A 111925-nucleotide genomic window follows, 5' to 3' on the forward strand; every position below is an offset into this window, starting at 1 on the left:
GACGAGCCGGCCAACGGCCTCGACCCCCAGGGCATCCGGTGGTTGCGCGAGCTGCTGCGCGACCTGGGCGACGCCGGCTGCGCCGTGCTGCTCAGCTCCCACCTGCTGCACGAGGTGGAACAGGTCGCCGACCACATCGTGGTGATCGGCGGCGGCAGGGTGCTCGTCCAGGGCACCGTGGCCGAGCTCAACCAGGGCCGCAGCCTGGAGCAGACCTTCCTCGAACTGACCTCATGCGCCGACCGGAGCCAGAAGTGACGATCCCCTTTCACCGCTTGCTGGCCGTCGAGCTCCGCAAGCTCTTCGACACCCGCGGCGCCAAGATCCTGACCGCGTGCCTGCTCTGCCTCACCGTCGCGGCGATCGTCGGCCGGGGCCTCTACAGCGGCCCCGGCCTGCAGCGGCTGGTCTGGACGGCCGGCATCGGCTACGCCACTCTCCTGCCGGTGCTCGGCGTCCTCGCGGTGACGGGCGAGTGGAGCCATCGCACGGCGTTGACCACGTTCGTGCTGGAACCCCGGCGATGGCGGGTGATGGCCGCCAAAGCGATCCCGCCGGCGCTCACGGCTGTCGTGGCCAGCCTGTTCGCGCTGCTCGTCGCGGTTCCCGCGACCGCGCTGACGAGCGCCGCGCAGCACACTCCCGCCCACTGGGACCTCACCTTCGCCACGATGGCGGGCTGGACGGCGACGAACGTGCTCTTCGTCATGATGGGCACGGCCTTAGGCGCGCTCCTGCTCAACGCACCGGCCGCCATCGTCGTCTGCCTGGCCGGCACCGCCGTATGGAGCGCCGTCGCCCTCCTCGGCGCCACAGGCCGGACGCTCGCCGAATGGCTCGATCTCAACAGGACCACCGCTCCCCTCGCGGCCGGCGACTGGGCCGGCGTCGACTTCCTGCGGCTCGCCGCTTCGACCGCCCTGTGGATCGTGTTCCCGCTGGTGGCCGGAGTCGTCCGTGCCTGTCGCAAGGAGGTGAGGTAGCCCGGTCTCCGATCGTCCCCGCCGTTCGGTACTCACGGCGGACGCCCGGCAGGCGGCTGGCGTCCCGCCATCGCAGGGACCGCCCTCCATATCCACGTACACGAGGCCGTCGCTCATGGGAGCCGGCATCTCAGCCTCAGCCGGCGCCCCGGACAGCTGTAGGATCCCGGGATGAATGACGATGAGTGGAATCACATCATTCGTTCGGCGAAGCAGGGCGAGTCCGGCCCTTGGACGTGCCCTGAGTGCGACGAGTACACCGTCGAGTCGGGTCAGCGGTTCGAGCAGGGCCACGTGGTGGAGCACACACTGATGTGCTTCGCCTGCCAGGCAGAGGTCGTTGCACCTGCCTGAACCCGATCGCACAAGGGTACGGCGTCCCTGCCACGGGCATCGAAAGGCGAGGTGCCGCGGGTTCAGAGCTGCGGCGGCCCGGCGCAGCGCCGGGGCGACACAGGGACACCCGACGCCACACCTGGCACCGGCCGCCGGATTCCGCAGACCGGTCTACACGGCCCAGGGCCGTCGCCGTCGCCGTCGCCGTCGCCCCCCGCGCGGAACGGCGCCTCACCGGCCCGTTTCACTATTCCGGCGTACTTGGCCTGCTCTCCTCCGCCACCGCATCCTGCTTGGCTGATCACGTTCCGTAACCATCGGAAGTGGGCCAGAGCCGGAACGTACAGTCCCCGGGGGGTGTCGTTTTTGACCGGCATCGAGCACAGGCCGGATCGCTCGTCCGCCTACCGTGCCCGCGTGCGCTGGATCGGTCCCGCCGGCAAGAAACGCAAGTCGAGGTGGAGGCGTTCGATACAAGCGGACAAGCGGAGAACTGGCCGGGCGCCTCAGCCTGCCTCAAGCGCTACCGGCACCCCTCGTCCGCCGGCCGGCCTGGAGAGGGCTGTCAGGGCGGCGATCCGGATGGGGCAACAGAAGGGTGGCGCGCAGTTCCCGGTTCCTCAACCGCGATGTACCGCACTGGTAGCGCGCACCCCGACGCGCCGCGTCGCAAACGTTGCCGATCAGCACGAGGTGCTCTCGGCGGGCAGGGTGCGGTCGGTGAAGTAGCGGTCGATGTGGTCACGGGCGCACGCGTTGAACCCGTACAGCGTGTGCCCCGGCTCGTCGTCGTGAATGGTGGCGCTGCCGGGCACCTGCTTCAGGACGCGGGCCACCGTGTCGGACTCGCGCCAGGCGCCCGCGCCGAGCATCGGGGGAAGGCCCTTGGGCAGCGGGGCGGGCGGGTTGGTGACGGTCACCGGCCAGCCGATGCACGCCAGGGTGCCGGTCAACAGCGTGTTGGCCGCGCCCGCGTTCGGGGCGACCTTGCGGACGCGGGCGAGTGCCTTGTCGAGGTCGGCCCGGTTGGCAGCGCGCGGCCAGTCGGTGCACTCGGTGACGCCGGTCGTCTGGTCGGGGTAGCGGGCGCCGCGGTCCGGCACGAAGCCGGAGGCGTCGCCGCGTACGGCCTTGCCGATGGCCGCGGCCAGTTTGGGGTAGTTGTCCTTTCCGCGCATAGCGAGCCCGAGAGCCAGTGCCTGCAGGTCGCCGCTGGTGTAGGCGATGCCGACGGACTTGACGGGGATCGGGGAGCGCTCGGCCTTGGCGATCAGGCCACGCCACTGGGCGGGCATTCCCGGGCACTTGCCCTCTCCGACACACCAGTCGAAGAAGCGGGCGAAGACCTTCTCGTTGAGCTTGGCCGTTTCGATCATCTCGGCGGTCCAGTCGTCGCCGACGTGGCTGATCGTGCCGTCGATCACCATCGTGCGCACCTTGCCGGGAAACAGCCGAGCGTAGTCCTGGGCGTAGATGCCCGCGTATGAGGCGCCGTAGAAATTGAGCTGGGACTCGCCGAGCGCCTTTCTGATGGCCTCCATGTCCCTGGCGTGGTCGGCCGAGCTCATGTTCGCGAACAGCTCGGGGTCCTTGTTGCGGCAGGTTTCGGCGTGCCCGCGGTTGGTGTCGGACAGGCGGCCGAAGTCGGCATCGTCCGCGGGGAACTCGGGCAAGGGGACGCGGGTCCAGACGCAGGGCAGACCGGTGCTGAGGCCGCCGAACTGTTCGCCGTACCCGCGGGTGTCCCAGGTGACGATGTCCATCCGTTTGCGCAGGTTGGCCCACCAGTGTGCGTATTCCTGCGTCATGGCGATGCCGGGGGCGCCGGGACCCCCGTACGCGATCAGGACCGAGCCCTCGGAGACGCCGGTGGCCTTCAGCCGGCCCAGCTTGAGGGTGATCTTGCGGCCCTCGGGTTTCTGCCAGTCGACAGGGACCTGGAGATCGGCGCAGGCCATGCCGACCTTGTCGCCGGGGCAGGCGGCCCAGTTAATGGCGGGGGTCTGCTGGGTCTGGAAGCCGGAGCCGAGGAGCGTCAGGGCGAGAACGAGTGGCGTGAACATGGCCACGACGATCTCGCAGAGCAGGGCTGGGCCACATCGGAGCTGGGTCTGATCTTGCGAGGGGGGAAATCAGACCGTGGCATGTCGTACCGCAGTCTGACAGAGAGGGGCCGGCGCGCCGTCCCGACCCACGCACACCGTGTGGTCCCCGGGCGGTCCTCAGCGAGTCGATCGGCCTACCTGGGTGGTCGCGCCGCCTCACCCCTGCCAACCTCTGACCACATCAACAAACCAAGATCAACGTTAAGTTGACACTCCCGGATGGTCATTGCACATCGATCTGGTCCAGCTCCACCAGTCCGAAGCCGAGCTGACTGTAGAGCTCGAGCTGGTCGAAGTACTCACGATGGGAGTCGATCTTGTCGTTGGAGATGTGGGCGGCGCAGCTCGCTCTGATGGTGATGCGGCGGCCCGTGCCCGCTATCTCACGCCCGCCCGGCATCAGGAGCGGGCCGGTGTGGGTGCCGGTGTAGGTCCATTCGGTGCAGACCGGGTTGTCGCAGTCGCCCAGCTCGAACCACGCCGCCATGTGAAAGTCCGGGAACGCTCTGAAGTTCTGCTGGTAGACCCAGCCGATCTCGTCGTGTCCCTGCGCGACGCCCGCCGGTGAGACGAAGACGGCGTCCTCGCTGTAGCAGGCGAGCACGCTGGACACGTCGTGGGCGTTGATGGCCTTGTTCAGCCGGTGTCTGAGATCCCATTGGGTCGACATGGGCACCTCCAAGCGAGTCGGTTCGTTCCGGCGAGCATCGTGGGTGGGCGGGGAGTACGGCGAAGTCTGGGGTCGGGCGGCTGGTGGTTGGCGCGTTGGCTGCTTCGCCGTGCGATGGTCGTTTCGGTGGGGAGCCCGTTGCACCAGATGTTTCGCGACGGGCCTGGTGGTGGTGCGTACGCCACGTGGTCGTTGATGGGAAGGGGTGGGCAGCCGTACTGCTGGCCGGGATCGCGGTGACGGGACACGGCGCTCGTTCCTCCGCGGCTCGAGTGTGGGAGCCGGCTGATGCAGACGTGCCGAATGTGCTCATGGCCTCGTGCGGCGCGGACAGCGCCCGCGCCAACTCGTGTCCTTGCCGACGCTTTCATCCCTCCTTTCAGTGTCCGCGCCATGGCACGCACAACGGTGCCAAGCAGCCGTCAAAATCGGCCTCGACAGAGGGGTTTGATGGAAGCACGGGGTAAACGCCCGGTTCGATCGCCGCGCGTCGAGATCATGCCGGGGTGGCGGGTCGGATATCGAGTGGCCGGCCGGCTCGATCAAGCCCGATGCTGGAGGGCGTGTTCAACATTCCGCCGCGGACCGCCACCGACGCCTACCTCGCCAGAATGGGCGGGCGGAGGCGTCTCGACATCGTCTTCGACATCGATCTCGGGGAACTGGTGGAAGGTCACCACGTGGTCGCCCGCGGGCTGGAGCTGGCGGACGCCGGTGCCGCGTTGCACTACGAGTTCGTTCCCGGAATACGGCAACACGAGGAGGACACCAAAGGGCGGTTCTTCTGGTTCTGGATGATGTTCGCCGAAGATGACCTTGGCACCTCTTACGACGACCACAACAGTGGGGCCTTCGATCCGGACGGCGAGGCGGCCGCGCACGGGACTCGCAACCTGGGCGGACCGGTCCCCCGTTCGGCCCGTCGGCTTCGGCTGAGCTTCACGCCGCCCGAGATGTGGACGCCGCTGGGACCCTGGTGCAGAGGATTGGACATCGCGCTGCCGGACGGCCAGGTCACGGAGTCGTGGACCGGCCCGCGTCAGGACGCCGGATGACGCTGGATGACACCGGTCCCGGTGAGAGCGATCCGGGCGGCGTCACGCCGTGCGGCGCTGTCTGCGGGCGGTGAGCTGGTCCGTTCTGCTGGTGATCAGGTCGTGGCCGCCGGGCGTGAGTGAGTTGAGGAACAGGCGGTTGACGCCGGGCAGGGCGGCGACGCGCAGGAGCCAGTCGCGGGCGGCGATTCGGCGGCGGCTGGAAGGCGCCATCCACTCGATGAAGCGGCGGCCGAACGCCTGCACCTCGTCGATCGTCGGCCGCATGCGCTCCTCGTACCGGGTCAGCGCCGTGGGCAGGTCGCCGGCGGTCCGGGGCACGGCCGTGGGCAGGTCGCCGGCGGCCAGTTCGTCGGCAAGGACCCAGGCGGCGGCGACCGCCATCGACGCGCCGTGCCCGGCGAACAGCGAGACCGCCTGGCAGGAGTCCCCCAGCAGCACGACCCTGCCGCGGCTCCAGGAGCCGATCTGCACCTGGGTGACCTGGTCGTAGTACAGGTCGGCGGGCAGCCGGGGCAGCGTCTCCGGCAGGATCCAGCCCAGGTCGCCGTAGCGCCGGCGCAGCGCCGCCGCGGGGTCGGCCGGCAGGGCCGGGTCGGGCTCGCGGTGCAGGAACAGCAGCGCGAGCCGGTCCTCGGCCAGCGCGTACGCGCCCGCCATCAGCCCGGGCACGGTCAGCACCCGGTAGCGCAGCCCGACCTGTGCGCTCAGCTCCGCATCGGTGAGGACGCAGGCGGCGACGTGATGGCCGAGGTGGCGCAGGTAGCGTTCCTCGGGGCCGAAGACCAGCTCGCGGACGCGGGAGTGCACGCCGTCGGCCCCGACGAGCAGGTCCACGGTGCGGTGGGTGCCGTCGGTGAGCGCGATCTCGACCTGGTGGGCGTCCTGCCGGATCGTCTCGATCGTGACGCCGTAACGGACCGGTGCGACGACGTCCTCGGCGAGGGTCCTGGCGAGGTCGCCGCGCGGCAGGCTGACCACGCGGGAGAAGCCGGGCGGCAGGACGAACCGGCTGGTGCGCCGGCCGTCACGGTCGAGGTAGTCGAGCTCGCGCACCGGGTGGCGCAGCTCGCGCAGGCGGGTGGCCAGGCCCATGCGCTCGGTCACCTCGTAGCCCGCGCCGTAGAAGTCGATCATGTAGCCGCCGGTCCGTAAGGCCGGCGCTCGCTCGACGAGCTCGACGTCCCAGCCGTCGCGTTCCAGGTGCCAGGCGAGCGCCAGGCCCGCGATGCCGGCTCCGCAGATGAGGGCCTTCATGGGTCACTCCTTTCGCAGCAGCCGCCGTACCGGCCCTGCCAGCGCGGCGACGTCCAGTCCCGGGTCGAGGCGGTGGTGCAGGATCAGCCCGTCGATCGCGGCGGCGAGCAGGGCGGCGACCGCGTCGGGGTCCTCGACGCCGTGCCCGGCCAGCCAGCGGGCCAGGGTGCGGCGGAAGCCGAGGACGAGCTCGGCGAGCCGGTCGCGCAGCTCGGGGACGCGGGTCGAGGCCAGGTACGTCTCCGCCACCAGCAGCGAGGCCGGATCGTCGCCGGCGTAGACCGCCACGGCGCCCATCAGCCAGTCGAGGCCGGCCTCGGGGTCGGGCCGGCGGGACAGCTCCTCGCCGATCTGGCCGATCAGCTCATGGACGAAACCGAGCGCGGCCGCCGTCAGCAGCTCGGTGACGGAGCCGAAGTGGTAGTGGACGACGCCGGGCGCGACGCCGGCCCGTTCGGCGACCAGGCGGGTGGTGACGCCGTTCCAGCCGGCCTCGCCGATGAGCGCCACGGCCGCGCGCAGCAGGCGTTCCCTGGTGGCGCGGCCGCGTTCGAGCGACGTCTCCGGCATCACGGACCCTTCTTGTACGACCGCCTTGGGCGTTTGCCCAAATTCACGATAGTTGCATACTGCAAAGATCGCCAGAGGGGACGTACAAGAAGATCCGCTCAGTGGTCGCCGGAGCCCGGTTCCGCCATCCGGCGGTGCGCCGCGGCCTTGGCCTTCTCGGGCATGACCTTGGCCGCGCCGGCCATCGCCCTGTTCTTGAACGACCCGGCGACGACCGACGCCTCGCCCTTCATCAGCGCCTCGAACCCCTGCTCGGCGACCTGCGCGGGATCGTCCTTCTTGCCGGAGCCGACCCGGGTGTCCTCCATGCCCGCCCGTTCGAAGAACTCGGTGTCGGTCGGGCCCGGCATCAGCGCCGTCACCGTCACGCCGGTGTCCTTGAGCTCGTTGCGCAGCGCCTCGGAGAAGGACAGCAGGAACGCCTTCGAGGCGGCGTACGTGGCCTCGAACGGCCCCGGCTGGGTGGCGGCGACGGACGACGTGAACAGCACCCGCCCCTCCCCCCGGGGCACCATGTCACGCAGGCAGAGCTTGGCCAGGTGCACCGCGGAACGCACGTTGAGGTCCACGACCTCCAGGTCCCCGGCCAGGTCCGTCTCGGCGAACGGGCCGCCGGCGCCGATCCCCGCGTTGATCGCCACCGCGCCCAGAGGACGGCCGCCATCCGCGACCCGCTCGTAGAGGCGCTCGACGCCGTCGTGGGTGGCGAGGTCAGCCTGGACGGCCTCGACGGACGCGCCGAGCTCGCGCAGCTCGCGGGCCGCGTCGGCGATGCCCGGGTCCTCGGCGTTGACGATCAGGTCGAAGCCGTGCCCGGCGAACTGCTTGGCCAGCTCGTACCCGATGCCGCTGGACGCGCCCGTCACCAGGGCGAGCGGCCGGGCTTGTTCTTCCCTCATGATGGCGGTTCCTCTCGTCGGTCTCCGCCTGACCGGCTGCCCACGACGGCCCCACCCAACCGTCCCGTTCCAGGTCAGAGCGGGCGCCGCGATGCGGTTCACTACAGGCATGACGATCGTCCGCTCCCTCGCCCTGTTCGCCCTGGCCGCGCTCGCCGAGATCGGCGGCGCGTGGCTCGTCTGGCAGGGGGTGCGCGAGCAGCGCGGCCTGCTGTGGATCGGCGCCGGCTTCGTCGCGCTCGGCCTGTACGGACTGGTCGCCACATTGCAGCCGGACGCGAACTTCGGCCGCATCCTGGCCGCGTACGGCGGGGTGTTCGTCGCCGGATCGCTGGCCTGGGGCATGGTCGTGGACGGGTTCCGCCCCGACCGGTGGGACATCGCCGGAGCGGTGGTCTGCCTGGTCGGCGTCCTGGTCATCATGTACGCACCCCGTGGCTGAAGCCGGTCTGTGCCGCGGACAACCCGATGAGGGCGTCTTTGTCCGTGTTCCGCGATCGCTCGACGCGACGTCATGGTTCCGGTCCGACCACTACCGGAAAGGCACGAGTGACATCGTGAAGGCGCATCCATGCGCGGCGGGGACGTGAAGGTGTCCTGCGAGCTCTGACACCGATCGGGTGGCCGCCCTCGCCTTGGGGCGGCCACCCGACGACGATCCGGCGCCCGTACGCTGTCGCCCGTGATCACACCAGTCACCGCCCGGCTGGGCCCCCGCCGCTGGACGGCCATGATCGTGCTCGGTTTGTCGGCCAGCTCGCCTGGACCGTCGAGAACATGTATCTCAACGTCTTCCTCTACGACACGATCACCGACGACCCCACCGCCATCGCCACGATGGTCGCCGCCAGCGCGTTCACCGCCACGGTCGCGACGCTGCTGGTGGGCGCGCTGTCCGACCGGACGGGCCGGCGGCGGGCCTTCATCGCCGCCGGCTACGTCCTGTGGGGCCTCGCCACGGCGGCGTTCGGGCTGGTCACCGTGGACACCGTGGGAAGCCTCGCACCGGCCGCGAACGCCGTGCTGATCGCCATGATCGCGGTCATCGTGCTCGACTGCGTGATGTCGTTCCTGGGCTCCGGCGCGAACGACGCCGCCTTCCAGGCGTGGGTGACCGACGTGACGTGGCCGGCCGTCCGCGGCCGGGTGGAGTCGGTGCTCGCGATCATGCCGCTGGTGTCGATGCTGGCCGTCTTCGGCGCGCTCGACCCGCTCACCCGGGCCGGGCGGTGGCGGGAGTTCTTCCTGCTGATCGGGGCGGTCATCGCCGTGGTCGGGGTGGTGGCGTGGTTCCTCGTACGGGACCGCCCGGCCCTGCCCCGGGCGCGCGGCGGCGCGCTGGACGCGATCTTCCACGGCCTGCGCCCCAGCGCCATGCGCGCCAACCCGGGCCTCTACCTGCTGCTGGCGGCGTGGGCGATCTGGGGCGTCTCCACACAGATCTTCCTGCCCTACCTGATCATCTACGTGCAGCGTTACCTCCAGATCGAGGCGTACGCGGTCGTCCTCGGCGTGGTCCTGACCGGCGCGTCGGCGGTCACCGTCAGCTGCGGCCGGCTGATCGACCGCGTCGGCAAGCGGCGCTTCCTGCTGCCCGCCCTCGGGATCTACGCCATCGGGCTGCTGGCCATGTGGCCGGCGCGCGGCCTGGTCCCGGTCATCGCGGCCGGTCTGGTGATGATGTCCGGGTTCATGCTGGTCGCCGCGACGATCGGCGCGCTGGTCCGCGACCACACGCCGCCGGAGCACGCGGGGCACGTGCAGGGGCTGCGGATGGTGTTCGCGATCCTGATCCCGATGCTGATCGGGCCGTACATGGGGGCGCTGGTCATCCGGGGCGCGGACGCCTACTACGAGGACCTGGGCGTGCTCAGGCAGGTGCCCACCCCCGCGATCTTCCTGGCGGCCGCCGCGGTGCTGCTGCTGATCGCCGTTCCCGTCCTGGCACTGCGCAAGAGAGAGGCCGCATGAGCATGCTCACCCGCTGGGGCAGGGAGCTCGATCCCGACGCCGTCCTGACCGAGTATCCGCGGCCGCAGCTCGTCCGCGACAGCTATCTCAACCTCAACGGCCGGTGGGACTACGCGATCACCGAGGACGACGCGGAGCCCGCGGCCTACGACGGACAGATCGTGGTGCCGTTCTCGCCCGAGGCCGAGCTGTCCGGCGTCGGCCGGCAGCTCATGCCCGGCCAGACCCTCTGGTACCGCCGCGCCCTCACGCTCCCCGGCGGGTTCGGCACGGGCGGCCGGGTGCTGCTGCACTTCGGCGCGGTGGACCAGACCTGCCGGGTGCTGCTCAACGGCGTCGAGGTGGGCGCGCACACCGGCGGCTACCTCCCGTTCAGCTGCGACGTCACCGCCGCCCTGCGCGACGGCGCGAACGTGCTCACCGTCGCCGTACGCGACGACACCGACACCGTCCCGCACGCCCGTGGCAAGCAGAAGCTGGAGCGGGGCGGCATCTGGTACACCCCGCAGTCCGGCATCTGGCAGACCGTGTGGGCCGAGCGGGTGCCCGGCGTGCACGTGGAGCGGCTCACCCTCACCCCGCACCTGGCCGAGTCCTGCGTCGAGGTGACCGTGCACGCCGCCGAGGGCGAAGCAGACGTCGAGATCCTGGCCGCCGGGTCCGTCGTCGCCCGCGCCACCGTCCCCGCCGGGCGGCCGGTGCGCGTCCCGATCCCGGACGTCCGGCCGTGGAGCCCCGAGGACCCCTTCCTGTACGACGTCACCGTGGAGCTGGGCGCCGACCGGGTGCGCGGCTACGTGGGCATGCGCTCGTTCGGCGTGGGGACGGACGCCGACGGGGTGCCGCGCCTGATGCTCAACGGCCGCCCCTACTTCCACGCCGGGGTGCTCGACCAGGGCTACTGGTCCGACGGCATGTACACGCCGCCGTCCGACGAGGCCATGATCCACGACATCGTCACCATGAAGCGGCTCGGCTTCACCATGCTGCGCAAGCACATCAAGATCGAGCCGCTGCGCTGGTACTACCACTGCGACCGGCTCGGCATGCTCGTCTGGCAGGACATGGTCAACGCCGGCGGCCGCTACCACCCGCTGATCGTCACCGCTCCGGCGTTCGTCCCGTTCCACCTGCCCGACCGCTGGTTCGGCCGGCCGCACCGGGACCGGTTCATGGCCGAGCTGCGCGAGACGGTCGAGCACCTGCGCAACGTGGTGAGCATCGCCGTGTGGGTGCCGTTCAACGAGGGGTGGGGCCAGTTCGACGCGGCCCGCGTCGCCCGGGAGCTGGCCGCGCTCGACCCGACCAGGACCGTCGACCACGCCAGCGGCTGGCACGACCAGGGCGCCGGCGACCTGCGGAGCCTGCACGTCTACTTCCGCCGGTTCCGCGCGCCGCGCCGCCGCCGGGACCGGCGGGCGCTCGTGCTGTCGGAGTACGGCGGGTACGGCCTGCGGGTCGACGGCCACACCTTCAACGACCGCAACTTCGGCTACCGCCGCTACGACACCCCCGAACGGCTCGGCGCCGCGTTCGCCCGGCTGCACGCCGAGCAGATCGTCCCGGCAATCCGTCATGGCCTGAGCGCCACCGTCTACACCCAGCTCTCCGACGTCGAGGACGAGCTGAACGGCCTGCTCACCTACGACCGGGAGGTGCTCAAGCTGCCGGAGGACCTGGTCCGCGCGGTCAACAGACGGCTCACGCTCGGCCAGGCCCCGTGACGGTCAGGCCGCGCCACTCGGCGTCCGGCATGCGCAGCACCCTGAGCGCGATCCAGCCGTACGCGGCCAGGTGCAGCAGGGAGCCGGTGGACTGCACGACCGGGGCCTGCGTCATGGTCACGAACGGCACGATCGTGCCCGCCACCGCGGCCACCGGCACCCACCAGGGAGCCACCTTGACCGCGGCCAGGGTCACCAGCAGCGTGATCAGGCCGACGTGCAGCAGGAATCCGGGCAGCAGCATCCCGTACACGAAGCCCCACAGCTCGTTCGCCCGCCGCGTGACGGCCTCGGCCTGGTCGGCGGGCAGGGACTGGGCGAGGGCGAGGTCGTAGAAGTCGGTGGTGAACAGCGTCAGGCCGTGACCGGCGCCGACGAGACCGAGCGCCGCCCCGATAACGCTCGCGCGGGGGGCGCGCTCGCGCAGGAGGTGGGCCAGCCCCAGCACTGCCGGGATGAGGCTGAGCGCCGCCCAGACGTAGAGCAGGGCGCTGACCTGGACGGTCGTCGCGTGCGTACGGAAGACCTCGGGGTCGTGCTCGGCGCCGGGCGGCGAGGTGAGGAAGGCGAGGAACTGGAAGACCGGCCAGGCGAGCAGGGCGACGCCGGCGACCGTCCGGCGGAACGCGTCAGGATTTTTCAGCACCCGTCCAGAGAAGCGAGGCCCCGTCCCGCGCCGCGCGGGCGCTCGTCCCCGCTCCCCCGGGAAGAACGCCCGGACCTCCCGGGACACTGTCCCGGCCGGACCGGGACCAGGTGCGGATACGGTGTGGCCCGAGGAGGGGTGGATGGCGGTGAAAGCGCGGGGCGTACGGGCGGGCGCGCGGGCATGGCGCGCCCTGACCATGACCGCGCTGCCGCTGGCCGCCCTGACCATGACCGCGCTGCCCCTGACCGCGCTGACCCTGACCCTGGCGGCCGTGGCCTGCGTCCTCGCCTTCGCCGACGGCACCGCCCCGCTCTCCGTCGTCCACCTGCTGTTCGTGACGGGATGCGCGGTGGCGGGCGGGCTGATCGGCGCGCACCGGCCCGGCCACCGGGTGGGGCGGCTGCTCGCGCTGAGCGCGTTCTGCTTCGCGCTGATGGAGGCGTGCGGCCATTACGCGATCCTCGGCTCGCGCACGGGGTTGCCGTTCGCGGCGGCGCTGGCCTGGCCGCAGACCTGGCTGTGGATCCCGGCCAACCTGGCGGCCACCCTGATCCCGCTCTACTTCCCCACCGGCCGGCTCTCCTCCCCGCGCCTGCGCGCGCCGGTCGCCGTGGCGGCGTCCGTGGCCGCGCTGGCCGCCGTCGCGAACGCGTTCCGTCCGGGAAGCAACCAGCAGGTCGGCTTGGGGCCGGGGGTGCCCAACCCGCTCGGCGTCCCCGCGCTGGCGGGCGCGGCCCAGGTGACGGAGGCGGTGCTGACCCTGCTGCTGCCGGCGGTGTTCCTGCTGGGCGCCGCCGACCTCGCCGTACGGGCCCGGCGCAGCGCGGGCGCGGAACGCCGGCAGATCGCCTGGCTCGTGTACGTCGTCGGCCTGGAGACCGTGGTGATCGGCGCCAGGCTCGCGGCCGGGCTCACCGACGACCACCCCGGCTCGCCGTGGCCGTCGGACAGCGTGCTCTGGGAAGTGGTCGGCATCGGGGGCGCCACGCTCATCCCGGTCGCCATCTGCGTGGCCGTCCTGCGCCACCGGCTGCTCGACATCGACCTGGTGATCAACCGCACGCTGGTGTACGTGCTCCTGTCGGGCTGCGTGACCGGCGGCTACATCCTCGTGGTCGGCTACCTCGGCGCGCTCTTCCCTTCCGGCGACCTGCCGGTGTCGGTGCTTGCGGCCGGGCTGGTGGCGCTCGCCTTCGCGCCGCTGCGGCAGCGGCTGCAGTCCTGGGTCAACCTGCTGACGTACGGCGAGCGCGACGACCCGTACGCCGCACTCACCCGGCTCGGCCGCCGGCTGGAGAGCGCCGCGGACCCCGACGCCGTGCTGCCCGGCATCGCGCGGTCGGTCGCCGAGGCGCTCCGCCTCCCGTACGTGGCGGTCGAGACCGCCCACGGCGCCCGCCACGAGCACAGCCTCGGCGGCGGCCCGTCCGCCGAGCCGCTGCGGCTGCCGCTGACGCACAACGGCGAGCGGGTCGGCGGCCTGGTGCTCGCGCCGCGGCCGGGCGACAGCGGGTTCGGCCCCCGCGACCTGCGCGTCCTCGCCGACCTGGCCCGGCAGGTCGCGGTGGCCGTGCACGCCGTACGGCTCTCCGCCGACCTGCGCCGCTCCCGCGAACGCCTGGTCATGGCGAGGGAGGAGGAGCGCCGCCGGCTGCGCCGCGACCTGCACGACGGCCTCGGCCCCACCCTGGCCGCGCTGACCATGCGCGCCGAGGCGGCGCACGACCTGGTCGCGGACGAGCGCGCGCGGAAACTGCTCGCCGAGATCGTGGACGACGCCGAGACCGCGCTGGCCGACGTCCGGACGCTGGTCGACGGGCTACGCCCGCCCGCGCTCGACTCCCTCGGCCTGATCGGGGCGCTGCGCGCGCACGCGGCCAGGCAGCCGTCCGGGCTGCGGGTGGACGTGCGCGCGCCGGACGACCTGCCCGCGCTGCCCGCCGCCACCGAGGCGGCCGCGTACCGGATCGCGACCGAGGCCCTGGCCAACACCCGCCGGCACGCCGCCGCGGCGCGGGCGTGGCTGCGGGTCGAGCTCGCGGGCGGGACGCTGAGCCTGGAGATCTCCGACGACGGCCGCGGCCTCCCCCGGGACGCCCCCGGCGAGGGCGGGGTCGGGCTGGCGTCGATGCGCGAGCGGGCCACCGAGCTGGGCGGTTCGTGCACGATCGACGAACGCCCCGGCGGCGGGACCCGGGTCCGGGTCGAGCTGCCCGCGAACGGGGAAGGGGACGGAGGATGATCAGGATTCTGGTGGCCGACGACCACGCGGGCTTCCGTGCGGGGCTGCGCACTCTGCTGGCGACGGCCGAGGGGATCGACGTCGCCGACGAGGCGGCCAGCGGGGAGCAGGCGCTCGCGCTGGCCGGCCGAATCCAGCCGGACGTGGTCCTCATGGACCTGGACATGCCCGGCATGGGCGGCATCGCGGCGACCGAGCGGCTGACCCGCGACCATCCGCACATCAGGGTGCTCGTGCTCAGCATGTCGGACGACGACGACTCGGTGTTCGCCGCCGTCCGGGCCGGGGCCCGCGGCTACGTGGTCAAGGGGGCGCGCAAGGCCGAGCTCGTCCGGTCGGTGCAGACGGTGGCCGAGGGCGGCGCCGTCTTCGGGCCCGCGCTCGCCTCCCGCCTGGCCGCCTACTTCTCCCCACCGTCTGGGGGACGCGCCGAGACGGCCGCGCCCCTGCCCGCGCTGACCCCCAGGGAGCGGGAGATCCTCGCCCTGATCGCCGGCCACCTGACCAACCCGCAGATCGCCGCCCGGCTCGGGCTGAGCCAGAAGACCGTACGCAACCACGTCTCGGCCGTCCTCGCCAAGCTCCAGGTCGCCGACCGCGCCCAGGCGATCCTCCGCGCCCGCGAGGCGGGCCTCTGACCCGCACCCGGCAGGAAGCAGCCCGTCCGGGAGGGCCGGAGATCAGCGTCGCAGGAGGAGTTTCAGCAGGCGAAGGGCCCGCGAACGGCGGCCGGCATCGGCCGAGAACAGATAGGTCGACGCGAGCGCGATCAGCAGCAGAGTGCCGAGCGCGGCGAACGCGGTCAGGTGCAGCATCATCGCGATCTCGTTTCCGTGAGTGCGCGGGGGACCCCATGTGGGTGCCGGTGGTGTGTGACCAGGATGTGCCCCGCGTGAGTCCCGCTGACGATGTGTTCCGAACTCTGACGCGACTTGACGAAGCCGTACGGCGTCGTACACGTGGATGACCACGCGGGTGCGCTCGACGATTCCTGACGCTTCGCTCCTGGCGTCTTGGAATGATGCGAAGGGTGATCCGACACACCCCTGCTCCGGGCAGCGGGGACGCCTTGGCGATCCTGCGCTCCCGCCTGCGGGAGCTGCATCTGCATGCCGGGGAGCCCAGCTTCCGTGCTCTGGCTCACCGGACCCGGGCGATGAGCCACACCACTGCGCACGCGGTGATCCGCTGCCGGAGGCTGCCGCAGTGGGGCAACCTGGAACTCGTCGTCGAAGCCCTCGACGGCGATGTCGCGACCTTCCACGCCCTGTGGCTGGCCGCCCGCACAACGGTGACCGAGCCGCCGGCCGCGCCGTCGGTCCCGCGCGAGGAGGAGCCGCGGTATCAGCTGGTGGCCGAGCTGGGCCACCAGGCGCTTCCGGTGAGAGGCGTCGCGTTCCACCCGGACGGGCACACGCTGGCCAGCGCGGGCGACGACAGGATGGTGCGGCTGTGGGACGCGAAGACCGGCCTCCCACTGGGCGATCCGCTGACCGGCCACACTGCTGCTCTGCGGGCACTGGCGTTCCATCCGAACGGACACCTGCTGGCCAGCGCCGGAGACGACACCACGGTCAGGCTGTGGGATGCCGGGAACGGGCGGCCGGTCGGCGGCCCGCTGGCGGGCCACACCAACGCCGTCATGGCCGTGGCGTTCCACCCGGACGGGCATGCGCTGGCCAGCGCCGGCGACGACAGGATGGTGCGGCTGTGGGACGCGAAGACCGGCCGTCCCCTGGGCGAGCCGCTGACCGGCCATGCCGCAGGTCTGTGGGCGCTGGCCTTCCACCCGGACGGGCATCTGCTGGCCAGCGCCGGCTACGACAAGACCATCCGACTCTGGGATGCCATGACGTGGCGGCCGCTGCGCGAGCCGCTGACCGATCACCCGGCGGGCATCCGGGCCCTCGCGTTCCACCCGGACGGACACCTGCTGGCCAGCGCCGGCTACGACGGAGCCGTGCGGCTGTGGGACACGAGGACCTGGCGGACCGAGGGTCATCCGCTCGTCGCGAAGACCGCCAGGGTCGTGGCAGTGGCCTTCCACCCGGATGGGCACCTGGTGGCCGGCGTCGACCGTGACGAGGGGGTGCACATGTGGGACGTCTCCACGGGGCGGCTGGTGCGTGGTCCGGTCGTCGACCACGGCGTTCCTGTCAGGACCATCGCCTTCCACCCGGAGGGGATCCTGCTGGCCAGTGCCGACGACAGGTCCGTACGGCTCTGGAAGAGCACCGAACCGGAGACCGAGCAGGTGCTGCGTCAGCGCATCGCCGGCTTGCGCGCCCGGTTGGAGGCCGTGGAACGAGAACGCGACGAGCTGGCCGCACTCGTCCAACGGCTCAGAACCGCTGATCGTCCGATTCGTGCCGAGGCGCCGAGGCCCGGGAACGGCTGAGACAAGAGGTCACCGTCCTGCGCGCCGGCGGTAGTCGCGGGGCGAGAGGCCGAGGCGGCGCTTGAACGCGTTGCTCAGCGCGCTCACCGACCCGTAGCCGACCTGGCGGGCGATCGCCTCCAGCGTCTCGTCGCCGCGGCGCAGCCGGGCGGCGGCCAGTTCGAGGCGCCAGCCGGTCAGGTATTCCAGCGGCCCCTGCCCCACGACCTGCTTGAACCGGGCGGCCAGCGTCGAGCGGGACACCGCTGCGACCCCGGCGAGCTGGGACACGGTCCAGGCACGGGCGGGGTCGGCGTGCATGGCCCGCAGCGCGGGAGCCACGACCGGGTCGGTGAGCCCGGCCGGCCAGCCCGACGTGCCGCCCGGACCGGCGGTGGCCAGGTGGAGGCGCAGGAGGTGGATCAGCATGACCAGGGCGAGATGCTCGGTGACCAGGGTCGAGGCGGGCGGCCGGGCGCGCAGCTCGGCGGCGATCTGCTCCAGCGCCCAGCGGACGGTGGCGGCCTCGGCGGTGTGGCCGGGCACATGGATCACCGGTGGCAGGGCGTCGAGCAGCAGCTCCCTGGCCCGTTCGCCGAAGTCGAACCGGCCGGCGAGAAGGATCACGTCCGTGCCGTCGCCGACGCGGGCCACGCCGTCCGTGGCCGCCGCGAAGATCGGCCCGGCCGGGACCGGGCGCACGCCCGCGCCGGCGGCCAGGGTGAAGGCGCGCGGCTGGACGAGCAGGAAGCAGTCGCCCTCGGCCAGCTCGATCGGCTCCGGCACGCCCTCCACGGTGAGCAGGCACCGCCCCCGGCGGATCGCGTTGAACTTGACCCCCTCGGGCGGCTCGAACGCCAGCGCCCACTCCCCTCCGGCGGCCAGCCCGACGGAGAGGCGGCTGGTGGTGCCGACGAGGGTGAGAACCTCTTCGAGGGGATCAGCTTGCTGGACGCTCACGCAACTATTCTCGACGCTGTCTCATTCCACGTCCAGCCGGGCGTTCCTAGGCTGACCACATGACACGCATCAGCACCCCTTTCACCGCCAGGACCACGGCCACGGAGATCCTGGCCGGCGTCGACCTCACCGGGCGGCGCGTCATCGTGACCGGCGGCGCCTCCGGGATCGGCGCGGAGACCGTACGGGCCCTCAAGGGAGCCGGAGCCGAGGTCACGGTGGCCACCCGCCGTCCCGCCGACGGGCAGCGGGCGCTGGACCTGAGCGATCTCGGGTCGGTACGGCGCTTCGTGGCCGAGTGGAGCGGGCCGGTGCACGCGATCGTGGCGAACGCCGGGATCATGGCGCTGCCTGCCCGCCGGACGACCCCCTACGGCTGGGAGCTCCAGCTCGCGACGAACTTTCTCGGGCACTTCGCCCTGATCGCCGGCCTGCACGAGCACCTGCGGCAGGCGGGCGGCGCGCGGGTGGTCATGGTCAGCTCGGGAGCCCAGCTGGGCGCGCCGTTCGACTTCGACGACCCGCACTTCGAGCGCCGCCCGTACGATCCGTGGACCGCGTACGCGCAGTCGAAGACGGCCGACGTGCTGCTCGCGGTCGCCGTCGCCCGGCGCTGGGCCGCCGACGGCATCACCGCGAACGCCCACGAGCCCGGCTACGTCCACACCAACCTGCAGCGGCACGTCGACCAGGCCACCATGCGGGCGATGGGCGCGATGGACGACGACGGGAACCTGCTGACCCCCGGCTACTTCAAGACGCCCGAGCAGGGGGCCGCCACCTCGGTGCTGCTCGCCGCGTCCCCGCTGCTGGACGGCGTGACCGGCCGCTACTTCTCCAACGACAACCAGGAGGCCGAGGTGGTGCCGGGCGGCCCGGACTCGACCGGCGGCGTCGCGGCCTGGTCCGTGGACCCCGGCGCCGCCGACCGGCTCTGGGACCTCGCCGCCGCCGCCTGCCGCCCGTAGCCCTACAGGCCGAGGGGCACCGGCCGGGCCGGCGGGCCGCCGGCGAGGAGCGCCGCCAGCGGTGTCGCCAGGTCACGCGGCGAGAACAGCCCGGGCCCGCGGTAGCCGGCGATCTCCTGGAGCGTCCACCAGCGGAAGGCGTCGATGTGCTCGGCGGCCAGCTCCTCGTCCGACCGCGCGCCCCGGGGCGCGAACGACGGGACGCGGACGAGGAAGTAGTCGTTGACCACGCCGTCGTAGCCCGCCGCGTGCCCGGAGGCGACCACCCGCTGGTGCCACACGTGCGACGGGTCGGCCTCGACCGCCAGCCCCACCTCTTCATCCAGCTCGCGCCGCAACGCGGCGAGCGGCGCCTCCCCCGGTTCGACGCCACCGCCGGGGGCCGCCCACACGATCGTCTTCCGGAAGGCCAGGCGGCAGAGCAGGATGCGGTCGTCGTCGTCGAGGACGATCGCGCGGACGGCATGGCGCAGGTTCATCTCAGGCATCCGGCATCTTATGCCGCAGGGAGCCTGTCGGGGGCGCGGGCTTCGCATCTGACGAATTGCGAACTTTCGCAATTGCGAGCACAATGGTGGACGTGATGTCGGTGCCCTTGTACGAAGCCAAGGCCGAGCTGTTCAGGCTCCTGGGCCATCCGGTGCGCATTCGCGTCCTGGAGCTGCTGCAGGACGGGCCGAAGCCGGTCCGCGACCTGCTGGCCGCGATCGAGGTCGAGCCGACCGGGCTGTCCCAGCACCTGGCCGTGCTGCGCCGCTCCGAGCTGGTGACCGCCCGCCGCGACGGCTCGACCGTGGTCTACGCGCTGTCCGGCGGCGACGTCGCCGAGCTGCTGCGGGCGGCCCGCGCCCTGCTGAGCGCCAAGCTGTCGGGCCGGCATGCGCTGCTCAGCGAACTGCTCGAAGAAGAGACCGACCACCGGTGAATCCCGTGCTCGCGGCGGGCCTCGGCCGCCTGCGCTCCGTCCTGCCCGCCCGCGCCGACCTGGCCGCGATGGGCCGTCGTCCGCGGCGCGACCTGCTCGCCGGGCTGACGGTGGCGATCGTGGCGCTGCCCCTGGCGCTCGGGTTCGGCATCTCCTCCGGACTCGGCGCCGAGGCCGGGCTCGCCACGGCGGTGGTGGCCGGCGCCCTCGCCGCCGTCTTCGGCGGGTCCGCGTTGCAGGTGTCCGGGCCGACCGGGGCCATGACGGTGGTGCTGGTGCCGATCATGCACGCGCACGGCGCGTCCGGCGTGCTCACGGTGGGCGTGCTGGCCGGGCTGCTGCTGGTGGGGCTGGCCCTCGCCCGGGCGGGCCGTTACATGGCGCTCGTCCCCGCGCCGGTGGTGGAGGGCTTCACCCTGGGCATCGCGTGCGTGATCGGCCTGCAGCAGGTGCCGGCCGCGCTCGGCGTGCCCACCCCCGAAGGCGACAAGGTGCTGGCCGTGGCCTGGCAGGCGGTGCTCGCCTTCGCCGCCCGCCCCGACTGGATCGCGCTCACGATGGCCGTCACGGTCGCGGCGGTGATGCTGGCCGGGGGACGCCTGCGGCCGGGCGTGCCGTTCTCGCTGCTGGCCGTGGCCGCCGCCACCGTCGTCGCCGAGCTGGCCGGGCTGCCGGTGACACGCATCGACGCCCTGCCCTCCGGGCTGCCCGCCCCCTCGTTGTCCTTCCTCGACGTGAGCGCGCTGGGCTCGCTGATCGCCCCCGCCGTCGCGGTGGCCGCGCTCGCCGCGCTGGAGTCGCTGCTGTCAGCCGCCGTCGCCGACGGCATGAGCGTCAGCCACCGGCACGACCCCGACAGGGAGCTGTTCGGCCAGGGCCTGGCCAACCTGGTGGCGCCGCTGTTCGGCGGCGTGCCGGCCACGGGCGCGATCGCCCGCACCGCCGTCAACGTACGCTCGGGCGCCTCCTCCCGGCTGGCCGCGCTCGCCCACGCGGCGATCCTCGGGGTGATCGTGTTCACCGCCGCCGACCTCGTGGCCCGCATCCCGCTGGCGGCGCTGGCGGGGGTGCTGCTGGCCACCGCCGTACGGATGGTCGAGGTCGGCTCGGTGGCGGCCATGCTCCGCTCCACCAGGGCCGACGCGCTCGTGCTCGCGCTGACCGCGATCGCCACCCTCGCGCTCGACCTGGTCGCCGCCGTCATCATCGGCCTGGTCGTGGCCGGCGCGCTGGCGTTGCGCGCCATCGCCCGCGACGTGCGGCTGGACGCGATGCCGCTGCACCCGGACCTGCCCGGCGACCACGACGCCGAGGAACACGCGCTGCTGGCCGAGCACATCGTCGCCTACCGGCTGGACGGACCGCTGTTCTTCGCGGCCGCGCACCGTTTCCTGCTGGAGCTGTCCGAGGTCGCCGACGTCTCGGTGGTCGTCCTGCGGATGTCCAGGGTCACCACCGTGGACGCGAGCGGCGCGCTGGTGCTCGGCGACGCCATCTCCCGCCTCGAACGGCGCGGCATCACCGTGTACGTCTCCGGCATCCGCGACGGCCACCACCGGCCGCTGCGCGCCCTCGGCGTCATCTCGCGGCTCGACGAGGCCGGGCAGGTGTTCGCCACCACCCCCGCGGCGATCGCCGCCGCCCGCCACCGCCTCTGCCTGGACGGCGTCCTGCCCGCCGTCCGGGCCGACGGCTGACGGGTATTCGCAGGTCAGCCGGGTATTCACCTCCCTCAGGGGGACGAATGCTGGGGATGCCTGACGGAATCCGCGGGTGCCTGTTCGACATGGACGGCGTGCTGACGCGCACCGCCACCGTGCACGCCGCGGCGTGGAAGACGATGTTCGACGAGTTCCTGCGCGAGCGGGACGGGGCCGCGTTCGTGCCCTTCGACGCGAAGGCCGACTACGACCGCTACGTGGACGGCAAGAAACGCGTGGACGGGGCGAGGAGCTTCCTGCGGGCGCGGGGCATCAGCCTGCCGGAGGGGACACCGACCGACCCGCCCGGCGCGATGACCGTCAACGGGCTGAGCAACCGCAAGAACCAGCTCGTGCAGGCCATCATCGACCGGGACGGCGTGGAGGTGTTCCCCGGCTCCGTCCGCTTCCTGGACGCGGTCCAGGAGGCGGGGCTGCGTACGGCCGTGGTGTCGTCGAGCGCCAACACCGTTCACGTCCTGACGGCCGCCGGGCTCGCCTCGCGGTTCGGGGCCAGGATCGACGGCGTCGTGGCCCGCGAGCGGCGGCTGGCGGGCAAGCCGGCCCCTGACATGTATCTCGCGGCGGCCGAGGCGCTGGCGCTGAAACCGGCGGAGGCGGCCGTGTTCGAGGACGCCCTGGCGGGGGTCGCGGCCGGCCACGCGGGCGGGTTCGGCTTCGTCGTCGGCGTCGACCGGACGGGACAAGCCGAGGCGCTGCGCCGACACGGCGCCGACGTCGTGGTCACCGACCTGGCCGAGCTCCTGGAGCACGGGGCGCGCCCCCGGGACGCGGGATGATCCGGCACCCCGCGTTCGAGGTCGAGCCGTGGGCGCTCCGGGAGAACCGGCTGGACCTGGACGTGCTGGCGCAGACCGAGTCGGTGTTCGCGCTGTCCAACGGCCACATCGGCCTGCGCGGCAACCTGGACGAAGGCGAGCCGCACGGGGAGCCGGGCACCTACCTCAACGGGTTCTACGAGCTGAGGCCGCTGCCGTACGCGGAGGGCGGCTACGGCTATCCGGAGTCGGGGCAGACGGTGGTGAACGTCACCAACGGCAAGCTGATCCGGCTGATGGTCGGCGACGAGCCCTTCGACCTGCGGTACGGGACGCTGCACCAGCACGAACGGGTCCTCGACCTGCGCGCCGGCACCCTCACACGCACGGCGCACTGGAGCTCGCCGACCGGCACCTCGGTGCGGGTCAGGTCCACGCGGCTGGTGTCGTTCACCCATCGCGCGATCGCCGCGATCCGGTACGAGGTCGAGGCCGTCGACCGGCCGACCCACCTCGTCGTGCAGTCGGAGCTGGTCGCCAACGAGACGCAGACGTCGCCGGGCGGCGACCCGCGGGCCGCCGCGGTGCTGCGCTCCCCCCTGGTGGCGGAGGAGAGCGTCCTCGGGGACGGCCTGTCGATCATGGTGCACCGCACCCGGGCCAGCGGCCTGCGGGTCGCGGCGGGCATGTGGCACGAGATCGACGGGCCGGACGGCACCCTCACCGAGGCGCAGGGCAGCGACGACGTCAGCCGGGTGACCGTGGCCACGCGCCTGGCCCCCGGGGGGACGCTGCGGATCGTCAAGTTCTTCTCCTACGGATGGTCGCGCAGGCGTTCGCGGCCCGCCCTGCACGATCAGGTGGCCGCGGCGCTGGCGGCCGCCCGTCTGGTCGGCTGGGACGGCCTGTACGCCGACCAGCGGCGTTTCCTCGACGGCTTCTGGGACGGCGCCGACGTGGAGGTGGAGGGCGACGCCGAGGTGCAGCAGGCCGTACGTTTCGGGCTGTTCCACCTGCTGCAGTCCGCCGCGCGCCTGGAGGAGCGCCCCCTGCCGGCCAAGGGCCTGACCGGGTCCGGCTACGACGGGCACGCCTTCTGGGACACCGAGATCTTCGTGCTGCCCGTGCTCACCTACACCTATCCGCGAGCCGTCGCGGACGCGCTGTCGTGGCGGCGGTCCACGCTTCCCCTCGCCCGGGCCCGCGCCGGGCAGCTCGGGCTGCGCGGCGCCGCCTTCCCCTGGCGGACCATCCACGGCGAGGAGTGCTCCGGCTACTGGCCGGCCGGAACCGCGGCCTTCCACGTCAACGCCGACATCGCGCACGCGGTCGCCCAGTACGTCGACGCCACCCAGGACGAGCCGTTCGACGGCCGGACCGGCCTGCACGTGCTCGTGGAGACGGCCCGGCTGTGGCTCGCCCTCGGGCACCACGACGCGGCCGGGCGGTTCCGCATCGACGGGGTGACCGGGCCGGACGAGTACACCGCCCTCGCCGACAACAACGTGTACACGAACCTGATGGCCCAGCGGAACCTGCGCGAGGCGGCCGAGGCCGTGGCCCGCCATCCGGCGCTCGCGGCGGCGCTCGACGTCACCACGGAGGAGACCCGCGGCTGGCGCGAAGCGGCGGAGGCGATGACCGTCCCCTACGACGAGCGGCTGGGGGTGCACCCGGAGAGCGAGGGCTTCACCCAGCACGCGCTCTGGAACTTCGCCACCACCGGTCCCGAGCGCTACCCGCTGCTGCTGCACTTCCCCTACTTCGATCTCTACCGCCGGCAGGTGGTCAAGCAGGCGGACGTCGTACTCGCGATGCACCTGCGCGGCGACGCCTTCACCCCCGCACAGAAAGCTCGCAACTTCGCCTACTACGAGGCCCTGACCGTACGCGACTCGTCCCTGTCGGCCTGCACCCAGGCGGTCATCGCCGCCGAGGTGGGACACCTGGAGCTGGCCTACCGCTACCTGGGGGAGGCGGCGCTGATGGACCTCGCCGACCTGGAGAAGAACACCGTGGACGGCGTGCACATGGCGTCGCTGGCCGGGGCGTGGATCGCCCTCGTGGCGGGGTTCGGCGGGATGCGCGCGGGCGGGGGGCGGATGTGCTTCGCGCCCGCCCTGCCCGCCGGCATCACCCGGCTCGCCTTCCGGCTGCGGTACCGCGGCAGCCTGCTGAGCGTCAGCGCCACGCGGGAGGCGACGGCCTACCGGCTCCTCCAGGGGCCGCCGATCACCCTGACCCATCACGGCGAGCGCTTCGACCTGGGCGGCGAGGAGGTCACCCGGCCCAACCCGCCGCCTCCCGCACCGGAGCAGCAGGTCCACCAGCCACCCGGCCGCGAGCCCCGCCCGCGCGCCGGCGGATCATCACGTCGATCATCGGGTGGGTGACCGGCGTTCGATCTGGGCAGGTCAGTGCCAGACGAAGGGAGAAGACGTCATGGATCTTTCCGGTGTGGGCGTGTGGAGCCATCACCTGCGCTACGGCGACCCGGGTGAGGCCGCGGAGGCGGCCACCGAGCTGGAGGAGCTGGGCTACAGCGCGCTGTGGGTGCCGGACACGGGAGGACCGGTCTTCGAGGCCGTCGGCAACCTCCTGACGGCCACCCGCCGGATCGTCGTGGCCACCGGGATCCTGAACCTGTGGATGCACGATCCCGCCGACGTCGCCGCCTCCTTCGCCGAGCTCTCCTCGGGCCACCACCACCGCTTCCTCATGGGCATCGGCGTGAGCCACGCGGTGGCGGTCGACCGGCAGGAGCCGGGCCGCTACCGCAAGCCGCTGGCGGCGATGACGGCGTTCCTCGACGCGCTGGACCGGGCGGATCAGCCCGTGCCGGAGGACAGCCGGGTGCTGGCGGCGCTCGGCCCGAAGATGCTGGACCTCGCCGCGAAGCGGGCACGGGGCGCGCATCCGTACCTCGTCACGCCCGAGCACACCCGGCAGGCGCGGGAGGCGCTGGGTGACGGCCCGCTCCTGCTCCCCGAGCAGACGGTGATCCTCTGCTCGGGCAAGGACGAGGCGCGCGCGATCGGCGGGGAATGGCTGCGGCGCTACCTGTCGCTGCCGAACTACGCCAACAACCTGCTGCGCCTCGGCTACACGGAGGAGGACGTGGAGTCGGTGAGCGACCGGCTGTTCGACGGCCTGATCGCCTGGGGCGACGAGGAGGCGATCCGGCGCCGGCTGGACGAGCACCGCGCCGCCGGCGCCGACCACGTCTGCCTCCAGGTCCTCACGGCCGACGCGGACGCCCTGCCGCGCCGCGAGTGGCGCGCTCTCGCCGTCGCGCTCATGTGAGCGGGGTTCAGCGGATCAGGGCCAGCCAGCGGCCGTGCGCCGGCCAGCAGCGGGCCTCGGTGAACCCGGCGGCCAGCGCGACCCGGCGCAGGTCGCTCGCCGAGACGGTCGCCCAGGCGAACCATGCGTCGGTGACCGGTCCGCGGCGCAGCCGTACCCGGTCGACCCGGCTCGTCGTGCCGGGCGGCGCGACCTCGGCCAGGACCGTGCCGCCGGGCCTGATGAGCTGCCCGACCCGCCGCAGCAGGGCCTCGGGGTGGCCGCCGATGCCGATGTTGCCGTCGGCGAGCAGCGCCGTCGCCCAGCGGCCGCTGAAGGGGACGTCGTCGTAGACGTCCCTGAGCAGGGCGAATCCTCCGGCGCGGCGGGTCAGGGCGACGGCGCGCGGGGTGATGTCGATGCCGAGCGAACGCACGCCGCGCCGGGTCAGCGCCGCCGTCAGGCGTCCGGGGCCGGAGCCGATGTCGAGCGTGGGGCCGGCGCAGCGGCTCAGCAGCTCCTCGTCGCCGTCGATGGGCTCGAACCAGCGGGCGGCCTCCAGGGGGACGCGGGTGCCGTCCACGTACTCGAGTTCGGCGCTCTCCCCGGCGAGCGCGTCGGCGTAGAGCTCCCCGATCATCGGCCCAGCTCCCGCAGCGCCGCGGCGAAGCAGGATCCCGGCGCCTGGCCCGCGACCGTGGCGGCGTCGGCGGCGGTGTCGACGTCGGTCAGCTCGGGCAGCAGGAGCACGCTCAGCCCGGCGCGTTCGAGCCGGTCGAGCTGGAGCTTGCCGGTGTCCGGGCGCGACATGGGCACCCCGAGCAGCAGCGCGGGGTCGGGCCTGCGCAGGCCGAGCAGCCAGAAGCCGCCGTCGGCCGCCGGGCCGTACACCGCGTCGTGCTCCGTCAGCGCCGCGCCGGCCTCGTCCAGCAGGGCGGGGGTGACCTGCGGGGTGTCCATGCCGATGAGGACGACCGGGCCCGGCCGGAGCCGGCAGGCGTCGGAGAAGGCGGCGGCCAGGCGCTCGTCCAGCCCCGCGCCGCGCTGCGGGATCACCACCAGCCCCGGGGGCAGCCAGCTTCCCGGCAGCCCGTCCAGCGCCAGCACCCGCTGGGCGGCCGGCGTGGCGGCCACGGCCCGCAGGCTGTCGCGCAGCGCGGCCTCGGCCAGGACGGCGGCCTGCTCCGGGCTGAACGGCGGGGTCAGCCGGGTCTTCACCCGGCCCGGCACCGGCTCCTTGGCGATGACCAGGAGCTGCGGCAGGTGATCGGGATGACGGTGACTCAGACGGTGACTCAACGGAGACGTTCCTCACGGGCTGCGGACGACGGGTGTTCCGCCGGCGGGGCGATGACGGCGAGGGCCGGCGGAGCGGCGCGCGGCCCAGCCGGCCAGCGCGGCCAGCGCGGCCACGGCGTAGAAGGGGGTGCCGAGGTTGTCGGGGGCGGCCGGGCCGTCGGTGTAGGCGACGGCGCCCGCCACGGCCACGCCCAGCCACTCCCACCAGCCGGTCATGGCGGCCAGCGCCACGACCAGCAGGGCGTACCAGGAGTATCCGGGGGTGAGCAGCAGCAGGAACGAACCGCTGACCAGCAGCGCGCCCTGCCACGGCCGCTCGGCGTCCCCGTGGCGCAGGACGGCCAGGACGATCAGGGCGAGCAGCGCGATCGCGGCGTACGGGGCCCAGGAGTCCGGCATCAGCAGCCGCAGGACCGCGTACCGGTTGCCGCCGCCGTCGTAGCGCTCCTCCCGCAGGTAGCCCGGCAGGTAGCCGGCCACCGAGCTGCCCGAGACCAGCGCGTACGGCAGGTACGACACCGCCACCACGAGCAGCGCGGGCACCCCGACCACGAGCAGCCGCCGCCACGCGACCCTCCCACTGCCCGCCAACGCTCCGGACAGGGCGCCGGGCAGCGCCGTCACCGGGAGCAGCTTGGCCGCCACCGCCGCCCCCAGCAGCGCGCCCGCCCCCGCCCGCCCGCCGCGCCCCCGGACCGCGCCGAAGGCCAGCACCACCAGCAGCACCCCGAGCATGTCGACGTGCGCGTTGTTCACCGCCTCGACCGGCACCGCCGGGCACCACGCCCAGTACGCCGCCCCCCGCGCCCCCGCGAGCCGCCACAGCGTGAGCAGCGCGAGCACGGCCAGCGCGAAGCCGCCCAGTTGCAGGCCCTTGTGCCGCGACCCCTCCGGGGACAGCCACTCGACCAGCAGGAAGTACCCCTGCGCGAGCGGCGGGTAGATCGTGGACACGGTCGGGCGGTTGATCCGGGTGCAGCCGCCCTCCGGCAGCGGCCACAGGAGCGGGTCGGCGCAGCCGGCCGGGAAGAGCCAGTCGTCACGGAGGCCGGCGAGCGCCGGGTCGGCCGGCGGATGCGCGTAGGGCGAGACGCCCGCCGCCTGCACCCGGCCGTCCCAGGCGTAACGGAAGGAGTCGGTGCTGCTGCTCGGCGGCGCTGCCGGCCCGATCGCGGCCAGCGCGATCCCGCCGGCCACGACCAGCACGTCCAGCCACTTCCCCTGCACCCGCCGGGCCAGCCACAAGGCCGCCGCGAACAGCGCCCAGGCCAGCAGGTACCAGCCGAGGCCCGGCGGCCCGAGCACCATCCTGAGCACGACGGCCCCCAGCGCGGCGAGCACCGCCCCGGTGAAGATCAGGTTTCGGCTCACAGCCCGCAGCCTGACATCCCCGGCCCCGTACGGGGCCGCCGCGAGGCCCGCCGTCCGCGCTTCGTAAGAAGCCTTACGAACCGCGAACGTCTCCTCCGGGCGCGCCTCCAGCCGGGCTAGCGTCGGCGGCGTGAGAGTCATGGTCACCGGCTCGGCCGGTTTCATCGGCGGGCACGTGGCGGAGGCGCTGCGGGCCGCGGGTCACGACGTCGTCGGCCTGGACCTGCGGACCGGCGCGGACGTCCGCGACCCGGCCGTGCTGGACGCGCTGCTCCCCGGCGTCGAGGTGGTCGTGCACCAGGCCGCGATGGTGGGGCTCGGTGTGGACGTCGCCGACCTGCCCGGCTACGCCTCCGTCAACGTGTACGGCACCGCCGTCCTGCTGGCCGCGATGGCGCGGCACGAGATCGACCGGCTGGTGCTGGCGTCCTCGATGGTGGTCTACGGCGAAGGCCACTACGAGTGCGCCACGCACGGCCACGTCAGGCCGGGCCCGCGCACCGTGCGGGACCTGGAGCTGGGCTCGTTCGAGCCGCTCTGCCCGCGCTGCGGCGCGGCCCTGGCCTGCGCGCCCATCGGCGAGGACGCCCAGCCCGATCCGCGCAACGCCTACGCCACCAGCAAGCTCGCGCAGGAACATCTGGCCGCCAACTGGGCCAGGGAGACGGGCGGCCGCGCGGCGGCGCTCCGGTACCACAACGTCTACGGTCCCCGCATGCCGCGCGACACCCCGTACGCCGGGGTCGCCGCGATCTTCCGCTCGGAGCTGGAGGCGGGCCGGGCGCCGAAGGTGTTCGAGGACGGCCGCCAGCTGCGTGACTTCGTGCACGTGCGCGACGTCGCCCGGGCCAACCTCGCGGCCATGTCCGCCCCCGTACGTCCCGGCGAGCTGCGCGCCTGGAACATCGCCTCGGGGACCCCGCACACCGTGGGCGAGATGGCGGCCGCGCTGGCCGCCGCGCGCGGCGGTCCCGCCCCGAAGGTCACCGGGGACTACCGGCTGGGCGACGTCCGCCACATCGTGGCCTCGCCCGAGCGGGCGCGGGCCGAGCTCGGGTTCCGCGCGGGCGTCGAGTTCGACGCGGGGATGAAGGAGTTCGCCCGGTCATGACGGTCGACGTGATCCTGCCCTGCCTGAACGAGGAGGCCGCGCTCGCCTGGGTGCTCGGGCGCATGCCGGACGGCCACCGCCCGATCGTGGTCGACAACGGCTCCACCGACCGCTCGGCGGCGGTCGCGGAGAGCCTCGGCGCGCGGGTGGTCCACGAGCCCGTACGCGGCTTCGGCGCGGCCTGCCACGCCGGGCTGCGCGCCGCCACCGCCGAGGTGGTCTGCTTCATGGACGCCGACGCCTCGCTCGACCCACGCCAGCTCCCCCGGGTGAGCGCCGCCGTGCTCGGCGGGCACGGCGATCTGGTCCTGGGGCGGAGGCTGCCGCGGACGGCGGGCGCCTGGCCGTGGCACGCGCGGCTGGGCAACGCGGTGCTCGCCGGTGTGCTGCGCCGCCGTACGGGTGCGCCGCTCCGCGACCTCGGCCCGATGCGCGCGGCCAGGCGCGCGGCCCTCCTGGAGCTGGGGCTGACCGACCGCCGCTTCGGCTACCCGCTGGAGATGGTGCTGCGCGCCGACGCGGCCGGCTGGCGGATCGCCGAGGTGGAGGTGGACTACCTGCCGCGGACCGGGCGTTCCAAGGTCACCGGCACGCTGCGCGGCACGCTCCGCGCCGTCTCCGACATGCGCCGGGTGATGGCCGAGCTCCGGCCGGCGTCCTCAAGCGATTCGTCATACCCGGGTGGGCGGAGGGAATAGGTGCGGGGATCGAGGAGGGCCGCAGCACCTGGCCGCTCACCAGGATGCCGGCCTGCTCCAGCGTCGCGGCGTAACTGGCCATGGCCCGCATCCCGTCGGCCATCGCCTCGGCCCCGGCCGTCTCCTCGGTCGCCTCGGCGTGATGGAACAACAACATGTAACGCATGTCCCGATCCTCTCTCCTCACTTGGTCCGGTAGCGCGTGATCACGACACCGGTCGTGGTGGTGATCGCCTCCTGAAGCGTCAGGCCGGCACGCTCCCCCTCGCCGAACAGCCGCGTGCCCGAGCCGAGCACGATCGGGTGGATCAGCAGGACGTACTCCTCGACCAGGCCCGCCGCGTGCAGGGAGCGCACCAGCTCGCCGCTGCCGAGCACCCTGATCACGCCGTCCACCGTTCCTTCAGCCCCGCGACCGCGCCGGCCGCCTCCCCCGCCAGCAGCGTGGAGTTGGGGTGGGCGAGCGCGGTGTCCGCCCGGCGGGAGGCGACGTACTTGGGCGTGTTCACCAGGATCTCGGTGAACGGGTTGGCCTCGCCCACGGAGGTCCAGTAGCCCAGCACGTCGTCGTACGTCCGCCGCCCGAACAGCATGGCCGCCGCCCCGCCCTGCTCGGCGACGTACTTCCCGGTCACCTGGTCGGCGTACCCGGCGGCCCACCCGCCGTGCCGGAACCCGCCCCTCGTGTCCTCGTCCGCCCGGCCCGGCCCCTGCATGACGCCGTCCAGGCTGACGCTGACGAAAACGCTGATAGTGCCCACCGCGAACTCCTCATCTCACTGGTCACCGGGGCCACGTTCCGGCCCGGCACAGTGATGACGAGCTCAACCCGCCCGAACAGACACCCTGTCCTACCTGCTGACTGTCATGGCGTGGGCCGTCCGAGGTCGCCGAACGCCTCCTCCGCCCATCGCCGGACCAGCGGAGCCGTGGCCAGGTACGACTCCTGGAGGATCGTCTTCCTGAGACGGTCGAGGACAGCCGCGCGGAACCCGGAGGGGAGACGGTCGCGGTCGGCGGCGAGCATCCGCAGCACCCGGCTCAGGTAGGCGTATCGCGCCACCTGATGGTCGGGGGCGCGGCTGCCCGCGATGACCGTCAGGCACTCCTCGTACGCCTGCTGAAGGTTCTCGTCACCCCCAGGGGCGCTGGAGGCCAGCCAGACCCGCGTCAGGGCGTTCGTGACGGAGACCGCCCGGTCGGGACTCAGGATGCCGAACGCCGGGGTCGCCCCTTCCTCCTCGTCCCCCGACAGGTCGCCTTGGTCCAGGACGCGGTTGACCTCGGCGAGCGCGTGCCAGGCGATGTCACCGACGAGATCGCAGGTGAAATGACTCACCTGAGCCAGTTCGTGTCCGCGGTAGTAGCACCAGCCCGCATATTCTCTCTCCTCATGGCCGGGCGGCACGTTGAAGGTCCAGAAGATGTCCAGATGCGGCAGTTCGTAAGGCTCGTCGCTCCGCAGGTCCACATGAACCTCGCGTTCGCCGTCCTCCCAGTCGCGGCGCAGCGACAGCTCGTGGATGAGGTACTCCCAAGGCTCCTCGCCGAACTGCGACCTCCACAGCAGCGCGTGCTTGCGCCACTCGGCCACGGGAGAGGGCGCCTCCGGGAACAGCTCCCGTCCGGAGACCGGGCCGCCCACCCGGACCATCGCAAGGAGCAGGTTCGCCGCATAGGCGGCGTGGCGCGCGGGCGCTCCGAGATCGACCGGACGGTAGGTGGCGTAGTGACCGTTCTCGTCGGGTTCCATGGCGTGCTGGAAGGCCGTCAGGAGCAGCTCCCGGAACTTCCGCCGCCGCTCGTCGGGAAGCCGCTCGGCGAGGGCACTGAGAAAGTCGAGGATCTGGGTACGGGTGGTCAGCGGAGCGAAGGACAGCAACGCGCGGATGAAGCCGTCGTCAGGCACCCGCCGGAGGCTCGCCGCCGCGACTTCGGCCAGTTCGTGCAACTCCCGCAAGATCAGCCGGGCGACCAGGAACTCCCCGAACGTCGCGTGCAGGAACTCGCACGTGGTCAGGAGCTGGTCCTTGCGCAGCGCCTGCGCCTGGTGGATGAAGAAGAACCGGCCCACGATCTGCTGGGCGAGACTCGCCGCGGCGTGGAAATCGCGCGAGGACGGACCGGGCGTCCGGTCGCCGAGCAGTTCGGTGAGGTCACCCGACAACTCGTCGTCGGTGACCCATTGCCGGCCGCGGTTGAACATCGCGAACGCCGCCACCGACAGGCGCAGCAGCTCCTCATTGACCGCCGCCTCCAGCGGCTCCGCCGCCAGCCCCGGCTGCGACTTGACGATCTCGCGCTCGGCGAAGCGTCGCAGGATCCGCTCGTACAGGTCAGCGTGGTCGAGGGAGTGCTCGTCCCGCTGCAGAGCGTTGTCGGCCGCGTCGTACAGGACCAGCATCAGCAGCAGGAGCGGTTGCGATGCCAGCTCGGCCTGACGCAGCGCCGTCGCGACGGGCAAGGGCCGCAGCCCGCGCGAGACCAGGTGGTCGGCGTTCGCCGCGTCCCAGACGCTCAGCCACTGCTCGACCTGTCCCTCGGTGAACGGTTCGAGCCGTAGCGCGGTCGCGCCGTCGCGCGGGATGCGTCCTCTGTCGGCGACCGCGATGCGGCTCGTGACCAGGACTGCCACCGGACGTCCCTGGTCGGCCTCACGCTCCTGAAATCGCACGATCTGCTCTAGATAGTCGGTCTGACCGATGCCCGTCGCCTGGAGCAGCTCGTCGAAGCCGTCGAGCAGGATCACCGGCAGCGCGCCTCCCGCCGTCCTGGCCAAGACCGGCCACGACAGGCTCTCCCCAGTGGCGTCCCTGATCGCGTACTCGATCTGGGACTGCAGGTCCGTGTCCGCGGGGACGTCCCGCAGCACCACGCGCACGGTCAGGAAGTCGGTCACGGGAAGGCGAGCCGCCAGGACTTGGGTGAGCACCGACTTGCCCGATCCCGGCTGACCGAGCACGATCAGCGGGCTCCGCGTGGCCTCGGGCGAGGTCAGATGGCCGATGAGGAACTCCTGCAGGTCGTCGCGCACGTCCCATTGGCCCCACCACTGCTCGTGGTCCATCCGATCGCGGTAGGTGACCTTCGCGACCCGGAAACATGGGTTGACGTACACATGCGCCAGCAGCGGCATCGTCAGCCCCTCGGGGATGTCGTTCGAGGTCACGACGGGGCGGTCGAGCGCGCGCCGGTAGCGCCGGGCCAGGGCCGCGCGCCGCTCGTCGGCCATTGCGGTGTTCGAGGCGATGGCGTCAAGCACGCGGCCCAGACCTTCGAGCCCTGCCTGCAGGCGCAACAGCCGGTCGTGCGTCGTGAGATGGTCGAGACGATTCGCCCAGAACGCCACCTCGGGAAAGTCGGTGGTCAAGCGCCGCAGATGCTCCTCGTAACGGCGCAGCGCGGCTTGCGGCACCTCCTCCTCCAGCGCTCGCACGAGCTCGCCGGAGAGACCAGGCAAGGCTTCGGCCAGGTAGGCGACCAGGCGTCCGCTCAGCGAGGCGTAGCAGGCGAGCAAGGATTCCGGCATGGTCTCGGCGCCGGGAGGTATGGGATCCCCGGGCAGGGCACTGTCGTGGAGCACGGCGACGAGGTCGGCGAGCCGCCCCGAGGCGGGACGCTCGCCTGTGGCCAGGCTCACCTGCGTCAGCCTGCCACGCAGCAGCTCCTTCACCTCTGATCGCGGGGTGACCTCGTGCACGGCCTCGAAGAAGGCGGTGAGCACGATCACCTTGTGTGCGGCGATGAGCCGCTGCGTCCGGTCGAAGCGGCCGAGCCCGCGCAGCCGCTCCGCCAATAAGCTGACCGACTCGCCGCTGAGCCTGGCCAGCTCTCCCTTGGCGTCGAAAAGGCTGAGCACGAACTCCGCGCCGAAGCCCGTCGCACCGAGCAGCACGCCACCGGTGATCCGGTCCAGGGCGGCGACCAGTTGGTTGTCGGCCCCTCCCAGAAGCTTCACCGCGTCGGAATAGCACAGTCTGTTCTTCATCGTGGCCTCCTCGCATCCGCGGAAGTGTTGGCCAGCGTGGGGTCCTCGCCAGAAGCGGGTTTGACTACGATGAGCGATTTCAAAGGACTCCGCGTGATTCCTATCGTGCCATCCTCGACGTCCCCAGGGGAGATGATTTACTCCCTTTCCCGGCGAACATGCTGGCCACAGCGTCCATGTCTACGGTTGCGCTCAGAGCAACAGAGGCGGGGCCGTTACGCTGCGTCCCGTGAACGCCGACGACGTCCTCGCGATCTACCGCGGCCTCGCCGCCGAGAACGTGCCCGTCTGGATCGACGGCGGGTGGTGCGTCGACGCGCTGCTCGGCAGGCGGACCCGCGAGCACGCCGACCTCGACCTCGCCGTCGCCCGCGAGCACGCGCGGCGTCTCGGGGAGCTGCTGGCCCAGTGGGGGTACGCGCCGCGGCCACGGCAGGACTCGACGGACTGGAACTACGTCGTCGCGACCGGCGGCGGCGCCACGGTGGACGTCCACGTGTTCGAGTTCGACGACCAGGGTCACAACGTCTACGGCATCGAGTATCCCAAGGACTCCCTGACGGGCACGGGCGTCATCGCCGGGCAGGAGGTGCGGTGCGTGGCCGCCGAGTGGATGTTCCGGTTCAAGACGGCGTACCCGCCCAAGGACAAGGATCTCGCGGACGTCCGCGCCCTCGCCGAGAGGTATGGGTTCGAGATCCCGGCCACGCACCGCGGCCCGTGCGGATGAGCGGCGGTGCGGCCTGACCTTCGGTCTTACCGGACATAACGGATCTTTGTGTCGATGATCACATTGCGCCCGACTCGCGGGCGGCGGGGCTGACGCCGGTGATATCCATGATCGGACTTGTCGGAAGCCGAAAGGATATTCGTGCGTACACGCAAGCTGGCGACTTTCCTCACCGGTGCGGCCCTGGCCGCCTCCACCACCATGGTGGCGAGTGCCGCCCCCGCCGCCGCGGCCGGACCCTGCGGCAGCAGCTACACCCGCGTCGGCGTCTACCCCATCAAGCGAGGAGACGGGACCCGTACGGGCACCCTGGAGGTCCACTACAGCTCCAGCGCCGGCAAGAACTGCGCCCTGACCTACGGCTACGGCGCCTACGCCAACACCCCGAGCTGGAAGAGCGTCGTGATCTCCCGGGGCGACGGCAGCGGCAAGGACTCCAACTCCGGGACGTTCACGTACTACGCCGGCCCCGTCTACGTCTCCGCGCCCGGCCAGTGCATCGACGTCCAGGGAACGGTCCCGGACTGGGTGACCGTCAAGCTCAACAACGTGCACTGCGGCTGAACCGCGCGCTCCCCGGCTCAGATTCTCCTGGGCCGGGGGCCAGGTGACTGGGCTGCAGGGCCTGCCGCTGCGCCCATGAGGCCAGCCGGCGGAGGGCGAAGTGGCCGGGGCTGCCGGGCGGCGCGGTGACGAGGATGATGATCTGCTCCTGGTCGTCCACCGTGTTCAGGGCCTGCCAGTCGAGGTCGAAGGACCCGGCGACGGGGTGGTGCACGCGGTTGTGCCCGAACGGGTGCATGGTGACCAGATGCTGGTTCCACCAGACGCGGAAGTCGTCGTCGCGGCGCAGCAGCTCGCCCACGAGCTCCTGCAGCCGCGGCTGGCCGGGGTAGGTGCCGGCCGCCATGCGCAGGCTGGAGACCGCTTCGCGGGCCCGTTCCGGCCAGTCGTCCTGCATGGCCCGGACCTGCGGGTCCAGGAAGATCATGCGGACGTAGTTGCGGTGCGCGGGCGGCATGGCGGCCAGGTCGCCGAGCAGGGCGGCGGCGAGCCTGTTCCAGGCAAGGATGTCCTGATAACGGCCCAGCACCAGAGCGGGCGTGTCGACCAGGTTGGTGAGCAACCGCACGGTCTGCGAAGTGACCCGCTGCTCGCCCTCGTCCGACTGCTCCCCCGTGTACGGGTCGGCGAGCTGGCACAGATGCCGCTGCTGGTCGTCGTCGAGTCGCAGCGCCCGGCCGATGGCGGTCAGCACCGAACGGGAGGCGGTGCGGACCCGGCCCTGTTCCAGCCGGGTGTAGTAGTCGGTGCTGATGCCGGCCAGCTGGGCCACCTCCTCCCGGCGCAGCCCCGGGACCCGGCGCGGGTAGGCCGGTTCCGGCAGGCCGTGTTCGGCCGCGGTGACCGCGGCACGCCGGGCGATCAGGAAATCGGCCAGCGGTCCTTTCGGCGAGGCGAGGTCGAAGGACGGGCTGTGCGCATCCATATCATCCGATGATGGCATCCGAGCGGCCGAACTTCCGGGGAAAAGAATTCCTAGGAACAATTGATCCTTCCGCTTTCCCGAGTCCATCGGCCACGGTAGAGGGGGAAAGGGTGGCAAGCGGGACCTGCGGAACACTGGAGGGGGGCCGTGGGATCGGTTTGCCCCTTTCCTGCGGTCGGAGGGATCAAAACCTCCAATGCCGCACGATTCCACCGTCCTCTCACATTGCGGGAGGACGGTGGAATCACGGCACAATTGTTCCGGTCAGCCCCGCCGTCCCCACAGCAGGTACGCGACGGGCCCCACCGGCTGGACGAAGATCGCCGGCCACCACAGTCCCTTGCGGCCCCGCACGTCCGCCGCGGGCCGCCGGCAGAGGTCGACCGCGGCGGCGGCGGTGAGCGCGATCTCCACGGACGCCAGCGCGATCACGACGCCCCGCCGCTTGCCCGACATGTCGTCCCAGCGCATCATGGGCTCCCTTCACTCGTTCGTACCGGCCCCATTGTGACGGTTCGCCGGAGAGGCCGAGCTGGAGCTCTGGTGGACCTCAGCCTCCCACCACCGCCACGGGGCAGGGCGCGTGCTGGAGGAGCGAGGCGGCGACGCCGGCGGGCGCGGCCCGCCGGCGGCCGACGACCACGAGGGTCGCGGTCCCGAAGTCGGCGGCCTGCTGGAGCGGCACGCCGGGATGGCGGGCCGCCCGCCCGCTCACGTCCGCGCTCAGGTCCGCGGGGACCGCGAGGGGCAGCCGGCGCAGGGCGGCCTCCTCGAACGCGAAGTCCAGGACGACGCCGTCCGGGTCGCGGTCGGCCACGACGACCGGCCCCGGCTGCGACGCCGCGGGCAGCGGCCCCGGCCCCCGCACCACGATGACGGGGCAGTGGGCGTGCGTGGCGACGTACCCGGCCACCGAGCCCACGACCGCTCGCGGCAGCGCGCTGAGCCCGCGCGAGCCGACCACGACGAGCGCGGCCTCGTGGGAGAGCTCGACCAGGCGCTCGGCCGCGGGGCCCTCGTGCAGGTCCGTCTCCACGGTCAGGCCGGAGCTGGTGTGGCGGGCGCAGTCGGCGCCGTGCCACAGCACGTGCTCGGCCGCCTTGCGCAGGTGGGACCTGGCCTCCTCGGGGGCCTCGCCGTACGGCCACTGCCAGGCGTGGGCGACGGTCAGGGACAGTCCGCGGAGCTCGGCCTCGTCCAGCGCCCAGTCCAGCGCCTGCATCGAGAAGGCCGATCCGTCGTAGCCGAGAACGATGTGCTTCATGCCACTGCCTCCTGTCCGTACGCCTGCCCACGTCAGGGTGGCCCTACCACCACCGTCGTACGGGTCCCCTGTCTGGGCCGGCGGCGCCTGGGTAGCGTCACCGCCATGGCCACTCTCGCTCCGGCCAACCCCTGGACGCTCGTCTACGAGGGCTACGACCCCGCCGCCGAGGGGCTGCGGGAGGCGTTGTGCACGCTCGGCAACGGCCGCTTCGCCACCCGGGGCGCCACGCCCGACGGCCTGCACCGCACGCCCGGCACCTACCGGGCGGGCTGTTACGACCGGCTCGCCTCGCGGGTCGCGGGCCGTACGGTCGTCAACGAGGACCTGGTCAACCTGCCCGACTGGCTGCCGCTGACCTTCGCCACGCCGGGGTCGGACTGGTTCCACCCGGACGCGGCCGAGCTGCTGGACTACCGCCAGGAGCTCGACCTGCGGCGCGGGGTGCTGCTGCGGGAGCTGGCCTGGCGCGACGACGCCGGCCGGGTCACCCGCGTACGGCAGCGCCGCCTGGTGTCCATGGCCGACCCGGCCCTGGCCGCCCTGGAGACCACCTTCACCGCCGAGAACTGGTCGGGTCCGCTCCGCGTCCGCGCCACGCTGGACGGGACGGTCACCAACCACGGCGTCGCCCGCTACCGCGACCTGCGCGGCGACCACCTGACCGACCACGCGGCCGGGGACGAGGCCGGGCTGACCTGGCTGACGGCGACGACCCGCTCCTCCCGGATCACCGCCGCGCTCGCCGCGCGGATCGACGCCCCGGTTCCCGGCCGGCCCGAGCGCGAGGGCAGCCGGATCGGCACCGAGCACGTGCCGCGCCTGGAGGAGGGCGTGCCGGTGACGGTCACGAAGATCGTGGCGCTGGTGACGTCCCGCGACCCCGCCGTCCACGACCCGCGCTCGGCCGCGCTGCGCCGGGCCGGGCAGGCTCCCGGCTTCGGGGAGCTGCTGGCCGCGCACGAGACCGCATGGGAGCGGCTGTGGGAGCGGGCCCGGCTGGAGGTGGGCGGCCCCGAGCTGGCGCAGCTCGTGCACCTGCACGTCTTCCACCTCCTGCAGACGCTCAGCCCGCACACCTTCGACCTGGACACCGGCGTGCCCGCCCGCGGCCTGCACGGCGAGGCGTACCGCGGTCACGTGTTCTGGGACGAGCTGTTCGTGCTGCCGTGGCTGAACCTGCGCTTCCCCGACATCTCGCTCGGCCTGCTGCGCTACCGCTGGCGGCGGCTGCCGGAGGCGCGGGCCGCCGCGCGGGCGGCCGGGCTCGACGGCGCGATGTTCCCCTGGCAGAGCGGCAGTGACGGCCGCGAGGAGACCCAGACCTTCCACCTCAACCCCGTTTCGGGCCGCTGGCTGCCGGACGTCTCCCACCTGCAACGCCACGTCGGCCTGGCCATCGCCTACAACGTGTGGCAGCACCACCTGGCGACCGGCTCCATGGCGTCGTGGTGCGCGGAGCTGCTGACGGACATCGCCCGCTTCTTCGCCTCGCTCGCCGTGCTCGACCCGGTCTCAGGCAGGTACGAGATCCGCGGCGTCATGGGACCGGACGAATACCACACCGCCATTCCCGGCGCCGCCGCCCCCGGCCTGGACAACAACGCCTACACCAACGTCATGACCGTGTGGCTGCTGGCCCGCGCCCTGGAGCTCGGCCTCGCCCGGCCCGGGGAGAGCGCCCGCTGGGCGGACATCACCCGGCGCATGCGGGTCGACTTCCACGACGGCGTCATCAGCCAGTTCACCGGCTACGCCGGCCTGGCCGAGCTCGACTGGGGCCGCTACCGGGGCGTACGGCGGCTGGACCGGGCGCTGGAGGCGGACGGCGACGACGTCAACCGCTACAAGGCGTCCAAGCAGGCCGACACGCTGATGCTGTGCTACCTGCTCACCGCCGACGAGCTGCTGGACCTGCTGCGCCGGCTCGGCTACCCCGCCGATCCCGAGCTGATCCCCCGCACGATCTCCTACTACCTGGACCGGACCAGCCACGGCTCCACGCTCAGCGCCGTCGTCCACGCCTGGGTCCTGGCCCGCGCCGACCGGGCCCGCTCCTGGCAGTTCTTCGCCGAGGCGGCGCTCAGCGACATCAAGGACGTGCAAGGCGGCACCACGGCCGAGGGCATCCACCTGGGCGCCATGGGCGGCACCCTCGACATGCTGCAACGCTGCTACCTGGGCCTGGAGCCGCGCCCCGACGGCCTGCGGCTCGACCCGTGCCTGCCGGAACGGCTCGGGTCGCTGTCGATGCCGATCGAGTTCCGGGGCCGCCGGCTCCTCGTCGAGGCCGACCACGAGCGCACGCGCGTGGACGGCCTCACCCTGCCGCGCGGCGCGGCCGCCACGATCCCCTTCCCGCCCTGATCATCCGGGTTCCACGCGCACCGTCCCCGCCGTGCCGTCCACCGTGATCACCTGGCCCGTCCTGATCGCGGAGGTGGCGTCGCGGACGCAGATGACGGCGGGGATGCCGTACTCGCGGGCGACGGTGGGGCCGTGCGCCACCGGCGAGCCGGTCTCGGTCACCAGCCCGGCCGCGGTCATGAACAGCGGCGTCCAGCCCGGATCCGTGGTCGGCGCCACCAGGATCTCGCCCGGTTCGAGATGCGCGCCCATCGGGTCGCGGATCACCCGCGCCGGGCCGGTCGCCTGGCCGGCGGCCCCCGACATGCCGGTCAGCACGCCGTCCCTGGCCGGTGGCGCGGGGGCGAGCGTCTCCACGTCGGTCCCGTCGGACAGCAGCGCTCCGGGAACGGTACGGCGCCTCGCCTCCCGCTCGTGTTCGGCGCGCCGGGTCGCGACCGTCGCCCGGACGTCGAGCCCGTCCACGGCCGCCTGGGCCTCCTGGAGCGTCAGGAACATGATGTCGCCGGCCTGCTCCAGCCGGCCCTCCCCGACCAGGTCCGCGCCGACGAGGAGAAGCTGGCGCCGGGCCGCCTGGAGGGTCGGCAGCCAGGCGAACTTGCCGATCTCCCGCAGCCCGGTCAGCTCACGCGAGCGGCGCATGAGGAACACCGCGAGCCGTCCGCGCACCGGCCGCCTGGCCCGCGCGCGCCGCGCCAGCGTCCCGATCATCCGCTCGGCCCTGGCCGCCGCCGCCTCGAACCGCACGTCGGGCGCCTGCCCGGGATCGTCCACGCGCAGGTAGTTGGCGATCGTGGCGAACAGCGGCGCCGGGTCCTCCTCCCAGCGGGGGACGCCGACGTCGATCTCGGCCGCCGCGCGCATGCCGTATCTCGCCAGGAAGCCCGCCAGGCCGATGTCCGGGAGCTCACCCGCGGCGTACGCGGCGGCCAGCGCCTCCGGCGGCGTGTCCAGGAACAGCTCGCGGTGCTCGCGCGCCCGTACGGCCAGGCCCCAGAGCGCGAGGTCCATCTCCGTGGTCACGTTGTGCGGCATGCCGCCGAGCACGGTGTCGAGCTCCTCGCGGGTGGCAACGCCGCCGAGCAGCCCGGCCGGGAGCGTACCGGCGAGCATCCCGGCCACCAGCGGCCCGAGGATGCCGTGCAGGTCGGGGCTCATGATCGGCCGGTGCGAGTCCTCGATCACCCAGCGCAGCCGCTCGGCGGCGGTCGCCGACGGGCCGGGCGGCGTGATCAGCCGCCTGATCTCGGCGAGCCCCCGGCGGGCGCGGGCGCGGGCCCGTACCGGGTCGGCCAGGCTCGACACCACTCCGGCGAGCGTACGCGGCAGCAGCCGCGCCGTGCCCTTGAGCACGCTGCCGGCGCGGAACGGCAGGCCGGGCCGCGGCGCGAACCGCGGATCGTCCATCATCCGCAGCACGGCCGTCTGCACCCGCGGCCCGTAGACCTCCAGAGCGGGTCCGAGCCGCCGGCGCTTGGCCTTGCTGCGCAGGAAGTCCGTCATGTCATAGAAGATCCGGCCGCCGATGGGCACCAGCCGAGGCAGCGGGTCACGCCGGTCGATCGTGGCCCCGACGCCCGCGAACCACAGGCTCGCGCCCGTCTTGAGCAGTGAGACGCCCATCGGCGTACACGGGCGCAGCATGCCCTGCATGTGACCGAACTCCAGGTAGAGCCGGGTGTCGCCGGTGTCGGGCGGCAGCGGGAAGAGCGTGGTGACCGGGCGCGACTGCAGCAGCCACACCGTGTCGTCGGCGTCGATCGCCCACTCGACGTCCTGCGGCGAGCCGAAGTGCTCCTGCAGCCGCAGGCCGGCCGCGCGCAGCCGTTCGAGGTGGTCCGCGCGCAGGCAGCCGCCGGGGTTCGCGGCGGCCGGCGTCCCCTCGCGCAGCACGTAGTGGTCCGGCACGACGCTGCCCTCGACGATGGCGGTGCCCAGTCCGGGGGCGGCGTCGAGGACCATCTCCGTACGGCAGCCCGTGATCGGGTTGGCGGTGAACAGCACGCCCGCCGCGACCGGCTCGACCATGCGCTGCACCACCACGGCCATGGCGGCGTCGTCCACTCCGGCGGCGGCGCGGTAGGCGACCGCCCGCTCGGTGAACAGGGAGTCCCAGCAGCGGCGTACCGCGTCGACCAGCTCGCCGGCGCCCTCGACGCCGAGGTAGGTGTCCTGCTGGCCGGCGAAGCTGGCCTCCGGCAGGTCCTCGGCGGTGGCGCTGGAGCGGACCGCCACCCGCCCGCCGCCCAGCCGCTCGTAGGCGTCGACGAGCTCCCGCTCCGGGACCTCCCCCGACCGGTAGGACTCGACGGTCAGGCAGAAGCCGTCGGGGACGCGCTCACCTGCCCTGATCATCTCTCCGAGACCGGCGCCCTTGCCTCCGACGACGTCGATCATCGAAGCGTCGACGTCGGACAGCCAGACCAGTTGCATCGCGCATCTCCTCGAAGCCGACCTCACCACGACCGTGCCGACCGGGCCTCACCGCACCCGCTTCAGACGGTAACTCCGCCGGGCGCCGCGCGAGAGAGCCTGACGGTCACGGCCAGGCCGCCGTCCTCGCGCGGCGCGGCGGCGACCGTGCCGCCGTGCGCCCGGACGATCGCCCGGACGATCGACAGCCCCAGTCCGGCGCCCGAGGCCGAACCGACGCGGTCGCGTTCGAGCCGGCTGAAGGGCTCGAACAGCAGGGCGACCTGCGCGGCCGGCACCACGGGCCCCGTGTTCTCGACGGTGATGGCGACCTGGTCGGCGGAGGCGGCGGTGCGGACCTCGATGAGGCCGCGCTCGTCGTTGTACTTGGCCGCGTTGTCCAGCAGGTTGGCGACCATCCGCTCCAGCAGGACGGGGTCGCCGGCCGTGGGGGCCGGCGGCAGATCGGGCCGGTCGGCGAGGTCGCGCAGGTCCACCGGCTCCCGGACGGTCACCTCCCGCTCGCTCTGGGCCAGCAGGAGCAGCCCCTCGATCAGGCGCTCCTGCCGGCCGTTCGCGGCGAGCAGTTCGTCCCTGACGGGGCGCAGCGGCCGCGGGAGCGCGTCGTCGGCGAGGGAGACCTGCAGCAGCGCCCGGTTGATCGCGAGAGGCGTCCTGAGCTCGTGGGAGACGTTGGCGACGAACCGGCGCTGGCCGTCGAAGGCGCGGTCCAGCCGTTCCAGCATCGAGTCGAAGGTGTCGGCGAGCTCCCTGACCTCGTCCTGCGGGCCACCCAGCGAGATGCGCCGGTGCAGCGTCTCCTCCGACAGTTTCCTGGCCGTCTCGGTGACGGTCTGCAGCGGCCTCAGCGCCCTGCGGGCGACGAGCCATCCGGTCGCCAGCCCGGCCAGCCCCACGATGGCGGTCGCCAGCAGGGACCAGCGCAGCAGCCAGCTCATCACCAGCTCCCGGTAGCGGCCGATCTGGTCGTTCACGGACGAGGCCAGGAGCGCGCGGCTCCCGCCCGGCGGCGGGACCGGCCGCGGGACGGCCTCCCCGGCCTGCTGGATCATCGCCCCCTCGGCGAGGACCTGCTGGTTGACGATCTGGTCGACCACGACGTAGTTGATCGCCACCAGGATGGCGGCGGCGAGGAAGAACACGCTTCCGTAGGTGAGGGTCAGCCGCCGGCGAATCGGCATCCGCCCCACGGTCAGAGCCGGTAGCCCGCGCCGGGCACGGTCTCGATCACGGGCGGCTGGCCGAGCTTCTTCCGCAGGGTCATCACGGTCATCCGCACGGAGTTCGTGAAGTAGTTGACGTTCTCGTCCCATGCCTTCTCCAGCAGGACCTCGGCGCTCACGACGGTGCCCTCGGCCCGCATGAGGACCTCCAGCACGGCGAACTCCTTCGGGCTGAGCGCGACGTACCGGGAGTCGCGGAACACCTGGCGGCGGGCCGGGTCCAGGGTGACCCCGGCCCGCGCCAGGACGGGCGGCACGGCCTGCGGGACGCGGCGGGCGAGCGCGCGCAGCCGGGCCACGAGCTCCGGGAAGTCGAACGGCTTCGTCAGGTAGTCGTCGGCGCCCAGGCCCAGCCCCTCGACCTTGGAGCGCAGGTCGCTCGCCGCCGTCAGCATGATGATCCGGGCCGGGACCCGCCCGGCGGCGAGCGCGCGGCACACGTCGTCGCCGTGCACGGCCGGCAGGTCCCGGTCCAGGACGATCACGTCGTAGTCGTGCGTCATGGCCCGGTCGACGGCGGCGGAGCCGTCATGGACGACGTCCACCGCCATCGCCTCCTTCCGCAGCCCGCTCGCCACGACCTCGGCGAGGACGCGCTCGTCCTCGGCAATGAGCACCCGCATACCGGACATGATCTCCCCCGCCGCGTAAGAGGTGGCTAAGCGGTCGCGAGGGCCAGCGTGGGCGGAAGCCTGGCCGCCCGCATCGCGGGCAGGATCCCCGCCACGGCCCCCACGAGGAGCGTCGCCGCCAGGCCGCCGCCCAGGGCCCACAAGGGGATCACGGCCTGGAGGTCCCGCCAGGCCGCGAACCCGAGCGTGACCGCCGCGCCGCAGACCGCGCCGGCCGCGCCGCCCAGGCAGGACAGCAGCAGCGACTCGGTCAGGAACTGCGTGCGCACCTGGCCGCGGGTGGCTCCCAGGGCCCGCCGGAGGCCGATCTCCCGCCGCCGTTCGAGCACCGAGATGACCATGGTGTTGGCCACTCCTACGCCGCCGACCAGCAGCGCGACCGCCCCGACGCCGAGCAGGACGCCGGTGAAGGCGTCCGTGGCCGCGGCCCGCGCGGCCAGGGCGTCCGAGGGGCGGCTGACCTTGACCTCCTCCGGATGCTCCGGACTCACCGTCCTGGCCAGCACGTCCCGGACGCCGGCGACCTGCTCGTCGGCGGCCCGCGTGTAGACGGTCGTCGGGTGGCCGTCGAACGCCAGGTAACGCTCCGCCGCCGGAAAGCCGATCAGCACCGACCGGTCGATCTCCGGCGCCAGCGTGGAGCCGTCCAGGACGCCGACGACCGTCCACCACTGCCCGCCGATCCACACCTGGTCCCCGGGCCCCGCGCCGAGCCGCCCGGCGGCCAGCGCCCCGAGGACGACGGCCCGCTGCCGCTCGGTCGCCGCGTTCAGCCACAGCCCCCGCCTCAGCGAGGTCTTGAGCGTCGTGAGCAGGTCGGCCGTGGCGGCCTGGACCAGGAGCCCGGCGGTTCTGGCCCGGGGGATGTGAGCGGTGCGGTAGGCGGGCACACCGGTCAGCCCGGTGGACGCCACCGACTCCACCGCTTCGACGGCCCTGACCATCCTGGTGGCGGTCTTCGGCAACCGGGCGGCCCCGCCGAACACGGTGTCGCCGGGCCCGGCCCGCAGCAGGCCGGTGCCGAGCCGGTCGAGCTGGTCCAGCAGGTCCGCCCTGCTGCTGGCGGAGATGCCGACGACGGCCACCATGGTGGCGATGCCGATCGCGACCCCCAGGGCCGACAGCAGCGCGCGGGCGGGGCGCGAGCGCAGCCCTTCCACGCCGACCAGGATGACGTCGGACGCCGCGAGCCTCATACGATCCGCCCGTCCCGCAGCCGGACCCGCCGGGGAGCGGCGACGGCGACCTCGCTGTCATGGGTGATGACGGCGACCGTGGTGCCGTCGCCGTGCAGCCGGCGCAGGATCGCCAGGACCTCGGCCCCCGCGGCGCTGTCCAGGTTGCCTGTGGGCTCGTCCGCCAGGAGCAGCGCGGGCTCCCCCACGATCGCCCTGGCCACGGCGACCCGCTGCTTCTCGCCGCCGGACAGCTGGCCGGGCCGGTGATCCAGGCGATGGCCGAGCCCCACGCGCCGCAGCGCCTCGGCCGCCCGCCGGGTGCGCTCGCCGCGCCGTACGCCCGCGTAGAGCAGGCCGTCGGCCACGTTGCCGAGCGCGCTCAGGTGCTCCGACAGGTGGAAGGACTGGAAGACGAAGCCGATGTGGCGGGCGCGCAGCTCGGCCAGGCCCGCGTCGTCGAGGCCGGCGACGTCGTGCCCGGCGATGCGCACGGTCCCCGCCGACGGGCGGTCCAGGGTGCCGATGAGGTGCAGCATGGTCGACTTGCCCGAGCCGGACGGGCCCACGATGGCGACCAGCTCGCCCGCCGCCACCCGCAGATCCACGCCGCGCAGCGCGCGGACCCCGCCCGGGTACGTCTTCTCCGCGCCGATCAGCTCAATCACCGGGCACCTCGACGTTCATCCCGGCCCGGAGCCCGGCGCCGGTGATCTCCACCCGCCCTGCGGCGAACAGGCCCGTCGTCACCTTGACGAGGCGCCGGCCCGCGCCCTCGACGACGCGCACGGCGTACCCTCCTTCGCGAACCGCGAGCAGCGCCTCGACCGGGACAGACAGCACGCCGGCCCGCGTCTCGCCGCGCATCGCCACCGCGACCGGCGCCTGGTCGTAGCCGTCGAGCTCGCCGTCCAGGGTCACCTCGACGTCGAGGGTCGGCACGCCGCCCTGCTCCCGCGGCCGGCGGGCGACGCCGCCGATCGACGTGACGCGGCCGGTGGCGCGCTCGCCCGACGGGCTCTCCAGGCCGACCTCCGCCCGTGGCGTCACCAGCCGCCGGTCGGTGACCGGCAGGTCGATGTGCACGATCAGCGTCGTGTCGGTCACGGTGACGGCCGTCGCGCCGGCCGGCGCGCCCTTGGCGCCGGTCACCTCGGCGACGCGGACAGGGCCGGGCGCCACGATCACCTGCGCGCCGTCCACCCGGCCGGTCCTGGGCAGGCCGCTCGCGCCCTGCCAGGCTTCGACCGCCTTCTCCGTCTCGGCGGTGAAGACGTCGTCGATCGTGCCGGGGTCCTGGCCGAGGGCCTTGAGGTTGCGTTCCAGCTGCTTGACGTCCTTGCCTCGGGACCCCCGGGACAGCCGCCGGTAGACGGGCGTCTCGCCGTACATGAGCAGCACGGGCCTGCCGGCGACCTCGTAGAGCCATTCGCCCCTGCGGACTACGCCGCCCTCGGGCCGGGTGTCGGTGATCACGCCGCGGGCCTGGTTGGGCAGGGCGCGGCGGGCGGCGTAGCCCAGGGTGCCTGGCACGGTGAGCTCGTCCACGAGGTCGGACCGGGTGACGGGGGCCGTCCTCGTGGGCGCGGCGGCCTCGGGCGGCTCGCCGTCGCGGGCGGCGCCGGCGGCCACGACGGCGGCCACGACGGCGCCGCCGGCCACCACGGCGACCGGCAGGCGGGCGCGCCTTCTCACTGCTCGCCACCCCGCGGCAGCAGCGGCCGGCACGCCTTGTCGGCGTTCTTCATCACCGGCGAGTCGGGAGTCATCCCCTTCTGCCCGGACAGGCCCATCCGGGCCTGACCGCCCTCGAATTTCGGGTCCGGCATGTCGACGCCGTGCTCGCGCATGCATTTCGCGTACGCGATGAATTTCGCCTGATCGGCCGCGGGGACTTCGCCCGCGCCCTTTCCGGCCGTGACGGGCGCGTACTTTTTGCAGGCCTCCTGAGCCTTTTCCAGCACCGCTTTGCCGCCCGAGGGCATTTTCAGGCGGATGCCTCCCTCGACGCCGGGGTCGTCCATCTCGACGCCGTGCTCGCGCATGCATTGCGCGTACTTCACCCCGTCGCCCTGCGTCCCCGCCGCGCCGGGTGCGGCCGGTCCGCCGCCGCAGGCGGCCACGCCCGCCAGCAAAAAGGCGGCACCGAGCCAATTCAATGTCTTCATGCCGGATTTATAGCGAGCCGCCGTTAAGCATGCGATAAGCGAATATGTTTATGCGATGTTTATTCCGCTGCATTTCTTGCCGGCCGGGCCGGTGGAACGGGCTCGCGGTGCAGGATCCGGTCCAGGCGGGCGGCGGCGTAGCCGAGGAGCGACAGGACGGCCACGACGACCAGGTCGCCGGCGGCCAGGGGCTCGGTGCCGAGGAGCTCGCGCAGCAGCGGCACGTACAGGCCCGCGAGCTGCAGCACGAGGGCCCCCGCCACGGCGAGCGGCAGCATGAGGTTGGCCGTCGAGCCGGGGCGGGCGCGCGAGCCGAGCGCCACGCCGAGCTGGGTGGCGCCGAGGGCGAAGAAGGCCATGCTCTGCCAGGGACGGCCGGTGTGCAGGGCCCAGACGGCGACGCCGAGCGTGACGGCGGTCAGCACGACGGCGAGGCGGACGACGCGCTGCCACAGACCGGCGCGCAGGATGCTCTGGTCGGGCGGGCGGGGCGGGCGGTTCATCGCGGCGGGGTCGGCGGGCTCGCCCCCGAGCGCGACGCCCGGCAGGCCATGGGTGAGCAGGTTGATCCACAGGATCTGGGCGGGCAGCAGCGGCAGCGCCAGCCCGAAGAGCGGCCCCAGCAGCATGACGGCGATCTCGGCCGCGCCGCCGGACAGGCCGTAGACGAGGAAGCGGCGGATGTTGGCGTAGACGCGCCGGCCCTCCTCGGCGGCGGCCACCACCGTGTCCAGGTCGTCGTCGGCCAGCACCAGGTCGGCGGCCTGCCGGGCGACCTCGGTGCCGCGCCGGCCCATGGCCACGCCGATGTCGGCGCGGCGCAGCGCGGGCCCGTCGTTGACGCCGTCGCCGGTCATCGCCACCACGTCGCCGCCCGCGCGCATGCCTTCGATGAGGTCGAGCTTCTGCTCGGGGGTGGCGCGGGCGTAGACGGCCACGCCGTCCGGAACGGGCAGGTCGCGGCAGTCGGCGACCGGGTCGCCGGGGCCGATGATGCCGAGCTCGGTGGCGATGGCGCGCGCCGTGCCCGGATGGTCGCCGGTGATGAGCACCGGCCGGATCCCGGCCCGGCGGCAGTCGGCGACCGCGCCAGCCGCGGCCTGGCGGGGCGGATCGACGATGGCGACCAGCCCGAGCAGGTCCAGCCCCTCCTCGGGCACCTCGCGGGGCGCGGTCGCGAGGTCGGCGCGGGCGACGGCCAGCACGCGGTAGCCCGCGCGGGCGTAGCGTTCGGCCTGTTCGGCGGCCCGGAGGTGGGATTCGGGGTCGCCGGTGAGCACCGGCGGGCGCAGCAGGGCCTCCGGGGCGCCCTTGCAGATCACCGTGACCCCGCCACCGCCGGGCCGCGCGTGCAGGGTGCTCATGCGCTTGCACGCGCTGTCGAAGGGGCGTTCTGCCAGGCGGTCGTGGCGCGCGTGCAGGTCGGCGCGGTCGAGACCGGCCTTGGCGGCGGCGGCCAGCAGCGCGGCCTCGGTGGGGTCGCCGAGCGCCTGCCATCGGCCGTCCTCGTCCTTGAGAAGGCGGGCGTCGTTGCAGAGGGCGGCGGCGGTGAGCAGGTCCGCGAACGCGGCGGGCGGGTCGCCCTCGAACCGCCCCGCGGGATCGTAGCCGGTGCCGGTGAGCGTGGCCTCGGCCGTGGGGGTCCACAGGTGGCGGACGACCATGCGGCCCTCGGTGAGGGTGCCGGTCTTGTCGGTGGCGAGGACCGTGACGGAGCCGAGCGTCTCGACGGCGTGCAGGCGGCGTACGAGAGCCTGCCGCCCGGCCATCCGCCGCGCGCCCAGCGCCAGGCTCAGCGTGACCACGGCCGGCAGCGACTCGGGCACGGCCGCCACCACCAGGCTGATCGCGGTCACCACCATCAGCTCGACCGGCTGCCCCCGCATCAGGCCGAGCGCCCCGACCACCACGCACAGGAACACGGTGACCCCGGCCAGCAGCCGTCCCACCGCCATCAGGCGATGCTGCAGCGGCGTCAGGCCGGAGCCCTTCGCCATCAGCGCGGCGATGCGCCCGGCCGCGCTGGCCGAGCCGGTGGCCGTGACCTCGGCCCGGCCCCGCCCGCGTGCCACGACCGTGCCCGCCGACACCTGCTCGCCCGGCTCCTTGTCCACGGGGACGGACTCGCCGGTCAGCGCCGACTCGTCCACCAGCAGCGCCGCGGCCTCCTCCACGCGGGCGTCGGCCGGCACGATGTCCCCTTCGGCCAGCACCAGCAGGTCGCCGGTCACGACGTCGGCCGCGGGGATCTGCCGCTGCGCCCCGTCACGTACGACGCGGGCGACGGGCGCGGTGAGCTCGGTCAGGGCGGTGATGGCGCGGTCCGCGCGGACCTCCTGCGTCACGCCGACGCCGGTGTTGACCACGATCACCAGCATGATCACGGCCATGTCCGCCCAGTCGCCGGTGATCGCGGTCAGCGCGGCGGCCACCAGCAGCACGATGATCAGCGGGTCACGGAGCTGCCCGGCGACCCGCCGCCACAGCGCCACCGGGGGGCGGGAAGGCAGGAGGTTCGGGCCGTCCCTGCGGAGCCGGGCGTCCGCCTCCCGCGAGGACAACCCCGACCGGCGGCCGGTCTCCGAAGCGCCCATCTCTCCTGCTCCCCCTCGTAGGCGTCGCACCATTCTCCCAGGTCAGAGGGGTTCGGCCGGGGCCCTGCGCGCGGAGCAGGTGCGAGCCTTCGGTTCACTCCTGCGGGCGTACCACCGCGACCGGGCAGCGCGCGTGGTGGAGCACCCCTCGGCTGACCGACCCGAGGAACAGCGAGCCGAGCGCGCCGCGCCCGTGCGAACCGACCACGATCAGGTCGCAGGCGACGCCGGTGAGCGCGTCGATCGGGTGCGCGTTCTGGACGTCCTCGACGACCTCCACGTCCGGAAATTTCGCCCGCCAGGGCGCGAGCCGGGTGCTGACGAGCCGGTGCCGGGAGGCGCGTACCTCGTCCAGGTCGTAGGAGATCTCGGGGGCGAAGGCGTGCACGGGCACCTGCCAGGCGTGGATCGGACGCAGCGTGGCGCCGTACGACCTGGCCCGCTCGAAGGCGTAGCCGAGGGCCGGCTCGCAGGTGTCGGACTCGTCGACGCCGACCCCGATGACGCCGGTCTCCTCCCGGGGCTCGGCGCGTACGACGACCACGGGGCAGCGCGCCTGCGCGGCCACCTCCATGGTGACCGAGCCGAGCAGGGCGCCGGCGAACCCGCCCACGCCGCGATTGCCGACGACCACCTCGCTCGCCTCCTGCTCGCGCAGCACGGCCGCGGGAACGCCCTCCACCAGGCGGGTGCTCACCTCCACGGCCGGCTGCCGGGCGCGGGCGGCCTCCTCCGCGGTCGCCAGCACCCTGCCCGCCGCCCTCCGCAGGGGTTCGTGCTGGCCTGCGAAGATCTCGTACGGCCGCAGGTCCAGGACGTGCACGATCCGCAACTCCGCGCCGGCCCTGGCCGCGTCGTCGGCGGCCCACTCGACGGCCGTGGTGCTCGGCGCCGAACCGTCCACGCCCGCGACGATCAGGCCGGTCACGGTCCCTCCTGTCCGGTGGTTTCGCGTGGCCGTACCACGGCCACCGGGCACTTGGCGTGGTGCAGCACGCCGTGGCTGACCGAGCCGAGCACCGCGGAGGAGAACCCGCCCAGCCCGCGTGAGCCGACGACGACGAGATCCGCCGTGTCCGTGGCGTCGGAGAGCGCGGCCACGGGATGGTCGCGCCGTTGCTCGTCGTCGATCACGATGTCGGGGTTGGCCTCCCGCCAGCGGTCCGCCCGCTCGTGGGCCGCCCGCGCGTCCTCCTCGAAGTAGGCCGCGAGCTGAGGGCCCTGAACCGGCCAGGAGGACTCCACCACCGGCACCCGCCAGGCGTAGATCACCCGCAGGCGGGCCTGGCGGGCGCGGGCCTGTTCGATCGCGTACGCCACGGCCTCCCGGGCGTGCGGCGAGCCGTCGTCACCGGCCACGACCAGACCGTGCTCGCCGCCGACGTCGCCGTGGACGATCACCACGGGGCCGGCGGCGTGACCGGCCACGGCCAGCCCCACGGAGCCGAGCAGCATCCCGGCGAACCCGCCCGCGCCCCTGCTGCCGAGCACCACGCTGTCGGCGGACGCCGACTCGGCCACCAGCACGTCGATCACGTTGCCGGCCAGCATCACCGTACTGACCTGGACATCCGTGCTCAGCGCGCGAGCTCTGTCCGCCGCCGCCTCCAGCGCGCCCTCGCAGTACCTCGACGTGTCCACGCCATGCGACCACTGCTCACAGACGTGCACGATCCGCAGCGGCAACCCCCGCCTGCGGGCGTCGGCGGCGGCCCACTCCACGGCCGGCGCCGATGACGGGGAGCCATCCGTACCGACCACGACAGGTCCACCCATCATCCCTCGCCTCCACCGGCCGGCTCCCCTACAACCTCCCCATTCCCATAACGGACAACAAGACACGATCAATCAGAAACCACCGCTCTGTCAGGACCGTCCCGGCTCGCGCCGGCCAACCAGCCGATCACCGCCATCAGGGTCACCACCCCGACGGCGACCAGCGCGGGAAAGTGCCGCGCGGGGACGAGGCGGTCGAGAGCGCTGTCGTCGTTGAGCTCCCACAGCGAGCTCGTGGGGTTGGCCTCGATGGCGAGGGCGAGAGTCAGCAGATAACCGACGCCCACGACCGCGCGCGGCACGATCCGGGCGACACTGGGACGGCGGTTCAGCCAGCCGTCCAGGGCATCGAGGAAGGCCGCCTCGGCGGCGAGGACGAAGGCGATGCTGAACGCCCACGCCCGCGCCGACGCGAGCTCCCTCTCCAAAGACCCCACGCGACCGGCATCCACCAGGTCCGCGCTGACGGCGAAGTCCAGGCAGCCGGGTGCCTGGCGGGCCAACTCGATGACGCCCACGCAGTCCGCCAGATAGCGCTCACGCTGTTGCGGCTCGACGACGACATGCCCCGCGATGATCACCATTCATCACTCCTCTGCCAGGCCCGAACGCGACCGTCCTGAACTGTGACCATCGACCGAGCCGGAACCGGCGGCCAGAGTGATGCTCGACAAGGCGCCGACCAGGACGGGCTGGTAGGCGCTCGCTCACGAACAGGGGATGCCGTTGAACGACATGAAAGAGCATTACTCGGACATCGCCGGCTACTTCTCCGAAACTCTGTGCATCACCTGGTGTGAGGGACTCACCCTCGACGAGGTGGCCGTTGTCTTCGGCAGCGGCCCGGACACCGGCCTGCGATACGACCTGGTCGAGGCGGAGAACGCCGGCCACGAAGCGCGAGAGGAGGCCGGCGGCGTCGCCTGCAGCGCGATCGCCGGGCAACTCGGCTCCTGGTTGGTCGTCGTGGAGCCCGATTACGGCGACACCGGCTCCGATCATGAAACCCTCCGTGCGCTGTCCGCGAAAGGCAAGGCCCTCAACGTCTACTCAGGCGTCAACAGCCACAGCCTCGACTACTACGTGAATGCGCAGCCGCTGACCGTTCTGCAATTCATGGAGTGGGGGGAGGAGCCTTTCCACCGGCAGGGCGAGCAGCCATACCTGCTGGACGATCTCGTCGGAGACTTCTCCGGCAAGCGGGCCACGGACTTCCAGGCGTTCGCGCTGGCGCTGGCCGAGCGGATGACGGGCGTCCGCCTGACCCACGACTGGCTGTTCGACAAGCACCGCTGGCTACGGTGGGAGAATTGGGATTAGGCATCCTTATGAACCTTGGCCGACCGACCGAGGGTCAAGATCTGCATCTCACCTCCAGGGACTCCAGGCAATGTGGAGGGCGCACTCCTTTACAGCGTAGATCCACAGATGTGAGCAACCCACCTCGGACGCTCACGCCCATGGTTCTCAGCGGGCGGGTTCGTCGCCTCACTCGTGCAGTTCCTGGCGGGGCCTTCCGATGCCTCGCCATGAAGCGTGTTCCGGAAGGGACTGCACATGGAACGGCTCTGCCAAGATTCCGGACCCGGGCACCCCACGCCCCGGGGGCCCTGGATCTTGGTCGCGGTTGCCTCCATACTGCCGTGGGTGACGTTGCGGATAGAGATCCTCGGCTCCCTCCGTGCTTATCGTGGGCAGGCGGAACTCGACCTCGGGCCGGCCCAGCAGCGAAGCGTCCTGGCCGTGCTGGCCCTGGCCGAGGGCCGCTGCGCGCCGATGTCAGAGCTGGTCGACATCCTGTGGGGCGAGAGATCGCCCGCCACGGCCGTCAACGTCCTGCACACCTACGTCAAACGGCTGCGGCGCATCCTCGAACCCGATCGCCCCAGCCGCGTGGCCAGCCGCCTGCTCCCGCGCGTCGGCGACGGCTACCTGCTCAGCACCGACGAGGTCGAGGTGGACCTCTGGGAGTTTCGCGCCCTGGCCAGGCAGGGTGGCGGTCACGATCGGGTGCGGCGGGCGGTGGCGCTCTGGCGCGGCCAGCCGCTGGCCGAGCTGCGCCCCCTGGCGGGGCATCCGCTGCTGGCGGGGCTGGCTCAGGAGCTGATCGTCGCCCTGGAGACCTTTGCCGAATCGGCCGTCCTGAACGGGCACGCGGTCGACGTGCTGCCCCTGGCCGAGGAGATGGGCCGCATGGCGCCGCTGGACGAGCGCGTTCACAGCGTCCTCATTGAGCTCTACCTGGCCACCGGCAGGCGGGCCGAGGCGCTGATGCACTACCGCGACATCAGCCGCAGGCTCGACGAGGAACTCGGCGTGCGGCCGGGCGCGCAGCTCGCTGCCGCCCACGAACTCGCCCTGCACGCCGACACGCTCCAGCCGGGCAAGCAGCAGGCCGCCAAGCCGCAGGCGGGCGGGCAGCCGGCCGCGCCGGGGTGGGGAAGATTACCCGTCCCCGCCCAGCTCCCTCCCGACATCAGCGACTTCTCGGGCCGGCTCGGCCAGCTCTCGGCGCTGTCGCGCATCCTCGGCTCCCCGGCCGACGGTCGTACGGCGATGCCGACGGCGGTGGTCACCGGGCTGGGCGGCGTCGGCAAGACCACCCTGGCCGTGCATCTGGGGCATCTGTTACGGGAGAACTTCCCCGACGGGCAGCTCTTCGTCGACCTGCACGGCACCGACCGGCCCGCCGCCGATCCCGCGGCGGTGCTGCACCGGCTGCTGATGTCCATGGGCGTGAACGGGTCTGTCATCCCCAAGGAGCTCGACGACCGGGTGGCGCTGTACCGCAGCAGGATGGCGGGCCGCCGGGTGCTGCTGGTGCTGGACAACGCCGTGGAGGAGAGCCAGGTGCGCCCGTTGCTGCCCGGCGCCGCCACCTGCGCCACGGTGGTCACCAGCCGGTCGCGGCTCATGGGATTGAGCGGCGCGCACCGGCTCGACCTCGGCGTCTTCACCGCCGACGAGGCGATGGACGTGCTCGTGCACCTGATCGGCGAGCAGCGGGTGAGGGGTGAGGGCGACGCCGCCCGCGCGATCCTGGAGGCGTGCGGCCACATCCCGCTGGCCGTCCGCGTGGCGGGCGCCCGCCTGGCCGCCCAGCCCCACCTGAGCCTGGAACGTTTCCGCAGGCAGCTGAGCGACGAGCGCCGCAGGCTGGACCACCTGTCGGCCGGTGACCTGGCGGTGCGAGCGACCTTCGGGCTGAGCTACGACGCGCTGCCGCCGGCCGTACGGCGGGCCTTCCGCGTCCTGGGGCTGCTGGACGTCGCCGACTTCGCCGACTGGACCCTGGCGGCCCTCCTGGACGAGCCGCAGGAGCAGGCGGAGCGCCTGCTCGACCAGCTCATCGACGTGCAGCTGGTGTCGGTCGCCGACCAGGACGAGACGGGCGAGCCGCGTTACCGCATGCACGACCTGATCAAGCTGTACGCGGCGGAGCGGGCGGCGCTGGAGGACGACGAGGCCGCGCGGGAGGAGGCCAGGGTCAGGGCCTACGCGACCTGGCTCTCGCTCGCCGAGCAGGCGGACACGGAGCTGGCCTACCGGACCCTGCCCGCGCTGCGCGGTCCGGCGCCCCGCAGGAGGCTGCCGGCGGAGCACACCGGCCTGCTGCTGGACGATCCGGTGAAATGGTTCCAGAGCGAGCGGGCGAACCTGGCGGTCGTGATCACGCAGAGCGCTCGCGAGGGACGAGCCGACCTGGCGTGGAACCTGGCCGAGGCGTGCGTGGGCTTCCACGAGATGCGCGACCTGCTGGAGGAGAGCCAGGCGGTGCACGCGGTCGCGATGGCGGCGTGTGGCGAGGACGTTCCGCGGGGGCGGGCGGTGATGGCCCGCAACCTCGCCTACCTGTTCAGCGTGCCGATGATCCAGCCGCTCGCGATGCACGAGCACGCCCAGATCGCGCTCGACCTGTTCCGCTCGGTGGGAGACATCCGCGGCGAAATCCATGCGCTCGCGATGCTGGGCACCGCGGTGCTCGCCGAGGGGCACGGCGAGGAGGGTCTGGAGTTGATGCACCTGGCGCAACGGCTGACCGGGGAGCACGGCCACGATGCCGGCTTCGACTTCGTCCACGCGGGCCTGGGTTTCACCTACCGTGAGCGCGGCGAGCTGGAACTCGCCTCGGCGCACCTCGAGCGGGTGGTCGAGCGGGCCAGGGATCGCAAGGTGAACCGGCTGCACCTGACGGCGCTCCGCTCGCTCGGCATGGTCCGCCACTACCAGGGCCGTTACGACGAGAGCCGCGAGGCGCTGCTGCAGGGCCTGCGGCTCAGCAGGAGCCTCGGAGTGCGGCTGAAGGAGCTGCTGGCGCTGGTCGTGCTCGGCGAGAGCGGGGTGCTCACCAAGCAGCCGGACGCCGACTCCTTCCTCGACACGGCCGAGGAGCTCAGCGAGGAGATGGCCGGCGAGATCACCCGCGCCATCGTCTCGCGGAGCCTGGCCACCAGGGACCTGGTGAACGGCCGCTTCGAGCAGGCGCGCGAGCGTCTGCTGTTCTCCCTGCGGGTCTTCCGCGAGCTGGGGGTGCTGCACCTTCAGGCCATGGTGCTGAAGGCCCTCGGCATCGCCCACGTCATGCTGGGCGAGAACGCGCAGGCCCTGGCGGCGTGGGAGGAGGCCAGGGGACTGTACGGGAGGATCGGCAACCGGCATGAGATGGAAGAGATCGAGACGCTCGTCGCCGGAGCCACCGGCTGACGATGATCCATTCGGCGTCCAGTCGTGATCCATTCGGGTGGTCTAGCCTCCGTGGCGGATCCACCGCCGGATCCGCCATCGGGACCGCACCCCTCCCCGCCTGGAGCGCCCATGATCTCCGTGTCCCTGATCATCGACAATCCCGATCTGCTGGTCATCGCCACCGCCTCACTGGCGGCCGACCCCGGCTGCAGGCTTCTGGCCAGAGCCGGCAGCCTCCCCGAGCTGACCGAGCGGCAGGGGGACCGGGCGGACGTGATCGTCGTGGACGCCGCCCTGGCCGGGCCGCCCGACGGCGCCGAGACCCTCCGGCTCCTGCGCGCCGCGGGCCACCGCGCCTTCGCGCTCGGCGAGGACGCCGCCCTCGTGGAGGCGCCCGCGCAGTCCGCTCTCGCGCCCGGCCGGCTCGCGCCCGCCATCCGCGCCTTGCTGGGGGTCGGCCCGCAGTTGTCGGGCCAGGAACGGGCGGTGCTGCTCGGCTACGCCTCCGGGCTCACGCTGGAGACCGCCGCGCGCCGGGCGGGCATCCAGCCGTCCACGGCCAAGAAGTACCTGGAACGTATCAAACGCAAGTACGCCGACTGCGGGCGCAGCGCCTACACCAAGGTGGACCTGGCTCGCTGCGCCCGTGAGGACGGCCTGCTCGGCTGACGGCTCAGCCGGGAAGGCCGACCGGCAGCAGGTACAGCGCGCTCTCGGCGACCCCGTCGAGCCCGAACAGCTCGTGCACCAGGTCGTCGTAGAAACCGCCGAGGGTGATCGTGCCCAGCCCCAGCGCGGTCGCCGCCAGGGTCAGGTTCTGCGCGACGTGGCCTGCCTCCAGCAGGGCGAAGCGCAGGGCCCGCGTGCCGTACCTGGGGCGGTGGGTGTCGAGGTTGGCGGTCAGCAGCAGGACGGCGGGCACGCGGGTGACGTCGATCAGGCCGAGCCGCTCGTCCACCCGCGCCGAGGTCAGCCACATCGAGGTGGCCGCCAGTTCGTCGTCCGCCGGCGGCGCTCCGAGCCGTCGCAGGGCGCGGCCGTCCTCGCCGACGTGGTAGGTGCCCGGGTCCAGCCCTTCGACCTCGCGCACGACCAGACGCAGGCGCGTGCCGTACCTGGCTCCCGCGCCGGGGAACGGGCGGCGCCGGTAGGCATGGGCGGGGCCGTCGCCGAAGCGCAGCGTGCGGTCGGCCCTGGCGCCGAACGCCAGGCCCAGCAGCGAGCCCAGCTCCGCGGCGCCCACCGGGCCGGTAAGGGTACGGCAGGAGGCCCGGCGGTCCAGGGCCTCGCCCAGCGGCAGGCTGAGCGGCGGGCCCTCCGGCAGGCGCACCTCGGGCAGTCCGGGCATCGGCGGCCGGTCCTGGGAGGGCACGCCGTGGGAGTCGTCGGGCAGCGACGGCAGGATCCCCGGCGGGTACTTCGACTCCTCCAGGTAGCGCTGGTCGGCTCCCGCGTCGGCGGCCAGCAGCGCGGCGACCAGCCAGCACACCGCGCGCTCCTCGTCGGGCCGGACGCCCAGACGGTTGCAGAGCATGTGCAACTGCGACGCCCAGATCCACAGCCGGCGCACCTCGTCGAGCCCGCGCGCGGCCAGCTCGCCGTCCGCCTCGGCCACCGTACGGCGCCAGCGGACGCACAGATCGTCATCCTCGGCGGCGGCCAGCAGGTGGCGCAGCGCCTCGCCCTGGCCGGCCACGAGCCTGGCGGTGCGCGCCAGGGGCACGGCGGGCGGCAGGAGCTCGACCTCGCCGGTGTGCCGCCAGCTCGCCGCGTGCCTGCGCAGCCAGGCCGCCGCGGCCCGCTCGTCCAGGCCGAGTCCCAGCGTGGTGGCGCGGACGAGGTGGATGGCGGCGCTCAACCGTCCTTGCGGGAAGCGCCCTGACAGCGCCTCCACGGCGGTCTCGGTGGAGCGGCAGAAGACCCGCTCGGCCACGCCGATGCCCTCGGCTCCGCCGTACCTGCCGGTCTCCGGCTCGTAGGCGATCGACTTCACGATCCCGTGCGGCGTCCAGCCGGCGTCGGCGGGCAGGTCGGGGGGCAGATCGCCCGCCACCGCGTCCGCCAGCGCGTCCGCCACCGCCCGCTCCAGCTCCGCCGGGTCGCGGGCGCCGAGGGCGCGCACGCGCAGGTGCGGCCCGCCCTCCCAGTACCTGATGAAGAACCAACCGGACGTGCGGCGGGCGGCCATGAGCGGGCCCAGGACGCCGGTGAGGAAGTCGTCGGTCCGCTCCACGGACCAGTGCACGAAGCAATGCAGGCTCGTCCAGGTGTCCACGGCAGTCCTCACGTCAGGGGAAGGGGTGGGGGTGGAAGGGCAGGTCGTCGTAGCGCGGCGGTGCGGGCAGGCGGCCCAGCCTCGCGGGCACCTCCAGCAGCCGGGGCAGGCCGCGGGTGCGGCGGTAGACGTGGCCGAAGGTCATCGGCAGCGACCCCGGCACGATCACCTTGGCGGCGTGCAGCCCGAGCCGCTCGCGGGTGACCGGCTCGCTCTGGTCGACCGCTATCACCTCCAAGCCCCGCGCCGCCAGCTGCGCCACCCACTCCGACAGGTGCTCGCCCAGGTCGGGTACGGCGGGGCGGCGGGGCCACACCTCGCGCCAGGACACGGGGGTCTCCTCGCCGCTCAGGAAGGAGTGCCAGGGGGCGGCCTCGGCCAGAGCGTTGACGAAGACGTGGTCGTCGACCGTGCGGACCAGCGTGGGGTCCTCCAGCATGGGCCGCAGCCGGTCGGGGTCGAAGGAGACGATGCGCGGATCCGCGGCGTTCCTGGCGTTGATGTAGACCTCGACGACGGCCGACCTGACGGCGGTGAGCGGGTCATGGTGGGCCCCGGCCGCGAACAGGGCGTTCGGCCGCCGCGGATCCGGCACGCGCCGGCGGATCATGCTGAGGACGGCCGGCACGCCGAAGTCGTTGGTGGCGTCGAACAGCAGCAGATCGTGCCCGAGCGAGCCGAGCCGGTCGGCCAGGCGGCAGATCTGCGGGTCCTCCGTCGGGGTGGCGATCCGCCGCAGCGGCGTGCGGGCGTACCAGGCCATCAGGAAGGCGTCGCGCTCGGCGACCTCGAACAGTCCGTACAGAATCGCCTCGGCCAGGCTGGAGCCGAGCCCGCAGCCGTTGGAGGAGTCGTAGATCGAGCGCCTGCCGCGCAGCCGCCAGTACACCAGCTCCTCGGGCACCAGCCGGTCGCGCCCGTGGGTCAGCGACCAGCCGTGGACCCAGGCGAGCGGCAGGCCGGGAGCGTAGGGCGTCAGGCGGAAGGCCGGATGGTCCGTCAACTCCGGCTCGTGCAGGCCGAGGGTGGCCGGATCGACCGCGACGTGCGGGTCGAGCTCGGCGTGGGCGGCGCGCACGACGGTACGGCTGCCGCGCGGCGTCATGCCGGTCAGCCGCTCCAGCGCCTCGAACAACGCCACCCGCTCGGCGTCGGCGAAGTCCTCCGCCCTGCCGTACCCCGCCTCGGAGGAGTCGGCGGCGCCCGGCAACTCGGCGCTGGCCAGGGGCAGGCTGCGCGAGCCCCAGCGGAACAGCCGCAGCACCGGGCCGACCCGCCAGTCCAGCAGGACCTCACGCAGCCCGTCCGCGCCGGCCGTGCGGGGGTTGGCCTCGCGCAGGCCGGTGCCGGTGACCGGGTGCGAGGCGATCGTGATCGGGCGCGGGGAGTCGTCGGGCAGCGGTGCGCAGACCCGGCAGCCGCCGAAGGGCCGCACCCGGTGGGTGGAGACCTCCAGGCTCTCGCCCCTGATCGCCCACATGACGCCGTCCTGCGGTCGCTCCGCCAGGCGCTCGACCAGGCGCTCGACCAGGGCGGCGACCGTCGGCGGGACCGAGCCGCCCATGACCTGGCCGGTGTGCGGGGTGTGGCCGGGCAGGGCGTGGATCCTGGCGTGCTCGGCGCAGGCCACGCACGCGCTCGTTCCCGGTCCGGTGAGCGGGCCGACCAGCACCAGGCCGCCGTCGCAGCGCACCGGAAGGACGGCGGGCCCGCCGTCCACGGCGCGGGCGGCCAGCTCGGTGACCGATTCCAGGGTCCAGGTGTCGAGGACGACGACGTCGAAGTCCATGCTCAGCTCCGCCAGATCTGGAAGCCCGCCGCGCTCACCGCGCAGGGCCGTTCGTCGCGGTGAGGCAGGCAGCCGGTCAGCTCGCGCAGGCGGGCCTGCAGCTCCTCCTCGTACGCGGAGAGCGCGGCGGGCCACAACCACCGGCCCAGATCGCCGTCGCGCTCCTCGGGGGTGAGATCGGGGCAGGGTACGGCTCCGCAGACCGGCGTGACCGGCCCCGGTGCCAGGAGCGTGCCGACTGCGGCCATGGCGGCCATGGCCGCCGCCTCGTCACGGTCGCGCTCGACCGCCCAGCCCAGGCGGGAGCCGCCGCCGTCGACGATCTCGGCGTGCCAGGCGCCGTCCAGGTCGCGCAGGCACAGCCGCACGGCGCGGCCCAGACGGCGGGTCAGGACGCGCCACCAGTGGCTGCCGGGGACCGGGCCGCGCCACGGGGAGAGCCCGGCGGCCAGGCGGTCGGCCAGGCGGCGCAGGAGGACGCCGCAGGCGTGCAGCTCGTCCGCGCCCACGGCCGCGCGCGCCGGGTCCTCGCCGATGAGCGCCTGGGCAGCGGCCTGAACGGCCGCCAGATGGGCGGTGTCGGTCGTGGGACCGGCTCCGGTGACCTCGCGGCCGGGCAGCGGGCAGACGACCAGGCCGAGGGGGAGCTGGGGGTGGCCGTCCGGGACGGCGGGGGGCAGCGCCCCGAGGTCGGGGTCGGTGAGCAGCGCGGCCCGCCGGAGCGCCTCCTCCAGCGTGACGCGGCGGGCGGGCGGGACCGGGGCGGCCGGCGGCCAGGGGCGGTAGGAGGCCTCCAGCGGGTCGGCCTTGGCGAGCAGGACCTCGCCGGACCTGGCGGGCCATCCGGCGATCGCCCTCACCATCCGGTCGGCCGCCGCGGCTCCCAGCAGCTCCGCCAGCATCGCATCGGGCGCGAGCCCATGGCCCGCACCGGGCAGGTGAGGGATGGTCGGGGGGTCGGCGAGGCGAGTGGCGGTCGGGGGGCCCGCGAGGCGGGTGGCCGGGGCGCCGGGCAGGTGAGGGGTGGCCGGGGGGCCCGCGAGGCGGGTGGTCAGGGCGTCGGCCAGGGCGGCGGCCTGGGCGGGGGGCAGGGCGGGTGTGACGAACCCCGTCGGGCCCAGGCCGGCGGCGCGGACCACCAGTACGCCCGCGATGAGCGTGAGGCCGTCCGAGGCGGGCGCCGTGCGGGCGCCGACATGGCAGCGGGCCAGCGCCTCACGCGCCGCCTCCGCCAGCCGCCCCTCGCCCCGCACCGTCACGGTGGCCGCGCCCAGCGAGCGCCACGCCGCGTCCGGGTCGGGCGCCGCAGATTCCAGCCATCCCCGTACGGCCGGCGGCATGCCGTCGCCGGGCCGTACCGCCACCAGCAGGTCGTGCTCCCGCAGCCGATCGAGCAGCATCCGCACGGCCTCCCGCAGAGCGGGCTCCGGGCACAGCGCGTCGAGATCGCGCTCGCTCACCCCCTCGGCGAGCAACGGCGCCAGCCGCTGCCACAGCGGCCACAGCCCGGCCGCCCCCTCCAGGCTGACCGCGCCGCTCCACGACCGCAGGTGCACACCCGCGGGCAGGCGACCGGCCCGCACCACAGGGCGCAGCCGCAGGACCGCCTCCGCGCTCACGCCGGAGCTCCGCTCAGCCGCTCGCGCCACGTCCGCCCGGTGATGCGCTCGACCGCCTCGCTGAACAGGTAGGCGGCCAGGTAACGCTCCACAGGCCGCAGGTCGCACAGCGCCAGCAGGCGGTAGAGCACGTTGGTGCCGAAACGGTAGAGCCCGAAGGGTCTGCTCAGCGCCACCTTCTCGAACCCGGACCGGTTGAGCAGCTGGTGGTATTCGCTGTAGTGGCGGCGGGTGAAGTCCCACCGGATCTCGGTGTCGCCGCCGAAACGGGCGGCGACGGCGGCGTGCCCGTTACGGCCACCGACCAGGGCGGCGGTGTCGAGAGCGGCGTCGGCGTGCGCGGACGCGTCACGCGACCAGGCGCGCCAGGCCGCCGCGACGCCCTCCAGCCGGCCGGGCAGCACCCCGCCTTCCGCGACGGTGCGGACCAGCTCGGTCACCCCCGCGCCGCGCTCGGCCCACTGGCGCTCGAAGGCCGCCTCCAGGCTGCCGTCGGGATCCTCGTAGGCCAGATGGTCGGCCACGTGCGACAGGAAGGACTGGTAGCCCGCTCCCAGCCCGGCCGGATAGCCGGCGGCATGAGCGGTGATCGCGACCAGGGCGAGGGTGACGCGGGAGCCGGGGTCGCCGGCCAGCTCGAGTGACCGCTCCACCGCACCCAGGCCGAGGGCCAGCAGCTCGCACCGCTCGAGCACGGCGGCCCGCGAGCCCAGCAGGTCGACCAGGGGAGCCAGGTCGGCAGGGCGCACCAGCACCGAGTTGTCAGGGTGGAGGGGTGCGTACGGCCCGGGCACGAGCTCGGCCCGCCCGGCCAGTTCCGCCTGCCGTACCAGCTCGGCCGGATCCACCACGGCGGTGGAGGGGAAGGCCGCCAGGTGGCGTCGGCAGGCGTCGGCGGCCTCCTCCGCGGCCCGGGCGTGATCGCCAGGACCGTGGAAGCGGAGCAGGACGTGCGGCCCGCGCAACCAATGCCGATCGAGGTGGACGCTGCCGGGAAAAGACCGCGCGAGCGGAATGAGGAATTGCCGCAGCAACGGCGCCTTGAAGTCCTCGTAATAATGGCAGACAACGTCGATCATACGTACCCGTCCAAGCGCGCAAATGGGTTCTTGAATGGCCGGGGCGCAGTTCCGGCGGAAGCGGCGTCCCGGCCGGTGGATCACTCGATCTCGGTACCGCCGCAGCAGGACGACGAGCCGCAGGTGGAGCAACCGCCGCAGCTCGACGATCCTGACGAGGCGCCGGTCTCGGGCAGGGCGACGGCGTCACGCATGGCCGTCACCTGCAGACTGGACAGATCCAGGTCGGCGAGGCCGAAGTCGGCGGTAGTGATCGCAGGGGACATGATTCACCTCCCAGGTGCTGGAGTTCGACTCCCGGAGTATGGGCCGCGTCCCGCCGCGATCACCTGACAGCTTTTCTGCTGTCTTGACCATGCTGTCGGAAAGGTGTACTGACAGCGGTCGGCCAATTTTTCGGACCTTGACTGTCGCGAGCCCACGTGAATACGCTTCGCCCGTTTCCACGACGCGATCGGTATCGGTGAAGAAATGAACGCTGTCGAGGTCGAGAATCTCACCAAGAATTACCGGGGAAATCCCCGTGCCGCGGTCGACGGGATCAGCTTCGAGGTACGCCACGGAGAGGTCTTCGGCATGCTCGGCCCGAACGGGGCCGGCAAGACCACCACGGTCGGCGTGCTGACCACGCGGGTGCGTCCCAGCGGCGGCCGGGTGGTCGTCGAGGGCGTCGACGTGCTGCGGGAACCGACGCGGGCCAGGCAGGTGCTGGCCGTGGTGCCGCAACGGACCAACCTGGACCGCTCGCTGAGCATCCGGCAGGTCCTGCAGTGCCACGCCGCCTACCACGCGGTGCCCCGCGCCGAGCGGCGCAGGAGGGCCGACGAGCTGCTGGAGCGCATGGGCCTGGCCGACCGCGCGGGCGACCGCACCGACCGGCTCTCCGGGGGTCAGGCGCAGCGCGTGATGATCGCCAGGGCGCTCATGCACGAGCCGCGCGTGCTGTTCCTGGACGAGCCGTCCGGCGGGCTGGACCCGCAGTCACGGCTGTTCGTGCACGAGCGCATCGCCGAGCTGCGCGAGCGCGGCGTGACCGTGGTGCTGACGACGCACCAGATGGACGAGGCGGCCAAGCTCTGCGACCGGGTCGCCATCCTGGACCACGGCAAGGTGCTGGCGCTGGACACTCCCGGCGCCCTGGTCAGGGAGCTGCCGGGCAGCAACACCCTCACGCTCGCGCTGGACTCGGCCGAGGGCGCGGCGGCCGCGGCGCTCGCCGCCGTCGAGACCGTCGAACGCGTGGAGGAGCTGCCGGGCGGGCGCGTACGCCTGTACACCTCGCACGATCCCGGTGAGGTGCTGCCCACCGTGGTCAAGGCGCTGGCCGGCCACGACCTCACGCTCGCCGGGGTGGAGTTCGCCCGCCTCGGCCTGGAGGACGTCTTCCTCCGCCTCACCGGACGGGAGCTGCGATGACCACCATCGACGAGGCCAGGGCCGCGACCCCCAGGCCGCCCGTGGCGCGCTCCTTCGCCGCCATCCTCACGCGCGACCTCGTCGTCACCTGGCGCGAGCTGCCCGCCTTCCTGACCCAGGTGGTGCTGCAGCCGCTGTTCATCCTGTTCGTCTTCGGCACGGTCCTGGGCGACCTGGGCTACGTCGGCGGCGACTTCGGCGCGGTGCTGCTGCCTGGAGTCATCGCGCTCAACGCCTTCGTCGGAGGGCTGCAGAACACCGCGCTGCCGCTGACGCTTGACTTCTCCTACAGCAGGGAGATCGAGGACCGGCTGCTGGCCCCGCTGCCGATCTGGCTGGTGGCCGTCGAGAAGATGCTCTTCGGCACGGTTCGCGGCCTGCTCGCCGGAGCGGTCATGATCCCGCTGGGCCTGCTCGTCCTGCCGGGCACCGAGATCGCCCTCGCCTCCGTGCCGCCCGCCCTGCTCGTCATGGCCCTGGGGGCCTTCGTGGGCTCGGCGATCGGGATGACCCTGGGCACCGCGGTCTCGCCCCGGGGCATCAACACCGTCTTCGCGGCGGTGCTGACGCCGCTGATGTTCACCGGGGCCACCCAGTTCCCCTGGCCGGAGCTGGAGCGGCTGCCGTGGTTCCAGGTCGTCTGCGCGCTCAACCCGCTCACCTACGTCAGCGAGGCCATGCGCGCGGTCATGGTCCCCCAGATCCCGCACCTCGCGTTCTGGCTCTGCCTGCTGGTCATGGCGGTGGCCGGCGCGGGGTTCGCGGTCGCGGGCGCGCTCGGTTTCGGCCGCCGCGCCCTGGACTGAAGGAGGTGCCCGCCGCTTCCCTTCCACCCGCCAGCCGCACTCGCACGTGTACGGAAAGGAATGAAACCCCATGCCGAACCTGACCTTCAACCTGGAGGACCTGGCTCTGGAGGAGCTGTCGGTCACCACGATGCGCGACGGCGTCGCGCTTCCCGAGACCGGCGCCTCCGCCTGCAGCGCGTTCACCTCGATCGCCACGTCCTCGTCCTGCTGCTGCATCGTCATCCAGTAGGGAGCGTGCGATGACCGATTTCCCCTTCGAGGTGACGGATCTGAACCTGGAGGAGCTGTCGGTGACGGCGATGCGCGACAGCGTCGCCCTCCCCGAGACCGCCGCCTCCGGGTGCCTCACCACCTCCTCGTGCTGCTCGTGCATCCAACCCACCTGAGTGAGAGAAGGTGCCATGCCCAGTTTCGCCTTCCAGGTCGACGAGCTGGCTCTGGAGGAGCTGTCGGTGACGGCAATGCGTGACAGCGTCGCGCTTCCCGAGACCGGCGCCTCCGGCATCAGCTGCTCCAACCTGTCGATGTCGTGCAGCTCCTGCTGCTCCATCGACCCGATCTAGGAAGCCGCTCCCATCCCCCGGCCGCTCACGGGTGGCCGGGGGACCACCCACAGAGGATGCGTGATGACCAGCACATTGGACAGGCCGTCAGGCAGCGGTACGGCGAGCGCCGAACTGGCGCCCTTCGCGGTGGTCAGGCGCGCGGCCCTGCCGTACCCCGAACGTCCCCAGCGGGCCGAGCCGTGGCGTGCGGCCCTGCGTGAGCTGTCCGGGCTGCTGCGCCGGATGGAGGCGGCCGCGCCCGGCCTGTCCGACGCGCTCGCCGCCAGTGCCGCCCGCCACTCCCTCGACTTCCACCGCGCCGTGGTGCTGCCGCTGCGGCGCGACGTCCACAACGGCCGGGTGCCGCGCGAGTCCCTCGTGGCCCGGCTCGGCGACCTGCCGGAAAGGGTGCCCGGACTGGCCGGGTGGCTGGCCGCCGCCCGCGCACGCGCCCGGCTGGAGCAGGAGCTCGCGGCCGGATGGGGCGACGCGCTGACGGCGGAACGCGAGGTCCTGGCCGGCATCTGTACGGCCGAGCCGCTGCGCCAGGCCGTCACCCTCACCGGGCGCGACCTGCTGTACGGCGTGGACCGTACGGCGGCGTGTGCCGGGCGCCCCGACAAGCGCGCCCGCCAGGCCGAGCCCACCGTGCTGCGCTACGCGCTGCGCGCCACCTCCAAGACCAGCCCGCTGTCCTGGTACACCTCGGTCGGCCTCGGCTGGTGGGACGGGCGCCCTGGCTGCGACCCCCCGCCGCGCGCCTGCTCGCAGGTCAACCACGTCCTGGTCACCCGGCTGCTGAACGCCCTCCTCGGGGACCCGGGCAGACGCGTGAACCTGCCGCACCGGCTCGCACCCGCCCTGCGCGAACGCGATGGGCGGGTGGTGTACCAGCGCGACATCCCCCAGGCCGACGCCACCCACGTGCACGCGGCCCGGGAGGAACGGGTCGAGCTCGCCCTCACCGGGCCGGTCGCCTTCCTCCTCCGGCACCTGCGCCAAGGGGAACGCACCCCTCGGGAACTGGCCGAACTGCTGGCGCGCAACATCGCCAGCCCGGCGGCCGCGCAGGCGGCGGGCGCGTACGTGGGACAGATGATCGACGTCGGGCTCATCGTGCCGGTGTGGCCGGTCGACCCGCAGGACCCGGACGTGCTGGGCTCCCTGGCCCGCTGGCTGGAGACCGCCCCGACCGCCGGCGGCGTGGTCTCAGACGGCGTGGTCGCTGATCTTCTGGTCGCGGGCGACTCGCTGGCCGGGCGGCTGGCGAGCCTGCGAGAGCGCACCGCGGCCTTCTCCAGCCTGCCCGCCGCCGCCCGCCCGGCCGCGCTCGCCGCGCTGGCCGACGACTGGCGGGAGACGGGCGAGCTCGTGGGCGCCGACCTGGCCGGGGTGCCGGTTCTCATGGAGGACGTCACCCTCCCCCGCCCCCTGGCCCTGGGCGCCGGGCACGGCCGCGCCGACCTTCCCGCGCTGGCCCGGCTCACCCCGCTGACCATGCTCTTCGACCACCACCTGTTCGTCCGCCGCCTGGTCACCGAGCGGTTCGTCGACCTGTACGGCAGCGGCGCCCGCGTGCCCCTGTCCGCCTGCACGGAGCTGATGTCGCAGGTCTGGAGCCAGGTGCTCGGCAACAGGCAGCGCGACCCCGGCATCGAGGCCGCCCGCGAGCAGGTGCGCGAGCTGATCTCCGCCGCCGGCGACCCGCACTCGCTCGACCGCGAGATCCCCAGGGAAGCCGTCGACGCCGCCGCGGACCTGCTGCCCGCCTGGGTGCACGCCCGGCCGGTCTCCTACTCCTACTTCGTCCAGCCCGTCCCCGGCGGCGGGCTCGCGGTCAACCACGTCTACGCCGGGTTCGCCAGGTTCACCAGCCGCTTCCTGCCCCAGCTCGACCCCTCGGCCACGGCGGCCGTGACGGAATGGCTGCACCGCGTCCTGGGCCCCGACACCGTGCAATACCGGCCGGTGCTGGGCTTCAACGCCAACCTGCACCCCATGGTCACCGCCCGCGAGGTGGGCGAGGACCCGCGCTGGGCCGACCTCCCGCCCGAGGAGCTCGACCTCCTCCACGACGAGGACACCGAGCTCGTCCGGGTCGTCGACCGCGCCACCGGACGCCCCCTGAGCGTGCTCTACCTCGGCTTCCTCGTGCCCTACTCGCTGCCGGACCGCACCGCGCCCCTCACCGCGGACCTGGTGTGCGGGCATCCGGCGCTGTCCGGCCTCGCGGGCAGGCGCGAGACGGGCGGGGTGACGGAGCTGGGACGGCTGACCCACGACGGGATCGTGCTGCAGCGCCGCAAGTGGAAGTTCGCCGACGACGCCGCCACCGCGCTGCGCGAAGCCTTCAGGAGCGAGCATCCCGCCGTCGCCGCCGCCCGCCTCCGGGCCCGCCACGGGCTGCCCGAGCACCTGTTCGCCGAGGCGTCCACGGCCGTGGACTCGCTGGCTGGGTTCCTACGCAAGCTGCGGGCGGCCAAGCCGCAGTACGTCGATCTGGGCAACGCGCTGCACCTGCGCTGCCTGCCCGCCCACCTGGAGCGGTACCCCGAGGACATCGCCCTGGTGGAGGCCCTGCCGGTGCCGGGGACCGTGGACGAACCGGTGACCGAGCTCATCGTCGAATCCTGCTGGAGAGCCTCATGAGCGAGTTGGACGTCGTCTGCTACTACTACGAGCCGGTCAAGGCGGGGCTGCTCAGGCAGGCCGTCTTCCCCGCGCTGGAGGAGGCGGTCGCGGCGGGCGTGCGCGGGCACGTCGAGCGCCACTGGCTCCACGGCCCCCACGTGCGCGTCCGCCTCCGACTCGGCCCAGGCACGAGGAGCGCCGCGAACCCGGTCTCCGCGCCCGGAGCGGCCGCCCCGGCGGAGCTGGCCGCTGCCGCGGAACTGGTGGCCGATCGGTTGCGCGGCCACCTGAGCCGCCACCCCTCGACCCATCGGCAGACCTCCGCCGAACTACTCGCCCACTCGCGCGAGGCCGGGCGCCTGGAGCTGGTCGCCGGGCCGTACGAGCCCATTTTTCCCGACAACACCGTCACCACCACCCCCGCCGACCACGCCTCGGCGGCCGGGCTGCTGGGCTCGGCCGAGCTGGTACGGCTGCGCTCGCGCGTGCTCGAACGGGGCATGCCGCCGTGCCGTACCGCCCTGGACCAGCTCGCGTCGGACGGCGACAGCGCGCCCGGCCGAATCGCCCTGGCGATCACCGCGATGACCGTGCACGCCGACGAGTACCCGCACGGCCTGCGGCACGGCTACCACTCCTTCCTGTCGCACGTGGAGGATTTCCTCACCTGGCACGACCCGGACGGGCGGGTCCGGCGTGGTCTCGACACCGCCTGGGAACGCAACCGCGAGGCGACCGTCGACCTCGTGGCACGCATCGCCGAAGGACACCGGCCCTCCGCCGCCGTGTCGGCCTGGCGGGCCTGGAGCGCGGCGGCCCGCGCCGAGGCCGGGCAGGCCTACGACGACGGCGTCCTGGTGATGGAGCTCGGACCCGGCTACGCCGCACGCGCCGCCCTGCTCGACGATCCGCGCACCGCCCGGCGCTGGGACCCGGGCGCCCCGCGCGAGGTCAGTGAATACCATCGGGCGCTGCGCTCGGTGGACTTCACCCGGCCTCCGCTCGGCCGCAGCTTCACCGTCTACCGGTTCGGCACGAACATGCTCTACCAGCTGCTGGCCGTCTGCGACGTCACCCCCATGGAGCGGTACCTGGCCGCCTCGATGATGGCCCGCGCGGTCCAGCAGGTGACGGGCACCAGCTGGCGCGAACAGCTCGGGGCGCCCCTCGGGTCGGTGGCGCGATGACGGAGGTGCTCCGGCTGCGCCCGGTCGTCCACGCCGCCCCCACCGCCGACGGGGTGCACGTACGCGGGTGGACGTCGAGCTTCACCGTCAAGGGCGGGACCGGGCTGTGGCGGCTGTGGGAGCAGCTCGCCGCGGCCCTGGCGGGCGGCGTACCCGCCCCCGAGCTGGCCGCCCCGCCCGGCGCCCCGGAACCGGTCGCCCGCGCCGTCGAGCTGATCATCGGCCAGCTGCGCGAGCACGACATGCTCGTGGCCGTGCCGCAGGGGTGGGGAGAACCGGGCCCCGGCCTGCCGCCGATCGCGGTGGCCGCCTGGCTTGAGTCCTCGGCGGCCGATCCCGCCGCCGCGTGGCACCGGCTCGCCGGGACGGTGTTCACGGTCCGCGGCGCGGGGGCGCCGGCCGCCGCCGCCGAGCGCGCCCTGGCCGCAGCGGGGATGCGCTACCGCCGCGTACCGGGGCCGGCCTCCACGCTGACGCTGGAGGCGTCGGACCGGCTCGCCGTGGTGGCCGGGTGCCTGGGAGAGGTCGGCTACGCCGTACCCCCGGGCTCCGCCGACACGGCGGCAGCGCTGGCCGCCTCCGTGGCCCACCGCCTGTCGGGCGGGTCAACCGAGACCTCGACGGATGAGGCATCCGCCGACGCGGCCCCCCGCCTGTCGAACGGGCCCACCGCGGAGCCGCCCGAGGTCCTTTGCGCACTGGTGGCCGGGGCTGCGGTGCACCGGTTGCTGTGCGCGGCGGCCGGGCTGCCCGACCCCTCCCGGGAAGGGCGCGAGACCCCCGCACCGCACCACGCGGTCCTGGTCGCCCGCCTCGACCCGCTCAGGATGGCCTATCACCCCTGGCCCGAGGCCGAACCACCCCGCGAGGCGCTCTCCTGGGAGGAGGCCGTGGCGGCACTCGACGTCCTCGCCGATCCTGAGCTGGGCCTGGTGCCCGCCCCACAGGCGCAGGATCTGCCCCAGCTCCCCGTCAACCTGGCCGCCTGTGGCGAGGTGGTGGGCTACGGCACCACGCTGGACGCCGCCCACCTGCACGCCGCCCTGTCCGCGGTCGCCCGGCCCTCCGACATGGCCATCGGCGTGGATCACCTGCACGCCCGCGGCCTGGCCCTGCGCCTGGCCACCCATCGCGACCGGCTGGAACCGGTGGAGGCCGTGGAGCTCGTGGAGGAGGCGGAGTGGGCCGACGATCCCGCGGCGCGCCGCTGGTGGAAAGCGCTGACCCTACGCCTGGCCGTACCGGCGAGCATCGAGGTGGTACGGCTCGCGGCCGGCGTGGTGCATGCCCAGGTGAGTGCACGCGGGTGCGTCCTCGGCTGGGCGGTGGAAGCCGAAGCAGGCGAGGCGGCGGCCTTCGCCCTGCTCGCGGCGACGGCGAGGGAACAGGCGCACCGAGCGGGCCGGTCGATCGCCGAAGGTCCACCGGTCTGCGGCGCGACCCCGGCATGGCAGCCCTCGCCCCAGCCGCTTCCCTGGGGGTACCGGGACCATGCTTGGCCGTCTGGCTCCCGCGAAGGCGAGGCCCGCCTTCAGCAGGCCCTCGCAGCCCTGGCCGGCGAGCATGAGATCTGTGGAGCTGAGGCCACCGCGCTCAGGCCGGCTGCACTCGTAGCAGACGAAGCCGGGGCCGGCGGACTGCGGGCGGTTTCGGGTCTGGTCGCGGTCCGGATACCCCCTGCCCGCGCGGCGCGGCCGCTCGTCCTCGGACGCGCCCGATGAAGATCCGCTCCTGCGTGACAGAGCTACGCGACACGGACGCCGAGGCGCTCTTCCTGACCCGGTACCGCCTGGCCGAGCTGGAGGAGCTCGCCGCCCGCAGCAAGAGCAGACGGCATCCGTTACTGCCGATCTGTCATGAGGGCGCACTGGTCCTGATCGGCCCGGTCCAGGGCCCCGGAGGCGGCGTCTGCCTGGCCTGCGCCGAGACCCAGCGGCTGGCCGCGTTCGGGACCGCCGTCCCGGTGGGCGACCCGCGGCTCACCCTGCGAGGTGTGGCGTCGCCCGCCTTCCAGCCCGCTCTGCTGGAGCTGGCGGCCACGATGCTCGCCGACGCCGAGCAGCACGCGGACGTCGTCTACGCCCTGCGGACCGACCACGGCTCCATGACCCGCCACACCGTCATGCCCAGCACCGAGGGATGCCCGACGTGCGCACCGCGGCCGGCGGAGGAGCCCGTCGCCCAGCCATCGCCCCCGGCTGCGACGGCCGTCGCACAGACGTCGTCCCCCGCCGCAGAACCCGCTGCCCGAGCACCGCTGCCGGCCGTCGCGGGCACCTTGCGTACCCACAACCCGAGGACCGAGGGCTCACGCCTGCACGACACGCTCGTCGACTCGCGTTACGGCCCAGTGGCAGGTCTCAGACGCAGTGGCTCCCTGGCCCTGCCCACGGTGGCCGCGATGCTGGCCGGTGACCCGGACGGGCAGGTGGCCGGGTTCGGCCGGACGGGGGACTTCGCGCAGTCGGAGCGGGTGGCCCTGTTCGAGGCGGTCGAGCGACTCAGCGGCATGCGCCCGCACGGCGGCCCGGCCGGCGCGGCCGGCACGGGTGGCGCGGGTGGCGCGGGCAGGGTGGCGCGGGCGGGTGGCGCAGGCGGTGCGGTGTGGGCGGCCTTCGCCGACCTGGGCCCGGACCGCGCGGTCGATCCCGCCACGCTGGGCCTGCACGAGCCCGACCGGTACCGGACCGACCCCCACCGCACCCTGGTCCCCTACACCCCCGACGTGCCGACCACCTGGGCGCAAGGCTGGTCCTTCACCCGCTCCACTCCCCTTCTCGTCCCCGAGCACGTCGCCTACTGGGGGCTGCCACGAAGCGACGCGGCCAGGTTCGTGGCTGAGACCTCCAGCGGCTGCGGGCTGGGCAACAGCCTGGCCGAGGCGGTGCTGCACGGCTTCTTCGAGGTCGCGGAGCGCGACGCGTTCCTGATGGCCTGGTACGCGGGCACCCCGCTGCCCCGTCTCGCCGTACCGGACGATCATCTCCTGCTGCCCCACCTGGTCGATCGCCTCGACCACCGTGGGTACGTCCTGGAATTCCTCGACGCCACGAACGATCTCGGCGTCCCCGTCGCCCTGGCGATGGCCCGGCGGAGGGACGGCAGGCAGCCCGCGGCCTTCTTCGCCGCAGGAGCGCATCCCGATCCGGTGGCCGCGATGGTCTCGGCCGCCGCGGAGATCGCCGTGGACGTCGAATCCGCCGCCGACCGGGCCAGGCGGGCGCCGGGCGACTACACGAGGGAGCGGCTGCTGCGCCTGCTCGACGACCCGGACCGGATCCGCACCATGGAGGACCACGTCGCCGTGTACGGCCTGCCGGAGGCGGCAGGGAAGTACGCGTTCCTCCTGGAGGACGCTCCGGAACCGGTGCCCGCCCCCGCTCCGCCCGGCGGCGACCTGTGGGCGGTTCTCGACCACTACGTCGGCCATCTGCGTGGGCTCGGCCTGGAGCTCGTCGCCGTGGACCAGAGCCATCCCGTCATCCGCGACCGTCTGGGCCTGCGTGCGGCGAAGGTGATCGTGCCGGGCACGCTGCCGATGACCTTCGGCCACGCCAACCGGCGCCTGCGCGGCCTGGACCGGCTCTGGAGCGTCCCCGCCCTCCTGGGCCGCCGCCCCACACGTGGACCCGACCGCCTGCCACCCCACCCATTCCCGTGACGGAGCCTCTCATGACGGACTCCCCTGCCCCGTCGGCCGACAGCATCGCCGCCGTCCTGGCCACCGTCCACGAGCACGGGCCGGGCAAGGGCCCGCACTCCGAGGGCCCGGTACGGCCCGAGCCGCCCGCCGTTCCAGGCACCCCGCTGAGCTCGCTCGCGGCCTGGGGTGACTTCGGCGCCGCCCTGGCCAGGCTCCTGACGGACGTGCTCACCCCGACCCGCTGGGAGCCGCACAACCCCTTCAACGACCACCGCGCCTACCCCTCGCCGCGCGCCGCCTACCTGATCGAGCCCTGGCTGCGGATCGGCATCAGTGCCTGGCGCGTCGACCTGGTCCGGCGCACCCTGGCCGGTCCCGGCTCGCCGCGCCCCGCCCGGAGGGTCAGGCTGGATCTGCGGCGCCGTCCGGACCGGCTGCCCGCCGGCTACGGCTCGCTCGCCGAGGCCCTGGCCGAGCTGGAAGCCGGGCATCTCATGGGAGCTCTGGCCGAACGTGCGCCCGGCTACGGGCTCACCCTCGTCCCGGATCCCGCGGGCGTCACGATCACCCCCGGCGCCTCGGCCGCCGTCCCCTTGCCGCCCTTGCCCTCCTGGCGCAGCGCCGGTCTGGGGCCGCGCGGCGTGTCGGCCGACCCCAGGCCCTTGCCGGAGTCGGCTGCCCGGGCGGTCGCCGAGGCGCTCACGGATCCGCCGCCGGGCTCACCTGCCGCGACCTCGCGCCTGAGAGTACGGCTGGCGCTCAGGAACGTGACCGGCTTGCCGGACGGCTGGTACGCGTTGTCTCCCTCGGAGCCGCGAAGGTGCGACGACCGCCACCCGCCGTCCCTCCTGGAAATGCGACAACCGGGCGCCGCGATGGCGGCGGTCCAGGCCGCCTTCACCTACCCGCCCGAGCAGATCCACGTAGGCGGCATGAACCTGGCCGTTCTCATCACCGCCGACGTCGGGCGCGCGGTGCGGGAGGAGGGACCCCCGGCCTACCCCGCTCTCCTGCAGGCCGCCGGAGCGCTGGCACAGCACGCCTGTACGGCTGCGGCCGTACAGGGCCTGTTCTGCCGCCCGGTGCGCAGCGTCAGGGAAGCGTCCCTGGAGGCCGCCGCCGGCGCACCCGCCGCTCATGACCTGCTCTACCTGGCCCTGATCGGACGCCCACGGTTCGCCTCGCTCTCCTACGACCTGACGCCGCTGACCCGTGACGCCACTTCGTGATCACGCTCTCGAGGCTCATCGAAGTCCTCACCGATCCGGGCCTGCTCACGGTGGTGAAGAATACTCAGCCATGACGGCTTTGCGTGCGCCGACCATCGGGATGGACGCGCCTCTCCGGGACGGGAGTTCGAGGTCCGGTACGTCGCGGATGAGGGAGGGTTACGCGGGGCCCGTTCTATGAGGCGGGTGCAGTGCCGGGAAATTCGTAGGTTGGCGGGAGGCTGTCCTCACATGGAGCGGTGCTCGCCAAACGGTCTGGAGGCGTGATCGAGAAGCGATCGTATGCGTTGAGCGCGACCATGGTGGTGAGCTGGCTCGTGGTCGTGATGGGGCGATATCTGCTGTGGCTGGAGTACGACGACCGCATCATCGAACAACTGGTTCTGGGAGCCGCGTTCATCGTGGCTCTGCTCTCCACCTGGGGGTGGGCGAAGCGACTCGAACGCCGTCGTCGTGACATTCGCGGCCGCCTCGCGGTCGGCGCGGTGGTCGGCCTGTGTGCCGCCGTCGTGCTGCTGCCCTGGAACGGCGTATTCGGGCGTACGTGGTTCGCGATCCATCACGGCAAGTTCACCGCACTGGCCCAACTGGCCAAGGAGAGGAAGCTGCCGACGGACGTGTCATCGGGCGGCTGGGTGGACCTGCCTGTTGAGTTCGATGTCCTGCACTATGGTCATCTCAATACGCAGGATGTGCCGATCGAGCCCTATCCCGGACGCGTTCTGATGATGGCCCTGTCAGACGGGGAAGTGCCGGAGAACATGTTCCTCTACATCTACGGCCGGCCTGACGCCGCGCGGACAAGTCCCTGCGATCTCACCGAAACCACGTTCGACGATTTCCATGAGTGCACCCGCCTCGGGGACGGCTGGTGGTGGATGCCGCGCAAGTCGAACTATCCAAATGTGGACTAAGAGGCGCGCGAAGCGGACCAGAGCCGGTTATCACGTGCCACGGCCGCGACCACGATGTTGGGCCGTAATAGGGCCTCAGGGGCCTGTCATGTGCGCCAGAGACGCCCTCACCGACAGGAAGACCTGTGACGTGCCGCAAGTCAGCGCGTGTCCCTCAGCGGCAGCGGGTCGGGGACGGAGCGTCGAGCTCGGCTTCGCGTGTACGTTCGCCGATCGCCGTTCCTCGGTCATGTGTTGTGGTGTGCGAGGTGATCCCCCCACCTCGGTGCCAGAGTGCGCGCCAACGCCGTTGGGCGGATTCGATGAGCTTGAAGGCCATGGCCAGGCCGGCGGCGCGGGAGCCGGGGCCCTTGGTGACCTTGGTGCGGTGCCGGACGGTGGCGAAGGGCGACTCGATCGGGTTACTGGTGCGCAGGCGGCGCCAGTACCCGAAGTCCCTCACCCTCGAGCAGGCGGCCGCCCTCCTCGACCCGGCCGAGAACTGACGCCTGTACGCCTACGCCGTCCTGTCGCTGCTGATCGGTGCCCGTACGGAGGAACTGCGGGCGCTCACGCCGGGATGCCCGTCTACCTCGCGAGATGCGCACAGCTTCGTCTCGCTGCTCTCCGACTCCGGTGTCCCCTGGAGGACGTCGCCCGGCTTGTCGGTCACAGCTGGACAGCGGTCACCGAAGCCGTCTACCGCAGGCAGATCCGCCCCGTACTCCGGCAGGAAGCGGCGGCGCTGGACACCCTCTTCGCCCAGTAGTTACTCACCAATGCGAAAGGGTGCCATCCTGATGGATGACACCCTGCTCGACCAGCGAAAATCTGGTCGGGACGACAGGATTTGAACCTGCGACCCCTTGACCCCCAGTCAAGTGCGCTACCAAGCTGCGCTACGTCCCGGTTTGTCGGCCGCCCCCTGCGGGGCGGGACGTCATAACCTTAGCGCACATCGGAGGTACACGCGCACACGTGAAGCGGTAGTGGAGGTGGCAGGTGGGGCGGAAGCCGACCATCGATCGGGAGGAGCTGGCACGGCTGGTCGCCCAGGGCATGAGCGTGCAGGAGCTGGCGGGGCACTTCGGGGTCAGCGAGTCGGGGGTGCTGCAGGCCAAGCGGGCCGCGGGGCTGGCCAAGCCGATGATGGACCACAGCCGCGCCCTGCCGTGGAAGCTGGCGCGGGCCCACGCCCAGTCGGGGCCGGCGACCAATCTGCGCAATCTGTCGGCGGCGGCGCAGGGGAGGCCGCCGGCGGCCGAGCGGCTGAACACGGCGCTGCGGTGGGCGCAGCGGCTGGTGGACGCCGGGCTGGACGTCCGGTACGACGCCGCCGAGGGGTTCAGCGAGGTTCCTGTGGCGGCGGGCGGATCGCACGTGGCAGTGGTGCTGGAGGAGGCGCTCCAGGCGCTGGGTGAGAGGCGGTAGCCGGAGGCCGCGAAAGGGCCGATCACGGGCGGGAGGATCGGCGCCGGGCAAGGCCGATCCGGCCCTTTTAGTGGGGTTGGGCGAGTTTTACCTACCCATTCGAGGGAAGTCGCTGGTCTCAAGTTGAGAGACCGGAGGCGAAGATCATGACCACCTTTGCGTGGGTGGCCGTCGTCGTGGTCGCGGTGGTGGCACTCGCCGCTGTGGCATATTTCGTCGGTCAGCGGCAGAAGCGCAGCAGTCATCTCCGTGAGCGTTTCGGCCCCGAGTACGAACGCGTGGTAGCCGAGAGCGACAACCGGCGCGAGGCCGAGGAGGAGCTGCGGGCCCGCGAGGAGCGGCTCAAGGAGCTCGACATCCGCCCCCTCCCCCCGGAGACCCGCGACTCGTACGCGAACCGGTGGACCGAGGTGCAGGAGCGCTTCGTGGACGCTCCGATGTTCGCGGTGACGGAGGCCGACCAGCTGGTCACGTCCGTCATGGCCGAGCGGGGCTACCCCACTGAGGACTTCGAGCAGCGCCTGTCCGACCTGTCGGTACGGCACGCGTCCACCCTGGACCATTACCGGACGGCTCACGAGATCAGCGGGCGCGCGGCCAGGAAGGAAGCCTCCACCGAGGAGCTCCGCCAGGCCATGGTGCACTACCGCGCGCTGTTCGAGGAGCTGCTCCAGGAAACCACCCGAGGACGGTGAGGGAGACATGAGCAGCGGCAGCGATGAGCTGAAGGTTCCGGCCAAGCGTCCCGACGAGCGGGACGACGACGTACGGGCTCGCGACGCGTACGAGCGCGGGTACGAGGACGAGACCAAGGCCGAGACCCGGGACGTGCGGGTGGCCGGGACCGGGACCGGGCGGGACGTCCTGGACGACCACCCCGATCAGACCGGCCCCGATCAGACCGGCCCCGATCAGACGGGCGCCGACCGCACCGGCCTCGATCGCACAGGGCCCGATCACCTCGATCCCGATCACGCCGGCGGCTTCGACGACCCCGATCGGCGCGAGGTGCGCGAGGACGAGAGGGTCCACTCGGCGGAGACGCGCGACCCCCTGGGCAAGGACCCCCTGGGCAAGGACCGCCTGGGCAAGGACCGCCTGGACGACGACCTCCTGGACGACGGCGACGACGAGTTCGCCCGCAGCGAGCAGACCACGATGCCGTCCCCTCCCCCGCACCCCGGCACCACCACGGGGGCCGTCCCGGCCGAGACCCCGGCGCACGCCGCCCCCGCCGAGGTGGCCCTGTTCGACCAGGACCCGGCCGAGGTGCAGTCCCGCTGGCGCGACCTGCAGGCCGCGTTCGTGGACGACCCCGGCGACGCCGTGCAGCGCGCCGACGGCCTGCTGAGCGAGGTCGTGGAGTCGGTGACCGCCAGCCTCAACAGCCGTACGTCCGCCCTGCGCGAGCGCTGGAAGGACGCCGGGACCCCGGACACCGAGCAGCTCCGGCAGGCGCTGCGCGAGTACAGGAGCGTCCTGGAGCGTCTCCTGGCGCTCTCCTCGACCCCGACGACGAACGCGACGCCCAACACGACGCCGCAGACGGCAGCAGGGACGATCGGCGCGCACACGTCCACGTACGGCTCCCACAACCCGAACACCATCAGGGATGAGGTGAGATGACATGCTCGCGATAGTCGCAGCGATCATCTTCGGCCTGGGCTTCCTGCTCGACCTGGTCGGCGCGAAGATCCCCGGCGGGTTCTCCGGCATGACCTTCGCGCTGCTGGGCCTGTGCCTGCTGGCCCTGCACCAGGCGGGCGTCGGCACGGCCGGCATCCGCAGCGGTTACAGCAACTGGCGGGGCCGCGCCCGGCGCTGACCCGCCGGCCCCACCCCGAGACCGAACGGCCCTCCGTGTGATCCAGAGGCGGGGGGCCGTTCCACGTGCGCCCCCGCGGCGGTCACTTACCGGGGAAGCGCATGATCACGGTGCTGCCGCCGTCACCGACGCGCAGCGTCAGGTCGGACGACAGCAGCCGGGCGACCCACAGCCCCATGCCGCCCACGGCGCCGGGCATCGGCCCCGGCTTCCAGGTGCCTTCGTCGTGCACCTCGACGACCAGCTCGCCGCTCGCGACCCAGGTGCGCATGGTGGCCTGGTCGGCGCCGTGGGTGACGGCGTTGGTGGCGACCTCGTTGACGGCGATCACGAAGTCGCCGATGGATTCCTCGGGCATGCCGGCGTCGCGGGCTCCGTCCTCAGCGAACTGCCGGACCTGTGGCAGGTCCGGCAGCCGGAACCGGAGCCGTTTCACGGGCGCGCCGGGTGGCGGGCCCGCGTGGCCCGACTGAGGCTCGACGTCCTCGTTCACCCGGCGACTCTCTTCTCAACCCACCAGCTCGGTACGCAGCTGGTCCAGCACTTTCCTGAGAATGCGCGAGACGTGCATCTGGGAGATCCCGAACTCAGCGGCTATCTCCGCCTGCGTCATGTTGCCGAAGAACCGTAGCAGCAGAATGTGTTTCTCGCGCGACGGGAGCGCGTCGATGAGTGGTTTGACCGCTTCCCTGTCGACCATCGTGCTCAGCGTGTCGTCGTCCTCCGGGATGACGTCGCCGAGCGAGGCGGCGTCGTCGTCGGTGCCGAGCGGCGCGTCGAGCGAGAGCGTGCTGTAGGCGGCGGAGGCGTCGAGCGTGAGCAGGACGTCCTCCTCGGTGATGTTCATCTTCGCGGCGAGCTCGGCGACGGTCGGCGACCGGCCGAGGTCCTGGCTGAGGTCGGCGACGAGCCTGTTGAGCTCGGAGCGGCGCTCCTGGTACAGGCGCGGCACCCGGATGGCCCAGGTGCGGTCGCGGAAATGACGCTTGACCTCCCCTGTCATCGTGACGACGGCGTAGCCCCTGAACGCGTGTCCGAGGCTCGCGTCGAAGCCGTTGACGGCCTTCATCAGGCCAACATACGCGGCCTGGAGGAGATCCTCCAACGGCTCGCCCCGGTAGCGGTAGCGCCGTGCGATCTCCATGGCGAGCGGCCGGTGCATCTCGACGATGCGCTCGCGCAGCCGCTCCCTGAGGCTTGCGGGGGTGTCCTCCCGGGACATCTCGGCCAGGAGTTCTTCGGCGGTCATCTCCTCGAGGACGTATTCCTGCACAGCCATCGCTGCTCCTCATATGGATGCAGGGCGGCCTCCGCGGGAGCAATGTGAAAAAGCCCATGCAGAGGCACACCTCGCTCTACTCTCGAGACGAAAGCCCTCTGCTGGACTTCGGCTCCAGTGTCCCCCCTGGCGCCGGAAGTATTCCTCCCTCCCGCGGTGACAGTAGGGTTGCTGCGTGACAATGCCGGAGAACGGCGAAGGGACCGCGGCGGCCCTGAGCCTGACGTCGTCTACCGTCGACGGGATCAGTGTGATCCGCGTCGACGGCGTGCTCGACGCGACCACGCGCGAGCAGTTCGCCGATTACCTGTCGATGGCGGGTGCCGACGTGATCCTCGATCTCGCCGGCGTGACGTTCATGGACTCACGCGCCCTCGGCCTGATCGTGCACCACTGGCAGACGAGCCTGGCCTCCGGGTCCAGGTTCGCGCTGGTCGGCGTGGAGTACTCCAAGTCGAAGGTGATGTGGATCACGGGCCTGGCGCAGCGCCTGCCGCTCTACGACACGCTCGACGACGCCCTCGCCGCCCTCGGTTGATCGGAGGGCGGGGCGGCGGGTCAGCGGCGCGACTTGCGCTGGTGCTCCTCCACGAGGAGCCTGGCGAGGTCGGCCACCTTGACCTGGTGGTGCTGCGAGATCCTGCGCAGCTCCTCGAAGGCGTCCTCGGCGGAGCACCCGCTGGTCTGCATGATGATGCCCTTGGCCTGGTCGATGAGCGCGCGACCGGCGAGCGCCTCCTGGAGCTGCGCGGCGTCGGTGCGCACCTCCTCGAAGTCCCACATGTTGGCCATGGCGACGCCGAGCTGCTCGGTCAGCATGTCGGTGAGGGAGTGGGCGCCCTGCGGCGAGAACGCGCCCGGCCGTACGGAGTAGAGACCGACGACGAGCTGGGCCTGGGCCACGTCGATGGGCACGGCCAGCGCCGAGCGGATGCCCCAGCGGGTGGCGAGGGCGTCGTAGCGGGGCCAGCGGCCGTCGGTGAGCACGTCGGCGACGGACGCGCGGGCACCGCTCTTCCTGGCCTCCACGGACGGTCCCTCGCCGACCTCGCGTTCGCCCTCGACGAGCATGATCAGCTCGCTGTGCGAGCCGGAGACGAGCACCCGCTGGTCGCGCCAGTGCTCGGCGGAGGCGCCCGCGCAGCCCGGCACCCCGGCCGCCAGCGCCGTGGTGAGACCCCTCAGTACGCTCTCCATCGAGGTGTCCTCGCCGAGCCGGCCGAGTGCGGCGAGGTCACGGGCGAGACCGGGGGTGATCAGGGCGGTCGATTCCATAGCGATAAGCCTCTACCCCATATGGCAACCAATATCCCGAGTAGCGTAGCGTCAGAGGATGACCATGCCGGACCTCGAACATGCGCTGGACGCGCTGGCCGGGCGCGTCACGTCACTGCGTGAGGCGAGGACCGCCTACCCCAACGACCTGGCGCCCACACTCGACGCGACCCTCGCCGAGCTCGACACCGCCGTCGAGCTGCTGGCCGAGGCGCGCGAGCAGCTGCGCAAGGCCCCCAAACGCACGGCGGGCAGGAAGGACGGCGCGCAGCGCGAGCTGAAGCTGCTGCGGCAGGTGTTCCGCGCGTTCCCCGTGCCGGTGATCGTGCTCGACGGCGGCGGCGTGGTCAGGCGGATCAACCCCGAGACCTCACGGATGCTGGGCAGCCCGGACGGCTACCTGGTGGGCCGCTCGTTCCCGCTGCTGGTGGACGTGTCGCGGCGGGCGGCGTTCCGCTCGCACCTGACGTCGGTGCTGCAGACCGGGCAGCCGTCGGCGTTCGAGACCCGGCTGGCGCACCAGGGGCGCACCCACACCGTGCAGGTGGCGCTGACCAGGCTGACGATGCCGGGAGAGCCGCAGCAGATGGTGGCGGCCGTGGCGCTGCCGACGGAGGTGCAGCTTCCCGAGCCTGGCGCGCGGCGGCCCGAGCAGTCCGACGGCGCGCTGCTCATCGCCGCGGCCAAGCGGCAGGACCTGCTGGTCAAGATGGGCAAGCTGCTGCTGGACGAGCAGGCGCTGCTGCGCCCGGTGGCGGTGGCGCGGGCCACCCGCCTGCTGGCGGCCGAGTGGGCCGACTGGGTGATCGCCGACCTCGTACGCGACGGGCTGGCGCGCCGCTCGGCCGTGATGGGGCCGAAGAACCTGCCGGTGGCAGGGCTGGTACGCCAGGTCGAGGCGAGCGACCCGATGGGCAGCCAGGTGGTGCTGCAGGTGCTGGAGCGGCGCACGGGCGTGGTCCAGGAGATGGTGGACGACGAGACGCTGCTGGGCTTCTCCGCCGAGGGGCCGCTGCTCACGGCGATGGGCGCGGGCTCGCTGGTGTGCGTGCCGATCGGCAACGGCGACGGCGCGCTGACGCTGGTGCGCGGGCACGACCGCTCGCCGTTCACGCTGGCGGACCTCGCGGTGCTGCAGGAGGTCGGGCTCCAGCTCGGCCTCGCGGTACGCGCCCAGAGCAGCTACCAGAGCCGTTCGCGGGCGGCGGACGCGCTGTCGGCGAGCGTCGCGCCGCGCAACCTGCCCGACGTGCCCGGTTACGAGGCGGCGGCCGTCTACCACCCGGGCTCGTCGGTGGGCGCGGAGTTCTACGACGTGTTCCCGGTCTCGAAGGGCTGGGGTTTCGCGCTGGGCGGCGCGGCGGGCAAGGGCGAGGAGGCGGCCTCGGTCAGCGCCATGGTGCGCGGCGGCCTGCGGGTGCTGAGCGCCTGGGAGTCCGATCCCGACCTGGTGATGCGCAAGGTCAACGAGGCGCTGGTGGCGCAGGGCACGGGCATGTTCGTGATGGCCGTGGCCGGGTTCGTCAAGGGACGCACGCTGCGGATGTCGTCGGCGGGGCACCATCCCGCGGTGCTGCTGCAGCCCGACGGCGGCGTGCGTTACGCGGCCGGCGGCGGCGTGCCGCTGGGCATCTCGCCCGAGGCGGAGACGAGCGTGGAGACGCTGACGGTGGCTCCCGGGGAGACGCTGGTGCTCTATTCGGAGGGCCTGATCTCCTCCAGGAACGACCGGGGCGAGCCGTACGGCGAGGAGCGCCTGGCCGACGTGCTGGCCAGATGCGCAGGTCAGGAGCCCAGCGCGGTGGTGAAGGCGGTCGAGGAGGATCGCAACCTGTTCTCCGGTGGCCAGGTTTGGGACGAGATCGTGGTGTTCGCGCTGCGGGGTGTCTGAGTTGTGGGGGTTTGCGATCGCGGCAAAGCTGGGTATTCTCTAGGGCACAGCCTTTCCGTGCCTAAGACGCAGGCACACCTTCTGACGCTTTTCTCGTTGCTGAGGTGTGCCATGAATATCGCGATTGTCGCTTCCGCCGGAGGCAGCCAGCGCCACCGCCTTCTCGCCGTCGCCCGCGAGCTGGGCCGCGAGCACCACGTCACCATCTACTCCCGCCGTGACAACACCGAAGGCAAGCCCAAGACGAGGGTGGCCCCGGGTGTCACGCTGGAGCAGCTGGACGTGGGCCCGGCCAGGGACCTGCCCGCCGACGACGTGCTGCCCTACCTGAACGACCTCGGCGACCACCTCTCCAAGCGGTGGAACCACGACCGTCCCGACGTGATCCACGCCCACTCCTGGACCTGGGGCCTGGCCGCCGTGGCCGGCGCGCAGGGGCTGTCGGTGCCGGTGACGCAGACGTTCCACACCGTGGACACCGCGCACAAGGACGTCGAGCGCGCGCTCGGCCGCCGCGCCCGCGCCGTCATCGCCGGCTCGGGGGACGAGGAGTCCGCGCTGATCCGGCTCGGCGTGCCGCGCAACAACATCGCGATCGTCCCCCCGGGCGTCGACACCGAGCGTTTCCAGCGGCGCGGGCCGGTCGCCACGCGCGGCTCCCACAAGCGGCTGCTGCACGTCGGCCCGCTCACCCCCGATCGCGGCGCGCACACCATCGTGCGGGCGCTGCAGGGCCTGCAGGACGTCGAGCTGGTCATCGCCGGCGGCCCCGAGCCCGAGGACCTGGACGCCGACCGCGACGCCCGCCGCCTGCGCGTGCTGGCCGAGCAGCTCGGCGTCGCCGACCGCGTGACGCTGCTGGGCCAGGTCAAGCGCGCGGCCGTGCCGAAGCTCATGCGCAGCGCGGACGCCGTGGTGTCGGTGCCGCGCGAGGCCGCGAGCGGGATCGTCGCGCTGGAGGCCATGGCCTGCGGCGTGCCGGTCATCGCCTCCGCCGTCGGTGCCCACCTCGACTCCGTCATCGACGGCGTGACCGGCCTGCTGGTGCCGCCGGACCGCCCCGCCCGCACCGCGCGGCTGGCCCGCGAGCTGCTCCAGGACCCGACGCTGCGCACCGCGCTCGGCTACGCGGGCGCCGACCGGGCGCGCTCGCGCTACTCCTGGGAGCGGGTCAGCCAGGAGCTCGTCCGGGTGTACGAGGCCGCCTGCGCCTGACGAACGTCTCTCCGGCTCCGGCAGGGCTTTCCTGCCGGAGCCGTTCGCTTGCCCAGGAGGCTACGGGCGGCCCTCCTGGCGGCACAGGCGCGCGGCCTTGAGCCCCAGGTGGACGGCCAGGCGGTCGTCACCGTCCGACAGGTCGCGGCCGGCCAGGCGCTCGGCCTTGCCCAGCCGGTAGTAGAGGGTCTGGCGGTGGATGCCCAGCTCGGCGGCGGCCTTCTGGGCGTGGCCGCCCTGGTCGAGGTAGACCTCCACGGTCTGGGCCAGCTCGTCGTCCAGCGCCGCGACCTCGGCCGCCAGCTCGCGCAGGTCCGGCAGGCCGAGCCGGGCCAGCAGGCGGTGCACGCCCAGGTCCTCCCAGCGGGCGACGGGGGCGTACCGGGGGAAGTGCTCGGCGATGCGCAATGCCTGGCGGGCCTCGCGCCAGCTCAGCCAGGCGTCGGCCAGGTCCGTGCGGGGCGCGCCGACGCCGGCGGCGGTGCCGTACGCGCTCCGCACCGTCTGCGCCACCTCCCCCGCCAGGTGCGCGGGGGCGAGCAGGGCGACCGGCGAGCCGGGGCGGGCCAGCACCCCGCGCGGCAGCGTCCACAGGGCGGCGACCCGCTCCTGCGACTCGCGTACCGCGATGGCCGTGACCGGGCCTGCCGCCTCGATGGCGGCTCCCGCGCGCTCCTCCGGGTCGGCCGAGAACAGCGCGAGCAGTCCCCGCCCGAGGTCGCTGCGGCTCCTGGCCTCCTGGGCGAGCGCGGCGGCGGCCCTCGCCACGAGCGGCGCGACCGCGGCCAGGCGTTCGTCGGTGAGCGCGCCGGAGTCGAGCAGCCACAGGTAGCCGTAGGTGACCTCGCCGTGCCGCAGCGGCCAGCACACCCGGGCGAGGACCCCGAGCGCGGCGTCGGCGGGGATCCGCACGGGGCCGCCGGCGCGGGCGATGCCGTAGCGTTCGAAGTAGTCGCGCACCTCGCCGCTGGCCCGCCTGCGCAGGATCGACTCCTGGCGGACCGTGTCGATGTCGCCGTGCTGAGCGCCGTAGGCGAGCAGCCGGAACGAGCGGTCCTCCAGCGTGGCGGAGGCGCCCAGCCGGGCGGCGATCTCGTCCACGGTCTCTTGTAGGTCTGCCGCGTCATACATTTGTATGACAGCCTGCCACATGAGGCGTTACGCCCGTCAATGGACCCCTCTGACCTGCGATTTCTAAACTTGAACACATGCTCGGTCAACTGTTGCTCGCCGCTTCCAGGAGTGGCCTCGTCCGCCGCTCCGTGTCAGGCTTCCCGCTCACCAACAAGGTGGTCGAGCGGTTCGTCGCGGGCGAGAGCGTCGAGGAGGCCCGCGTCGCCGTCGAACGCCTCCGTGACGCCAACCTGGCCGTGACCATCGACCACCTCGGCGAGGAGACGCTCGACGCGGGCGCCGCCAAGGCCACCGCCGGCGCGTACATCACGCTGCTGGAGGCGCTGCGCCCGCTGGGGCTGGGCACGCGCGGCGAGGTGTCGGTCAAGCTGTCGGCCGTCGGGCAGCGGCTCGACGACGCCATGGCGCTGGAGCACGCCCGCGAGATCTGCGCGGCCGCCGCGCTCAACGGCTCGACCGTGACCCTCGACATGGAGGACCACACCACCGTCGACTCCACCCTCGGCATCCTGCGCAAGCTGCGCGAGGACTACCCGGAGACGGGCGTGGCCATCCAGGCGTACCTGTTCCGCAGCGAGGCGGACTGCCGCGAGCTGTCCGCCGAGGGCTCCCGCGTCCGGCTGGTGAAGGGCGCCTACCGCGAGCCCGCCTCGGTCGCCCACCAGGGCAAGGCCGAGGTCGACAAGGCGTACGTGCGATGCCTGCGGATCCTCATGGCGGGGAAGGGTTACCCCATGGTGGCGACGCACGACGACCGCCTGATCGCGATCACGGAGCTGCTCGCCGACCGTTTCGGGCGCTCGATCGGCGACCACGAGTTCCAGATGCTCTACGGAATCCGGACCGACCGGCAGGAGTCCCTGGCGGGCGCCGGACACACGGTCCGCGTCTACGTCCCGTACGGCGACGACTGGTACGGCTACTTCATGCGCCGCCTGGCGGAGCGCCCGGCCAACGTCGCCTTCTTCCTTCGCGCCCTTGGGGGTAAGTAGTAAATGGATGCCATCAGCAACGTCCCCGCGCCCGTGAACGAGCCGATCCACGGCTACGCGCCGGGCAGCGCCGAGCGGGCCGCGCTGGAGGACCGCATCAAGGAGCTCTCCGGGACCTCGCTCGACCTCACCATGACCATCGGCGGCGAGCAGCGGCTCGGCGGCGGCGCGCCCATCGACGTGGTGCAGCCGCACAACCATGCCTCCGTCCTGGGCCGTACCAACGACGCTACGGCCCAGGACGTGCGGGACGCGATCGACAACGCGCTCCAGGCGGCCCCCGCCTGGCGGGCGCTGTCGTTCGACGAGCGGGCGGCGATCTTCCTCAAGGCCGCCGACCTGCTCTCCGGGCCGTGGCGGGCCACGCTGAACGCCGCCACGATGCTCGGCCAGTCGAAGTCGGTGCAGCAGGCGGAAATCGACTCGGCCTGCGAGCTGATCGACTTCCTGCGCTTCAACGTGTCCTACGCCCGGCAGCTCTACGCCGACCAGCCGATCTCCTCGCCCGGCGTGTGGAACCGGATGGAGTACCGGCCCCTTGAGGGGTTCGTGCTGGCGATCACGCCGTTCAACTTCACGGCCATCGCCGGCAACCTGCCGGCCTCGGCCGCGCTGATGGGCAACGTCGTGGTCTGGAAGCCGTCGCCGACGCAGCAGTTCGCCGCGCACTTCACGATGCGGCTGCTGGAGGCGGCCGGGCTGCCGCCCGGCGTCATCAACATGGTCACCGGCAACGGCCAGGGCGTCTCCGAGGCCGCGCTCACCCACCCGGCGCTCGCGGGCATCCACTTCACCGGCTCCACCGCGACGTTCCAGCACCTGTGGGCCACCGTGGGCCAGAACATCGCCTCCTACCACGCCTACCCGCGTCTGGTCGGCGAGACCGGCGGCAAGGACTTCGTGCTCGCCCATCCGTCCGCCGACCCGGCCGTGCTGTCCACGGCGCTGATCAGGGGCGCGTTCGAGTACCAGGGGCAGAAGTGCTCGGCGGCGTCGCGGGCGTACGTGCCGCGCTCGATCTGGAACCGGATGCGTGACGACTTCGTCGCCACGGCCGAGTCGCTGACCGTCGGGGACGTGACCGGCGACCTGTCGACGTTCATGGGGGCGGTCATCGACGGGCGGGCCTTCGCCAAGCACAAGGCGGCGATCGACCGGGCCCGCGAGTCCGCGGACATCGACCTGCTCACCGGCTCCTACGACGACAGCACGGGCTGGTTCGTCCGGCCGACGGTGCTGGAGTGCGCCGACCCGACGGACGAGATCTTCGTCAAGGAGTACTTCGGGCCGATCCTCGGCGTGCACGTCTACGACGACGGCGACTTCGACCGGGTGCTCGACCAGATGGAGGGCGTGGCGCCGTACGCGCTGACCGGCTCGATCATCGCGCAGGACCGGTACGCCATCGCCTCGGCCTCGGAGCGGCTGCGCTTCGCGGCGGGCAACTTCTACGTCAACGACAAGCCGACGGGCGCGGTCGTGGGGCAGCAGCCGTTCGGCGGCGCGCGGGCCTCCGGCACCAACGACAAGGCCGGGTCGATCTTCAACCTGATCCGCTGGGTGAACGCCCGCACGATCAAGGAGCTGTTCGTCCCGCCCACGGACCACCGTTACCCGCACATGGGCTGAGTCCCTGACCGTTCCGCGTCACCGAGCCCCCGGGGTGTTCCCCGGGGGCTCGTGGCGTAATGTGCAACGGTCGTGTCGTTGACGCCACGCCGCCCCCGCGACCAGCATGAAAGGCATGCAGCGGAGGATCGTGGTCGTCGTCTTCCCCGGCTTCCAGCTCCTCGACCTGGCCGGGCCCGCCGACGTGTTCGGCACGGCCGAGCTGGTCGTGCCCGGCTCCTACCGGGTCGAGGTGGTCGCGCCGCGCGCCGGTCTCGTGCCCGCGGGCAACGGCGTCACGGTCGCGGCGGGCGCGCTGGACGAGGTCGAGGGGCCGATCGACACGCTGATGGTGGCGGGCGGCCTGTCGGTGCCGCAGCACCTGGCGGACGCCGGGCTGGTCGGCGGCATCGCGGCGCTGGCCGGGGCGGCGCGGCGTACCGCGTCGGTGTGCAACGGGGCGTTCCTGCTGGCCGAGGCCGGTCTGCTGGAGCGCCGCCGGGCCACCACCCACTGGCTGAGCGCCGGCGAGCTGCGCGAGCGTTACCCGGACGTCGAGGTGGACGCCGACCCGCTCTACATCGAGGACGGCCGCGTGTGGACCTCGGCCGGGGTGCTGTCCGGGGTCGATCTCGCGCTGGCGCTCGTGGGCAGGGACCTCGGGCACGAGACGGCCGGGCGGGTCGCCCGCGGGCTCGTCGTCTACCTGCACAGGCCCGGCGGGCAGAGCCAGTTCAGTTTGCCGATGGCGGCGCTGACACCGCGCAGCGAGCCGCTGCGTGAGCTGCAGGCCTACATCGACGCCCACCCCCGCGCCGACCTCAGCGTGCCCGCGCTCGCCGCGCGGGCGGGCATGAGCGAGCGGCACTTCTCGCGCGTCTTCACCCGCCAGACCGGGCTCTCCCCCGGCCGGTACGTCGAGCGCAGCCGCGCCGACGCCGCCAGGCGGCTCCTGGAGACCACCGACCATCCGCTGGAGACGGTGGCCAGGCGGTGCGGGCTCGGGACGGCCGAGACGCTCTACCGCGTCTTCCGCCGCCACTGGCGGGTCTCGCCCGGCGACCACCGCCGCCGGTTCTCACCACCTAAGGAGCGTTGACGATGCATGTGGCCATCCCTCTCTACCCCCGGTTCACGGCGCTGGACGCGGTCGGGCCGTACACGGTGCTCGCCTTCGCGCCCGGCTGGCGGGTGACGTTCGTCGCGGCCGAGCCGGGCCCGGTGACCGACGACCGGGGCTCGCTCAGCCTCGCCGCCACCGCCTCCTACGACGACGTGCCCGATCCCGACGTGATCGTGGTGCCCGGCGGCCCCGGCACCTTCGACGCGCTCGCCGACGAGGCCCTGCTCGGCTGGATCCGGCGGGCGCACGGGCGTACGAGCTGGACGACGTCCGTGTGCAGCGGCTCCCTGCTGCTCGGCGCGGCCGGCCTGCTCGACGGCCTGCGGGCCACCACCCACTGGGCGGCGCTGGAGCTGCTGCGGGAGTACGGCGCGGAGCCGGCGAGCGAGCGCACGGTCGTCCAGGGCAAGGTGGTGACGGCGGCCGGGGTGTCGGCGGGCATCGACATGGCGCTGACGCTGCTGGCGCGGGCCACGGACGAGGAGACGGCGCAGACGGTGCAGCTCGCCATCGAGTACGACCCGCGGCCGCCGTTCGACGCGGGCTCGCCGCGTACGGCGCCGGCGGGCCTCGCCGACCGCGCCCTCCAGCTCATCGTCTGAGCCTCCCCGCGTTCGGGGCGGCTCAGGCCGGATCGTCCTCGGGAACGGCGCCCAGCGGCAGCACGTCGAAGTGGATCACCACGTGCCCGGCCGGCGGCTCACGTCCCTCCGCCGGCTGGGCCTGCCTGGCGTCCGAGACCGTCCGGTATCGCTCCAGCACCTCCAGCACCTGATCGCGCAGCTCGGCGGTCTCCTCCACGGTGAGCCGCAGCGACCGCCGCCCGAACCCGCTCGCCTCCACCCACTCCGCCGGCGCCCGTGACGCCCCCTGCCGCCATCTCGCCAGCTCGGCGCCCCGCTGGCGTACGAGGTCGTCCAGCAGGACCTCCAGGGCGCTGGCCGCCTCGGCGTCGGGCGGCGGGTCGCCGTAGCTGAAGCCGCCCGGCACGACCCGCCAGTATTTCTCCTTGCCCCGCCCCATCCCGGCCGCGACCTCGATCATGCCGTGCCTGGCGAGCTCCCTGAGGTGGTAGCTCGTCGCTCCGGTGTTCTCCCCGAGCAGCACGGCGAGGCCGGTCGCGGTCGCCGGGCCGCGCTCGTCGAGCAGCTCGTAGATGCGCAGTCGCAGCGGGTGCGCGAACGACTTCAGCGCGTTCGCGTCAAGCGTATGAGCGGAAAAGCCCTTGCTCTTCGTCACGTGCAAGCCTATCTTTGCAAAGAAACCTGTGCACACTTTTCCCTGTACGCTTCCCACCCTACTGGAGTGAGCCATGACCGGCCATGGCCTCGGGCGGTCCTTCGCCTTCCTGTGGTCCTCCACCGCGCTGTCCAACCTCGCCGACGGCGTGCTCAAGACCGGCGCGCCGCTGCTGGCCGTGTCGATGACCCGCTCCCCCACCCTGGTCTCCCTCGTGGGCGCGGCGGCCACCCTGCCCTGGCTGCTGCTCGCGCTGCCCGCCGGCGCGATCGCCGACCGCGCCGACCGCCGCCGCATCATGGCGACGGCGGGGGCCGTCAGGGCCGTGGCGCTGGCGGTCGCGGCGGTGCTGGCGGCGTCAGGGGCGCTCGATCTGTGGGTGCTGCTCGCGGCCGTGCTGGCGGCCGGGGTGGCCGAGGTCTTCGCCGACACCTCGGCGCAGTCCGTTCTGCCGATGACGGTGCCCGCCTCCCAGATCACGCGGGCCAACGGCCGGGTGTTCAGCGCCCAGCAGATCGGCAACGAGTTCGCCGGCGCGCCCGTGGCCGGGCTCCTGGTCGGCCTGCTGCCCGCCGCCGTCTTCGGCGCCCCGGCCCTGCTGTACGCCGCCGCGGCGGCGCTCCTGCTCGGCATGCGGGGCACGTACCATCCGGCCAGGAACACCACGCAGGCGGACGGGAGGTCGGTGTCAGGGCCGCTGCTGCAGGAGATCCGCGAGGCGCTGCGCTACCTGCTGGCCCATCGGGTGCTGCGCAGCCTGGCGATCACCGCGGGCCTGCTCAATCTCGCCAACTCCGCCTACTTCGCCGTCTTCGTCCTGTGGGCGGTGGGCGACGGCTCGGCGATCGGCCTGCCGCCGGAGGGATACGGCCTGATGATGACGGCCCTCGCCGCCGGCGCGGTGCTCGGCTCGCTGCTGGCCGAGCGCATCGCCCGAGCCTTCGGGGAGTTCCGCGCGCTGACGGCCTGCTGGCTGGCCAGCAGCGTGCTGCTCCTGGCGCCGGTCGTCGCGCCGTCCCCGTGGGCGCTCTACCCGACCGCCGTGCTCTGGGGCGTCTTGGGAGGCGCCGCGAACGTGCTGGTGATCTCCACCCGGCAACGGCTGATCCCGCCGGAGCTGCTCGGCCGGGTCAACTCCGCCTACCGGCTCATCGGCATGGGCGGCATGCCGCTGGGGGCGGCTCTCGGGGGCGTCGTGGCGGAGTTCGCGGGGCTCCCGGCCGTCCTGCTGGGGTCGATCGGCGTGTGTCTGCTCGGTGTCGGACTGGTGCGGCACGCCCTGCGGGATCGAATTTCTAGGCCCTTGACCAGCGACGCCGCACTTCCTGACATAACCAGATCACTGTAGGCACCCTATGGACTGTGTTGAAGTGACATGATTATCCCCGAGTCTGAGGGGATGGTATGCGGAAGATCGGCGGACGGTACCTCCTGCACGAGGAGGCCGGTCGTGGGGGTATGGGAGTCGTCTGGCGTGCGTTCGATCAGCTCCTCCACCGAACAGTGGCGCTCAAGGAGCTGACCTTGGCCGGTGAGGTCGAGATGGTACGCCGCCGGGTGCTGCGTGAGGCCAGGATGGCTGCTGGGCTGACGCATCCCAACATCGTCACGGTCCACGACCTCATGGAGGAGGGCGGCAAGCTCTGGATCGTGATGGAGTACCTCGACGGGCTCTCGTTGCACCAGCTGCTGTCGCAGGTCGGCACGCTCCCGGCGCAGTCGGTCGCGGCCATCGGGCAACACCTGCTCGCCGCGCTGCGCACCGCGCACCAGGCCGGGGTGCTGCACCGCGACGTGAAGCCCGCGAACGTCATGCTGACCGGCGACCGGGTGGTGCTGACCGACTTCGGCATCGCCACGGCCGAGGGCGACATCCGCATGACGACGTCGCGGCGGCTGCGCGGCACACCCGCCTTCATGGCGCCCGAGCGCCTGCACGGCGGCCCGGCCAGCAAGGAGGCCGACATGTGGTCCTTCGGCGCCACGCTCTACAGCGCGGTCGAGGGGCAGCCTCCTTACCCGGGGCAGGACGCGGCCACGGTCCTCGGCATGGCACGCAGCGGGCCCTACCCGCCGCCGCGCCGCGCCGGCGTGATGCGTCCCCTGCTCGAAGGGCTGCTGCACCACGACCCCGTACGCCGGTTCACCCCCGAACAGACGGCGGGGCTCCTGGCGGGCATGCGCGCCAGCGCCTACCAGGCGGCCATCTGACCGCCGGCACCACCTGACGCACCCGCCGACGGAGTGGAGAGTCGGCGGGTGGACCTCACGTGCACGACAGGATGCCGCTGGCGAGGTGCGCTTCGTACGGCCCCGGCATGGGAGTGGCGGGCGCGCCTCGCCCACTGACGGCATGAAGGTGGCGGGGCACGCCTCGCCCACCAACGTTGTGGAGCCGGCGAGCCCGCCTCGCCACCGGGCGGTGTGGAGTCAGGGGGCGCCTCACACCAACGACATGGAGTTGGCGGGCGCGCTTCACCCACCAGCGGGATAGTGCCAGTAGGCACGCCTCGCCCTCGGGCGGTGTGTGGAGTCGGCGGGCGCGCCTCACCCACCCACGACTCGGAGCTGGCGGGCGCGCCTCACCCTTCGGCGGGATGGTGCTGGCGGGCACGACTCGCCCCCGACGGGCTGGAACCGGCGAGCGCGCGCCCTGCCCACCGCCCCACCGGCTTGCCGACTTGCTGCCCCCGTGCCGCTGGGCGGCGCGGGCGTGGCGTCGGTCAGTCCTTCTGCGCGCGGGCGGCGGCTTCGGCGGCGTCCATAGCGGCGGCCTCTTCCGGGGTCGGGGCGGTGCCGCCCAGGTGGGCGGGTTGCCACCACACGCCCGGCGTGATCTCCGGGTACGTCCGCTGCGCCCGGTCCACCAGCGTCGAGATGCGCTCGTGCAGGTCGAGCGTGTGCTTGCTGACGTCCTCGCCGCGCTTGGGGTACATCGGCTCCCCCACGAGGATGGTCAGCGGGATGTGGCGCTGGAGCAGTTTGCGGGGACGGCCCTTGGTCCAGAAGCGCTGGCTGCCCCAGAGGGCCACCGGGATGACCGGCACGTTCGTCGCCTGGGCCATGCGGATGGCGCCGTTCTTGATCTCCTTGACCGTGAACGAGCGGCTGATCGTGGCCTCGGCGAACACGCCGACCACCTCGCCGGCCTTGAGCATGCGCAGCGCGGTCGCGTACGAGCCCGCCCCCGCCCCCCGGTCGACCGGGATGTGGTGCATGCCGCGCATGAGCGGCCCGGAGATCCGGTGCTCGAAGACGTCGTGTTTGGCCATGAAGCGCACCAGCCGCCGGGACGGGTGCGCGGCCCAGCCGGCGAAGATGAAGTCCAGGTAGCTGATGTGGTTGCTCACCAGCACCGCTCCGCCGCTCCGCGGCACGTTCTCGGCCCCCTCCAGGTGGAAGCGGATGTCGAGCGCGCGAAAGAAGGTCCGCGCGGCGGCGATCACCGGCGGGTACACGATCTCAGCCATGTCCAGAAGGTAGCAGCCGGATCAGGCAGGTCGGACGGTCGTCGGGAGACTGACCATGCCCCGGACGTTGCCGTGCGTGGTCCGTTCGATGCCCTCCTCGTGGATCTGGTAGTCGCGTGCGACCGCCTTGGTGAGCTCCTCCAGCGCGATCCGCCCCTCCAGGCGGGCGAGGGCGGCCCCGAGGCAGTAGTGGCGGCCGACGCCGAAGCTGATGGCGCGGGAGGTGTCACGGCCGAGGTCGTAGACGTCGGGGTCGGGGAAAATCTCCTCGTCGCGGTTGGCCGAGCCGATGAGCAGCCACATCTTGGCGTCGGGCGGCACGAGCACGCCGTGCAGCTCGGTGGGTCCGGTGAGACGGCGGGCGGTCACGTGCGCCGGCGTGTCGTAGCGCAGCGACTCCTCCACCCACTGCGGCACGCCGCCGTCGAAGGCGATGTCGCGCTGCCCGGGGTTGCGCCAGGCCCAGTACCAGGCCGCGCAGAGCAGGTGGGTCGTGGTCTCCGAGCCCGCCCCGATCAGCAGGAACAGGAACGCGACGATCTCCTCGTCGGTGAGGTCGCCGTCGGCGACGAGCGCGGAGACGAGGTCGTCGCGCGGCTCGGCGCGGCGCTGGGCGACGATGGAGGCGTAGTAGTCGCCGAGGGTCAGCAGGCTGCGGAGCCCCGATTCGGTCAGGGAGGTGGCGAGGTCGTTCTTGAGCAGGACGCTCTCGGTGCGCCGTACCTTGTGCCGCCGTGACGACGGCACTCCCATCAGCTCGGAGATCACGTCGAGCGGCAGCTTCGCGGCGAGGTCGGCGGCGAAGTCGAACGTGCCCTTCGCCAGCCCTTCCTCGATGTAGGCGCGGGCGATCTCGCGGATCATGGGTTCGAGCGCGGCGATCCGGCGGGGCGTGAACGCCCGGGACACGACGGCCCGCATCCGGGTGTGGTCGGGCGGGTCCATGGCCACGAACGACAGGTACGCCCGCGCCTGAGGCGTCCAGGCTCCGGGGTCGATCATGGGGCCGTGGTCACTGGAGTAGCGCGCGCTGTCCACGAGCGCGGGCGCCACGTCGGCGTGCCGCGACAGGGCCCAGAAGCCGAGCTCCGGGTTGTGGTAGAGCGGGGCCTCGCGGCGTAAACGGGCGTAGACGGGGTACGGATCGTCGTTGATCGACGGGTCGTAGGGGTTGTAGCTGACATCCACCCCGTCCACGCTACGACGCCCGCGCCTCGCTGGGAACGGGGCAGATCCGACGATCCGCTCGGGGGTCGGGCGGAGGCGGCCCTTGTAGGCTCGCCTCACGTGCCGACAGTGGGAGATCGGATGAAAAAGCTCATCAACTCGGCGAACTCCGTCGTCGCGGACGCGCTCAACGGCATGGCCGCAGCCCATCCGTCACTGCGGGTGCGTGACCAGGTGGTCTACCGCGCCGAGGGGCCGCGCCAGGGCAAGGTCGGCCTGGTCTCGGGCGGCGGCTCGGGGCACGAGCCGCTGCACGCCGGGTTCGTCGGGTACGGCATGCTCGACGCGGCCTGCCCCGGCGAGGTCTTCACCTCGCCGGTCCCCGACCAGATCATCGACGCCACGAAGGCCGTGGACGGCGGCGCGGGCGTGCTGCACATCGTCAAGAACTACACCGGCGACGTGCTCAACTTCGAGATGGCCGCCGAGCTGACCGAGGGCGTCGAGGTGGCGAGCGTCCTGGTGAACGACGACGTGGCCGTACAGGACTCCCTCTACACGGCCGGCCGCCGGGGCACCGGCGCCACTCTGTTCGTGGAGAAGATCGCCGGGGCGCTGGCGGAGGAGGGCGCGCCGCTGGCCGAGGTGGCGGCGGTGGCGCGCGAGGTGGACGAGCGCAGCCGCTCGTTCGGCATCGCGCTCACCTCGTGTACGACGCCGCACGCCGGCAAGCCGACCTTCGACCTGCCGGACGACCAGGTGGAGCTGGGCATCGGCATCCACGGCGAGCCGGGGCGGGCCCGTGCGCCCATGGTGTCGGCGCGCGAGCTGGCCGGGGTGGCGATGGAGGCGGTCCACGGGGATCTGCCGCTGAGCGGCGACCTGCTGGTCATGGTGAACGGCATGGGCGGGACGCCGCTGATGGAGCTGTACGTGGTGTTCGCCGAGGTGGAGTCGTTCGTCAAGGGGAAGGGCGCGCGGGTGGCGCGGTCGCTGGTCGGCAATTACGTGACAAGTCTGGATATGCAGGGGTTTTCCGTCACGGTCTGCCGGCTCGACGACACGCTGACCCGCCTGTGGGACGCCCCGGTCGAGACGCCGGCGCTGCGCTGGGGGCGCTGATGTCCACTCCGGGCAACGGCGACGGCAACGGCGAGGGCGAGGGCAATGCGGGCGCCGGCGGCACGAGCGCGCGGGACGCGGGCACCGGCGAGGCGGGCGGCAGGCCGATGGACGCGGGGTTCTTCGTGGCGTGGTTCGAGGAGGCGGCCGGGCTGGTCCGGCGCGACCGCGACCGGCTGACCGAGCTGGACGCCGCCATCGGCGACGCCGACCACGGCACGAACCTCGACCGCGGGCTCACCGAGGTCGTCCAGGCCCTCGCCGGCGCGCCGCCCGAGTCGCCGGGGCAGGTGCTCTCCCTGGCCGGGGCGACGCTGATCAGGAAGGTGGGCGGCGCTTCGGGCCCGCTGTACGGCTCGGTGTTCCGGCAGATGGGACGCAGCATCGCCGAGCCGGTGACGCTGGCGGGGTTCGCGGCGGCGTTCGAGGAGGGCGTGGTGGCGCTGGAACGCCTCGGCAAGGCCGCGCTCGGCGACAAGACGATGGTGGACGCGCTGGTCCCCGCCTCGCGGGCGCTGGCACTGGCGCTGCGGGACGGCGTGGGGAGCCCGGAGGCGTTCGAGCTGGCGGCGCGGGCCGCCGCCGAGGGCGCGGCGGGCACGATCCCGCTGCAGGCGCGCAAGGGCCGGGCCAGCTACCTCGGCGAGCGCAGCGTCGGGCACGAGGACCCGGGGGCGGCGTCGTCGGCGCTGTTCATGGCGGCCCTGGCCACGGTGGCCGCGGGGGCGGCGTGATGGTGGGCGTGGTGGTGGTGTCGCACAGCGCGGGGCTGGCGCGCGAGGTCGTGGCCCTGGTACGCGGCATCGCCGGCGAGGAGGTGCCCGTGGCGGCGGCCGGGGGCACCGAGGACGGCGGGCTCGGCACCAGCCTGGACCTCGTCGAGGCCGCCGTACGCGAGGTGGACCAGGGCGACGGCGTGCTGCTGGTGCCCGACCTCGGCAGCTCGGTGCTGACCGCCCGGCTGCTGGAGGAGCCGGGCCGGATCGTGGTGGCGGACGTGCCGTTCGTGGAGGGCGCGGTCGCGGCGGCGGTGATGGCGGGCACCGGCATGCCGCTGTCCGACGTCCTGGCCGCCGCCGACGAGGCCCGGACCGTCCGCAAGCTCTGACGACACGCTCCTACGGCGACGGCGGGGGGCGGGGTCAGTGGCCCTTGAACGCCTCCTCCAGCCACCACGACCCCCGGTCGCGAGTCACCTTGGCATGGACGAGCAGCGGCCGGTCGCGCGGCCCCTTGAGCCACTCCGCCACGCCGCCCAGATCGGCCTCCCGCGTGACGGTCACGGCGGCGAAGCCGTACCCGCGGGCGATGGCGGCCAGGTCGGCGGGCGGGAAGGTGACGGTGTCCAGCGGGTGCCCGTGCGGACCGAAGTGGTGGACCTCGGCGCCGTACGCCTCGTCGTCGTAGACCACGACCACCATCGGCAGGCCCAGCCGGACGACGGTCTCCAGCTCGGCGGCGCCCATGAGCGCGCCGCCGTCGCCGAGCGCGGCCACCGGCAGCCGGTCGGGGCGGGCCACGGCCGCGCCGATCGCGGTGGCCAGGCCGAGTCCGATCGACTGGAACGCCTGGGTGAAGCAGAACCCGTTCTCGTCGGGGACGTCGAGGAACATCGACGGGTACCCCATGAAGTTGCCGCTGTCGACGGCGACGACGCGCTCGGCGGGGAGGAGGTCGTCCAGGCCGATGGTGAGCGTGCGGGGGTCGATGCGTCCGCCGTCGCCCTGGTCCTCGTACGGGACCGCCCGCCACCGGCCCTCGGCCCGGATTCGGCCCTCGACGGCGGCCGAGCGGTAGCCCGCCGCGGCCGGGACGAGGCCGGTCAGCGCCGTGGCGACCGCGGCCACGTCGCCCGTGACGCCGAGGTCGACGGGCACGTGGACGCCGATCGCGGCGGGGTCGAGGTCCACCTGGACGACCTGGCCGTCGGCGGGGACGAGGGAGCCGTGCCGGGTGGTCCACATGTTGAGCGCGCAGCCCCAGCCGACGACGAGGTCGGCTCCCGCGATCAGCTCGGCGGTCAGCGGGGTGGCGAAGCCGCCGGACACGTCCAGGTCCCACGGGCTGCCCCGGAACAGGCCGCGGGCGACGGCCGAGGTGGCGAGGAGGGCGCCCGTCCGGTCGGCGAGCGCCTCCAGCTCGCGCCGCGCGTGCCGGGCGCCCCGCCCGGCGATGAACACCGGGCGCGACGCCCCGGCCAGCACGCGGGCGAGCGCGTCCACCTCGGCCGCGAGCGGCAGATCCCCCTCGCCTCCGTCTGGAGCGGGCCAGCCGGCGGCGACCGGCGCGGCCGCCCCGGCTCCGCCGGCGGCGGACCCCGCCGCCGACTCGGATCCGGCGGCCCACTGCGAGGCCGGGCCGGACCCCGCCGCTGACTCGGCTCCGCCGGCCCGCCCCGAGGCCGGGCCGGATCCCGCCGCCGACTCGGACCCGGCCCGTCGCGAGGCCGGGCCGGATCCAGGGGTGGCGGGGCAGGGCTGGGACTGGACGTCGAGAGGCAGGCTCAGCAGGACCGTGCGGCGCTGCTCGACCGCGATCCGGTACGCCTCCTCCGCCCGCCCCCACGCCTCCTCCCCCGACGTGACCCGCATCGCCACCGCGCCGACGGCCGCCACCAGCGCGTCCTGGTCGATGTGGAAGTTGGAGCGGCGGTCGGTGGCCTCGCCGGCGAGGACCACGAGCGGCGTGCGGCTCTTGGCCGCCTCGGCGATGCCGGTCACCGCGTTGGTGAGGCCGGGCCCCTGGTGCACGGACAGGACGCCGGCCCGCCCGCTCATCCGCGCGTAGGCGTCGGCCATGGTCGCCGCGCCGCCCTCGTGGCGGGCCGCGACGAACCGCGCCCCCGCCGCGACCAGCGCGTTGGTGACGTGGAAGTTGCCGCTGCCGACCACGCCGAAGACGGCCTCGACGCCGCACGCGGCGAGGGCGCGGCCGACCGCCTCGGCGACGTTCACCGTTCGACCAGGGCGAGGACGCGGACGGGGCTGCCGGAGCCGCCGAGGATGGGCAGCGGCGGGGCGACCACCACGGCGCCGGTCACCGGCAGGCGGTCGAGGTTGCGGAGCTGGGTGAGGCCGTACTTGCCGGCGCCGAGGAGGAAGGCGTGGCAGGGGAAGGGCGGGTCGAAGGAGTGGGCGGCGCCGGCGTCGGTGCCGACGGTCTCGACGCCGAGGCCGAGGATCGGGGTCTCGGCGGCCAGCCAGGCGGCGCACTCGGCGGAGATGCCGGGCGTGTGGGAGCCGGTCTCGTCCGCGTTGTGGAAGGCGGCCTGGTCGCTCGCGCGGGCGTCCCAGCCGGTGCGGTAGAGCAGCCAGCCGCCCTCGGGAAGCGGCCCGTTGGCGCGTTCCCATTCCTTGACGTGGTCGATCTGGAGGAGGAAGTCGGGGTCCTTGGCGGCTTCGTCGGCCATGTCGAGCACGACGGCGGGGGCGACCAGCCGGGCGGCGGGCACCTGGGAGACGTCCTCGCCGTCGCGGCCGGTGGCCCAGTGGACGGGCGCGTCGAAGTGCGTGCCGGTGTGCTCACCTGTGTGGATGTCGTTCCAGTACCAGGCGGGGCCGCGGTCGTCGTAGCGGCTGATCTCCTCCAGCCGGAACGGGATCGTGTTGCCGAACGGCTCGGGGAGCTGGAGGATCGGCGTCTCGGCCGAGAGCGGCGCGGTGAGGTCGATCACCTCGATGGCGCCGTTGCGCACGCTGTCCATGAAGCTTTTCAAGACCGACATGTCATCCTCCTCGATGTGGCTGAGCGCATCCTCCTACGCCCGCCGCACCGCCGCAAACACCCCGCGACCCGGAACCCGCGGGGGCTCAGCCCTTCAGCCCGCTGAAGCTCATCGTGGCCACGAAGTGCCGCTGGGCCAGGACGAACGCGGCCACGAGCGGCAGCACGGCGACCACGTTCCCCGCCATGAGCGCCGACCACTCGGTGTGCCGGGCGCCGGCGAAGGTGGCCAGGCCGAGCTGCAGCGTGTAGTGCTCCTCGGAGGAGATGGCGATGAGCGGCCAGATGAGGTCGTTCCACGAGCCGAGCAGCGTGAAGACGACGAGCGTGGCCAGCGCGGGCCGGGCGAGCGGCAGCACCACGCGGACGAACACGCCGACCCGGCCGCACCCGTCGATGGTGGCGGCCTCCTCCAGCTCGCGCGGCAGCGACAGGAAGAACTGCCGCATGAGGAAGACGCCGAACGCCGAGGCCAGCCAGGGCACGATGGCCGCGCCGAGGGTGTCGATGAGGCCGAGGTTCTTGAACAGCAGGAACGTCGGGATCATCAGCACCTGCGTGGGCACCATGATGGTGGCCATGAGCGCGGCGAAGGCGACCCCGCGGCCACGGAAGCGCAGCCGGGCGAAGCCGTAGCCGGCCAGCGAGCACAGCACGACGTGCCCGAGCACGGCCGCGACGGCCACGATCACCGTGTTGACCAGCCAGCGCGGGTAGTCGTCCTCGGTGAGGATGCGTTCGAAGCCGGCCAGGGTGGGGTGCTCGGGCCACAGCTTGGGCGGGTAGCTGTTGATGTCGGTGTCCGGCATGAACGCGGTCAGCACCATCCACACCAGCGGCGCCACGAACAGCAGCGCGGCCGGCATGAGCACGAGGTGGGCCAGGTGCCGGGGCTTGAGGTGCTTCATCGCGCGCTCCTCCACAGGACGGCGCCCGACACGGCGAGCGTGACGAGGAACAGGACGTAGGCGATGGCGGTGCCGTAGCCGGAGTGGAAGAGCTGGAACGCCTGCCGGTAGAGGTAGAACACGACGGTGGTCGTGGAGTCGAGCGGCTGGCCCTTGGTGGTGGTGTAGACGAGGTCGAACAGCTGCAGCGCGGTGATCGTCTGCCAGATGACCAGGAAGACGGTGGCGGGCCTGAGCTGCGGCAGGATGACGTGGCGCAGCACGTGCCGGCCGCTGCCGCCGTCCACGCGGGCGGCTTCCACCAGCTCGCGCGGGATGTCCTGGAGCGCGGCGAGGTAGACGACGGCCGGCATGCCGACGCCGCCCCAGACGGAGATGAGGACCAGCGTGAGCATCGCCTGGTCGGGGTCCTGGAGGAAGCCCATCGCGGGCAGGCCGACGGCCTTGAGCGCGGCGTTGACGATGCCGAAGTCGGGGTCGAAGACGAAGTTGGCGAGGATGCCGGTGGCGGCGGCCGAGACGACGTACGGGACGAAGAAGCAGGTGCGGTAGAAGCCGATGAGGCGGATGCGCAGGTTGAGCGCGAGCGCCAGCACGAGCCCGAGCGCGACCGAGCCGGGCACGAACAGGACGGTGTAGAGGAGGGTGTGCCCGGTGGCCGCGGCCAGCTCGGCGTCCCCCATCAGGTCGGCGTAGTTGCGCAGGCCCACGTAGGTGCCGCCGGTGAGCAGGTCGCCGTCCTGGAGCGACAGCAGCAGCGCCCACACGGCGGGGAAGAGGCTGAGCCCGACGATCACGAGCGTGGCGGGCAGGACGAAGCCCCACCCGGTGAGGTGGGGCAGCCACCGGGCGCGCCGCGCCGCCCGGTGGGCTGCCACCTCCGCCGTGACGACGGTCATCGCCGGGGTCATCGCGAGCGCTCCAGCACCCGGTCCCCTTCGGCGGCGGCCTTGGCGAGGGCCTCCTGCGCGGGCGTGCCGCCGACCAGGGCCTGCGCGATGGCGTTGCCGACCTTCTCGGAGAACTCCGGGTACGACGCGAGCTGCGGCCGCGCCTTCTCGGCGTTGTCGAGGTTGGCGGTGAAGACGTCGATGCCGGGGAAGTCCTCGGTGAACTTCCGGTACGCGGGCAGCTCCGTGGTGGCCTTGCGCACCGGCAGGTTGCCGAGGGCGAGCGTCCACCGGGCGTCCTGCTCGGGGCGGGTGAGCCAGGTGAGGAAGTCGGTGGCGGCCTTGGTCCGGCGCGCGCCGTTGTCGAAGACGACCCAGTTGTCCGGGCCGGCGATGGTCTGGTGGTCGCCGTTCGTGCCGGGAAGGATCTGGACCCCGTAGTCGATCTTGTGGTCGATGATGTCGAACAGCGCCCACGGTCCCGCGATGACCATGCCGACCTTGCCGCTCTGGAACAGCGGCAGGAACTTCTCGCCGTTCTGGTCGAGGTAGACCGACTTGTCCTGGCGGGCCATGGCGCTCCACAGGTCGAGCGCCGCGACGGCCTGCGGGGTGTTGAAGGCGGACTTCCTGCCGTCGGGGCTGAGGATCTCGCCGCCCTGCTGCCACAGGTGCGGCCAGAAGCGCCAGACAGTGTCCTCGTTGCCGGTGACGGGGTAGGCGGTGCCGTAGACGCCGCCGCCGGTCAGCTTCTTCGCCGCGGCGCGGAAGTCGTCCCAGGTCCAGTCCTTCTCGGGGTACGCCACGCCGGCCGCGTCGAACAGCTTCTTGTTGTAGATGACGGCGAGGTTGTCCACGATGGCGGGGATGCCGACGACCTTGCCGTCCACCTCGGAGACGGCCCGCTCGGACGGCCAGAAGTCGTCCCAGCCGAAGCCGGGCGCGTTCACGGTGGCGGTCAGGTCGTGGACCTTGGGGGTCTTGGCGAGGACCGGCGACCACGTGCCGTACATGTAGACGATGTCGGGCGCCTTGCCGCCGGCCAGGACCGCCTGCACCTTCTGCAGCATCTCGTCCACGTTGGTGGTGCCGACCGCCGGGACGATCTTGACGTCCGGGTGGGCCTTGCCGTACTCGGCGGCCAGTTCCTCGATGACCTTGGCCTGGCTCTCGACCTGGCCGTGCCACCAGGTGATCTCGATGCGGCCGCTCTCCTGCTCGGCGCCGCCCCCGCCACAGGCCGTGAGCAGCCCGGCGGCGAGCACGAGGACGGCCGCGCCCGCGCGCGCCCTCATCGCAGGGACTCCGGCAGGAGGCCGGCGTGGGCGGCGAGCAGGTCGTCGCAGAGCGCGTCGATCTGGCCGGCGGTGAGGGAGGCGGCGGTGTTGGGGTCGGCCATCATGGCGTGCCGCACGTGGTCGCGGCGGCCCTCGACGGCGGCACGCACGGTCAGCTCGTTGACGTTGACGTAGGCGCGGTTGAGCGCGGCGCACTGCGGCGGCAGGTCGCCGACGGCCATCGGGCGGACGCCGAGCGCGTCCACGGTGCACGGCACCTCGACCACGGCGCCGGACGGCAGGTTGCCGATCAGGCCGGTGTTGGGGACGTTGCCGTAGACGACGCGGGGCGCGCCGGTGACGATGCTGTGGATGATCTGCGGGGCGTATTCCATCGTGCCCTCCACGGTGATCGGCCGGCCCGCGCGGAGCGCGTCGCGGGTGGCCTCGTACTGGCGGACGTTCTCCTCGCTGATGGCGAGGTAGGCGTCCACGGGGATGCGCAGGCGCTCGATCTCGTCCTCGTGGTGCAGGTACCAGGGGACGTACTCGGAGGAGTGCTCGCTGGTCTCCGTCGGGTAGAAGCCGAGCCTGCGGTACATGTCCACGCGCACCCGGCGGGCCAGCTCGGGGTCGCGCGCGACGGCCTCGTCCAGGCGGGGGTAGAGGCTCTCGCCGCGGTGCTCGAAACGCAGCATCCACGACTGGTGGTTGACCCCTGCCGCCAGGTACGACACCTCCTCGTACGGCACCCCGACGAGCTCGGACAGGTCGTGGGCGGTCCAGTAGATCGAATGACAGAGCCCGACCACGTTGCGGACGGGCGTGGCGGCGGCCAGGTACCAGACGTTCATGGCCATGGGGTTGGTGTAGTTGAGCAGCCAGGCGTCCGGGCAGACCTCGGCCATGGTCCGGCCGATGAGGTCCAGGGCGGGGAACGTCCGCAGCGCGCGGAAGATCCCGCCCACGCCGATGGTGTCGGCGATCGTCTGGCGCAGCCCGTAGCGGGCCGGCAGCTCGAAGTCGACGCGGGTGGCGTCGATCATGCCGACCTGGATCATGTTGATCGCGAAGTCGGCGCCCTCCAGCGCGCGGCGCAGGTCGAGGCTGGAGGAGATCGTGACGGGGCGGCCGGCGGCGATGACCCGGGCGGCGGCCTCGGCGGTCTCCAGGCGTTCGGGGTGGATGTCGTGCAGTGCCACCTCGAACTCCCCGAGTCCGGGGAGGACGACCAGGTCGGCCAGGAGGCCCTGGGTGAACTCGACGCTGCCGGCGCCGATGAAGGCGATTTTCACAGTTCCTTCCAGGTGGGCTGGGCGGCGGTGCCGCCGGCGGCCCGGGTCGAGAGGGATCCGCAGGTCACCGCCACGCGCAGGCATTCGCGCAGGTCCAGCCCGCGCAGCCGGGCGGCGATGAGGCCCGCGTTGAAGCTGTCGCCGGCTCCCACGGTGTCCACCGGCTCCATGGGGACGGCGGGGACGCGGACGGTCCGGCCCGCCTCCCAGGCGAGCGCGCCCTCGGCGCCGTCCTTGACGGCGACGAGCGGGCCGAGCGCGCCCAGCCGGGCGGCGGCCTCCTCGACGGACGGGGGCTGCTCGGCGGACGGCGGGTGCGGGTGCGGGGTGGCGAGGCGGGTGGCGATCGCGACGGCCTCGGCGGCGTTGGGGAGGAAGACGTCCACCTCCGGGAGCACGCCGGCCAGGCCGTCCCACGTGCCCGCGGGGTCGTCGTTGGTGTCGAGCGACGTGCTCGCGCCGCTCGCGCGCTCCTCCGCCAGGAGGCCGGGCAGACCGGCCGCCAGCGCCGGTTGCAGGAAATAGGAGGACACGTGCACGTGGCGGGCGAGGCCGCGCGGCACGTCGTCCGCGGTCAGGTCGGGCAGGCAGCCGGGCGAGGTGAGGATCGCCCGGTCGTGGCCGTCGGCGAGCACCACGGTCATGGCCGTCGGCGTGGGGCCGACGACGCAGTGCGTGACGTCGACGCCGCGCGCGGACAGGGCGTCGAGGACGAACCGCCCGGCGGCGTCGTCTCCTACCCGTCCCGCGAACGCCACCCGCAGGCCGAGGCGGGCGGCCCCGCACGCGGTGATCGCCCCGGAGCCGCCGAGCACGAGGTCGCCGCCGGAGACGAGTTGCTCGCGCTGGCCGTAGGCGAGCCGCCTGGGCGCGCCGGAGAGCACCACGTCGGGGTTGGCGTCGCCGATGACCAGCAGGTCGAACGCGGGTGCCGGAGCAGATGGGTCGGATGGGGAGGGGCGCATGTCACTCCTCGCGAACGTACGGTTCGGGACAAGTGGCGCTGCGCGCTGTTCCGCACTCTCCGATCCGCGCCCGTGCCGGGGGCGCCGGAGTGGCGTGGCCCATAACCGTAGGACGTCACGCCAGCACGCTCGACCGTGCCTCCCTCCTGGTTGCCGATAGAATTGCGCGTTCTTGCTCTTTTGTCCAGAGTTTGGCGCACCAAATAATCATGCGCGGGTCCATTCCGCGCAGCCGCCGGTCGAGAACGCCTTGTCGGTCGGCTCGATGGTGACGGTGACGGGGCCGGTCGGCATGCCCGAGGTGATGACGTCGTCGAGGCTGGCGGCGGTGCTGCGCATCCTGGCCCAGAAGCACATGGAGAAGCCGGACGTCGGGCCGGTGGTGCGGTAGGTGCCGGGCTGGATGTCCGTGCCGACCACGAGGGTGCGGAGGGAGGCCGGGTTCACGCCGGTCCCGGCGGACGCGCCGCCGCTCGGCACGACGCCAGGCCCAGGGGTGGTCGACCCGGTGGTGGGCCCAGTGGTCGACCCGGTGGTGGGCCCGGTGGGCTGGGTGGCGAGCGGGTCGGCGGCGGGGGTCTCAGAGGTGGAGGGGGGATCGGTGCCCTCGACGGTCACCGTGACGGCCGGCTCGGGCTCGGCGTCCGCGTCGCCGTCGGTGCCGGCCGCGCCGAAGCCCACGAAGACGCCCAGCAGGAAGCCCAGCAGCGCGGCGAGCCCGGACACCAGCAGGATGATCGGCGGGCTGCTGGTCGCGCGCGGGTAGTCGGGTAAGTATCCGGGGGGAGGCGGCGGCCCGTACGTCACGGGTCCCAGCGTCCCACCCCTGTCAACGGTGCAGGTAGTCGACGAGCGACGCCTTCTCCGTCTCCAGCTCCTCGATGGCGCTCTTGACCACGTCGCCGATGCTGACGATGCCGGCCAGGCGGCCGTTCTCGACGACCGGCATGTGACGGAAGCGCTGCTCGGTCATGATCTGCCGCAGCGCCTCGACGTTCTCACCGGGCCCGACGGTCTGCACGTCGGTGGTCATGATGGCGGAGACCGGCTCCTCCAGCACGCCCGCGCCGCGCTCGTTCAGATGGCGGACCACGTCACGCTCGGAGGCGATGCCCTCGATGGTGAAGCCGTCGGTGGAGACCACCACCGCTCCGATGTTGTGCGCGGCGAGCTGCGCGAGCAGCGCCCGGACGGACGCCGTCGGCGGCACGGTCGTCACCCGGCTGCCTTTGACGCGCAGGATCGTCCCGATGAGCATGTGGCATCACCTCTGCCTCGGTGTTCCTTCTCCTGCCCCAAGGCAAACAAGCCGGTGGGGAGCCCGTCAACCCGTCCCGTAGGCTGCTTGCCGGACCCGCTCCATTACCTGTACCGATTCATCACTTGACCAGGGACACAGTGAGATGACCGAGCCGCTGAACATCGGAAGCCATGACCTGCCCGTCACCGACGAACTTGCCGCCTTCATGCGGACGGGCTGGGCGGACACCCGGCGCACCGACGTGACGGCGCTGCCGATCGCGCCCTGGGCGGCCAAGCGCCGCGCCGCGCTCGCCTCCCGCTTCCCCGGCGAGCGGCTGGTGATCCCGGCGGGCACGCTCAAGGTGCGCAGCAACGACGCCGACTTCCGGTTCCGTCCGCACAGCGCGTACGCGTACCTGACCGGCGCCGGCGAGCCCGACGACGTGCTGGTGATCGAGCCGTCCGGCGAGAGCGTGCTCTACCTGCGTCCCCGCTCGCCGCGCGCCGAGGGCCAGGAGTTCTACCGCGACCGCCGCTACGGCGAGTTCTGGGCCGGCCGCCGCCCCGACCTGGCCGAGGCCGCCGAGCTTTACCAGGTGGAGTGCGCCCACATCCGCGACCTCGACCTCGGCCGCGACCTCGACCGGCCGGCCCGGGTGCTGCGCGGCGTTGACCCGTCGGTGGACGCCCGCGCGCCGCGCGGCGGCGGCGACGCCGAGCTGGAGACGTTCCTGTCGGAGATGCGGCTGGTCAAGGACGAGTGGGAGCTCGGCGAGCTGCAGCACGCCGTGGACGCGACCGCGCGCGGCTTCGAGGACGTCGTGCGCGCCCTGCCCCAGGCGCTGGCCCACCCGCGCGGCGAGCGTTACCTGGAGGGCGTGTTCGGGCTGCGGGCCCGCCTCGAGGGCAACGCGATCGGCTACGAGAGCATCGTCGCCTCCGGCGCGCACGCCTGCGTGCTGCACTGGATCCGCAACGACGGCCGGCTCGACAGGAACGACCTGCTGCTGCTGGACGCGGGCGTCGAGAGCGACACCCTCTACACGGCCGACGTGACCCGCACCTTCCCCCTGTCCGGGCGCTTCACGCCGGCGCAGCGGCAGGCGTACGAGCTGGTGTACGAGGCCCAGAGCGCGGCCATCGCCACGCTGCGTCCCGGCGCCCGTTTCCGCGAGTTCCACCTCGCGGCCATGCGGGTGATCACCGAAGGGCTGCGCGACTGGGGCCTGCTGAAGGGCTCGACCGACGAGCTGATGGAGACCGGGCTCTACCGCCGCTACACGTTGTGCAGCAGCGGTCACATGCTCGGCCTGGACGTGCACGACTGCGCCCGCGCCCGCAGCGAGGTCTACCTGGACGGCGTCCTGGAGGAGGGCCACGTGCTGACCGTCGAGCCGGGCCTGTACTTCCAGCCGGACGACCTGACGCTGCCCGAGGAGCTGCGCGGCATGGGCATCCGCATCGAGGACGACCTCACCGTCACCGCCGACGGGGCCGCGCTCATGTCGGCCGCGCTCCCCCGCCACCCCGACGAGATCGAGTCGTGGATGAGCGCCCTGGCGTAACGAAGCGGCCACGTTTCCGCCGGGGCTGACAAGGCACGGCCGGCGCCTCATCGCTTTCCCGCAAATTCTGAACGAAGCGTCGACTACTGGACAACCCGTCAGTAGGGTGACTGATCCGTAGGCGGCGGAGGTGGTCAGCGCATGGCCGTGCCCGGATTCGTGGGGCGCAAGGCCCGCTCGATGCTCGGGCAGGTCGGCGATCTGTTCGTCATCGCCCTGGAGGGCCTGCGGCGCAGCTGGGACGTCAAGAGCTGGTGGTGGGAGTTCGTCGACCAGTGCTGGTTCCTCGCCCGCGTCACCAGCGTCCCGGTGCTGCTGGTCTCCCTGCCGCTCGGCGCGACCGTGGCCCTCCAGGTGGGCGAGCTGGCCTGGCAGCTCGGCGCCGGCTCGGCCACCGGGAGCGCGGTGTTCGTCGGCCTCATCCGCGAGGTGGCGCCGCTGGCCAGCGCGCTGCTGATCGCCGGGGCCGGCGGCAGCGCCATGACCTCCGACATCGGCGCCCGGCACATCCGCGACGAGCTGTCGGCCATGGAGGTCATGTCCGTCAACCCGATCCACCGCCTGGTCACGCCGCGCATGTGGGCGGCCAGCACGATCGCGGTGTGCCTGTGCCCGCTGGTCATCCTGGCGGGCGCGAGCGGCGGCTACTTCTTCAACGTGGTGGTGCAGGGCGTCACGCCCGGCGCGTACTTCGACGGGGCGCTGTCCCTGGTGGTCTCCTCCGACCTGTACGTCACGCTGTTCAAGGCGTGGATCTTCGGCTTCATCGCCGCCGCCGTCGCCTGCTACAAGGGCATGACCTGCGCGACCAGCCCGGTCGGCGTGGGGCGGGCGGTCAACCAGGCGACCGTGGTCACGTTCATGCTGGTGTTCGCGTTCAACTACGTGATCTCCGCGGTCTACTTCCTCGCCTATCCCCCGAGGTCCCTGTGATGGTGTCGCGGACCGCGGGTCTGCGGCTCGCCCACCGGGGGCGGGATCTCGCCGAACGGTTCGCCGGGCTGGCGGACTGGCCGCTGTTCGTGGGGAAGGTGCTCTTCTACTGCGTGCGCGACGTCGTCCTGCGGCTGCGTTACGTCAAGGTCGTCATCCGGCAGGTCAGCGACGTCGTGGTGGGGGTCGGGGCGACCGTCATCGGCGGCGGCATGGTGTTCGTGGTGTTCACCATGGCGTTCGTCGTGGGCGCGACCGTCGGCCTGCAGGGCTACCAGGGGCTGCAGGCCATCGGCGCGGAGTCGTTCATGGGGCTGGTCGGCAGCTTCGCGAACGTCCGCGAGATCACCCCGATCATCGCGGCGACGGCGCTCGCGGCGCAGGTCGGCTCGTCGTTCACGGCCGAGCTCGGCGCGATGCGGATCTCGGAGGAGATCGACGCGCTGGAGGTGATGGGCATCAACGCCTTCACCTATCTCATCTGCACCCGCGTGGTGGCGGCGTTGCTGGCGCTCGTGCCGATCTATCTGATCGCGTTGTTCGCCAGCTTCTTCGCCACCCGGCTCATGTGCACGGCGCTGTTCGGGCTGGCGCCCGGCGTCTACGACTACTACTTCTATCTGTACCTGCCGGTCAGCGACATCCTGTTCAGCGTCGCCAAGGTCGGCGTGTTCGCCTTCGCGGTCATCGTGATCCACTGCTACCACGGCTACCACGCCACGGGCGGGCCGGTGGGCGTGGGGGTGGCGGCGGGCCGTGCCATCCGCCAGTCGATCGTCACGATCGTGCTGCTCAACCTGCTGCTGTCGTACCTGTTCTGGGGTGGCGGCGGCAACATACCGCTGACGGGGTGAGCCGGTGGCCCGATTCGAACTTCCCCTCGCCGCCCGGGTGGGCATCGCCTTCGCCGTGCTCGCCGTGCTGGCCGCGACGGGGGTCGTCGTGGTGCGCACGGCCACCGAGGCGGCCGGGACGCGGATCGACGCGGTGTTCGCCCGCGCCGGGCAGGGCCTGGACACCAACTCGCCGGTCAAGATCCGCGGCATCACGGTGGGCGACGTGACCGGCGTCTCCCTCGACGCCAAGGGCCGCGCCGTGGTCACCATGCACGTGCGGCCGGAGGTGCGGGTGCCGGCCTCCGCGTCCGCCTCCGTCGAGCCCAGCTCGGTGTTCGGCCCCAAGTACGTCGCCCTCGTCCCCGGCCCTGACGAGGCCACCGGCCCCTTCCTCGCCTCCGGCGCGGTCATCACGAACACCACGGGACCGCTCGACCTGTCCGACACGCTCGGCGCCGCCTACCGCGGCCTCGACGCGATCGACCCGCGCGAGGTCACCGTCATCGTCCACACCCTGGCCCGCGGCCTGGACGGCGAGGGCGGCAACCTGCGCGAGCTGATCGGCGACGCCGGCACCCTCGTCGGCGTGGCCCACCGCCGGCGCGACCTCGCCCGGCGGTTCCTGCGCGACACCGCCGCGCTCGGCACGGCCCTGTCGGACAAGGGCGACGAGCTGGTCTCGATCTCCTCCGACGTCAACGTCATCACCCCCGACCTGCTGAGACGCGCCGACAAGGTACGCGCCCTGCTGCAGGAGACGACCTCGATCGCCGAGCAGGGCGCGCACGGCCTGCGCGCGCACCGCCAGGACCTGCGGGCCGGGGTGCACTCCGCCGAGCGGGTGGCCGCGCTCATCTACGCCCAGCTCGGCCTGGCCGGCGACGGCGTACGCGGGCTCAACCGGCTGCTCGACCTGCTCAACGAGCTCGTCGAGGCCCCCGGCCCTGGCGGCAGGAACCAGCTCCAGGTGGAGGCGTTCGTGGAGACCGACGTCTGCGAGCTGTTCGTCGGCGCCTGCGGCCCGACCGACGGGAGGCGCTGAGATGGGCGTCTCCGCCGAACGGGCCCGCCGCCGCTGGACGTTCCTGCGCTTCGCGCTGTTCCTCGGGCTGACCGTGACGCTGATCGTGGTGATCGGCGTGCAGATCGCCCGGGTCGGCGGCGGTGGCGGCTACCGCGTCGTGGCCGCGTTCGACGACGTGTCCGGGCTGGCCGAGGGCGACCAGGTGAAGATCGCCGGCGCGCCGGTGGGCCGGGTCGAGGACATCAGGGTCGTGGACGGCCGCGCCGAGGTCACGATGGAGGTGCAGGACGCGGTCAGGGTGCCTGCCGACACCGAGGCGGCGATCCGCTGGCGCAACGCGATCGGCCAGCGCGTGGTCTACCTGCTGCCCGGCACCGCGCCCGGCCGGCTGCCGCCCGGCGGCCGGATCGCGCGCACCTCGTCCGTCGTGGACGTCGGGCAGCTCGTCAGCGATCTCGGCCCGCTGACCCGCAGCCTCGACGCCGACCAGATCAACCAGCTCCTGACCGCCGCCGCGGCCGCGCTCAAGGGCAACGAGCGCAACCTCCCGCGGCTGCTGGACAACGTGGACGCCATCACCACCACGGTCGCCGAACGCCGGCGGACGATCGAGGGCCTGCTCAAGGACTACGCGACCGTCAGCGACGTGGTCGCCCGCCGGGACGTGCAGATCGAGCGGCTCGTCGACAACCTCGTCACGCTGACCGAGGCGTTCGCCGCCAACCGCAGGCTCGTGGACGACTCGCTGGTGGAGCTGTCGGCCACCGTGCACACCGCCGACCAGGTGCTCGGCAGGAACGCCGGGGAGCTGGGCGCGTTCGTGGACAACCTCCAGGGGCTGACCGGCGGCGTCCGGCGGCACGTGGGCCAGATCGACCGGACGGTGAACACCCTGCAGCCGGTGCTCGCGCGGGCGTACTCGACG

Annotated in this window: 106 protein-coding genes, 1 tRNA gene and 1 pseudogene (2 of these 108 cut by a window edge); 56 read left to right on the forward strand and 52 right to left on the reverse strand. The window is 72.9% G+C overall.

What is annotated here, in order from left to right; all coding sequences use genetic code 11:
* The 3 genes from ACBR40_RS39770 to ACBR40_RS39780 form a co-directional block, all read left to right on the forward strand.
* Positions 1-258 carry the final stretch of an ABC transporter ATP-binding protein gene (locus tag ACBR40_RS39770; RefSeq protein WP_371252046.1) on the forward strand. Its footprint begins 456 nt before the window's first position, so 258 of the gene's 714 nt are visible here — the last part of the coding sequence; the start codon falls outside the window, past its left edge; its stop codon occupies positions 256-258.
* Positions 255-983: an ABC transporter permease gene (locus ACBR40_RS39775; protein WP_371252047.1), complete on the forward strand. Its 729-nt coding sequence runs from the start codon at positions 255-257 to the stop codon at positions 981-983. The genes ACBR40_RS39770 and ACBR40_RS39775 overlap by 4 nt, the downstream gene beginning before the upstream one ends.
* Positions 984-1154: 171 nt before the next feature.
* A complete protein-coding gene (locus ACBR40_RS39780; RefSeq protein WP_371252048.1) occupies positions 1155-1337 on the forward strand; it encodes a hypothetical protein in 183 nt (60 codons plus the stop codon).
* Between the two features lie 665 nt (positions 1338-2002).
* Here the strand turns inward: ACBR40_RS39780 and ACBR40_RS39785 are convergent.
* Together ACBR40_RS39785 and ACBR40_RS39790 are read right to left on the reverse strand one after the other, a co-directional pair.
* Positions 2003-3382 carry an alpha/beta fold hydrolase gene (locus ACBR40_RS39785; protein WP_371252049.1) on the reverse strand — a complete coding sequence of 460 codons (1380 nt, stop codon included), beginning with the start codon at positions 3380-3382 and terminating at the stop codon, positions 2003-2005.
* A gap of 265 nt (positions 3383-3647) precedes the next feature.
* The gene (locus ACBR40_RS39790; RefSeq protein WP_344205530.1) at positions 3648-4094 is read right to left on the reverse strand and encodes an ester cyclase; all 447 of its coding nucleotides are present in this window, start codon (positions 4092-4094) and stop codon (positions 3648-3650) included.
* A gap of 563 nt (positions 4095-4657) precedes the next feature.
* On the opposite strand from ACBR40_RS39790, the gene ACBR40_RS39795 reads away from it, so the two are divergent.
* The gene (locus tag ACBR40_RS39795; protein ID WP_371252050.1) at positions 4658-5149 is read left to right on the forward strand and encodes a hypothetical protein; all 492 of its coding nucleotides are present in this window, start codon (positions 4658-4660) and stop codon (positions 5147-5149) included.
* A 42-nt stretch (positions 5150-5191) separates the two neighbouring features.
* Here the strand turns inward: ACBR40_RS39795 and ACBR40_RS39800 are convergent, their stop codons facing one another.
* The 3 genes from ACBR40_RS39800 to ACBR40_RS39810 form a co-directional block, all read right to left on the reverse strand.
* Positions 5192-6406 carry an FAD-dependent oxidoreductase gene (locus tag ACBR40_RS39800; RefSeq protein ID WP_371252051.1) on the reverse strand — a complete coding sequence of 405 codons (1215 nt, stop codon included), beginning with the start codon at positions 6404-6406 and terminating at the stop codon, positions 5192-5194.
* 3 nt (positions 6407-6409) lie between these two features.
* Positions 6410-6976, reverse strand: a complete 567-nt coding sequence (locus ACBR40_RS39805; RefSeq protein ID WP_344205526.1) for a TetR/AcrR family transcriptional regulator — start codon at positions 6974-6976, stop codon at positions 6410-6412.
* 98 nt (positions 6977-7074) lie between these two features.
* On the reverse strand, positions 7075-7875 hold the full coding sequence (locus ACBR40_RS39810; RefSeq protein WP_371252052.1) for an SDR family NAD(P)-dependent oxidoreductase: 801 nt from the start codon (positions 7873-7875) through the stop codon (positions 7075-7077).
* Between the two features lie 109 nt (positions 7876-7984).
* Between ACBR40_RS39810 and ACBR40_RS39815 the strand changes: the two genes are divergently transcribed.
* From ACBR40_RS39815 to ACBR40_RS39825, 3 genes are all read left to right on the forward strand, one after another.
* Entirely contained in the window at positions 7985-8317 is a 333-nt protein-coding gene (locus tag ACBR40_RS39815) for a YnfA family protein (RefSeq protein ID WP_344205523.1), read from the forward strand.
* A 335-nt stretch (positions 8318-8652) separates the two neighbouring features.
* Positions 8653-9846: an MFS transporter gene (locus ACBR40_RS39820; RefSeq protein ID WP_371252053.1), complete on the forward strand. Its 1194-nt coding sequence runs from the start codon at positions 8653-8655 to the stop codon at positions 9844-9846.
* Complete coding sequence (locus tag ACBR40_RS39825; RefSeq protein WP_371252054.1) at positions 9843-11570, forward strand: glycoside hydrolase family 2 protein; 1728 nt, start codon at positions 9843-9845, stop codon at positions 11568-11570. The genes ACBR40_RS39820 and ACBR40_RS39825 overlap by 4 nt, the downstream gene beginning before the upstream one ends.
* Here the strand turns inward: ACBR40_RS39825 and ACBR40_RS39830 are convergent.
* Entirely contained in the window at positions 11548-12216 is a 669-nt protein-coding gene (locus tag ACBR40_RS39830) for a hypothetical protein (RefSeq protein ID WP_371252055.1), read from the reverse strand. The genes ACBR40_RS39825 and ACBR40_RS39830 overlap by 23 nt on opposite strands.
* A 142-nt stretch (positions 12217-12358) precedes the next feature.
* On the opposite strand from ACBR40_RS39830, the gene ACBR40_RS39835 reads away from it, so the two are divergent.
* Complete coding sequence (locus tag ACBR40_RS39835; protein WP_371252056.1) at positions 12359-14461, forward strand: GAF domain-containing sensor histidine kinase; 2103 nt, start codon at positions 12359-12361, stop codon at positions 14459-14461.
* On the forward strand, positions 14458-15099 hold the full coding sequence (locus ACBR40_RS39840; RefSeq protein ID WP_344205515.1) for a response regulator transcription factor: 642 nt from the start codon (positions 14458-14460) through the stop codon (positions 15097-15099). The genes ACBR40_RS39835 and ACBR40_RS39840 overlap by 4 nt, the downstream gene beginning before the upstream one ends.
* Positions 15100-15141: 42 nt before the next feature.
* On the opposite strand, the gene ACBR40_RS39845 is transcribed toward ACBR40_RS39840, so the two are convergent.
* Positions 15142-15279 carry a hypothetical protein gene (locus ACBR40_RS39845; protein ID WP_344205514.1) on the reverse strand — a complete coding sequence of 46 codons (138 nt, stop codon included), beginning with the start codon at positions 15277-15279 and terminating at the stop codon, positions 15142-15144.
* A gap of 338 nt (positions 15280-15617) precedes the next feature.
* Between ACBR40_RS39845 and ACBR40_RS39850 the strand changes: the two genes are divergently transcribed.
* Complete coding sequence (locus tag ACBR40_RS39850) at positions 15618-16859, forward strand: hypothetical protein (RefSeq protein ID WP_371252057.1); 1242 nt, start codon at positions 15618-15620, stop codon at positions 16857-16859.
* 9 nt (positions 16860-16868) lie between these two features.
* Here the strand turns inward: ACBR40_RS39850 and ACBR40_RS39855 are convergent, their stop codons facing one another.
* Complete coding sequence (locus ACBR40_RS39855; RefSeq protein ID WP_371252058.1) at positions 16869-17798, reverse strand: cupin domain-containing protein; 930 nt, start codon at positions 17796-17798, stop codon at positions 16869-16871.
* A gap of 59 nt (positions 17799-17857) precedes the next feature.
* Here ACBR40_RS39855 and ACBR40_RS39860 point away from each other — a divergent pair, with 59 nt between their 5' ends.
* On the forward strand, positions 17858-18766 hold the full coding sequence (locus ACBR40_RS39860; RefSeq protein ID WP_371252059.1) for an SDR family NAD(P)-dependent oxidoreductase: 909 nt from the start codon (positions 17858-17860) through the stop codon (positions 18764-18766).
* Between the two features lie 2 nt (positions 18767-18768).
* Here the strand turns inward: ACBR40_RS39860 and ACBR40_RS39865 are convergent, their stop codons facing one another.
* Complete coding sequence (locus ACBR40_RS39865; protein WP_371252060.1) at positions 18769-19254, reverse strand: NUDIX domain-containing protein; 486 nt, start codon at positions 19252-19254, stop codon at positions 18769-18771.
* Positions 19255-19349: 95 nt separating this feature from the next.
* Between ACBR40_RS39865 and ACBR40_RS39870 the strand changes: the two genes are divergently transcribed.
* The 5 genes from ACBR40_RS39870 (at position 19350) to ACBR40_RS39890 (ending at position 25473) form a co-directional block, all read left to right on the forward strand.
* Positions 19350-19691 (forward strand): metalloregulator ArsR/SmtB family transcription factor, encoded by a 342-nt coding sequence (locus tag ACBR40_RS39870; RefSeq protein WP_329579802.1) that lies wholly within the window; start codon positions 19350-19352, stop codon positions 19689-19691.
* A 68-nt stretch (positions 19692-19759) separates the two neighbouring features.
* Positions 19760-21388, forward strand: a complete 1629-nt coding sequence (locus ACBR40_RS39875; RefSeq protein WP_371252124.1) for a SulP family inorganic anion transporter — start codon at positions 19760-19762, stop codon at positions 21386-21388.
* Positions 21389-21444: 56 nt separating this feature from the next.
* The gene (locus ACBR40_RS39880) at positions 21445-22191 is read left to right on the forward strand and encodes a beta-phosphoglucomutase family hydrolase (RefSeq protein WP_371252061.1); all 747 of its coding nucleotides are present in this window, start codon (positions 21445-21447) and stop codon (positions 22189-22191) included.
* Entirely contained in the window at positions 22188-24563 is a 2376-nt protein-coding gene (locus ACBR40_RS39885; RefSeq protein ID WP_371252062.1) for a glycoside hydrolase family 65 protein, read from the forward strand. Before ACBR40_RS39880 ends, ACBR40_RS39885 begins: the two co-directional genes overlap by 4 nt.
* A 49-nt stretch (positions 24564-24612) precedes the next feature.
* Positions 24613-25473 (forward strand): LLM class F420-dependent oxidoreductase, encoded by an 861-nt coding sequence (locus ACBR40_RS39890; protein WP_344205486.1) that lies wholly within the window; start codon positions 24613-24615, stop codon positions 25471-25473.
* A 7-nt stretch (positions 25474-25480) separates the two neighbouring features.
* Here ACBR40_RS39890 and ACBR40_RS39895 read toward each other — a convergent pair whose 3' ends face one another.
* Genes ACBR40_RS39895 through ACBR40_RS39905 form a run of 3 tightly spaced genes read right to left on the reverse strand, consistent with a single transcriptional unit; the run spans position 25481 to position 28122 of the window.
* A complete protein-coding gene (locus tag ACBR40_RS39895; RefSeq protein ID WP_371252063.1) occupies positions 25481-26092 on the reverse strand; it encodes a class I SAM-dependent methyltransferase in 612 nt (203 codons plus the stop codon).
* Positions 26089-26751, reverse strand: coding sequence for a TIGR04282 family arsenosugar biosynthesis glycosyltransferase (locus tag ACBR40_RS39900; protein WP_371252064.1), 663 nt, complete (start codon positions 26749-26751; stop codon positions 26089-26091). Before ACBR40_RS39900 ends, ACBR40_RS39895 begins: the two co-directional genes overlap by 4 nt.
* Positions 26752-26763: 12 nt before the next feature.
* The gene (locus tag ACBR40_RS39905) at positions 26764-28122 is read right to left on the reverse strand and encodes a glycosyltransferase 87 family protein (RefSeq protein ID WP_371252065.1); all 1359 of its coding nucleotides are present in this window, start codon (positions 28120-28122) and stop codon (positions 26764-26766) included.
* Between the two features lie 139 nt (positions 28123-28261).
* Between ACBR40_RS39905 and ACBR40_RS39910 the strand changes: the two genes are divergently transcribed.
* Entirely contained in the window at positions 28262-29233 is a 972-nt protein-coding gene (locus ACBR40_RS39910; RefSeq protein ID WP_371252125.1) for an NAD-dependent epimerase/dehydratase family protein, read from the forward strand.
* Positions 29230-29931: a glycosyltransferase family 2 protein gene (locus tag ACBR40_RS39915; protein ID WP_344205482.1), complete on the forward strand. Its 702-nt coding sequence runs from the start codon at positions 29230-29232 to the stop codon at positions 29929-29931. The genes ACBR40_RS39910 and ACBR40_RS39915 overlap by 4 nt, the downstream gene beginning before the upstream one ends.
* Before the next feature lie 183 nt (positions 29932-30114).
* Here ACBR40_RS39915 and ACBR40_RS39920 read toward each other — a convergent pair whose 3' ends face one another.
* From ACBR40_RS39920 to ACBR40_RS39930, 3 genes are all read right to left on the reverse strand, one after another.
* Positions 30115-30318 carry a dihydrofolate reductase family protein gene (locus tag ACBR40_RS39920; protein ID WP_371252066.1) on the reverse strand — a complete coding sequence of 68 codons (204 nt, stop codon included), beginning with the start codon at positions 30316-30318 and terminating at the stop codon, positions 30115-30117.
* Positions 30315-30692: a hypothetical protein gene (locus tag ACBR40_RS39925; RefSeq protein ID WP_371252067.1), complete on the reverse strand. Its 378-nt coding sequence runs from the start codon at positions 30690-30692 to the stop codon at positions 30315-30317. The genes ACBR40_RS39920 and ACBR40_RS39925 overlap by 4 nt, the downstream gene beginning before the upstream one ends.
* 104 nt (positions 30693-30796) lie before the next feature.
* Entirely contained in the window at positions 30797-33919 is a 3123-nt protein-coding gene (locus tag ACBR40_RS39930; RefSeq protein ID WP_371252068.1) for an NACHT domain-containing NTPase, read from the reverse strand.
* Between the two features lie 229 nt (positions 33920-34148).
* Here ACBR40_RS39930 and ACBR40_RS39935 point away from each other — a divergent pair, with 229 nt between their 5' ends.
* The gene (locus ACBR40_RS39935; RefSeq protein WP_371252069.1) at positions 34149-34649 is read left to right on the forward strand and encodes a nucleotidyltransferase domain-containing protein; all 501 of its coding nucleotides are present in this window, start codon (positions 34149-34151) and stop codon (positions 34647-34649) included.
* A 141-nt stretch (positions 34650-34790) separates the two neighbouring features.
* Positions 34791-35213 (forward strand): spore-associated protein A, encoded by a 423-nt coding sequence (locus ACBR40_RS39940; protein WP_371252070.1) that lies wholly within the window; start codon positions 34791-34793, stop codon positions 35211-35213.
* On the opposite strand, the gene ACBR40_RS39945 is transcribed toward ACBR40_RS39940, so the two are convergent.
* The 3 genes from ACBR40_RS39945 to ACBR40_RS39955 all read right to left on the reverse strand — a co-directional run bounded on the left by ACBR40_RS39945 (position 35191) and on the right by ACBR40_RS39955 (position 37402).
* Positions 35191-36138, reverse strand: coding sequence for a helix-turn-helix transcriptional regulator (locus ACBR40_RS39945; protein WP_371252071.1), 948 nt, complete (start codon positions 36136-36138; stop codon positions 35191-35193). The genes ACBR40_RS39940 and ACBR40_RS39945 overlap by 23 nt on opposite strands.
* 264 nt (positions 36139-36402) lie before the next feature.
* A complete protein-coding gene (locus tag ACBR40_RS39950; RefSeq protein WP_371252072.1) occupies positions 36403-36612 on the reverse strand; it encodes a PLDc N-terminal domain-containing protein in 210 nt (69 codons plus the stop codon).
* Between the two features lie 76 nt (positions 36613-36688).
* Positions 36689-37402, reverse strand: coding sequence for a universal stress protein (locus tag ACBR40_RS39955; RefSeq protein ID WP_371252073.1), 714 nt, complete (start codon positions 37400-37402; stop codon positions 36689-36691).
* Between the two features lie 105 nt (positions 37403-37507).
* Between ACBR40_RS39955 and ACBR40_RS39960 the strand changes: the two genes are divergently transcribed.
* Positions 37508-39769: a glycoside hydrolase family 65 protein gene (locus ACBR40_RS39960; protein WP_371252074.1), complete on the forward strand. Its 2262-nt coding sequence runs from the start codon at positions 37508-37510 to the stop codon at positions 39767-39769.
* Here the strand turns inward: ACBR40_RS39960 and ACBR40_RS39965 are convergent, their stop codons facing one another.
* The 11 genes from ACBR40_RS39965 to ACBR40_RS40015 all read right to left on the reverse strand — a co-directional run bounded on the left by ACBR40_RS39965 (position 39770) and on the right by ACBR40_RS40015 (position 52354).
* The gene (locus ACBR40_RS39965; RefSeq protein WP_371252075.1) at positions 39770-42202 is read right to left on the reverse strand and encodes a PEP/pyruvate-binding domain-containing protein; all 2433 of its coding nucleotides are present in this window, start codon (positions 42200-42202) and stop codon (positions 39770-39772) included.
* Between the two features lie 62 nt (positions 42203-42264).
* The gene (locus ACBR40_RS39970; protein ID WP_371252076.1) at positions 42265-43383 is read right to left on the reverse strand and encodes a sensor histidine kinase; all 1119 of its coding nucleotides are present in this window, start codon (positions 43381-43383) and stop codon (positions 42265-42267) included.
* Positions 43384-43394: 11 nt separating this feature from the next.
* Positions 43395-44048 carry a response regulator transcription factor gene (locus ACBR40_RS39975; protein WP_344205466.1) on the reverse strand — a complete coding sequence of 218 codons (654 nt, stop codon included), beginning with the start codon at positions 44046-44048 and terminating at the stop codon, positions 43395-43397.
* A gap of 35 nt (positions 44049-44083) precedes the next feature.
* Positions 44084-45253: an ABC transporter permease gene (locus ACBR40_RS39980; protein ID WP_371252077.1), complete on the reverse strand. Its 1170-nt coding sequence runs from the start codon at positions 45251-45253 to the stop codon at positions 44084-44086.
* Positions 45250-45900: an ABC transporter ATP-binding protein gene (locus ACBR40_RS39985; RefSeq protein WP_371252078.1), complete on the reverse strand. Its 651-nt coding sequence runs from the start codon at positions 45898-45900 to the stop codon at positions 45250-45252. The genes ACBR40_RS39980 and ACBR40_RS39985 overlap by 4 nt, the downstream gene beginning before the upstream one ends.
* Positions 45893-46927: a peptidoglycan-binding protein gene (locus ACBR40_RS39990; protein WP_371252079.1), complete on the reverse strand. Its 1035-nt coding sequence runs from the start codon at positions 46925-46927 to the stop codon at positions 45893-45895. Before ACBR40_RS39990 ends, ACBR40_RS39985 begins: the two co-directional genes overlap by 8 nt.
* The gene (locus ACBR40_RS39995) at positions 46924-47400 is read right to left on the reverse strand and encodes a hypothetical protein (protein ID WP_371252080.1); all 477 of its coding nucleotides are present in this window, start codon (positions 47398-47400) and stop codon (positions 46924-46926) included. Before ACBR40_RS39995 ends, ACBR40_RS39990 begins: the two co-directional genes overlap by 4 nt.
* Before the next feature lie 59 nt (positions 47401-47459).
* Entirely contained in the window at positions 47460-49994 is a 2535-nt protein-coding gene (locus ACBR40_RS40000; protein ID WP_371252081.1) for a cation-translocating P-type ATPase, read from the reverse strand.
* A 94-nt stretch (positions 49995-50088) separates the two neighbouring features.
* Positions 50089-50922 carry a universal stress protein gene (locus tag ACBR40_RS40005; protein WP_371252082.1) on the reverse strand — a complete coding sequence of 278 codons (834 nt, stop codon included), beginning with the start codon at positions 50920-50922 and terminating at the stop codon, positions 50089-50091.
* Positions 50919-51755: a universal stress protein gene (locus ACBR40_RS40010; protein WP_371252083.1), complete on the reverse strand. Its 837-nt coding sequence runs from the start codon at positions 51753-51755 to the stop codon at positions 50919-50921. The genes ACBR40_RS40005 and ACBR40_RS40010 overlap by 4 nt, the downstream gene beginning before the upstream one ends.
* An 83-nt stretch (positions 51756-51838) precedes the next feature.
* Positions 51839-52354 (reverse strand): putative quinol monooxygenase, encoded by a 516-nt coding sequence (locus ACBR40_RS40015; protein ID WP_371252084.1) that lies wholly within the window; start codon positions 52352-52354, stop codon positions 51839-51841.
* Positions 52355-52490: 136 nt separating this feature from the next.
* Between ACBR40_RS40015 and ACBR40_RS40020 the strand changes: the two genes are divergently transcribed.
* From ACBR40_RS40020 to ACBR40_RS40030, 3 genes are all read left to right on the forward strand, one after another.
* Positions 52491-53090: a DUF6461 domain-containing protein gene (locus ACBR40_RS40020; RefSeq protein ID WP_371252085.1), complete on the forward strand. Its 600-nt coding sequence runs from the start codon at positions 52491-52493 to the stop codon at positions 53088-53090.
* A gap of 327 nt (positions 53091-53417) precedes the next feature.
* Positions 53418-56474, forward strand: coding sequence for a BTAD domain-containing putative transcriptional regulator (locus ACBR40_RS40025; protein ID WP_371252086.1), 3057 nt, complete (start codon positions 53418-53420; stop codon positions 56472-56474).
* Positions 56475-56585: 111 nt separating this feature from the next.
* Positions 56586-57125: a response regulator transcription factor gene (locus tag ACBR40_RS40030; protein WP_371252087.1), complete on the forward strand. Its 540-nt coding sequence runs from the start codon at positions 56586-56588 to the stop codon at positions 57123-57125.
* Positions 57126-57129: 4 nt separating this feature from the next.
* Here ACBR40_RS40030 and ACBR40_RS40035 read toward each other — a convergent pair whose 3' ends face one another.
* From ACBR40_RS40035 to ACBR40_RS40055, 5 genes are all read right to left on the reverse strand, one after another.
* Complete coding sequence (locus tag ACBR40_RS40035) at positions 57130-58731, reverse strand: thiopeptide-type bacteriocin biosynthesis protein (RefSeq protein ID WP_371252088.1); 1602 nt, start codon at positions 58729-58731, stop codon at positions 57130-57132.
* A 13-nt stretch (positions 58732-58744) separates the two neighbouring features.
* Positions 58745-60520 (reverse strand): TOMM precursor leader peptide-binding protein, encoded by a 1776-nt coding sequence (locus ACBR40_RS40040; protein ID WP_371252089.1) that lies wholly within the window; start codon positions 60518-60520, stop codon positions 58745-58747.
* A gap of 2 nt (positions 60521-60522) precedes the next feature.
* Entirely contained in the window at positions 60523-62139 is a 1617-nt protein-coding gene (locus ACBR40_RS40045) for a hypothetical protein (protein ID WP_371252090.1), read from the reverse strand.
* The gene (locus ACBR40_RS40050; RefSeq protein ID WP_371252091.1) at positions 62136-63218 is read right to left on the reverse strand and encodes a hypothetical protein; all 1083 of its coding nucleotides are present in this window, start codon (positions 63216-63218) and stop codon (positions 62136-62138) included. Before ACBR40_RS40050 ends, ACBR40_RS40045 begins: the two co-directional genes overlap by 4 nt.
* An 80-nt stretch (positions 63219-63298) precedes the next feature.
* On the reverse strand, positions 63299-63484 hold the full coding sequence (locus ACBR40_RS40055) for a thiazolylpeptide-type bacteriocin (RefSeq protein WP_329579942.1): 186 nt from the start codon (positions 63482-63484) through the stop codon (positions 63299-63301).
* A 205-nt stretch (positions 63485-63689) separates the two neighbouring features.
* On the opposite strand from ACBR40_RS40055, the gene ACBR40_RS40060 reads away from it, so the two are divergent.
* From ACBR40_RS40060 to ACBR40_RS40110, 11 genes are all read left to right on the forward strand, one after another.
* Positions 63690-64634 carry an ABC transporter ATP-binding protein gene (locus ACBR40_RS40060; protein WP_371252092.1) on the forward strand — a complete coding sequence of 315 codons (945 nt, stop codon included), beginning with the start codon at positions 63690-63692 and terminating at the stop codon, positions 64632-64634.
* Positions 64631-65440 (forward strand): ABC transporter permease, encoded by an 810-nt coding sequence (locus ACBR40_RS40065; RefSeq protein ID WP_344205442.1) that lies wholly within the window; start codon positions 64631-64633, stop codon positions 65438-65440. The genes ACBR40_RS40060 and ACBR40_RS40065 overlap by 4 nt, the downstream gene beginning before the upstream one ends.
* 70 nt (positions 65441-65510) lie before the next feature.
* Positions 65511-65672 (forward strand): thiazolylpeptide-type bacteriocin, encoded by a 162-nt coding sequence (locus ACBR40_RS40070; RefSeq protein WP_329579952.1) that lies wholly within the window; start codon positions 65511-65513, stop codon positions 65670-65672.
* Positions 65673-65682: 10 nt separating this feature from the next.
* Entirely contained in the window at positions 65683-65829 is a 147-nt protein-coding gene (locus tag ACBR40_RS40075) for a thiazolylpeptide-type bacteriocin (protein ID WP_371252093.1), read from the forward strand.
* Between the two features lie 15 nt (positions 65830-65844).
* Complete coding sequence (locus ACBR40_RS40080) at positions 65845-66006, forward strand: thiazolylpeptide-type bacteriocin (protein WP_329579958.1); 162 nt, start codon at positions 65845-65847, stop codon at positions 66004-66006.
* Between the two features lie 63 nt (positions 66007-66069).
* Positions 66070-68637 (forward strand): lantibiotic dehydratase, encoded by a 2568-nt coding sequence (locus tag ACBR40_RS40085; protein WP_371252094.1) that lies wholly within the window; start codon positions 66070-66072, stop codon positions 68635-68637.
* On the forward strand, positions 68634-69806 hold the full coding sequence (locus ACBR40_RS40090; protein ID WP_371252095.1) for a hypothetical protein: 1173 nt from the start codon (positions 68634-68636) through the stop codon (positions 69804-69806). Before ACBR40_RS40085 ends, ACBR40_RS40090 begins: the two co-directional genes overlap by 4 nt.
* Positions 69803-71527 (forward strand): hypothetical protein, encoded by a 1725-nt coding sequence (locus ACBR40_RS40095; RefSeq protein WP_371252096.1) that lies wholly within the window; start codon positions 69803-69805, stop codon positions 71525-71527. Before ACBR40_RS40090 ends, ACBR40_RS40095 begins: the two co-directional genes overlap by 4 nt.
* Before the next feature lie 14 nt (positions 71528-71541).
* Positions 71542-73467: a TOMM precursor leader peptide-binding protein gene (locus tag ACBR40_RS40100; protein ID WP_371252097.1), complete on the forward strand. Its 1926-nt coding sequence runs from the start codon at positions 71542-71544 to the stop codon at positions 73465-73467.
* A gap of 11 nt (positions 73468-73478) precedes the next feature.
* Complete coding sequence (locus tag ACBR40_RS40105; protein ID WP_371252098.1) at positions 73479-74678, forward strand: hypothetical protein; 1200 nt, start codon at positions 73479-73481, stop codon at positions 74676-74678.
* Between the two features lie 263 nt (positions 74679-74941).
* Positions 74942-75592 carry a hypothetical protein gene (locus ACBR40_RS40110; protein WP_371252099.1) on the forward strand — a complete coding sequence of 217 codons (651 nt, stop codon included), beginning with the start codon at positions 74942-74944 and terminating at the stop codon, positions 75590-75592.
* Positions 75593-75863: 271 nt separating this feature from the next.
* Here ACBR40_RS40110 and ACBR40_RS40115 read toward each other — a convergent pair.
* Both ACBR40_RS40115 and ACBR40_RS40120 read right to left on the reverse strand, forming a co-directional pair.
* A pseudogene (locus tag ACBR40_RS40115) lies at positions 75864-76019 on the reverse strand (IS256 family transposase); the annotation flags it as partial.
* Between the two features lie 384 nt (positions 76020-76403).
* A tRNA-Pro gene (locus tag ACBR40_RS40120) sits at positions 76404-76480 on the reverse strand.
* 93 nt (positions 76481-76573) lie between these two features.
* Here ACBR40_RS40120 and ACBR40_RS40125 point away from each other — a divergent pair.
* From ACBR40_RS40125 to ACBR40_RS40140, 4 genes are all read left to right on the forward strand, one after another.
* Positions 76574-77002: a helix-turn-helix domain-containing protein gene (locus tag ACBR40_RS40125; RefSeq protein WP_344205426.1), complete on the forward strand. Its 429-nt coding sequence runs from the start codon at positions 76574-76576 to the stop codon at positions 77000-77002.
* Between the two features lie 146 nt (positions 77003-77148).
* Positions 77149-77697 (forward strand): hypothetical protein, encoded by a 549-nt coding sequence (locus tag ACBR40_RS40130; protein WP_329579989.1) that lies wholly within the window; start codon positions 77149-77151, stop codon positions 77695-77697.
* A gap of 7 nt (positions 77698-77704) precedes the next feature.
* On the forward strand, positions 77705-78628 hold the full coding sequence (locus tag ACBR40_RS40135) for a hypothetical protein (RefSeq protein WP_371252100.1): 924 nt from the start codon (positions 77705-77707) through the stop codon (positions 78626-78628).
* A 1-nt stretch (position 78629) separates the two neighbouring features.
* Positions 78630-78827, forward strand: coding sequence for a hypothetical protein (locus ACBR40_RS40140; protein ID WP_329579995.1), 198 nt, complete (start codon positions 78630-78632; stop codon positions 78825-78827).
* 82 nt (positions 78828-78909) lie between these two features.
* Here ACBR40_RS40140 and ACBR40_RS40145 read toward each other — a convergent pair whose 3' ends face one another.
* Positions 78910-79320, reverse strand: a complete 411-nt coding sequence (locus ACBR40_RS40145) for an ATP-binding protein (RefSeq protein ID WP_344205424.1) — start codon at positions 79318-79320, stop codon at positions 78910-78912.
* A gap of 15 nt (positions 79321-79335) precedes the next feature.
* A complete protein-coding gene (locus tag ACBR40_RS40150; protein WP_344205423.1) occupies positions 79336-80106 on the reverse strand; it encodes a SigB/SigF/SigG family RNA polymerase sigma factor in 771 nt (256 codons plus the stop codon).
* Between the two features lie 181 nt (positions 80107-80287).
* Between ACBR40_RS40150 and ACBR40_RS40155 the strand changes: the two genes are divergently transcribed.
* The gene (locus ACBR40_RS40155) at positions 80288-80644 is read left to right on the forward strand and encodes an STAS domain-containing protein (RefSeq protein ID WP_344206430.1); all 357 of its coding nucleotides are present in this window, start codon (positions 80288-80290) and stop codon (positions 80642-80644) included.
* A 20-nt stretch (positions 80645-80664) separates the two neighbouring features.
* Here the strand turns inward: ACBR40_RS40155 and ACBR40_RS40160 are convergent, their stop codons facing one another.
* On the reverse strand, positions 80665-81381 hold the full coding sequence (locus ACBR40_RS40160; RefSeq protein ID WP_329580002.1) for a GAF and ANTAR domain-containing protein: 717 nt from the start codon (positions 81379-81381) through the stop codon (positions 80665-80667).
* Between the two features lie 58 nt (positions 81382-81439).
* On the opposite strand from ACBR40_RS40160, the gene ACBR40_RS40165 reads away from it, so the two are divergent.
* Both ACBR40_RS40165 and ACBR40_RS40170 read left to right on the forward strand, forming a co-directional pair.
* Positions 81440-83272 (forward strand): SpoIIE family protein phosphatase, encoded by a 1833-nt coding sequence (locus tag ACBR40_RS40165; RefSeq protein WP_344205421.1) that lies wholly within the window; start codon positions 81440-81442, stop codon positions 83270-83272.
* A gap of 111 nt (positions 83273-83383) precedes the next feature.
* Entirely contained in the window at positions 83384-84487 is a 1104-nt protein-coding gene (locus tag ACBR40_RS40170; protein WP_371252101.1) for a glycosyltransferase, read from the forward strand.
* Positions 84488-84547: 60 nt separating this feature from the next.
* On the opposite strand, the gene ACBR40_RS40175 is transcribed toward ACBR40_RS40170, so the two are convergent.
* Positions 84548-85618, reverse strand: a complete 1071-nt coding sequence (locus ACBR40_RS40175; protein WP_371252102.1) for a PucR family transcriptional regulator — start codon at positions 85616-85618, stop codon at positions 84548-84550.
* Positions 85619-85695: 77 nt separating this feature from the next.
* Between ACBR40_RS40175 and ACBR40_RS40180 the strand changes: the two genes are divergently transcribed.
* The 4 genes from ACBR40_RS40180 to ACBR40_RS40195 all read left to right on the forward strand — a co-directional run bounded on the left by ACBR40_RS40180 (position 85696) and on the right by ACBR40_RS40195 (position 89946).
* The gene (locus ACBR40_RS40180; protein WP_344205418.1) at positions 85696-86613 is read left to right on the forward strand and encodes a proline dehydrogenase family protein; all 918 of its coding nucleotides are present in this window, start codon (positions 85696-85698) and stop codon (positions 86611-86613) included.
* Between the two features lie 3 nt (positions 86614-86616).
* Positions 86617-88242: an L-glutamate gamma-semialdehyde dehydrogenase gene (pruA, locus tag ACBR40_RS40185; RefSeq protein ID WP_364445375.1), complete on the forward strand. Its 1626-nt coding sequence runs from the start codon at positions 86617-86619 to the stop codon at positions 88240-88242.
* A 115-nt stretch (positions 88243-88357) separates the two neighbouring features.
* Positions 88358-89320: a GlxA family transcriptional regulator gene (locus tag ACBR40_RS40190; protein ID WP_371252103.1), complete on the forward strand. Its 963-nt coding sequence runs from the start codon at positions 88358-88360 to the stop codon at positions 89318-89320.
* Between the two features lie 2 nt (positions 89321-89322).
* On the forward strand, positions 89323-89946 hold the full coding sequence (locus ACBR40_RS40195) for a DJ-1/PfpI family protein (RefSeq protein ID WP_344205413.1): 624 nt from the start codon (positions 89323-89325) through the stop codon (positions 89944-89946).
* Between the two features lie 22 nt (positions 89947-89968).
* Here the strand turns inward: ACBR40_RS40195 and ACBR40_RS40200 are convergent, their stop codons facing one another.
* Positions 89969-90583, reverse strand: a complete 615-nt coding sequence (locus tag ACBR40_RS40200) for a helix-turn-helix domain-containing protein (protein ID WP_371252104.1) — start codon at positions 90581-90583, stop codon at positions 89969-89971.
* A gap of 73 nt (positions 90584-90656) precedes the next feature.
* Between ACBR40_RS40200 and ACBR40_RS40205 the strand changes: the two genes are divergently transcribed.
* Positions 90657-91931, forward strand: coding sequence for an MFS transporter (locus tag ACBR40_RS40205; RefSeq protein WP_371252105.1), 1275 nt, complete (start codon positions 90657-90659; stop codon positions 91929-91931).
* Between the two features lie 56 nt (positions 91932-91987).
* The gene (locus tag ACBR40_RS40210; RefSeq protein ID WP_329580026.1) at positions 91988-92794 is read left to right on the forward strand and encodes a serine/threonine-protein kinase; all 807 of its coding nucleotides are present in this window, start codon (positions 91988-91990) and stop codon (positions 92792-92794) included.
* A gap of 512 nt (positions 92795-93306) precedes the next feature.
* Here the strand turns inward: ACBR40_RS40210 and ACBR40_RS40215 are convergent.
* Together ACBR40_RS40215 and ACBR40_RS40220 are read right to left on the reverse strand one after the other, a co-directional pair.
* Positions 93307-94053 (reverse strand): lysophospholipid acyltransferase family protein, encoded by a 747-nt coding sequence (locus tag ACBR40_RS40215; RefSeq protein WP_371252106.1) that lies wholly within the window; start codon positions 94051-94053, stop codon positions 93307-93309.
* Positions 94054-94074: 21 nt separating this feature from the next.
* On the reverse strand, positions 94075-95241 hold the full coding sequence (locus tag ACBR40_RS40220) for a cytochrome P450 (protein ID WP_344205406.1): 1167 nt from the start codon (positions 95239-95241) through the stop codon (positions 94075-94077).
* A 120-nt stretch (positions 95242-95361) separates the two neighbouring features.
* Between ACBR40_RS40220 and dhaK the strand changes: the two genes are divergently transcribed.
* The 3 genes from dhaK to dhaM are packed head-to-tail and all read left to right on the forward strand — an operon-like array spanning position 95362 to position 97450.
* The gene (dhaK, locus tag ACBR40_RS40225; protein ID WP_371252107.1) at positions 95362-96342 is read left to right on the forward strand and encodes a dihydroxyacetone kinase subunit DhaK; all 981 of its coding nucleotides are present in this window, start codon (positions 95362-95364) and stop codon (positions 96340-96342) included.
* Positions 96342-97076, forward strand: a complete 735-nt coding sequence (gene dhaL / locus ACBR40_RS40230) for a dihydroxyacetone kinase subunit DhaL (protein WP_371252108.1) — start codon at positions 96342-96344, stop codon at positions 97074-97076. Before dhaK ends, dhaL begins: the two co-directional genes overlap by 1 nt.
* Entirely contained in the window at positions 97076-97450 is a 375-nt protein-coding gene (dhaM, locus tag ACBR40_RS40235) for a dihydroxyacetone kinase phosphoryl donor subunit DhaM (RefSeq protein WP_344205401.1), read from the forward strand. Before dhaL ends, dhaM begins: the two co-directional genes overlap by 1 nt.
* A gap of 34 nt (positions 97451-97484) precedes the next feature.
* Here dhaM and ACBR40_RS40240 read toward each other — a convergent pair whose 3' ends face one another.
* From ACBR40_RS40240 to ACBR40_RS40280, 9 genes are all read right to left on the reverse strand, one after another.
* Complete coding sequence (locus ACBR40_RS40240; RefSeq protein ID WP_371252109.1) at positions 97485-99296, reverse strand: thiamine pyrophosphate-binding protein; 1812 nt, start codon at positions 99294-99296, stop codon at positions 97485-97487.
* Positions 99293-100066, reverse strand: a complete 774-nt coding sequence (locus ACBR40_RS40245; protein WP_371252110.1) for a cyclase family protein — start codon at positions 100064-100066, stop codon at positions 99293-99295. The genes ACBR40_RS40240 and ACBR40_RS40245 overlap by 4 nt, the downstream gene beginning before the upstream one ends.
* Positions 100067-100151: 85 nt before the next feature.
* Complete coding sequence (locus tag ACBR40_RS40250; protein ID WP_344205396.1) at positions 100152-100973, reverse strand: carbohydrate ABC transporter permease; 822 nt, start codon at positions 100971-100973, stop codon at positions 100152-100154.
* A complete protein-coding gene (locus ACBR40_RS40255) occupies positions 100970-101884 on the reverse strand; it encodes a carbohydrate ABC transporter permease (protein ID WP_371252111.1) in 915 nt (304 codons plus the stop codon). The genes ACBR40_RS40250 and ACBR40_RS40255 overlap by 4 nt, the downstream gene beginning before the upstream one ends.
* The gene (locus tag ACBR40_RS40260) at positions 101881-103158 is read right to left on the reverse strand and encodes an ABC transporter substrate-binding protein (protein WP_371252112.1); all 1278 of its coding nucleotides are present in this window, start codon (positions 103156-103158) and stop codon (positions 101881-101883) included. The genes ACBR40_RS40255 and ACBR40_RS40260 overlap by 4 nt, the downstream gene beginning before the upstream one ends.
* Entirely contained in the window at positions 103155-104435 is a 1281-nt protein-coding gene (locus ACBR40_RS40265; protein WP_344205391.1) for an alpha-glucosidase/alpha-galactosidase, read from the reverse strand. The genes ACBR40_RS40260 and ACBR40_RS40265 overlap by 4 nt, the downstream gene beginning before the upstream one ends.
* Positions 104432-105400 carry a carbohydrate kinase family protein gene (locus ACBR40_RS40270; RefSeq protein ID WP_371252113.1) on the reverse strand — a complete coding sequence of 323 codons (969 nt, stop codon included), beginning with the start codon at positions 105398-105400 and terminating at the stop codon, positions 104432-104434. Before ACBR40_RS40270 ends, ACBR40_RS40265 begins: the two co-directional genes overlap by 4 nt.
* A gap of 207 nt (positions 105401-105607) precedes the next feature.
* Positions 105608-106207 (reverse strand): hypothetical protein, encoded by a 600-nt coding sequence (locus ACBR40_RS40275; RefSeq protein WP_371252114.1) that lies wholly within the window; start codon positions 106205-106207, stop codon positions 105608-105610.
* A gap of 22 nt (positions 106208-106229) precedes the next feature.
* Positions 106230-106658: a CBS domain-containing protein gene (locus ACBR40_RS40280; RefSeq protein ID WP_344205388.1), complete on the reverse strand. Its 429-nt coding sequence runs from the start codon at positions 106656-106658 to the stop codon at positions 106230-106232.
* A 145-nt stretch (positions 106659-106803) separates the two neighbouring features.
* Between ACBR40_RS40280 and ACBR40_RS40285 the strand changes: the two genes are divergently transcribed.
* The 5 genes from ACBR40_RS40285 to ACBR40_RS40305 all read left to right on the forward strand — a co-directional run.
* Positions 106804-108207 (forward strand): aminopeptidase P family protein, encoded by a 1404-nt coding sequence (locus ACBR40_RS40285; protein ID WP_371252115.1) that lies wholly within the window; start codon positions 106804-106806, stop codon positions 108205-108207.
* A gap of 141 nt (positions 108208-108348) precedes the next feature.
* A complete protein-coding gene (locus ACBR40_RS40290) occupies positions 108349-109140 on the forward strand; it encodes an MlaE family ABC transporter permease (RefSeq protein WP_371252116.1) in 792 nt (263 codons plus the stop codon).
* Positions 109140-109994 carry an ABC transporter permease gene (locus tag ACBR40_RS40295; RefSeq protein WP_344205385.1) on the forward strand — a complete coding sequence of 285 codons (855 nt, stop codon included), beginning with the start codon at positions 109140-109142 and terminating at the stop codon, positions 109992-109994. Before ACBR40_RS40290 ends, ACBR40_RS40295 begins: the two co-directional genes overlap by 1 nt.
* A gap of 4 nt (positions 109995-109998) precedes the next feature.
* A complete protein-coding gene (locus tag ACBR40_RS40300) occupies positions 109999-111018 on the forward strand; it encodes an MCE family protein (RefSeq protein WP_371252117.1) in 1020 nt (339 codons plus the stop codon).
* A gap of 1 nt (position 111019) precedes the next feature.
* Positions 111020-111925, forward strand: partial view of an MCE family protein gene (locus ACBR40_RS40305; RefSeq protein ID WP_371252118.1) — the 5' portion only. Its footprint extends 150 nt past the window's final position; 906 of the gene's 1056 nt are visible here — the first part of the coding sequence; it begins with the start codon at positions 111020-111022; its stop codon lies off the right edge, out of view.

The sequence above is a fragment of the Nonomuraea sp. AD125B genome, assembly GCF_041402765.1.
In the GTDB taxonomy this organism is placed as follows: Bacteria; Actinomycetota; Actinomycetes; order Streptosporangiales; family Streptosporangiaceae; genus Nonomuraea; species Nonomuraea bangladeshensis.

Bases quoted from the DNA above. Each gene is read 5' to 3' on its own strand.
- ACBR40_RS39780 (WP_371252048.1), top strand. From the start codon at position 1,155: ATGAATGACGATGAGTGGAATCACATCATTCGTTCGGCGAAGCAGGGC.
- ACBR40_RS39785 (WP_371252049.1), bottom strand. From the start codon at position 3,382: ATGTTCACGCCACTCGTTCTCGCCCTGACGCTCCTCGGCTCCGGCTTC.
- ACBR40_RS39790 (WP_344205530.1), bottom strand. From the start codon at position 4,094: ATGTCGACCCAATGGGATCTCAGACACCGGCTGAACAAGGCCATCAAC.
- ACBR40_RS39800 (WP_371252051.1), bottom strand. From the start codon at position 6,406: ATGAAGGCCCTCATCTGCGGAGCCGGCATCGCGGGCCTGGCGCTCGCC.
- ACBR40_RS39805 (WP_344205526.1), bottom strand. From the start codon at position 6,976: ATGCCGGAGACGTCGCTCGAACGCGGCCGCGCCACCAGGGAACGCCTG.
- ACBR40_RS39810 (WP_371252052.1), bottom strand. From the start codon at position 7,875: ATGAGGGAAGAACAAGCCCGGCCGCTCGCCCTGGTGACGGGCGCGTCC.
- ACBR40_RS39815 (WP_344205523.1), top strand. From the start codon at position 7,985: ATGACGATCGTCCGCTCCCTCGCCCTGTTCGCCCTGGCCGCGCTCGCC.
- ACBR40_RS39820 (WP_371252053.1), top strand. From the start codon at position 8,653: ATGTATCTCAACGTCTTCCTCTACGACACGATCACCGACGACCCCACC.
- ACBR40_RS39825 (WP_371252054.1), top strand. From the start codon at position 9,843: ATGAGCATGCTCACCCGCTGGGGCAGGGAGCTCGATCCCGACGCCGTC.
- ACBR40_RS39835 (WP_371252056.1), top strand. From the start codon at position 12,359: ATGGCGGTGAAAGCGCGGGGCGTACGGGCGGGCGCGCGGGCATGGCGC.
- ACBR40_RS39840 (WP_344205515.1), top strand. From the start codon at position 14,458: ATGATCAGGATTCTGGTGGCCGACGACCACGCGGGCTTCCGTGCGGGG.
- ACBR40_RS39845 (WP_344205514.1), bottom strand. From the start codon at position 15,279: ATGATGCTGCACCTGACCGCGTTCGCCGCGCTCGGCACTCTGCTGCTG.
- ACBR40_RS39850 (WP_371252057.1), top strand. From the start codon at position 15,618: ATGAGCCACACCACTGCGCACGCGGTGATCCGCTGCCGGAGGCTGCCG.
- ACBR40_RS39860 (WP_371252059.1), top strand. From the start codon at position 17,858: ATGACACGCATCAGCACCCCTTTCACCGCCAGGACCACGGCCACGGAG.
- ACBR40_RS39865 (WP_371252060.1), bottom strand. From the start codon at position 19,254: ATGCCTGAGATGAACCTGCGCCATGCCGTCCGCGCGATCGTCCTCGAC.
- ACBR40_RS39870 (WP_329579802.1), top strand. From the start codon at position 19,350: ATGTCGGTGCCCTTGTACGAAGCCAAGGCCGAGCTGTTCAGGCTCCTG.
- ACBR40_RS39875 (WP_371252124.1), top strand. From the start codon at position 19,760: ATGGGCCGTCGTCCGCGGCGCGACCTGCTCGCCGGGCTGACGGTGGCG.
- ACBR40_RS39880 (WP_371252061.1), top strand. From the start codon at position 21,445: ATGCCTGACGGAATCCGCGGGTGCCTGTTCGACATGGACGGCGTGCTG.
- ACBR40_RS39885 (WP_371252062.1), top strand. From the start codon at position 22,188: ATGATCCGGCACCCCGCGTTCGAGGTCGAGCCGTGGGCGCTCCGGGAG.
- ACBR40_RS39890 (WP_344205486.1), top strand. From the start codon at position 24,613: ATGGATCTTTCCGGTGTGGGCGTGTGGAGCCATCACCTGCGCTACGGC.
- ACBR40_RS39895 (WP_371252063.1), bottom strand. From the start codon at position 26,092: ATGATCGGGGAGCTCTACGCCGACGCGCTCGCCGGGGAGAGCGCCGAA.
- ACBR40_RS39910 (WP_371252125.1), top strand. From the start codon at position 28,262: ATGGTCACCGGCTCGGCCGGTTTCATCGGCGGGCACGTGGCGGAGGCG.
- ACBR40_RS39915 (WP_344205482.1), top strand. From the start codon at position 29,230: ATGACGGTCGACGTGATCCTGCCCTGCCTGAACGAGGAGGCCGCGCTC.
- ACBR40_RS39930 (WP_371252068.1), bottom strand. From the start codon at position 33,919: ATGAAGAACAGACTGTGCTATTCCGACGCGGTGAAGCTTCTGGGAGGG.
- ACBR40_RS39945 (WP_371252071.1), bottom strand. From the start codon at position 36,138: ATGGATGCGCACAGCCCGTCCTTCGACCTCGCCTCGCCGAAAGGACCG.
- ACBR40_RS39950 (WP_371252072.1), bottom strand. From the start codon at position 36,612: ATGATGCGCTGGGACGACATGTCGGGCAAGCGGCGGGGCGTCGTGATC.
- ACBR40_RS39955 (WP_371252073.1), bottom strand. From the start codon at position 37,402: ATGAAGCACATCGTTCTCGGCTACGACGGATCGGCCTTCTCGATGCAG.
- ACBR40_RS39960 (WP_371252074.1), top strand. From the start codon at position 37,508: ATGGCCACTCTCGCTCCGGCCAACCCCTGGACGCTCGTCTACGAGGGC.
- ACBR40_RS39965 (WP_371252075.1), bottom strand. From the start codon at position 42,202: ATGCAACTGGTCTGGCTGTCCGACGTCGACGCTTCGATGATCGACGTC.
- ACBR40_RS39970 (WP_371252076.1), bottom strand. From the start codon at position 43,383: ATGCCGATTCGCCGGCGGCTGACCCTCACCTACGGAAGCGTGTTCTTC.
- ACBR40_RS39975 (WP_344205466.1), bottom strand. From the start codon at position 44,048: ATGCGGGTGCTCATTGCCGAGGACGAGCGCGTCCTCGCCGAGGTCGTG.
- ACBR40_RS39980 (WP_371252077.1), bottom strand. From the start codon at position 45,253: ATGAGGCTCGCGGCGTCCGACGTCATCCTGGTCGGCGTGGAAGGGCTG.
- ACBR40_RS39995 (WP_371252080.1), bottom strand. From the start codon at position 47,400: ATGAAGACATTGAATTGGCTCGGTGCCGCCTTTTTGCTGGCGGGCGTG.
- ACBR40_RS40000 (WP_371252081.1), bottom strand. From the start codon at position 49,994: ATGGGCGCTTCGGAGACCGGCCGCCGGTCGGGGTTGTCCTCGCGGGAG.
- ACBR40_RS40015 (WP_371252084.1), bottom strand. From the start codon at position 52,354: ATGGTGATCATCGCGGGGCATGTCGTCGTCGAGCCGCAACAGCGTGAG.
- ACBR40_RS40020 (WP_371252085.1), top strand. From the start codon at position 52,491: ATGCCGTTGAACGACATGAAAGAGCATTACTCGGACATCGCCGGCTAC.
- ACBR40_RS40030 (WP_371252087.1), top strand. From the start codon at position 56,586: ATGATCTCCGTGTCCCTGATCATCGACAATCCCGATCTGCTGGTCATC.
- ACBR40_RS40040 (WP_371252089.1), bottom strand. From the start codon at position 60,520: ATGGACTTCGACGTCGTCGTCCTCGACACCTGGACCCTGGAATCGGTC.
- ACBR40_RS40050 (WP_371252091.1), bottom strand. From the start codon at position 63,218: ATGATCGACGTTGTCTGCCATTATTACGAGGACTTCAAGGCGCCGTTG.
- ACBR40_RS40055 (WP_329579942.1), bottom strand. From the start codon at position 63,484: ATGTCCCCTGCGATCACTACCGCCGACTTCGGCCTCGCCGACCTGGAT.
- ACBR40_RS40060 (WP_371252092.1), top strand. From the start codon at position 63,690: ATGAACGCTGTCGAGGTCGAGAATCTCACCAAGAATTACCGGGGAAAT.
- ACBR40_RS40065 (WP_344205442.1), top strand. From the start codon at position 64,631: ATGACCACCATCGACGAGGCCAGGGCCGCGACCCCCAGGCCGCCCGTG.
- ACBR40_RS40070 (WP_329579952.1), top strand. From the start codon at position 65,511: ATGCCGAACCTGACCTTCAACCTGGAGGACCTGGCTCTGGAGGAGCTG.
- ACBR40_RS40075 (WP_371252093.1), top strand. From the start codon at position 65,683: ATGACCGATTTCCCCTTCGAGGTGACGGATCTGAACCTGGAGGAGCTG.
- ACBR40_RS40080 (WP_329579958.1), top strand. From the start codon at position 65,845: ATGCCCAGTTTCGCCTTCCAGGTCGACGAGCTGGCTCTGGAGGAGCTG.
- ACBR40_RS40085 (WP_371252094.1), top strand. From the start codon at position 66,070: ATGACCAGCACATTGGACAGGCCGTCAGGCAGCGGTACGGCGAGCGCC.
- ACBR40_RS40090 (WP_371252095.1), top strand. From the start codon at position 68,634: ATGAGCGAGTTGGACGTCGTCTGCTACTACTACGAGCCGGTCAAGGCG.
- ACBR40_RS40095 (WP_371252096.1), top strand. From the start codon at position 69,803: ATGACGGAGGTGCTCCGGCTGCGCCCGGTCGTCCACGCCGCCCCCACC.
- ACBR40_RS40105 (WP_371252098.1), top strand. From the start codon at position 73,479: ATGACGGACTCCCCTGCCCCGTCGGCCGACAGCATCGCCGCCGTCCTG.
- ACBR40_RS40130 (WP_329579989.1), top strand. From the start codon at position 77,149: ATGACCACCTTTGCGTGGGTGGCCGTCGTCGTGGTCGCGGTGGTGGCA.
- ACBR40_RS40135 (WP_371252100.1), top strand. From the start codon at position 77,705: ATGAGCAGCGGCAGCGATGAGCTGAAGGTTCCGGCCAAGCGTCCCGAC.
- ACBR40_RS40140 (WP_329579995.1), top strand. From the start codon at position 78,630: ATGCTCGCGATAGTCGCAGCGATCATCTTCGGCCTGGGCTTCCTGCTC.
- ACBR40_RS40150 (WP_344205423.1), bottom strand. From the start codon at position 80,106: ATGGCTGTGCAGGAATACGTCCTCGAGGAGATGACCGCCGAAGAACTC.
- ACBR40_RS40155 (WP_344206430.1), top strand. From the start codon at position 80,288: ATGCCGGAGAACGGCGAAGGGACCGCGGCGGCCCTGAGCCTGACGTCG.
- ACBR40_RS40160 (WP_329580002.1), bottom strand. From the start codon at position 81,381: ATGGAATCGACCGCCCTGATCACCCCCGGTCTCGCCCGTGACCTCGCC.
- ACBR40_RS40165 (WP_344205421.1), top strand. From the start codon at position 81,440: ATGACCATGCCGGACCTCGAACATGCGCTGGACGCGCTGGCCGGGCGC.
- ACBR40_RS40170 (WP_371252101.1), top strand. From the start codon at position 83,384: ATGAATATCGCGATTGTCGCTTCCGCCGGAGGCAGCCAGCGCCACCGC.
- ACBR40_RS40175 (WP_371252102.1), bottom strand. From the start codon at position 85,618: ATGTATGACGCGGCAGACCTACAAGAGACCGTGGACGAGATCGCCGCC.
- ACBR40_RS40180 (WP_344205418.1), top strand. From the start codon at position 85,696: ATGCTCGGTCAACTGTTGCTCGCCGCTTCCAGGAGTGGCCTCGTCCGC.
- pruA (WP_364445375.1), top strand. From the start codon at position 86,617: ATGGATGCCATCAGCAACGTCCCCGCGCCCGTGAACGAGCCGATCCAC.
- ACBR40_RS40190 (WP_371252103.1), top strand. From the start codon at position 88,358: ATGCAGCGGAGGATCGTGGTCGTCGTCTTCCCCGGCTTCCAGCTCCTC.
- ACBR40_RS40195 (WP_344205413.1), top strand. From the start codon at position 89,323: ATGCATGTGGCCATCCCTCTCTACCCCCGGTTCACGGCGCTGGACGCG.
- ACBR40_RS40205 (WP_371252105.1), top strand. From the start codon at position 90,657: ATGACCGGCCATGGCCTCGGGCGGTCCTTCGCCTTCCTGTGGTCCTCC.
- ACBR40_RS40210 (WP_329580026.1), top strand. From the start codon at position 91,988: ATGCGGAAGATCGGCGGACGGTACCTCCTGCACGAGGAGGCCGGTCGT.
- ACBR40_RS40215 (WP_371252106.1), bottom strand. From the start codon at position 94,053: ATGGCTGAGATCGTGTACCCGCCGGTGATCGCCGCCGCGCGGACCTTC.
- dhaK (WP_371252107.1), top strand. From the start codon at position 95,362: ATGAAAAAGCTCATCAACTCGGCGAACTCCGTCGTCGCGGACGCGCTC.
- dhaL (WP_371252108.1), top strand. From the start codon at position 96,342: ATGTCCACTCCGGGCAACGGCGACGGCAACGGCGAGGGCGAGGGCAAT.
- dhaM (WP_344205401.1), top strand. From the start codon at position 97,076: ATGGTGGGCGTGGTGGTGGTGTCGCACAGCGCGGGGCTGGCGCGCGAG.
- ACBR40_RS40245 (WP_371252110.1), bottom strand. From the start codon at position 100,066: ATGTCGGTCTTGAAAAGCTTCATGGACAGCGTGCGCAACGGCGCCATC.
- ACBR40_RS40250 (WP_344205396.1), bottom strand. From the start codon at position 100,973: ATGAAGCACCTCAAGCCCCGGCACCTGGCCCACCTCGTGCTCATGCCG.
- ACBR40_RS40255 (WP_371252111.1), bottom strand. From the start codon at position 101,884: ATGACCCCGGCGATGACCGTCGTCACGGCGGAGGTGGCAGCCCACCGG.
- ACBR40_RS40260 (WP_371252112.1), bottom strand. From the start codon at position 103,158: ATGAGGGCGCGCGCGGGCGCGGCCGTCCTCGTGCTCGCCGCCGGGCTG.
- ACBR40_RS40270 (WP_371252113.1), bottom strand. From the start codon at position 105,400: ATGCGCCCCTCCCCATCCGACCCATCTGCTCCGGCACCCGCGTTCGAC.
- ACBR40_RS40280 (WP_344205388.1), bottom strand. From the start codon at position 106,658: ATGCTCATCGGGACGATCCTGCGCGTCAAAGGCAGCCGGGTGACGACC.
- ACBR40_RS40285 (WP_371252115.1), top strand. From the start codon at position 106,804: ATGACCGAGCCGCTGAACATCGGAAGCCATGACCTGCCCGTCACCGAC.
- ACBR40_RS40290 (WP_371252116.1), top strand. From the start codon at position 108,349: ATGGCCGTGCCCGGATTCGTGGGGCGCAAGGCCCGCTCGATGCTCGGG.
- ACBR40_RS40295 (WP_344205385.1), top strand. From the start codon at position 109,140: ATGGTGTCGCGGACCGCGGGTCTGCGGCTCGCCCACCGGGGGCGGGAT.